Origin of the sequence: Halorubrum sp. SS7, from assembly GCF_005435055.1 — an archaeon.
GTDB classification, from domain to species: domain Archaea; phylum Halobacteriota; class Halobacteria; order Halobacteriales; family Haloferacaceae; genus Halorubrum; species Halorubrum salinarum.
In genome coordinates this window covers 54,399-136,300 of record NZ_SGXV01000007.1, presented here as the reverse complement: position 1 = coordinate 136,300, position 81,902 = coordinate 54,399, and the positions used below count along the sequence as shown (strand labels likewise).

At 70.9% G+C, this 81,902-nt stretch carries 99 protein-coding genes and 1 tRNA gene; 32 read left to right on the top strand and 68 right to left on the bottom strand.

Annotated elements, in window-relative coordinates; genetic code table 11:
* A partial coding sequence (locus EXE44_RS21360) for a DUF5809 family protein (protein ID WP_241991810.1) occupies window positions 1-177 on the bottom strand: 177 nt, incomplete at its 3' end.
* A 36-nt stretch (window positions 178-213) separates the two neighbouring features.
* Window positions 214-657, bottom strand: a complete 444-nt coding sequence (locus EXE44_RS09655) for a DUF5810 domain-containing protein (protein ID WP_137716968.1) — start codon at window positions 655-657, stop codon at window positions 214-216.
* Window positions 658-907: 250 nt separating this feature from the next.
* On the opposite strand from EXE44_RS09655, the gene EXE44_RS09650 reads away from it, so the two are divergent.
* Genes EXE44_RS09650 through EXE44_RS09630 form a run of 5 tightly spaced genes read left to right on the top strand, consistent with a single transcriptional unit; the run spans window position 908 to window position 4,051 of the window.
* Entirely contained in the window at window positions 908-2,152 is a 1,245-nt protein-coding gene (locus tag EXE44_RS09650) for a translation initiation factor IF-2 subunit gamma (protein WP_137716967.1), read from the top strand.
* Window position 2,153: 1 nt separating this feature from the next.
* Window positions 2,154-2,609 carry a PIN domain-containing protein gene (locus EXE44_RS09645; protein WP_137716966.1) on the top strand — a complete coding sequence of 152 codons (456 nt, stop codon included), beginning with the start codon at window positions 2,154-2,156 and terminating at the stop codon, window positions 2,607-2,609.
* Window positions 2,610-2,630: 21 nt separating this feature from the next.
* Window positions 2,631-3,206: a DNA-directed RNA polymerase gene (locus tag EXE44_RS09640; RefSeq protein ID WP_004597309.1), complete on the top strand. Its 576-nt coding sequence runs from the start codon at window positions 2,631-2,633 to the stop codon at window positions 3,204-3,206.
* Window positions 3,206-3,403: a transcription elongation factor subunit Spt4 gene (gene spt4 / locus EXE44_RS09635; RefSeq protein WP_053770568.1), complete on the top strand. Its 198-nt coding sequence runs from the start codon at window positions 3,206-3,208 to the stop codon at window positions 3,401-3,403. The genes EXE44_RS09640 and spt4 overlap by 1 nt, the downstream gene beginning before the upstream one ends.
* Window positions 3,404-3,427: 24 nt before the next feature.
* On the top strand, window positions 3,428-4,051 hold the full coding sequence (locus EXE44_RS09630; RefSeq protein WP_137716965.1) for a GTP-dependent dephospho-CoA kinase family protein: 624 nt from the start codon (window positions 3,428-3,430) through the stop codon (window positions 4,049-4,051).
* A gap of 21 nt (window positions 4,052-4,072) precedes the next feature.
* On the opposite strand, the gene EXE44_RS09625 is transcribed toward EXE44_RS09630, so the two are convergent.
* On the bottom strand, window positions 4,073-4,654 hold the full coding sequence (locus EXE44_RS09625) for a hypothetical protein (protein ID WP_137716964.1): 582 nt from the start codon (window positions 4,652-4,654) through the stop codon (window positions 4,073-4,075).
* Window positions 4,655-4,803: 149 nt separating this feature from the next.
* Between EXE44_RS09625 and EXE44_RS09620 the strand changes: the two genes are divergently transcribed.
* The 4 genes from EXE44_RS09620 (at window position 4,804) to EXE44_RS21915 (ending at window position 7,437) form a co-directional block, all read left to right on the top strand.
* On the top strand, window positions 4,804-5,109 hold the full coding sequence (locus tag EXE44_RS09620) for a 30S ribosomal protein S24e (RefSeq protein WP_004597313.1): 306 nt from the start codon (window positions 4,804-4,806) through the stop codon (window positions 5,107-5,109).
* Window positions 5,110-5,118: 9 nt separating this feature from the next.
* Entirely contained in the window at window positions 5,119-6,813 is a 1,695-nt protein-coding gene (locus EXE44_RS09615) for a bifunctional N(6)-L-threonylcarbamoyladenine synthase/serine/threonine protein kinase (protein ID WP_137716963.1), read from the top strand.
* Between the two features lie 83 nt (window positions 6,814-6,896).
* Window positions 6,897-7,196, top strand: a complete 300-nt coding sequence (locus EXE44_RS09610; protein ID WP_121563022.1) for a DUF5808 domain-containing protein — start codon at window positions 6,897-6,899, stop codon at window positions 7,194-7,196.
* Window positions 7,197-7,302: 106 nt separating this feature from the next.
* A complete protein-coding gene (locus EXE44_RS21915; RefSeq protein WP_017343858.1) occupies window positions 7,303-7,437 on the top strand; it encodes a hypothetical protein in 135 nt (44 codons plus the stop codon).
* Here the strand turns inward: EXE44_RS21915 and EXE44_RS09605 are convergent.
* The 4 genes from EXE44_RS09605 to pyrH form a co-directional block, all read right to left on the bottom strand.
* Window positions 7,421-8,332, bottom strand: a complete 912-nt coding sequence (locus tag EXE44_RS09605) for a sensor histidine kinase KdpD (RefSeq protein WP_137716962.1) — start codon at window positions 8,330-8,332, stop codon at window positions 7,421-7,423. The two genes, EXE44_RS21915 and EXE44_RS09605, sit on opposite strands and share 17 nt — an antisense overlap.
* 88 nt (window positions 8,333-8,420) lie before the next feature.
* Window positions 8,421-8,687: a hypothetical protein gene (locus EXE44_RS09600; RefSeq protein ID WP_137716961.1), complete on the bottom strand. Its 267-nt coding sequence runs from the start codon at window positions 8,685-8,687 to the stop codon at window positions 8,421-8,423.
* A complete protein-coding gene (gene lysS, locus EXE44_RS09595) occupies window positions 8,688-10,442 on the bottom strand; it encodes a lysine--tRNA ligase (RefSeq protein ID WP_137716960.1) in 1,755 nt (584 codons plus the stop codon). It lies immediately after the preceding gene.
* Window positions 10,439-11,158, bottom strand: coding sequence for a UMP kinase (pyrH, locus tag EXE44_RS09590; protein ID WP_137716959.1), 720 nt, complete (start codon window positions 11,156-11,158; stop codon window positions 10,439-10,441). The genes lysS and pyrH overlap by 4 nt, the downstream gene beginning before the upstream one ends.
* Before the next feature lie 123 nt (window positions 11,159-11,281).
* On the opposite strand from pyrH, the gene EXE44_RS09585 reads away from it, so the two are divergent.
* The 4 genes from EXE44_RS09585 (at window position 11,282) to EXE44_RS09570 (ending at window position 15,014) form a co-directional block, all read left to right on the top strand.
* Entirely contained in the window at window positions 11,282-12,169 is an 888-nt protein-coding gene (locus EXE44_RS09585) for a molybdopterin synthase (RefSeq protein WP_137716958.1), read from the top strand.
* 388 nt (window positions 12,170-12,557) lie between these two features.
* Entirely contained in the window at window positions 12,558-12,818 is a 261-nt protein-coding gene (locus EXE44_RS09580) for a hypothetical protein (RefSeq protein WP_121563028.1), read from the top strand.
* Between the two features lie 203 nt (window positions 12,819-13,021).
* Window positions 13,022-14,170 carry a site-2 protease family protein gene (locus EXE44_RS09575; protein ID WP_137716957.1) on the top strand — a complete coding sequence of 383 codons (1,149 nt, stop codon included), beginning with the start codon at window positions 13,022-13,024 and terminating at the stop codon, window positions 14,168-14,170.
* Window positions 14,171-14,177: 7 nt separating this feature from the next.
* A complete protein-coding gene (locus EXE44_RS09570) occupies window positions 14,178-15,014 on the top strand; it encodes an FkbM family methyltransferase (protein ID WP_137716956.1) in 837 nt (278 codons plus the stop codon).
* A 28-nt stretch (window positions 15,015-15,042) separates the two neighbouring features.
* Here EXE44_RS09570 and EXE44_RS09565 read toward each other — a convergent pair whose 3' ends face one another.
* From EXE44_RS09565 to EXE44_RS09550, 4 genes are all read right to left on the bottom strand, one after another.
* Entirely contained in the window at window positions 15,043-16,716 is a 1,674-nt protein-coding gene (locus EXE44_RS09565; protein WP_137716955.1) for an AarF/ABC1/UbiB kinase family protein, read from the bottom strand.
* A 3-nt stretch (window positions 16,717-16,719) separates the two neighbouring features.
* Complete coding sequence (locus EXE44_RS09560; protein WP_121563032.1) at window positions 16,720-17,094, bottom strand: Hsp20/alpha crystallin family protein; 375 nt, start codon at window positions 17,092-17,094, stop codon at window positions 16,720-16,722.
* Window positions 17,095-17,214: 120 nt separating this feature from the next.
* Window positions 17,215-17,910, bottom strand: a complete 696-nt coding sequence (locus EXE44_RS09555) for a DUF2391 domain-containing protein (RefSeq protein ID WP_137716954.1) — start codon at window positions 17,908-17,910, stop codon at window positions 17,215-17,217.
* 101 nt (window positions 17,911-18,011) lie between these two features.
* Complete coding sequence (locus EXE44_RS09550) at window positions 18,012-18,782, bottom strand: alpha/beta fold hydrolase (protein ID WP_137716953.1); 771 nt, start codon at window positions 18,780-18,782, stop codon at window positions 18,012-18,014.
* 213 nt (window positions 18,783-18,995) lie between these two features.
* Between EXE44_RS09550 and EXE44_RS09545 the strand changes: the two genes are divergently transcribed.
* Window positions 18,996-19,247, top strand: a complete 252-nt coding sequence (locus EXE44_RS09545) for an Hsp20/alpha crystallin family protein (RefSeq protein ID WP_137716952.1) — start codon at window positions 18,996-18,998, stop codon at window positions 19,245-19,247.
* Window positions 19,244-21,511, top strand: coding sequence for a CDC48 family AAA ATPase (locus tag EXE44_RS09540; RefSeq protein WP_137716951.1), 2,268 nt, complete (start codon window positions 19,244-19,246; stop codon window positions 21,509-21,511). Before EXE44_RS09545 ends, EXE44_RS09540 begins: the two co-directional genes overlap by 4 nt.
* A gap of 55 nt (window positions 21,512-21,566) precedes the next feature.
* Here the strand turns inward: EXE44_RS09540 and EXE44_RS09535 are convergent, their stop codons facing one another.
* Entirely contained in the window at window positions 21,567-21,809 is a 243-nt protein-coding gene (locus EXE44_RS09535) for a hypothetical protein (protein WP_121563037.1), read from the bottom strand.
* Window positions 21,810-22,232: 423 nt separating this feature from the next.
* On the opposite strand from EXE44_RS09535, the gene EXE44_RS09530 reads away from it, so the two are divergent.
* Window positions 22,233-25,388: an adenosylcobalamin-dependent ribonucleoside-diphosphate reductase gene (locus EXE44_RS09530; protein WP_137716950.1), complete on the top strand. Its 3,156-nt coding sequence runs from the start codon at window positions 22,233-22,235 to the stop codon at window positions 25,386-25,388.
* A gap of 153 nt (window positions 25,389-25,541) precedes the next feature.
* Here the strand turns inward: EXE44_RS09530 and EXE44_RS09525 are convergent, their stop codons facing one another.
* From EXE44_RS09525 to EXE44_RS09515, 4 genes are all read right to left on the bottom strand, one after another.
* Window positions 25,542-25,985 (bottom strand): hypothetical protein, encoded by a 444-nt coding sequence (locus EXE44_RS09525; RefSeq protein WP_053770547.1) that lies wholly within the window; start codon window positions 25,983-25,985, stop codon window positions 25,542-25,544.
* Window positions 25,986-26,076: 91 nt separating this feature from the next.
* Window positions 26,077-26,232 (bottom strand): hypothetical protein, encoded by a 156-nt coding sequence (locus tag EXE44_RS20735; RefSeq protein ID WP_173229789.1) that lies wholly within the window; start codon window positions 26,230-26,232, stop codon window positions 26,077-26,079.
* Window positions 26,233-26,327: 95 nt separating this feature from the next.
* Window positions 26,328-27,305 (bottom strand): aldo/keto reductase, encoded by a 978-nt coding sequence (locus EXE44_RS09520; protein WP_137716949.1) that lies wholly within the window; start codon window positions 27,303-27,305, stop codon window positions 26,328-26,330.
* Between the two features lie 89 nt (window positions 27,306-27,394).
* Window positions 27,395-27,589 (bottom strand): hypothetical protein, encoded by a 195-nt coding sequence (locus EXE44_RS09515; protein WP_137716948.1) that lies wholly within the window; start codon window positions 27,587-27,589, stop codon window positions 27,395-27,397.
* A gap of 122 nt (window positions 27,590-27,711) precedes the next feature.
* On the opposite strand from EXE44_RS09515, the gene EXE44_RS09510 reads away from it, so the two are divergent.
* Window positions 27,712-29,436: a cryptochrome/photolyase family protein gene (locus EXE44_RS09510; RefSeq protein WP_137716947.1), complete on the top strand. Its 1,725-nt coding sequence runs from the start codon at window positions 27,712-27,714 to the stop codon at window positions 29,434-29,436.
* 40 nt (window positions 29,437-29,476) lie between these two features.
* On the opposite strand, the gene EXE44_RS09505 is transcribed toward EXE44_RS09510, so the two are convergent.
* Together EXE44_RS09505 and EXE44_RS09500 are read right to left on the bottom strand one after the other, a co-directional pair.
* The gene (locus tag EXE44_RS09505) at window positions 29,477-29,722 is read right to left on the bottom strand and encodes a hypothetical protein (protein WP_137716946.1); all 246 of its coding nucleotides are present in this window, start codon (window positions 29,720-29,722) and stop codon (window positions 29,477-29,479) included.
* A gap of 75 nt (window positions 29,723-29,797) precedes the next feature.
* Window positions 29,798-29,977 carry a hypothetical protein gene (locus tag EXE44_RS09500; protein ID WP_137716945.1) on the bottom strand — a complete coding sequence of 60 codons (180 nt, stop codon included), beginning with the start codon at window positions 29,975-29,977 and terminating at the stop codon, window positions 29,798-29,800.
* Window positions 29,978-30,075: 98 nt separating this feature from the next.
* Here EXE44_RS09500 and eif1A point away from each other — a divergent pair, with 98 nt between their 5' ends.
* Both eif1A and EXE44_RS09490 read left to right on the top strand, forming a co-directional pair.
* On the top strand, window positions 30,076-30,366 hold the full coding sequence (eif1A, locus tag EXE44_RS09495) for a translation initiation factor eIF-1A (RefSeq protein ID WP_004597376.1): 291 nt from the start codon (window positions 30,076-30,078) through the stop codon (window positions 30,364-30,366).
* Between the two features lie 238 nt (window positions 30,367-30,604).
* A complete protein-coding gene (locus EXE44_RS09490) occupies window positions 30,605-31,504 on the top strand; it encodes a RimK family alpha-L-glutamate ligase (protein WP_137716944.1) in 900 nt (299 codons plus the stop codon).
* Between the two features lie 26 nt (window positions 31,505-31,530).
* On the opposite strand, the gene EXE44_RS09485 is transcribed toward EXE44_RS09490, so the two are convergent.
* A complete protein-coding gene (locus EXE44_RS09485) occupies window positions 31,531-31,911 on the bottom strand; it encodes an Hsp20/alpha crystallin family protein (RefSeq protein WP_137716943.1) in 381 nt (126 codons plus the stop codon).
* 218 nt (window positions 31,912-32,129) lie between these two features.
* On the opposite strand from EXE44_RS09485, the gene gap reads away from it, so the two are divergent.
* Both gap and EXE44_RS09475 read left to right on the top strand, forming a co-directional pair.
* Window positions 32,130-33,182: a type I glyceraldehyde-3-phosphate dehydrogenase gene (gene gap / locus EXE44_RS09480; RefSeq protein ID WP_137716942.1), complete on the top strand. Its 1,053-nt coding sequence runs from the start codon at window positions 32,130-32,132 to the stop codon at window positions 33,180-33,182.
* 92 nt (window positions 33,183-33,274) lie between these two features.
* Window positions 33,275-34,504, top strand: a complete 1,230-nt coding sequence (locus EXE44_RS09475) for a phosphoglycerate kinase (RefSeq protein ID WP_137716941.1) — start codon at window positions 33,275-33,277, stop codon at window positions 34,502-34,504.
* Window positions 34,505-34,533: 29 nt separating this feature from the next.
* Here the strand turns inward: EXE44_RS09475 and lrp are convergent, their stop codons facing one another.
* Entirely contained in the window at window positions 34,534-34,992 is a 459-nt protein-coding gene (gene lrp / locus EXE44_RS09470; protein WP_004597351.1) for an HTH-type transcriptional regulator Lrp, read from the bottom strand.
* Between the two features lie 126 nt (window positions 34,993-35,118).
* Here lrp and glnA point away from each other — a divergent pair, with 126 nt between their 5' ends.
* A complete protein-coding gene (gene glnA / locus EXE44_RS09465; RefSeq protein WP_053770537.1) occupies window positions 35,119-36,489 on the top strand; it encodes a type I glutamate--ammonia ligase in 1,371 nt (456 codons plus the stop codon).
* A 138-nt stretch (window positions 36,490-36,627) separates the two neighbouring features.
* On the opposite strand, the gene EXE44_RS09460 is transcribed toward glnA, so the two are convergent.
* From EXE44_RS09460 to EXE44_RS09450, 3 genes are all read right to left on the bottom strand, one after another.
* Window positions 36,628-37,602 (bottom strand): phosphatase PAP2 family protein, encoded by a 975-nt coding sequence (locus tag EXE44_RS09460; RefSeq protein WP_137716940.1) that lies wholly within the window; start codon window positions 37,600-37,602, stop codon window positions 36,628-36,630.
* Window positions 37,603-37,647: 45 nt separating this feature from the next.
* A complete protein-coding gene (locus EXE44_RS09455; RefSeq protein ID WP_137716939.1) occupies window positions 37,648-38,961 on the bottom strand; it encodes a YihY/virulence factor BrkB family protein in 1,314 nt (437 codons plus the stop codon).
* Window positions 38,962-39,039: 78 nt separating this feature from the next.
* Window positions 39,040-40,170 carry a tRNA (guanine(26)-N(2))-dimethyltransferase gene (locus EXE44_RS09450; protein WP_137716938.1) on the bottom strand — a complete coding sequence of 377 codons (1,131 nt, stop codon included), beginning with the start codon at window positions 40,168-40,170 and terminating at the stop codon, window positions 39,040-39,042.
* 190 nt (window positions 40,171-40,360) lie between these two features.
* Between EXE44_RS09450 and EXE44_RS09445 the strand changes: the two genes are divergently transcribed.
* Window positions 40,361-41,137 carry a hypothetical protein gene (locus EXE44_RS09445; protein ID WP_137716937.1) on the top strand — a complete coding sequence of 259 codons (777 nt, stop codon included), beginning with the start codon at window positions 40,361-40,363 and terminating at the stop codon, window positions 41,135-41,137.
* Between the two features lie 105 nt (window positions 41,138-41,242).
* Here the strand turns inward: EXE44_RS09445 and EXE44_RS09440 are convergent, their stop codons facing one another.
* From EXE44_RS09440 to EXE44_RS09310, 27 genes are all read right to left on the bottom strand, one after another.
* Window positions 41,243-41,950, bottom strand: coding sequence for a universal stress protein (locus EXE44_RS09440; protein ID WP_137716936.1), 708 nt, complete (start codon window positions 41,948-41,950; stop codon window positions 41,243-41,245).
* A gap of 111 nt (window positions 41,951-42,061) precedes the next feature.
* Window positions 42,062-43,543, bottom strand: coding sequence for a preprotein translocase subunit SecY (gene secY, locus EXE44_RS09435; protein ID WP_121563053.1), 1,482 nt, complete (start codon window positions 43,541-43,543; stop codon window positions 42,062-42,064).
* 1 nt (window position 43,544) lies between these two features.
* A complete protein-coding gene (locus tag EXE44_RS09430) occupies window positions 43,545-44,042 on the bottom strand; it encodes an uL15m family ribosomal protein (RefSeq protein ID WP_121600043.1) in 498 nt (165 codons plus the stop codon).
* Window positions 44,039-44,503, bottom strand: coding sequence for a 50S ribosomal protein L30 (locus EXE44_RS09425; RefSeq protein ID WP_137716935.1), 465 nt, complete (start codon window positions 44,501-44,503; stop codon window positions 44,039-44,041). Before EXE44_RS09425 ends, EXE44_RS09430 begins: the two co-directional genes overlap by 4 nt.
* On the bottom strand, window positions 44,503-45,150 hold the full coding sequence (locus EXE44_RS09420; protein ID WP_006114456.1) for a 30S ribosomal protein S5: 648 nt from the start codon (window positions 45,148-45,150) through the stop codon (window positions 44,503-44,505). Before EXE44_RS09420 ends, EXE44_RS09425 begins: the two co-directional genes overlap by 1 nt.
* A complete protein-coding gene (locus EXE44_RS09415) occupies window positions 45,143-45,700 on the bottom strand; it encodes a 50S ribosomal protein L18 (protein ID WP_053770528.1) in 558 nt (185 codons plus the stop codon). The genes EXE44_RS09420 and EXE44_RS09415 overlap by 8 nt, the downstream gene beginning before the upstream one ends.
* A complete protein-coding gene (locus EXE44_RS09410; RefSeq protein WP_053770527.1) occupies window positions 45,700-46,161 on the bottom strand; it encodes a 50S ribosomal protein L19e in 462 nt (153 codons plus the stop codon). Before EXE44_RS09410 ends, EXE44_RS09415 begins: the two co-directional genes overlap by 1 nt.
* Complete coding sequence (locus tag EXE44_RS09405) at window positions 46,154-46,864, bottom strand: 50S ribosomal protein L32e (protein WP_053770526.1); 711 nt, start codon at window positions 46,862-46,864, stop codon at window positions 46,154-46,156. The genes EXE44_RS09410 and EXE44_RS09405 overlap by 8 nt, the downstream gene beginning before the upstream one ends.
* A 3-nt stretch (window positions 46,865-46,867) precedes the next feature.
* A complete protein-coding gene (locus tag EXE44_RS09400) occupies window positions 46,868-47,401 on the bottom strand; it encodes a 50S ribosomal protein L6 (RefSeq protein WP_053770525.1) in 534 nt (177 codons plus the stop codon).
* Between the two features lie 2 nt (window positions 47,402-47,403).
* Window positions 47,404-47,796, bottom strand: coding sequence for a 30S ribosomal protein S8 (locus tag EXE44_RS09395; protein ID WP_004047215.1), 393 nt, complete (start codon window positions 47,794-47,796; stop codon window positions 47,404-47,406).
* 2 nt (window positions 47,797-47,798) lie between these two features.
* Window positions 47,799-47,972: a 30S ribosomal protein S14 gene (locus EXE44_RS09390; protein ID WP_004597423.1), complete on the bottom strand. Its 174-nt coding sequence runs from the start codon at window positions 47,970-47,972 to the stop codon at window positions 47,799-47,801.
* A complete protein-coding gene (locus EXE44_RS09385) occupies window positions 47,969-48,493 on the bottom strand; it encodes a 50S ribosomal protein L5 (RefSeq protein ID WP_137716934.1) in 525 nt (174 codons plus the stop codon). Before EXE44_RS09385 ends, EXE44_RS09390 begins: the two co-directional genes overlap by 4 nt.
* Window positions 48,486-49,205: a 30S ribosomal protein S4e gene (locus tag EXE44_RS09380; protein WP_121563058.1), complete on the bottom strand. Its 720-nt coding sequence runs from the start codon at window positions 49,203-49,205 to the stop codon at window positions 48,486-48,488. Before EXE44_RS09380 ends, EXE44_RS09385 begins: the two co-directional genes overlap by 8 nt.
* Window positions 49,202-49,558: a 50S ribosomal protein L24 gene (rplX, locus tag EXE44_RS09375; protein WP_053770522.1), complete on the bottom strand. Its 357-nt coding sequence runs from the start codon at window positions 49,556-49,558 to the stop codon at window positions 49,202-49,204. Before rplX ends, EXE44_RS09380 begins: the two co-directional genes overlap by 4 nt.
* Window positions 49,559-49,560: 2 nt before the next feature.
* The gene (locus tag EXE44_RS09370; RefSeq protein ID WP_004597429.1) at window positions 49,561-49,959 is read right to left on the bottom strand and encodes a 50S ribosomal protein L14; all 399 of its coding nucleotides are present in this window, start codon (window positions 49,957-49,959) and stop codon (window positions 49,561-49,563) included.
* Window positions 49,959-50,303, bottom strand: a complete 345-nt coding sequence (locus EXE44_RS09365; RefSeq protein ID WP_053770521.1) for a 30S ribosomal protein S17 — start codon at window positions 50,301-50,303, stop codon at window positions 49,959-49,961. The genes EXE44_RS09370 and EXE44_RS09365 overlap by 1 nt, the downstream gene beginning before the upstream one ends.
* A complete protein-coding gene (locus EXE44_RS09360) occupies window positions 50,294-50,752 on the bottom strand; it encodes a ribonuclease P protein component 1 (protein WP_137716933.1) in 459 nt (152 codons plus the stop codon). Before EXE44_RS09360 ends, EXE44_RS09365 begins: the two co-directional genes overlap by 10 nt.
* A gap of 1 nt (window position 50,753) precedes the next feature.
* Window positions 50,754-50,972, bottom strand: coding sequence for a 50S ribosomal protein L29 (rpmC, locus tag EXE44_RS09355; RefSeq protein ID WP_121563060.1), 219 nt, complete (start codon window positions 50,970-50,972; stop codon window positions 50,754-50,756).
* Window positions 50,973-51,917 (bottom strand): 30S ribosomal protein S3, encoded by a 945-nt coding sequence (locus EXE44_RS09350; RefSeq protein ID WP_137716932.1) that lies wholly within the window; start codon window positions 51,915-51,917, stop codon window positions 50,973-50,975. It lies immediately after the preceding gene.
* Window positions 51,917-52,381, bottom strand: coding sequence for a 50S ribosomal protein L22 (locus EXE44_RS09345; protein ID WP_121563062.1), 465 nt, complete (start codon window positions 52,379-52,381; stop codon window positions 51,917-51,919). Before EXE44_RS09345 ends, EXE44_RS09350 begins: the two co-directional genes overlap by 1 nt.
* A 3-nt stretch (window positions 52,382-52,384) precedes the next feature.
* On the bottom strand, window positions 52,385-52,810 hold the full coding sequence (locus EXE44_RS09340) for a 30S ribosomal protein S19 (protein ID WP_053770516.1): 426 nt from the start codon (window positions 52,808-52,810) through the stop codon (window positions 52,385-52,387).
* Window positions 52,807-53,529 carry a 50S ribosomal protein L2 gene (locus EXE44_RS09335; protein ID WP_049897897.1) on the bottom strand — a complete coding sequence of 241 codons (723 nt, stop codon included), beginning with the start codon at window positions 53,527-53,529 and terminating at the stop codon, window positions 52,807-52,809. Before EXE44_RS09335 ends, EXE44_RS09340 begins: the two co-directional genes overlap by 4 nt.
* A 1-nt stretch (window position 53,530) precedes the next feature.
* Window positions 53,531-53,785 carry a 50S ribosomal protein L23 gene (locus tag EXE44_RS09330; RefSeq protein WP_053770515.1) on the bottom strand — a complete coding sequence of 85 codons (255 nt, stop codon included), beginning with the start codon at window positions 53,783-53,785 and terminating at the stop codon, window positions 53,531-53,533.
* Complete coding sequence (rpl4p, locus tag EXE44_RS09325) at window positions 53,782-54,528, bottom strand: 50S ribosomal protein L4 (protein WP_053770514.1); 747 nt, start codon at window positions 54,526-54,528, stop codon at window positions 53,782-53,784. The genes EXE44_RS09330 and rpl4p overlap by 4 nt, the downstream gene beginning before the upstream one ends.
* 3 nt (window positions 54,529-54,531) lie before the next feature.
* The gene (locus EXE44_RS09320) at window positions 54,532-55,548 is read right to left on the bottom strand and encodes a 50S ribosomal protein L3 (RefSeq protein WP_137716931.1); all 1,017 of its coding nucleotides are present in this window, start codon (window positions 55,546-55,548) and stop codon (window positions 54,532-54,534) included.
* Between the two features lie 4 nt (window positions 55,549-55,552).
* Window positions 55,553-56,419 (bottom strand): putative RNA uridine N3 methyltransferase, encoded by an 867-nt coding sequence (locus EXE44_RS09315; protein WP_137716930.1) that lies wholly within the window; start codon window positions 56,417-56,419, stop codon window positions 55,553-55,555.
* A 170-nt stretch (window positions 56,420-56,589) separates the two neighbouring features.
* Complete coding sequence (locus EXE44_RS09310; protein WP_137716929.1) at window positions 56,590-57,882, bottom strand: PQQ-dependent sugar dehydrogenase; 1,293 nt, start codon at window positions 57,880-57,882, stop codon at window positions 56,590-56,592.
* 107 nt (window positions 57,883-57,989) lie between these two features.
* On the opposite strand from EXE44_RS09310, the gene EXE44_RS09305 reads away from it, so the two are divergent.
* Both EXE44_RS09305 and EXE44_RS09300 read left to right on the top strand, forming a co-directional pair.
* A tRNA-Gly gene (locus tag EXE44_RS09305) sits at window positions 57,990-58,060 on the top strand.
* A 469-nt stretch (window positions 58,061-58,529) separates the two neighbouring features.
* Entirely contained in the window at window positions 58,530-59,372 is an 843-nt protein-coding gene (locus EXE44_RS09300; RefSeq protein ID WP_137716928.1) for an aldo/keto reductase, read from the top strand.
* An 11-nt stretch (window positions 59,373-59,383) separates the two neighbouring features.
* Here the strand turns inward: EXE44_RS09300 and gfo6 are convergent, their stop codons facing one another.
* Window positions 59,384-60,481, bottom strand: a complete 1,098-nt coding sequence (gene gfo6, locus EXE44_RS09295) for a D-xylose 1-dehydrogenase Gfo6 (protein ID WP_137716927.1) — start codon at window positions 60,479-60,481, stop codon at window positions 59,384-59,386.
* A gap of 75 nt (window positions 60,482-60,556) precedes the next feature.
* Window positions 60,557-61,084: a redoxin domain-containing protein gene (locus EXE44_RS09290; RefSeq protein ID WP_137716926.1), complete on the bottom strand. Its 528-nt coding sequence runs from the start codon at window positions 61,082-61,084 to the stop codon at window positions 60,557-60,559.
* A 190-nt stretch (window positions 61,085-61,274) separates the two neighbouring features.
* On the opposite strand from EXE44_RS09290, the gene EXE44_RS09285 reads away from it, so the two are divergent.
* On the top strand, window positions 61,275-61,823 hold the full coding sequence (locus EXE44_RS09285; protein WP_137716925.1) for a hypothetical protein: 549 nt from the start codon (window positions 61,275-61,277) through the stop codon (window positions 61,821-61,823).
* Between the two features lie 9 nt (window positions 61,824-61,832).
* Here EXE44_RS09285 and EXE44_RS09280 read toward each other — a convergent pair whose 3' ends face one another.
* From EXE44_RS09280 to EXE44_RS09270, 3 genes are all read right to left on the bottom strand, one after another.
* A complete protein-coding gene (locus EXE44_RS09280) occupies window positions 61,833-63,644 on the bottom strand; it encodes an acyl-CoA carboxylase subunit beta (protein ID WP_137716924.1) in 1,812 nt (603 codons plus the stop codon).
* A 100-nt stretch (window positions 63,645-63,744) separates the two neighbouring features.
* Window positions 63,745-64,641, bottom strand: a complete 897-nt coding sequence (locus EXE44_RS09275) for a class 1 fructose-bisphosphatase (protein WP_137716923.1) — start codon at window positions 64,639-64,641, stop codon at window positions 63,745-63,747.
* Window positions 64,641-65,444, bottom strand: coding sequence for a class I fructose-bisphosphate aldolase (locus EXE44_RS09270; protein ID WP_137716922.1), 804 nt, complete (start codon window positions 65,442-65,444; stop codon window positions 64,641-64,643). Before EXE44_RS09270 ends, EXE44_RS09275 begins: the two co-directional genes overlap by 1 nt.
* Window positions 65,445-65,656: 212 nt before the next feature.
* Here EXE44_RS09270 and EXE44_RS09265 point away from each other — a divergent pair, with 212 nt between their 5' ends.
* Window positions 65,657-66,514 carry a 3-hydroxyacyl-CoA dehydrogenase family protein gene (locus EXE44_RS09265; RefSeq protein WP_137716921.1) on the top strand — a complete coding sequence of 286 codons (858 nt, stop codon included), beginning with the start codon at window positions 65,657-65,659 and terminating at the stop codon, window positions 66,512-66,514.
* 24 nt (window positions 66,515-66,538) lie between these two features.
* Here EXE44_RS09265 and EXE44_RS09260 read toward each other — a convergent pair whose 3' ends face one another.
* The 4 genes from EXE44_RS09260 to EXE44_RS09245 all read right to left on the bottom strand — a co-directional run bounded on the left by EXE44_RS09260 (window position 66,539) and on the right by EXE44_RS09245 (window position 70,866).
* Window positions 66,539-67,219: a phosphate ABC transporter permease gene (locus EXE44_RS09260; protein ID WP_137716920.1), complete on the bottom strand. Its 681-nt coding sequence runs from the start codon at window positions 67,217-67,219 to the stop codon at window positions 66,539-66,541.
* 66 nt (window positions 67,220-67,285) lie between these two features.
* Window positions 67,286-67,564: a zinc ribbon domain-containing protein gene (locus tag EXE44_RS09255; protein ID WP_121600027.1), complete on the bottom strand. Its 279-nt coding sequence runs from the start codon at window positions 67,562-67,564 to the stop codon at window positions 67,286-67,288.
* Between the two features lie 96 nt (window positions 67,565-67,660).
* Entirely contained in the window at window positions 67,661-68,977 is a 1,317-nt protein-coding gene (locus EXE44_RS09250; RefSeq protein ID WP_137716919.1) for an MFS transporter, read from the bottom strand.
* Window positions 68,978-69,081: 104 nt separating this feature from the next.
* Window positions 69,082-70,866 carry a PAS domain S-box protein gene (locus EXE44_RS09245; RefSeq protein ID WP_137716918.1) on the bottom strand — a complete coding sequence of 595 codons (1,785 nt, stop codon included), beginning with the start codon at window positions 70,864-70,866 and terminating at the stop codon, window positions 69,082-69,084.
* A 139-nt stretch (window positions 70,867-71,005) separates the two neighbouring features.
* On the opposite strand from EXE44_RS09245, the gene EXE44_RS09240 reads away from it, so the two are divergent.
* From EXE44_RS09240 to EXE44_RS09225, 4 genes are all read left to right on the top strand, one after another.
* Complete coding sequence (locus EXE44_RS09240; protein ID WP_137716917.1) at window positions 71,006-72,472, top strand: DNA polymerase IV; 1,467 nt, start codon at window positions 71,006-71,008, stop codon at window positions 72,470-72,472.
* 64 nt (window positions 72,473-72,536) lie between these two features.
* On the top strand, window positions 72,537-72,971 hold the full coding sequence (locus EXE44_RS20210; RefSeq protein ID WP_158293445.1) for a hypothetical protein: 435 nt from the start codon (window positions 72,537-72,539) through the stop codon (window positions 72,969-72,971).
* 104 nt (window positions 72,972-73,075) lie between these two features.
* Window positions 73,076-73,678 carry an NUDIX hydrolase gene (locus EXE44_RS09230; protein WP_137716916.1) on the top strand — a complete coding sequence of 201 codons (603 nt, stop codon included), beginning with the start codon at window positions 73,076-73,078 and terminating at the stop codon, window positions 73,676-73,678.
* A gap of 85 nt (window positions 73,679-73,763) precedes the next feature.
* Window positions 73,764-74,642 (top strand): CPBP family intramembrane glutamic endopeptidase, encoded by an 879-nt coding sequence (locus EXE44_RS09225; protein WP_137716915.1) that lies wholly within the window; start codon window positions 73,764-73,766, stop codon window positions 74,640-74,642.
* 41 nt (window positions 74,643-74,683) lie between these two features.
* Here EXE44_RS09225 and panB read toward each other — a convergent pair whose 3' ends face one another.
* A complete protein-coding gene (gene panB, locus EXE44_RS09220) occupies window positions 74,684-75,490 on the bottom strand; it encodes a 3-methyl-2-oxobutanoate hydroxymethyltransferase (protein WP_137716914.1) in 807 nt (268 codons plus the stop codon).
* Between the two features lie 134 nt (window positions 75,491-75,624).
* Between panB and EXE44_RS09215 the strand changes: the two genes are divergently transcribed.
* Complete coding sequence (locus EXE44_RS09215) at window positions 75,625-75,975, top strand: DUF5822 domain-containing protein (protein ID WP_137716913.1); 351 nt, start codon at window positions 75,625-75,627, stop codon at window positions 75,973-75,975.
* A gap of 45 nt (window positions 75,976-76,020) precedes the next feature.
* Here EXE44_RS09215 and EXE44_RS09210 read toward each other — a convergent pair whose 3' ends face one another.
* The 8 genes from EXE44_RS09210 to EXE44_RS09175 form a co-directional block, all read right to left on the bottom strand.
* Window positions 76,021-76,608, bottom strand: coding sequence for an HAD family hydrolase (locus EXE44_RS09210; protein WP_241991809.1), 588 nt, complete (start codon window positions 76,606-76,608; stop codon window positions 76,021-76,023).
* Window positions 76,605-77,777 carry an acyl-CoA dehydrogenase family protein gene (locus EXE44_RS09205; RefSeq protein ID WP_137716912.1) on the bottom strand — a complete coding sequence of 391 codons (1,173 nt, stop codon included), beginning with the start codon at window positions 77,775-77,777 and terminating at the stop codon, window positions 76,605-76,607. The genes EXE44_RS09210 and EXE44_RS09205 overlap by 4 nt, the downstream gene beginning before the upstream one ends.
* Window positions 77,778-77,864: 87 nt before the next feature.
* Window positions 77,865-78,869, bottom strand: coding sequence for an AIR synthase-related protein (locus tag EXE44_RS09200; RefSeq protein ID WP_137716911.1), 1,005 nt, complete (start codon window positions 78,867-78,869; stop codon window positions 77,865-77,867).
* A complete protein-coding gene (locus EXE44_RS09195) occupies window positions 78,866-80,083 on the bottom strand; it encodes a DHHA1 domain-containing protein (protein WP_137716910.1) in 1,218 nt (405 codons plus the stop codon). Before EXE44_RS09195 ends, EXE44_RS09200 begins: the two co-directional genes overlap by 4 nt.
* 174 nt (window positions 80,084-80,257) lie before the next feature.
* Window positions 80,258-80,458 (bottom strand): dodecin, encoded by a 201-nt coding sequence (locus EXE44_RS09190; RefSeq protein ID WP_096394462.1) that lies wholly within the window; start codon window positions 80,456-80,458, stop codon window positions 80,258-80,260.
* Between the two features lie 75 nt (window positions 80,459-80,533).
* Window positions 80,534-80,872, bottom strand: a complete 339-nt coding sequence (locus EXE44_RS09185; RefSeq protein WP_053770488.1) for a hypothetical protein — start codon at window positions 80,870-80,872, stop codon at window positions 80,534-80,536.
* 209 nt (window positions 80,873-81,081) lie between these two features.
* Complete coding sequence (locus EXE44_RS09180) at window positions 81,082-81,327, bottom strand: DUF5816 domain-containing protein (RefSeq protein ID WP_121563088.1); 246 nt, start codon at window positions 81,325-81,327, stop codon at window positions 81,082-81,084.
* 76 nt (window positions 81,328-81,403) lie between these two features.
* On the bottom strand, window positions 81,404-81,778 hold the full coding sequence (locus tag EXE44_RS09175) for an iron-sulfur cluster assembly accessory protein (RefSeq protein WP_137716909.1): 375 nt from the start codon (window positions 81,776-81,778) through the stop codon (window positions 81,404-81,406).
* Between the last annotated feature and the right edge of the window lie 124 nt (window positions 81,779-81,902).

Genomic DNA, 81,902 nt, shown 5'->3' with positions numbered 1-81,902 from the left:
CGCGTCGCGGGCGGTCCGGATCACCTCGGGCGTGACGCGCTCGTCGTACTCGTCGGCGTCGAACGACATCGCCTTGGTCGCCTCGCGGACGACGACCTGCGCGACGGGGCCGACCTCCTCGTACCGTTCGAGCGCCTCGGCGCGCGTCTCGGGGGCGAACGTGCCTCTGGTCTCCATACGCGCGGTTGGCCGGGGGCGGGGAAGGGCGTTCCGCTACGCGTCGCCGTCGTCGTCGGTCGCGGGGTCGGCGTCCGCGTCGGCCGCGGCCTTCCGGGTCATCTCGCGCGCCTCGCGCAGCGCCTCGGCGACCTCGGGGTCGTCGACCTGCTCGGGGGCGGGCACGCCGGCGTCCGCGGGGGCGCCGTGTTCGTGGCCGGCGTGATCGTGGCCGGACGCGCTCCCGCCCGACCCCATCCCGACGTCCGGGCGGCCGCGAGGAACAGTGTCCTCGAACACCTCGTCGTACTCGGCGTCCTCGGCGTGCGGGGTCACCTCGGCGGCGAGTTCGGCCGGTTCCCGGTCGCTCCAGTCGTCGACGCGCTCGTCGAGCCACGACTCGTGGTCGCCGCCGTGGAGCATCGCCGTGAACGCGAGGTGGTGCGCGAGGTGTTCGCCGTCGCGCTGCGGCGTGTCGCAGACGGGGCACGCGTATCCCATTACGCGTCCGCGTTACCGCGTGAGGCGTAAATCGGCGTCGAAGGACGCCGACGCCGACGGCGCTCGTTCGCGACCCGGGTGTCGGGTCGCGCGGTGAACGGCGAGACCGCGACCGCCGCGGCCCCGAACCGGACGGAGTCGGGCGGTCGCCGTCGGCTCCCCCGCGGGCGTCTCTCGCACCTATAACAGCAACTTTATCACTCGCACGGGGCGAAATTCGCATAAGACTACTCCGTTAGGAGGTCCAACAGTGACTGAAGCCAACACACAACCGGAGGTGAACATCGGTCTCGTCGGTCACGTCGACCACGGGAAGACGACGCTGGTACAGGCGTTGTCCGGCTCGTGGACCGACCAGCACAGCGAGGAGATGAAACGCGGTATCTCGATCCGGCTGGGGTACGCGGACGCGACGTTCCGACGCTGCCCCGGTGTCGACGAGCCCGAGTGTTACACCGTCGACGAGGAGTGCGACGACGGCTCCGAGAGCGAGCCGATACGGACGGTGTCGTTCGTCGACGCGCCGGGTCACGAGACGCTGATGGCGACGATGCTCTCGGGCGCCTCGATCATGGACGGGGCGGTCTTGGTCGTGAGCGCGACGGAGGACGTCCCGCAGGCCCAGACGGAAGAGCACCTGATGGCGCTCGATCTCATCGGGATCGAGAACATCGTCATCGCGCAGAACAAGGTCGACCTGGTCGGCCGCGACCGCGCCGTCGACAACTACGAGCAGATCCGAGAGTTCGTCGAGGGCACCGTCGCGGAGGACGCGCCGATCGTCCCCGTCTCGGCCCAGCAGGAGGTCAACCTCGACCTCCTCATCGACGCCATCGAGTCCGAGATCCCGACGCCGGAGCGCGACCCGGGCGAGAGCGCCCGGATGTACGCGGCCCGCTCGTTCGACATCAACCGGCCGGGCGCGAGCGCCGAGGACCTCAAGGGCGGGGTCGTCGGCGGCTCGCTCGTCAGCGGCGAGCTGTCCGTCGGCGACGGCTTAGAGATCCGGCCGGGCCGCGAGGTCGACGAGGAGGGGCAGACCGAGTGGCGACCGCTGGAGACGACCGTCCGGTCGCTTCAGGCCGGCAACCGCGACGTCGACACCGCCCACCCCGGCGGCCTCCTCGGCGTCGGCACCGGGCTCGACCCGAGCCTGACGAAGGGCGACGCCCTCGCCGGGCAGGTCGCCGGCGAGCCGGGGACGCTCCCGCCGACCCGCGAGGAGTTCGAGATGAAGGTCGACCTCCTCGACCGCGTCGTCGGCAAGGAGGACGACGAGAGCGGCGAGAGCGACATCGAGGAGATCAGCACCGGCGAGCCGCTGATGCTCACGGTCGGCACGGCGACGACGGTCGGCGCCGTGACGAGCGCGCGCGACGGGGAGTGCGAGGTGAGCCTCAAGCGCCCCGTCTGCGCCGAGGAGGGCGCCCAGATCGCGATCAACCGGCGCGTCGGCGCGCGCTGGCGGCTCATCGGCGTCGGGACGCTGGCGTAGCGTGGCCGACGACGCCCGCGCGGACGGTCCGGAGACCCCGGCCGCGGGCGACGCCCGAACCGAGGCCCTCGGCGGCGCGCCCGTCGTCGCGCTCGACACGAGCGCGCTGATGGCGCCGGTCGAGGCCGACCTCCGGCTGTTCGAGGAGCTGGACCGGGTCCTCGGCGGCTACGAGGCCGTGGTGCCGACGGCGGTGCTCGCGGAGCTCGACGGCCTCCAGGGCGGCAACGGCGCGGAGGCGACCGCCGCGAGCGTCGGGGCGGACCTCGCGGAGCGGGCGGAGGCGGTGGAGACTGACGAATCGTACGCCGACGACGCGCTCGTCGCCCTGGCCGCGGCCGGCCGGGTCGACGCCGTCGTCACGGTCGACGGACCCCTCGCGAACCGGGTGCTGGCCGCGGACGCACCAGTAATCGGTTTAAGGGGTCGGAACACACTGGCGATAACGGAACCCTAGCGGCCGCGGACAACCAACAACATGTACAAACGAGTTCGACTCAAGGACACGGTCGAGGTCCCGCCGAAGCACCTGGCGGACGTCACCGACGAGCGGGTGAAGGCCCTGCTCCAAGACAAGCTGGAAGGACGGATGGACGAGGACGTCGGCAGCGTCGTGAGCGTCATCGAGGTTCACGACATCGGCGAGGGCGCGGTGTTACACAACCGCCCCGGCGTCTACTACGAGGCGGAGTTCGACGCGCTCACCTACGACCCCGACATGCAGGAGGTCGCCGACGGCACCGTCGTGGAGACGGTCGAGTTCGGCGCCTTCGTCGGGATCGGCCCGGTGGACGGGCTGCTCCACGTCTCGCAGATCACCGACGAGTACCTCACGTTCGACGGCGCGAACCAGCAGCTCGCCTCGTCGGACTCCGACAAGACGCTCGGCGTCGACGACGCCGTCCGCGTCCGCGTCGTGACGAAGAGCATCGACGAGCGCAACCCCCGCGACTCGAAGATCGGGCTCACGGCGAAACAGCCCGGCCTCGGCAAACACGAGTGGCTGGAAGGGCAGCGGAAACACCGCGAACAGACCGGTGAGGAGGCCGACTGATGGCCGAGGACCGCCTGGCGTGTCGGGAGTGCCACCACGTCAACGACCCGGACGCCCAGACCTGCGCGCTCTGCGGGTCCTCGTCGCTGACGGAGGACTGGGCGGGCTACGTCATCGTCACCGACCCCGCGGACAGCCAGATCGCGGAGGAGATGAACGTCTCCGACGCGGGCGCGTACGCGCTGAAGGTCCGGTAACCACCCGTTCCGAGGCGACGGCCGATGAGCGACGCATCCGACCCGCTTCTCACGCTGCCCGAATCGCTGCGCGACGCGTTCAAGGAGCCGCTGGGCCCGGTGACGACGGACGCGGACGCCCTCCTTGCGGCCGCCGACGAGACCCGCGAGCGACACGCCTCGCCCGCGGAGGGGTCCCCGCGACTGATCGCGGTCGGCGACATAGTCACCTATCACCTCCGCGAGGCGGGCCGCGTCCCGGACGCCGCGCTAGTCGACGGGAAGACGGAGCGCGAGGCGGTCCGCGAGGAGATAGCGGCCGCGCTCGCGGCCACGGACGAGCGGCGCGTCCCCGTCGAGAACCCGGCGGCGGCGCTGTCGGCGGCGCTGCTCGACGCGCTCGCCGAGGCGCTCGCGGCCGACGAGCCGGTGACGATCGAGGTGACCGGCGAGGAGGACCTGGCGGCGCTGCCGGCGATGCTCGCGGCGCCGCTCGGGTCGACCGTCGTCTACGGCCAGCCCGGCGAGGGGATGGTCCGCGTCGCGGTCACGCCCGAGACGCGGCAGCGGGCCCGGGAGCTGTTCGAGGGCCTGGCCGGCGACGTCCCGGCCGCGTACGAGATCCTCGGCGTCGACCCGGACGGGTTCGACGGCACCGACGCGGCGTGAGTCCGACCCGGCCGGTTGGCGTCACTCGCGGTCGACAACGACGGAGGCCCCGAGGACGGCGAGCCCGGCGGCCAGCGCGACGGCGGTCACCAGTCGCGGCGTGACCGGGACCGTCGAGACCGAGAGGTACGGCTCGACGCCGTTGCGCCGGAGGGCGTCGAGCGCGCCGACGCCCCAGTGACCGCTCGCCAGCAGCGTGAGGCCGACGCCGACCCCGAGCCCGCCGGTGACGAAGCCGATCCCCGTGAGCGCGTCCTCGGCGGCGAGGACCGTCCAAACGGCGTCGCCGCTCGGCTTGGGACCGCGCGCGAGGCGCCGCTGGAGCGCGAGGAGGCCGAGGCCGGCCCCGCCGGCCGCGACGGTGCCGGCCAGCGCGACGGCCGCGACGCCGAGGGGGGTCGCGGCCGGCGGGCCGGAGAAGTTCGCCTCCCGGACGGCCGCGGGCAGAGTCGCGACGAGGGGAGCGGCGAGCGAGCCGAGGAGCGCCAGCGCGCCGCAGATCCGGGCCTTCCGAAGGGGCGACATCGGGACGATGACGTTCGCCGCCCGGACGAGTTCGTACTCCGAGCGGTCGGTCGGATCGAATCGGGCGTCGTCGGGCATTCGCGTGGTAAAGAAACCCACGGCCCGGAGGACTGAAACCCTGACGCCGAACGGGGCGCTCGGTCGACGGTCGGCCGGGAGTTCGGCGGCGACACCCCCGCTTCGAAATCCTTTTACAGCTTTCGAGGGGATATACGCCCAACTGAACCATGGACGTCGATATCATCTCCGAGGAGGAGAACCCGATGCTGCACCGCACGGACATCCGTTTCGAGACGACCCACGAGGAGGCCACCCCCTCGCGGCTGTCGGTCCGCGACTCGCTGGCCGCCAAGCTCGACAAGGACTCCGAGGAGGTCGTCGTCCACGAGCTCGACACGAAGTTCGGCATGCGCAAGACGATCGGCTACGCGAAAGTGTACGACTCCGCGGCCGACGCCCTGGAGGTCGAGCAGGACCACATGCTCGAACGCAACAAGATCGGCGGCGACGAGGCGGACGCCGAGGAAGCGTAACCCCGCCGGATGCGCGTTCTCGGCATCGAGGGTACCGCGTGGTGCGCGAGCGCCGCGCTGTACGACGCCGAGACCGACTCAGTTCTCATCGAGTCCGATCCCTACGAGCCCGACAGCGGCGGCATTCACCCGCGCGAGGCCGCCGAGCACATGTCGGAGGCGATCCCCGAGGTCGTCGACCGCGTCCTGACCGCGGTCGAGGCAGAACACGGACCGGACGCGGTCGACGCCGTCGCCTTCTCTCGCGGCCCCGGGCTCGGCCCCTGCCTCCGGATCGTCGGGACGGCGGCGCGGTCGCTCGCCGGGACGCTCGGCGTGCCCCTCGTCGGCGTCAACCACATGGTGGCGCACCTGGAGATCGGTCGGCACCGCTCCGGGTTCGACAACCCCGTCTGCCTGAACGCCTCGGGCGCGAACGCGCACCTGCTCGGCTACCACGACGGGCGGTACCGGGTGCTCGGCGAGACGATGGACGCCGGCGTCGGCAACGCTATCGACAAGTTCACGCGCCACGTCGGCTGGAGCCACCCCGGCGGCCCGAAGGTGGAGGCGGCGGCCGGGGAGTTCGCCGAGGACGGCGACGACTCAGCTCCCGACCTCCTCGACCTGCCGTACGTCGTCAAGGGGATGGACTTCTCGTTTTCGGGGATCAGCTCGGCCGCCAACGACGCCGCCGACGACGGGGTCCCGGTCGAGGAGGTCTGCTTTTCGCTCCAGGAGCACGTGTTCGCGATGCTCACCGAGGTCTCCGAGCGCGCGCTGTCGCTGACCGGCGCCGACGAGCTGGTGCTGGGCGGCGGCGTCGCACAGAACGACCGCCTCCGCGAGATGCTGGCCGCGATGTGCGAGGCGCGCGGTGCCGACTTCCACGCGCCCGAGCCCCGCTTCCTCCGCGACAACGCGGGGATGATCGCCGTGTTGGGCGCGAAGATGGCCGCGGCGGGTGACGCGATTCCGGTCCTGGAGTCCGCAGTCGACCCGAACTTCCGACCGGACCAGGTGCCGGTGACGTGGCGGGACGGCGAGTCGGTCGCGCGGGGAGCGACGGGCGGCGCGGCGACGGCGCGCGACCCGGACGCGGACCGCCGCGGCGCGGAGGCGACGGTGACGGTCGCGGGCGCGGGCGACGACCGTCGGGTGGTCAAGCGGCGGGTCGAGAAGTCGTACCGGCACCCCGAACTCGACCGGACGCTCAGGCGCGACCGGACCGTCGCGGAGGCGCGGCTGACGAGCGAGGCCCGCCGCGCGGGCGTCCCGACGCCGCTCGTGTACGACGTCGACCTCGCGGACGCGACGCTGACGCTCCAGTACGTCGGCGAGCGCGACCTCGCGACCGCGCTCGACGAGCGCTCGACCGAGGCGGTCGGTCGCCACCTCGCCCGCCTCCACGGCGCGGGGATCGTCCACGGCGACCCGACGACGCGGAACGTACGCGTGTCGCCCGACGGGGCGGGGAGCGCGGCCGCGGACGGCGAGCCCGCCCCGGCGCCGGCGACGTACCTCATCGACTTCGGGCTCGGCTTCCACACCGGCCACGTCGAGGACCACGCGATGGACCTCCACGTGTTCGAGGGGTCGATCCGGGCGACCGCGACCGACTCCGACCCCCTGATAGCGGCGTTCGAGGCGGGGTACGAGGCGGTCGGCGACGACGAGGTCCTCGACCGGCTCCGGGACGTGGCGGACCGCGGCCGCTACCGCTGAGCGTCGGGGCGCCGCCGCGGCGCCGGCGCGCTCGCCGAGCGATGGCGCCACGATTTATAGTGCCAGCGGACAGACGGACTGGTATGGGAGACAAACCGTCGTCGGGAGAGATTCTCGGTATTCCGTACAACTTCGAGCGTCCGAGCCTCGGGCGCCTGCTGTCGTCGTACTGGCAGCCCGGCAAGGGGATGCTCGTCGAGAAGCCGTTCGGCATCGGATACACCCTGAACCTCGCCAACTGGCGGTCGTGGATCGTCCTCGCGGTCGCCGGCGGGCTCTACTACCAGCAGCAGTCGGCCGGCGTCGACGCGTCCGGCGGGTCCGACGAGGACGCCGCGGACGACGGCGACGGGCCGGTCGAAGTGATCGTCGACGACGACTGAGGTCGACCGCGGTCCCCGACCGTGCGGCGTGGTACCGCGACCGGCGGTTTTCACCGTTGATTCCGCATCGGTTTCATTTAAATATCAGAAGGACGGTGTTACGGTAATGAAAGTCCAGTTCGAGTGCTCGTGTTCGGAGGAGATCTCCGAGTTCACCCGCGGCGAGGCCAGCCGCGGCGTCCACGTCGAGTGCGGGAACTGCGGCGCCGTCTACGCCGTCACGATCACCGAACTGGAGTAGCGGGCGGCGCCGCGGACTCGAACCGGAGCCGGACCGTGGTCCCGTCGTCCGTCGCGTCGAACCGGACGGTGCCGCCCTGCGTCTCGCACATCCACTTGACGAGCCACAGCCCGATGCTGCTCGCGTGCGAGAGCGGCGTCTCCTCTTCGGCCTGTAACACCGCGCGCTCGTCCGGGGGGATCCCCGGGCCGTTGTCGGTGACCTCCAGACAGGTGGTCGTTCCGTTCTCGCGGATCGTGGCCGCGACGCGGCGCGTCGCCCCGTCGTTGTGGGTGACCGCGTTCTCGAACACCTCGCGGATCGGGAACGCGACCGAGTCGTCCGCGCGGATCCACGCCTCGGAGGGCGTCTCGACGGTGACGGCGGCGCCGTCGGCGTCGACGACCTCGACCGCCTCGTGGACCGCGTCGACGAGGTCGACGCGGCCGTCCGGCGGCTCGGACGAGGCGTCCTCGACGACGCGGAGCTTCTCGCTGATCTCGACGACGTCGTCGGTCGTCTGTCGGATCGTCTCCAGGCACTCCCGGCTCCGCTCGTCGTCGATCCGGTCGGCGAGCAGGTCAGTGTATCCCTGGATCACGTTGAGGTCGTTTCGCACGTTGTGTCGGAACACGCGGCTCAGCACCTGTAGCTGCTGGTTGGAGGTTTCGAGGTCCCGGCGGGCGGTCTCCGCCCGGCGGCGGTGGTGCGTGACCGCGCCGTACAGGAGCCCGCCGGACCCGACGACGAGCAGCAGGTCGCCGACGAGGCGCGCCGGCGTCCAGTCGGCGACGGATCCGACCGCGGACGCGGTCGCGAGGTCGACCGCGACCGCGAACGCCGCCGCGACGCAGAGGTACGCCGCCGTGAGCGCCGTCGCCGACCGCCCGTAGAGCAGTTCCGGATTATATTTCATTTATATTTAATTTTATCTCCAGTGAATTTTCCTCGCACGGGACAACTCGACGGCCGACGGCTTAAGCTTTGACCGCCCAGTAAGCGCGTCACCAGGAGGCACAGTCGGCGCAGACGAAGGCGTCCGCCTCCCGCCACCGGCGGTGGATCCGCTCGCCGCACCGGTCGCACGCCGCGCCGTCGGCGTGCCACGTCGACGTGGCGACGGCGGGGTCGGCGTCGGTCGAGTCGGATGCTTCGTCCGCGTCGGTCGAGGCGGGCGCGTCGTCGGCGTCGGACGTGTCAGCGGAATCCGACGCGTCGGCGGCGTCGGCGGCCGCATCGGCGAAGTCGTCGAGCGAGCGGTCCTCGGCCATCTACGCCTCCCGTCGGAGTCGGTCGACGACGTAGTCGCGCTCCAGTTCGCCGAGGAACTCGCCGAGCCGCGGCCCCTGCGTGTCGTCGAAGAAGAGGCGGTAGCCCGCCGCGAAGAAGTCGCTGACCTCGACATCGTGGTCGCGCGCGGTCTCGTACATCGCCCCCTGGATCTCCTCGCCGTCGTGTCCGGCGGCGACGAAGTCGGCGAGGTCGTCGAGCGCGGCCGCCACGTCCTCGTCGAACTCGACCGCGGGGAGGTCGGTCTGGAGCCGGTAGTCGTACTCGTTGCCGGTCCGTTCGGCCCAGTTTCGCGCCTGCTCCACGCGGGCGAGCGCGGCGTCGACCGCGTCGTCGTCGGCGTCGTCCGGGATGTGCCCCTCGTCGCGGGCGAGGCGCTCGCGGAAGTCCGGGTCGTCGACCATCCCAAGGACGGCCGCGAAGGTGTACGGGAGCCGGATCGGCCGCTCCGTCGGCGGGTCGTCGGGTCGCCCGACGACGAACGGGTAGGCGCGCTCGGCGAAGGCGGTGAGGTCCTCGTCGTCCACCTCGCCGAAGTAGGCGCGCTCGAACCGGTCGAAGCGGTCGACCAGCTGGTCGAGCCGCTCGACGTCGAGGTCGCGGGCCTTCTTCGGGTGGAGCGCGAAGAAGAACCGGAGCACCTCGGGCTCGATCAGGTCGAGCAGCTCCTGGACCGTGACGACGTTCCCCTCCGAGGAGGAGAACGCCTCGCCGTTGAGCGTGAACCACTCGTACACCATGGGAACGGGCGGCTCCTCGCCGAATACGTTCCGCGCGACATCGACGCCCGAGGGCCACGACCCCTCCGCGTGGTCCTTCCCGAACGGCTCGAAGTCGACGCCGAGGACGCCCCACTGGGCGGGCCACTCCAGCCGCCACGGGAGCTTCCCCTCGCGGAACGTCGCGGTGCCCTCGTGGCCGCACCCCTCTATGGTGTTGCCGCCGGCGTCCATGTCGGTACAGACGTACTCGACGGTCTCACGATCGAGGTCGATCCCCGTCACCGTCTCCGTGACCTTCCCGCACGCCTCGCAGACGGGGTTGAACGGGACGTACTCGTCGTCGACCTTGTCCTGGTACGGCGAGAGCACCTCGCGGACGCGCTCCACGTCGCCGAGGACCGTCCGGACCGCGTCGTCGAACGTCCCGTCGGCGTACAGGTCGGTGTTCGACAGCATCTCGACGGGGACGTTCAGGCGGTCGGCGTCGGCCTTCAGCAGGCCGGCGAAGTGGGCCGCGTACGACTCGGCCTCGCCGAACGGGTCCGGAATCTCAGTGTACGGCTTTCCGAGGTTGCGGCCGAGCGCGCCCGCGTCGACCTCGCCGAGCCCGACGATCTCGCCGTCGGCGTTCGCCAGCTTGCGCGGCACCTTCCGCAGCGGGTCCTTGTCGTCGGAGGTGAACACCTGCCGGACCTCGCGGCCGCGGTCGCGCAGCACCTCGGCGACGAAGTAGCCGCGCATGATCTCGTTGAAGTTGCCGAGGTGCGCGACGCCCGACGGCGAGACGCCGCCCTTGATCACGATCGGCTCGTCGGGGTCGCGCGCCTCGACCTCGTCGGCGACCACGTCGGCCCAGAAGGCGTGGAAGGCCTCGCCGGATCCCTCCGCCGCGCCCTCGCCCTCGTCGGCTGCCTCGTCGTCGAGCGCGACCTGCTCCGAGAGGATGTGCGGGGAGTCGTCGGGCGCGGCGCTCCCGGCGTCCGCCGCCCCGTCCGCTGCGTCGTCCGCGCTCATCGCTCCTCCGTCCAGAAGCTCGGTTCCTCGCCGTCGACGGGGACCACGTCGGTCCCGGTGTGGTCGCCGTACAGCGCGGCGTCGACGACGGCGCTCGGGTCGGTCCCGTCGAGCACTATCGACCGGATTCCCGCCCGGTCGATCAGCTTCGCGGCGAGCAGGTCGACCGGGGCGGACGCGCCCGCGTCCCGGCTCATCGGGAGGACGACCTCCACGAGCTCCGCGGGCGACAGCTCCGCGTACTGGGTCGCGTCGGGGTCGGCGTTGGGGTCGGCGTCGTACACGCCGTCGGCGCTCGTGGCGTACACGAGCAGGTCGGCGTCGACCGACTCGGCGAAGGCGGCGGCGACCGCGTCGGTGGTCTGTCCCGGGGTGACGCCGCCCATCACCGCGACCTCGTCGCGGCGGAGGGCCGCGCCCGCCTCCTCGTAGTCTGTCGCGGGCGCGAGGCTCGCGCGGTCGCCGAGCGCGGCGATCAGCAGCCGGGCGTTGAGCCGGGTCGTCCCGATCCCGAGCCGGTCGAGTTCGACCTCGTTGGCCCCGATCTCGCGGGCCGTCTCGATGTACTCGCGGGCGACGCCGCCCCCGCCGACGACGACCCCGACCTCGCAGCCGTCGGCCACCAGCCGTTCGATCGCCTCGGCGTACGCGGCGACGCGCTCGGGGTCGAGGTCCGGCGCGAGCACGCTTCCGCCGACAGAAACGACGACTCTCATTGGCGACGAGTATCCCTGTCGCGGTCTTAAGGATTGCCAAGCCCGGACGCGGCGGAAGCGTCCGCGGTCGCGGGTCCGGGCCGACCGGGAAACGCCTAAGCCGGTCGCGGCCCGCTCTCGGGTATGCGACCGATATCGATCGTCGGCGACGGGGCCCCGACGCTGGCGCGCCGGCTCGCGGCGCGACTCGACGGACGGGTCGCCGTCGTGGAACGCGAAGACGACCGGGACGAGGGGCGCCCGACCGAGTCGGGTCCGACCGAACCGGACCCGAGCGACCGGGCGGCCGACGGCGGAGCGGTCGAGGGCGGGGTCGCCGACCCCGCCGGGCGCCCCGACGCCGACACCGAGATCGCGTTCGACGCGGACGGGAACTGGAGCGGTCGGGGGCGCGTCGAGGGGTTCGACGACCTGCTCGACGGGCTCGCACCCGACCACGACTACCTCGTGGCGGTCGGCGAGTCGCGGCTGCGCGTGCCGGCGGTCCTCCTCGGCGCCGACCCGGACCCCGAGAGCGTGCCGGGGACGGTCCTCGCGACCGCGGCGACGGCCGAGGCGGTCGACCTCGACGGGCTCGTCGCCGACCTCGACGCGGCCGAGCCGTGGATCACCCGCGAGACGCTGGTGGACCGCGTCGAAGCGTCGGCGGACGCCGAGCGGTCGGGCGCGATCGCCACGTTCACCGGGCGCGTGCGGGCCCGCGACGACCCGGACGACGACCGGACGACCCACCTCGCGTTCGAGAAGTACGAGGGGGTCGCCGCGGAGCGGATGGACGCCATCGCGGACGAGCTCGCGGAGCGCGACGGAGTCTTCGACGTGCGGATGCACCACCGCACCGGGGTGATCGAGGCGGGCGAGGACATCGTGTTCGTCGTCGTCCTCGCCGGGCACCGGCGGGAGGCGTTCCGGACGGTCGAGGACGGGATCGACCGCCTGAAAGACGAGGTGCCGATATTCAAGAAGGAGGCGACGGAGTCGGAGACGTTCTGGGTCCACCGGCGGGACTGAGCGGCGGTCGGAGGGAATCCGAGCCGGCGCGACGGCGGGATCAGGTCCCGGATCGCAGCTACGAACGGCCCGAGCGAGGGCCCGCAGAGGACGCACGGAGGGTGCGCGAGGGTCGCGTCCGTGCTCCGAGGCGGCGTTAATCGGCCCATTTTGCCGCTAATTGTCCGACGAACGCGGCGGGGACGGGTGACTCACTTACCGAGTGGTCAGCAGCCGAAACGCCCTCAAAACCGATTATAAAATTTCTCCGGCGTTCTGGAACCGTTATAAAGAGTCCGTCAGACACGTTTTACCTCGGAGCGAGCGGTGAAACGCCCTGAAACCCCCTGAACGTCGCCCAACGGTGTTACCTTTATAACACCCTCCGGCGGCAAGCGTGGGGTGTACCATGAGCGCGACAGCGAACCCCTCCACGAACGCGAGCGCGAACGACGACCGCAGCAAGGAAGAGCGGCTGAAGGAGTACCTGCTCGACCGCGCCCAGGACGGCGAGATGTACTTCAAGGGGAAGTTCATCTCCGAGGACGTCGACCTCTCCCCGAAGGAGATCGGCGCCCTGATGGTGAAGCTCCGCGACTCCGCGACGGAGCTCACCGTCGAGAAGTGGTCGTACACGGGCGCGACGACCTGGCGCGTCGAGCCCGCCTGACGCCCGCGGTCCCCCGGCCGACGCTCGCAGCACCGCCCCCGACGCGCACCGCCGCACCGGTTCCCGCGGTTCGGTCCCCGACTCGCGCTTTCTGACCCCGCACGCGTCCGCCGATCCCGGCGGGCGGACGACCGGTCCCCCGTTTCCGGCTCGCTCGCCCGCCGACGCGGGGTTTATACTCGCCGACCAGTTACGACGTGACGATGCCAGAACACGAGGACGCGGCGGCGGCCGGCGACGGCGCCCCGCGTCCGGAGCCCCTCCGGACGTTCTTCCGGATCGACGAGATCCGCCGCGAGGACGGCCGCGTGCGGTACCGCGGCGAGTCGTACGTCCCGGAGCGGACGCTGTTGCGGAAGCTGACCCCCCACTTCCGGGAGGCGGGCTACGAGGTCGACGTGGAGGCCGTCGACGACGGGCACGTCGTCGTGGCGACCCCGTTCGACCGCGGCCGCGACGGGATCCCCTGGGTGAACGTCGCCATGTTCGCGGCCACCGTGCTGTCGACGCTGTTCGTCGGCGCCTACGGCTGGTACTACGTCCCGCTCGCGGAGATACAGTCCAACCCCCTCACCCTGCTCCAGGCGTGGCCGTTCACCGCCGCCGTCCTCGGCGTGCTGATGACCCACGAGCTCGGCCACTACGCCGCCGGTCGGTACCACGGCGTCCCCGTCTCGCTACCGTACGTGATCCCCTTCATCTTCCCGTTCGGGACGCTCGGCGCGGTGATCCGGATCCGCGGGCGGATGCCCTCGCGGAAGGTCCTCTTCGACATCGGCGCCGCCGGACCGATCGCGGGGCTGGTCGCGACGGTCGTCGTGACCGCCGTCGGGCTCTCGCTCGACCCGATCGGGGTGCCGGCGGAGCTCGCGAACTCCTCGGGGCCGGTGATCCGCTTCAACAACCCGCCGCTTTTAGACCTCATCGCCGGCGTCCTCGGCCAGCCGACGAGCTACGGCGACCCGCGGCTGAGCGCCCACCCGGTCGTGATCGGCGGCTGGGTCGGGATGTTCTTCACGCTCCTGAACCTCCTCCCGGTGGGCCAGCTCGACGGCGGCCACATGGTCCGGGCGATGCTCGGGCCGCGACAGGAGACGGTGGCGGCGCTCGTCCCCGGCGCGCTGTTCGGGATCGCCGCGTACCTCCACTTCTGGCGGGGGCTCGGCCTGAACGAGTCGGTCGGACTGTGGGCGTTCTGGGGGGTGTTCGCGACGGTGATCGCGTTCAACGGCCCGGCGAACCCGACCGACGAGGACGGCGTTGGACTGCCGCGGCTCGCGGTCGGCCTCGCCACGTTCGCCGTCGGCGCGCTCTGTTTCCTCCTCGTCCCGATACAGGTCGTCGGGGCGTGACGCCGCGATGAGCCGGGCCCTCTCGTCGCTGCGCGCCCGGGTCGAGCGGCTCGGCTTCCGGACGCTGTACCGGCTCGCCGACCTGACGTACGCGCTCGGCGTCGCGACCCCGAAGCGGACGGTCGCGGGCACCTACTGGAGCCACGAGCCGACGAACCCGCACGGCGACGACGCCGGGCTCGCGGCCCTCGATCGGCTGCCGACCGACGCCGTGGTCCTCGACGTGGGCGCGCACGTCGGCGAGCACGCCATCCCGCTGGCGCTCGGCACTGACCGCCGGGTGGTCGCGTTCGAACCGAACGGCGAGAGCGCGGACCGGCTGGCGCGGAACGCCGACCGGAACGGGCTCGGCGGCCGGGACGGCGCTGGGATCGACCTCAGACGCGCCGGCCTCGGGGACGCGAACGCGACGCTCACCTTCTACCGCTCGACGTTCTCGAAGTGCTCCGCGTTCGACCGCGAGTCGGCGACCAGGTGGGGCGCGAGCGTCGCGGGCACGGAGTCCGTTCCCGTCCGCCGGCTCGACGACCTCGTCGAGGGCGTCGTCGACGAGGGGGCGGACGGGGTCGGTACCGTCCCCCCGCCGGACGCGATCAAGGTCGACGTCGAGGGGAACGAGGCCGCGGTCCTCCGGGGCGCGACGGCGACGCTCGCGACCCACCGCCCGCTGCTCGTCGTGGAGGTCCACGAGGCCGCCGAGGCGGCGGCCGGGGACGCGAAGGCGGGCGGGGAGGCCGCCGCGACCGGGTCCGGCCCCGCCGCCCTCCGCGAGTGGCTGGCGGCGCGGGACTACGCGGTCGAGGAGGCGGAAGACGTGTGGATCTGTCGGCCGGAAGAGGCCTGAATCGGCCCGTTTCCGGGAGAGAAAGGGGTCAGTCGTCGCGTCGCTGCTTCATGCCCTGCCTGGTGAACTGCGGGGTGGCGCGGAGGCCCCGCTTCTTCCGGAACGACCGGTAGAGGGCGATCGCGAGCGGCGACGCGAGCGCGAGGACGACGACGGCGAGCCGCCAGTTCTCGGCGAACGAGTAGAGGATCGTCGCCGAGAGGACGCCGACGGCGAGCAGCACGGAGTAGGCGATCCGCATCGCCAGCTTCTCTAACACCTTCGTGTCGTCCTCCAACACGACGTTGACCGTCAGGTCGTCGCGGTTGGCGCGGTCGAGGAACTCGTCGGCCTTCGGCGGCACCGTGAACAGCGCCTCGGTGGTGCGCTGGACCTGCCGACCGGCGTCCTCGGCGAGGTCGCGGGCGGTCTGCTCGTAGTACCCCTCCTCGCGGAGGTAGTCGGTCGCCGTCGAAATGAAGTCGAACTCGGGGTCGAGCGTGACGCAGACCCCCTCGACGACGGTGGCGACCCGGAGGACCAAAGCGAGGTTCGGCGGGAGCCGCAGCGGGAACTCGTAGATGGTCGACTCCACCTGCTCGATGATCTGGTTCACCTGGTACTGCTCGATGTCCTCGCCGCTGGCGTCCGCGATGGCCAGTTCCATCACGTTGCCCATCACCTCGCGGTCGGCCTCCGGCGAGAGCGTCCCCATCGAGATCAGGGTGTCGAGGATGGCGTCGATGTCCTGGCGCGCGACCGCGACGTAGAACTCGACGATCTTCTCCTGGATGAACGGGTCGACCCGGCCGGCCATCCCGAAGTCGTAGAAGATCACGGCGCCGTCGTCCGCGACCGCGAGGTTCCCCGGGTGCGGGTCGGCGTGGAACACGCCGTCCTCGATGATCATCTGGAGGTACACCTCCTGGAGCGTCTCCGCGACCTCCGTCCGGTCGTGGCCCGCCCCGTCGAGCGCGTCGATGTCGCTGATCTTCGTGCCCGGGACGTACTCCATCGTGAGCACGCGCGGGCCGGAGACCGGCTCGTACGTCTCCGGGATGCGGATCCGGTCCTCGTCGGCGAAGTTGTCGCGGATCTCTTCGAGCATCGTCCGCTCGCGGGCGTAGTCCATCTCCTCGCGGATCGTCTTGGCGAACTCGTCGGCGAGGTTCTCCAAGGAGAACGCCCGACCGGCGCCGGTGAACCGCTTGATGAGGGGGATCGACCAGCGGATCGTCCGGAGGTCGGCCTCGACGAGCGACTCGATGCCCGGGCGGCGGACCTTCACGGCGACGTCGTCGCCGTCGTAGGTGGCGGTGTACACCTGCCCGAGGCTGGCGCCGCTTATCGGGTCGCGGTCGAACTCGTCGAAGACGTCGTCGACCGGGCCGAACTCGTCTTCGAGGACCACCTTCGACTCCTCCCACGGCGCGGGCGGCACGTCGTCCTGGAGCCCCTCCAGCACCTCGATGTACGCCGGCGGGAGGATGTCCGGCCGCGTCGAGAGGATCTGGCCGAGCTTGATGAACGTCGGGCCGAGGGTGAGCAGGATGTCGAGCAGCACCGCGGCGCGCTCGCGCTGGGTTTCGGCGTCGACCTCGCGGCTCCCGCCGAACAGGAAGTACCGCCGGCGGTCACGCCAGTAGGCGATGATGAGCGGCGAGAACCGCCGCAGAACGACGACGAACCGCCAGTAGGCGCGAAGGTTGACCAGCGTGACCACCCGTCAGGCGTCGCCCTCGTCGTCGGCGTCGTCGACGGGGATGGTCCGGGAGACGTCCCGCTCCCGCTTGGGGACCGATATCTCGAGGACGCCGCGGTCGATCTCGGCGTCGGCGCCGGCGCCGTCGGCGTCGGTCGGGAGGGGGAGTTCCGCGTCGAGGAACAGCGGGCGGTCCTCGCGGACGTACTCGAACCCGTCGGGGACGGCCTTCTCGCGGCGGCCCTCGATCTCGATGCGCCCGTCCTCGACGAGCACCTCGGTCGTCTCGGCGGCCGCGCCCGGGAGGTCGACGACGAGGACGTACCCGTCGTCCGATTCGAGTAAGTCCGCAAACACCGCGTCCGGGAGGTCCCGGAGCGCGTCGCGTAGCGCTGACATGAACACGGGTAGGGTCGCCGCGGCGAAAAAGCTGTGGAAAGTCGGGATCCGCCCCCGGACCGGATTCGGTCAGACCGCGCGGCGACCGCCGACCGCTCCGCTGCGCGCGACCGCGACGGGTCACTCGGTGTCGCCGATGTCGAGGTCGAACTTCCCGAGGTCCTCGCCCTGGGACTCGCCGGGGAGGATGTCGCCGAGCCCCGCGCCGAACGCGGCGGCGGCCCAGACGACGGCGATCCGCCCGGCCCGTTCGAGCGCGGTCGGGTCGCCCTCGTGGAGCCGGCCCCAGAACAGCAGCATGCTCGCCGACGTGGCCAGGGAAACGAGGAGGACGCCCGCGTACCGGCGGGGGATGAGCCCGAAGATCGGGTGTCTGATCGCGATCTGCCGGAAGTCGGCGAAGTAGAGGAGCCCGGCGGTCGCGGCGAAGATGAACCCCACGTGGCCGATCAGGAGGACCGGGACGCCCGCGACGGTCGTCGCCGCGAACCAGGTCGCGATCTCGAAGACGCCGCCCTCGACGAGCAGGGGGAGCGCGAAGAGCACCGCGCCGACGAACGACTCGGCGAGGTCCCGGGAGGTGTACTTGGTGATCCGCTCGGCGAGCGCGCCGGTCCCGGGCATCCGCTCGACGAGCGAGATGGTCTGCCTGACCTTCTCGCGCTCGTGGCCCTCGTCGACGGTGTCGCTCAGGGCGTCGAGCTTCGCGAGCAGGTCCTCGATGTCGGGCTCGGCGGGGGCGCCCGCGGCGTCCGCCCGCGCCCCGGGTCCGTCCGCGCGACCCGTGTCCGGCTCCCGTTCGTCGCTGTCGACCATGTGGCTCCGCGACGCGCGGGCGACCTAAAAGGGTGCCTCCGAGTTGCGGGCGTGCGCGCGGTGACCGGAGACTGCGACTGCGGTCCGCGCGGCCGCGGCGACTACAGGCGGCCGAGGAACCCCGCGAGCGCGTCGTTGAACGCCGCCGGCCGTTCGAGCATCGCGAGGTGGGCGGCGTCGGGGACCTCGCTCCACTCCCCCTCGGGGATCTCCGCCGCGAGGTACTCGTGGTACGCCGGCGGCGTGAGCCCGTCGTGCGCCCCGACGACCGCGAGCGCCGGGACCGCGACCTCGTCGAGCCGGTCCCGAACGTCGAACCGGTGGCACGTCAGGAAGTCGCGTTCGGTGACTGCGCGTCCGCAGGCGCGCATGGCCGCCTCGGAGAGCTCGACGTACTCCGCGGGCGCGTCGTGGAAGAGCCGGTCCGGCTCGTGGAGCAGCGAGACCGCCCGCTCGAAGTCGTCGGCGAGCGCGTCGCGGAGCGGTTCGGCCACCGCGAGCTTCGCGCCCGTGCCGGCGAGGACGAGGCCGTCGAGCGCGAGGTCCCGCTCTAAAGCGACCCACAGCGCGACCGCACCCCCGAGCGAGTTCCCGCAGAGGACGGTCGCGTCCGTCGCCTCGGCGACCGCGACGACATCGTCCGCGTACGCGTCGAGCGCCTCGCGGCCGGCGGACGCCGTCGCGTCGCCGCTGTCGCCGTGCCCGGAGAGGTCGACCGCGACCGCGGGGAAGCGGTCCGCGAGCCGCGCCTGCGACTTCCAGACGTCCTTCGTGCCGCCGCTGCCGTGGACGAGACAGACCGTCGGTCCGTCGCCGCCGCGGTCGAAGCGGCGGTACGCCGTCTCGCGGCCGTCGTGGGTGACCCGTTCCATGTCCGGGCGGTTCGGCGGCGAACGGTATAAACGCCGGAGGGGCCGCCGCGCGGATCGGCGACCCGAACCGGCCGCGGATCCGATCGCTCGACGGCGGCCGATCGCCGGGCGATCCAGTCCGAACCGCTACACTACCGATACGATCGGAAACACTCACGTCATGCGATTTTGAGCGACAAGTTTATATAGCTGTGCGACTAACTCGTAGTTAGGATGAATCACATACAGACCCGATCGACCGGCGACGGCGCGCTGTTGCGCCGGTACGAGTACGACGACGAGTGGATCGTCGCCGCCGACCTCGGGGCCGACGACGACGCGGTCACCGTCGACACCGTCGGCGAGACGGCGATCGTCGTCGTGGAGGGACCGGACGGGCCGGTCGAATCGGAGTTCGAGCTGCCGGGGACGGCCGTCGACGCGGCCGTGAACAACGGCGTGCTCACCGTGGAGGGCGAGCGATGAAGCTGACCGTCAAGCCGCTGAAACAGAAGGACGCCGGTCGCCGCCTCGCGGCGATCGACCGCGTCGCGGCCGAGGAGCTCGGGCTCTCCGGCGGGGACATCGTCCGCGTCGAGGGCGGCGACGGGGCCGCGATCGCCCGCGTCTGGCCCGGCTACCCCGAGGACGACGGCACCGGCGTGATCCGCATCGACGGCCGCCTCCGGCAGGAGGCCGACGTGGGGATCGACGACCGCGTCACCGTCGAGGACGTCGACGTCTCGCGGGCGGACGCGGTGACGATCGCCTTCCCGAGCCAGCTGCGGGTGCGGGGACAGATCGCCCCGTTCATCCGCGACAAGCTCTCCGGACAGCCCGTCACCGAGGGGCAGACGATCCGGACCTCCCTCGGCTTCGGGCTGATGGGCGGTCAGTCGCAGGCGGTCCCGATGAAGATCGCCGAGACGAGCCCCGGCGGCACGGTCGTCATCACCGACGAGACCGACATCTCGATCTCGGAGATATCCGCCGAGGAGATCGCCGACCGCGGCGACACCGCCGGCGGCACCGGCGAGGGCCCCGACGTCACCTACGAGGACATCGGCGGGCTCGACGACGAGCTCGAACAGGTCCGCGAGATGATCGAGCTGCCCATGCGGCACCCGGAGCTGTTCAAGCGCCTCGGCATCGACCCGCCGAAGGGCGTCCTGCTCCACGGCCCGCCGGGCACGGGGAAGACGCTGATCGCGAAGGCGGTCGCCAACGAGATCGACGCGAACTTCCACACGATCTCCGGCCCGGAGATCATGTCGAAGTACTACGGCGAGAGCGAAGAGCAGCTCCGCGAGGTGTTCGAGGAGGCGGCCGAGGAGTCGCCGGCGATCATCTTCATGGACGAGCTGGACTCCATCGCGCCCAAGCGCGAGGAGGCCGGCGGCGACGTGGAGCGCCGCGTCGTGGCCCAGCTCCTCTCGCTGATGGACGGGCTCGAGGAGCGCGGCGAGGTCGTCGTCATCGGGGCGACGAACCGCGTCGACGCCATCGACCAGGCGCTCCGCCGGGGCGGCCGCTTCGACCGCGAGATCGAGGTCGGCGTCCCCGACCGCGACGGCCGCAAGGAGATCCTCCAGGTCCACACGCGGAACATGCCGCTGACCGAGGGGGTCGACTTAGACGAGTACGCCGAGAACACCCACGGCTTCGTCGGGGCCGACTTAGAGTCGCTCGCGAAGGAGTCCGCGATGCACGCGCTGCGGCGCATCCGCCCGGAGATCGACCTCGAGAGCGACGAGATCGACGCCGACGTGCTGAACAGCATCCAGGTGACCGAGGCGGACTTCAAGGAGGCGATGAAGGGCATCGAGCCCTCCGCGCTCCGCGAGGTGTTCGTCGAGGTCCCGGACGTCAGCTGGGACCAGGTCGGCGGGCTCGAAGACACCAAAGAGCGGCTCCGGGAGACGATCCAGTGGCCGCTGGAGTACCCCGAGGTGTTCGAGGAGCTTGACATGGAGGCCGCCAAGGGCGTCCTAATGTACGGCCCGCCGGGCACGGGGAAGACCCTGCTCGCGAAGGCGGTCGCCAACGAGAGCGAGTCGAACTTCATCTCGATCAAGGGGCCGGAGCTGCTGAACAAGTACGTGGGCGAGTCCGAGAAGGGCGTCCGCGAGGTGTTCAGCAAGGCCCGGGAGAACGCGCCGACGATCGTGTTCTTCGACGAGATCGACTCGATCGCCACCGAGCGCGGGAAGAACTCCGGCGACTCCGGCGTCGGCGAGCGCGTCGTCTCCCAGCTGCTGACGGAGCTCGACGGGCTCGAATCGCTGGAGGACGTGGTCGTCATCGCGACGACGAACCGCCCGGACCTCATCGACTCGGCGCTGCTGCGCCCGGGGCGGCTGGACCGGCACGTCCACGTGCCCGTCCCCGACGAGACGGCGCGCCGCCGGATCTTCGAGGTCCACACGCGGGACAAGCCGCTGGCGGACGACGTCGACCTCGACGCGCTGGCGCGCAGGACCGAGGGCTACGTGGGCGCCGACATCGAGGCGGTCGCCCGCGAGGCGTCGATGAACGCCTCCCGGGAGTTCATCGGCAGCGTCACGCCGGAGGAGGTCGGCGAGTCCGTCGGCAACGTCCGCGTGACGATGGCCCACTTCGAGGACGCGCTGCGCGAGGTGAACCCGAGCGTCACCCCCGAGACGCGCGAGCGCTACGAGGAGATAGAACAGCGGTTCAAGCGGTCGGAGGTCGACCGCGACGAGGCCGAGCCGGGCGCCGCGTTCCAGTAAGCCGAGCGCCCGTCGCCGTTCCGCGCCGTTCGCGGGGCGGCTCCCCGTCGATTTCTTAGACGACGCCCAACGTCGACAGGAGGTAGAACGCGGCGACGACGACGATACCGATCGTGACGAGCCGCCACGCGAGCTTTAACACGAACTTGCCGACGACGATGATCAGCGCGACGGCGACCAAGGCGACCAGCAGCTGGCCGACCTGACTGCCGAGCAGCGCGGCCTGTGCCGGCGCGACGAGTCCCGCGAGCGCGAGCGACGGTGCGGTCATGTCCGGGGTCACGGCGAGGCCGGGCATAAGCTTGTGGGACGAGGGCGGACCCAGTTGTCGATCGTTGATATATCGGCGGCAAGAACTGCGTCGAGCACGGCGCGCGCTCCGCTCGACGACGGACACAGAGGGACGAGCGGCCGTCGTTACCGCGAGAATCACCGCCGAGCAACCCCCCTTTTGTTCCGGTGGGAGGCCGCTTCTGTCGCTCGGTTTGGTCGTGCGGAGACCAGTTTCACTCCGGTCTACCCATGCTTATGTGTACGGAGTCCGTTCCTTGGCGACGTACCGTAGTCAGCGTCAGACGCGCCGGACCGACGTTACATACCGAATCGGACATGTAGATGCCGGGCGGGTCCGAACATCCGAACCTACAAGGGCCCGCCTCGCCAGTACACCAACACTACAGATGACCCATATCCCACGCCAAGCCAGCGGGGTGGCCGCCGAATGAGCAGCGACGGCGTCACCGCGGACGGAGTCGAGCTACCGATCAAACGCACCACGGGCGACACCATGGAGGAGCGGCTCACGGGCAACGCCTACCACAACATCCTGCCCGCGCGCTACCTCCGGAAGAACGCGGACGGCGAGCCGGCGGAAGACCAGGAGGAGCTGTTCGACCGCGTCGCGCGCAACGTCGCGCTCGCGGAGGCCGTTTTCGAGGCGGAGAAGCAGGGCGTCGAGGTCACCGTCACGCCCGACCAGCTGAAGCCCGACCACCCGCGACGCGACGAGCTCGCCGAGGAGGTCTTCGGCGCGGGCACGACCGCAGCGGACGACGCGGAGACGACGCTCACCGCTCACAACGTCAACAAGTTCGCGTACGAGACGGTCGTCCCCGAGCTGCCCGAGGACGTGCGCGACCACGTCGAGGCGACGGCGGAGACGTTCCGGCAGGGGATGGAGTCGCTCTCGTTCATGCCGAACTCCCCCACCCTGATGAACGCGGGCGACGAGCTCCAGCAGCTCTCCGCCTGCTTCGTCGACTCGCCGGGCGACGACATCACCGACATCCACCAGACCGCCAAGGAGGCGGCCGAGGTGTTCCAGTCCGGCGGCGGCATGGGGTACGCGTTCTGGCAGCTCCGCCCGTACGGCGACTCCGTCGGCTCCACCGGCGGCATCGCGTCCGGGCCGATCACGTTCATGCGGACGTTCGACCAGATGTGCGAGACCATCGCGCAGGGCGGCGCGCGCCGCGGCGCCCAGATGGGCGTCATGCGCATCTCGCACCCCGACGTCATCCAGTTCATCCACGCGAAGAACAAGGACGTCTCCCTGGCCCACTCGCTGCGCCTGAACGACCCCGACGACTTCACCCACAACTCCTTCGCGGACGCCTTAGAGGAAGCCCGCGACCTCATCGACGAGGACGGGAAGGTTCCCGAGCACCTCCGGAACGCCGTCGAGGGCCACCTCTCGAACTTCAACATCAGCGTCGGCGTCACGGACGACTTCATGGAGGCGCTGGAGAACGACGAGGAGTTCACCTTCACCAACCCGCGCACCGAGGAGCCCCACGTCGCGACGCCGGAGACGAAGGAGCTGTACGACATGTTCGGCCTCGGCGAGCACGTCGAGGTCGGCGAGGAGCTCTCCGTCCCGGCGGCCGAGATCTGGGACCACATGATCGAGGGCGCCCACGAGAACGGGGAGCCGGGCGTCGTCTACCTCGAGCGGATCAACAAGGAGCACTCCTTCGACGTCGAGGAGCACCCGGACCACCGGATCCTCGCGACGAACCCCTGCGGCGAGCAGCCCCTCGAAGAGTACGAGGCGTGTAACCTCGGCCACATCAACCTCTCGACGCTCGCCGACCTCGACGCGCCGGACTGGCGCGTCTGGTCCGACGAGCACGCCGACGAGTACGACTCCGAGGCGGACGCCGTCGAGGCGTTCTTACACGAGGCGATCGACTTCGAGGAGTTCGACGAGCGGATCGCGTACGGCACGCGCTTCCTCGAGAACGTCGTCACGATGTCCGACTTCCCAGTCCCGGAGATCGAACAGAAGGTCCGGGACATGCGGAAGATCGGGCTGGGGATCATGGGGCTCGCGCAGCTGTACGTCCAGCTCGGCGTCCGCTACGGCTCCGAGTCGGGCAACGAGATCGCCCGGCAGCTGATGACCCACATCAACCACGAGTCGAAGCTCGCCTCCCACGAGCTCGCCGAGGAGCGCGGGACGTTCAACGACTGGGCGGACTCGAAGTACGCGAACCCGACCGAACACCGCGACTGGTTCGAGCACTACACCGGGCTCGACGCCGACGAGTGGGAAGACGGCTTCCCGATCCGCAACCACAACACGACGACGATCGCCCCGACGGGCACGACGTCGATGATCGGCAACACGACCGGCGGCTGCGAGCCCATCTACAACGTCGCCTACTACAAGAACGTCTCCGACGACGTCCAGGGCGACGAGATGCTCGTCGAGTTCGACGACTACTTCCTGCGCACCCTGGAGGCCAACGACGTCGACGTCGACGCGGTCAAGCAGGAGGCCCAAGAGCAGATGGCCGAGAACGCGTTCGACGGCGTCGAGGGGTTAGAGACGGTGCCGGACGCGATCGGCGAGCTGTTCGTCGTCACCGGCGACCTCTCCGCGAAGGACCACGCCGGCGTCCAGGTCGCCTGTCAGAAGGGTGTCGACTCCGCCATCTCGAAGACGGTGAACGCGCCGAACGACTCCACGCTCGGCGACGCCAAGGAGGTCTTCGAGTACATCTACGAGAACGGCGGGAAGGGCGTCACCTACTACCGCGACGGCACCCGCTCGAAGCAGGTGCTCACGACGCGCGCGCAGAACACCGAGTTCGCCGACGAGACCGAGGCCGCGGAGACCATCGTCGAGCAGATCAACGACGTGTTCGGCGGCGTCGAGGCGTTCCTCGACAACGAGGACGTCCGCGCGGCGATCGACGCCGAGGTCGCGGACCTCCTCGAGGCGACGGAGCAGCCCCGGATCGACTACAGCGAGCGCAGCCCGCGTCCCGACTCCCTGAACGGCGTCACGCAGCGCGTCGAGACGGGCTACGGCAAGCTGTACGTCACCATCAACGAGGACGAGAACGGGCTGCCGTTCGAGCTGTTCGCGAACATCGGCCACTCCGGCGGCTACACCAACTCCTTCACGGAGGCGCTCGCGAAGGTCATCTCGACGGCGCTGCGCTCCGGCGTCGACCCCGAGGAGATCGTCGACGAGCTTCAGGGCACCCGGAGCCCGAAGGTCGCCTGGGACAAAGGCGAGCAGATCCAGTCGATCCCGGACGCCATCGGCACCGCGCTGCGGCGCTACCTCGACGACGACGTCGACAAGGGGATCCCCCAGCAACAGAGCCTCGACGACGTCGAGGAGGCCGCGTCGGGCGCCGGTCGCCCGAGCCAGACCGACGGCGGCGCGGTCGACGCCGGCACGGCGACCGACGCTCCGAGCGGCCCCGGGCCGGCGGCGCAGGACGACGCCGCGGGCGCGGACGACTCGACGCAGGAGCTCATCGCGGCGGGCGAGTCGCCCGAGTGCCCCGAGTGCGGCGGCATGAACCTCTACTACTCCGAGGGCTGTAAGACGTGCGAGTCGTGCGGCTGGTCGGAGTGTTAGACGGGCAACGGCGGTAACGAGCGGTCGGCGACGCGGATTTTTTGCGGCACGCGGATCTCCTCGGGCGCACCGCTACTGTCCAGAAGACCGACGGACGGGCCGCTGTTCGGGAGCCGAAAGCGGAGGAAGACGGCGCGGGGAACTGTCGGCGGCTCAGTCGTCTTCGAGCGCCTGCGCGATACGCTGGAGCTGGCGCGTCGCGTCGCGGACCTCGTCGCGGAGCTGGCGCACCTCGCGGACGAGCTCCTCGTTGCCGCCGTCGTCGCCGCGGGGGCCCTGCTCGCCCTGCGCGCCGGGGCCGCCGCCCATGCCGGGGGGGCCGCCCGCGCCGCCGGGACCGCCGCCGCCCATCATGCCGGACATCATCTGCGCGAAGGGGTTACCGCCGCCGCCACCGCCCATCCCCGGCGGGCCGCCGCCGCCCATCATCTCCTCGGGGTCGGGGCGGTCGCCCTCCTCGCGCTCCTGCTCGCGTCGCTCGCGGATCTCTTCGACGCGCTCGCGGAAGGACTTTTCCTCGCCGTCGTCGCCGTCGGCGGCGTCGCCCTGTTCGCCGGCCTCGCCGTTCTCGGGGTCGGTGGCGTCGTCGTCTGCCATGCGCCACGGTTCGGCGGCGCCGCCGAAAAGGGTTGCCGTGGCGTCCGCGACGGTGTATTTATACGTCGTCGTCGAGCGGCCTCGCCGGTCGTCAGGTCCGGACCATGCGGTGACAGTTCGGACACTCCGTGGCCTCCGTGTTCCGGCCGGCCGCGGGCACGCGGTCGCCGCAGTTCGGACACCGCCTCCGGGCGCGGGCGTACTCCGTGCTCGACCGGACCGCGGAGCGGTCGCCGTCATCGCTCATAGGTGCGTGCTATTGTTTACCACACAAATAGCTTGCCGGCATATCCCTAAAACACCATTTAGGCCGCGGACGGCGGCCGTCCGCGCCCGTCGTTCCTACTCGTGGCCGGAGACGCGGACCGGCTCGTACGGCGCTTCGAGCCACTCGACGTCCGAGTCGGAGAGGTCGACGTCGAGCGCCTCGACCGCGTCTTCGAGGTGTTCGACGCTGGTCGTCCCGACGATGGGCGTGTCGACCCACTCCTTGTGGAACAGCCACGCCAGGGCGATCTGCGCCATCTTCACGCCCTTCTCGGCGGCGAGCTCCTCGACGCGCTCGTTGACCTCGCGCCCGCCGCCCTCGCGGTACGGGTGCGCGTAGAGGTGCTCTTCGGTCTCGCCGCGGAGGGTGGCGTCCACCTCCTCGTGGGGGCGCGTCAGGTAGCCGCGCGCGAGCGGGCTCCACGGCATCACGCCGACGTTCTCCTTCTCGCAGAGCGGGAGCATCTCGCGTTCCTCCTCCCGGTACGCGAGGTTGTAGTGGTTCTGCATCGTGGCGAACCGCTCGTAGCCCTCGCGCTCGCTGACGCGGAGCGACTCCGCGAACTGGTGGGCCCACATCGAGGAGGCGCCGACGTATCGCACGTCGCCGCGCCGCACCGCGTCGTCGAGCGCGGCCAGCGTCTCCTCGATCGGGGTGTCGTCGTCCCAGCGGTGGATCTGGTAGAGGTCGATCGTGTCGGTGCCGAGCCGGTCGAGAGAGTTCGACAGCTCCTGTTCGATCGCCTTCCGCGAGAGCCCGCCCGAGTTCGGGTTCGACTCGTCCATCTGGAAGTACCCCTTCGTCGCCACGACGAACTCGTCGCGGTCGTAGCCGTCGAGCGCCTCGCCGAGGACGCGCTCGCTCTCGCCGTTCGAGTACATGTTGGCGGTGTCGAAGAAGTTCACGCCGAGCTCGATCGCGCGCTCGACCAGCTCTTTCCCTTCTTCCTCGTCGAGGACCCACTCGCGCCAGTCGGGGTCCCCGAAGCTCATGCAGCCGAGGCAGATCTTCGAGACGGTCGTCCCTGTGTTCCCGAGCGTCGTGTACTCCATGCCTCGATCAGTGCGAGGCGCGGCAAAAAGCTACGCGCGGCGGCGGAGGACGCGGGGAATCGGTCAGACCGCCGGCGGGCGTCGGCGCGTCAGTTGCGGAACGACGCGGTGTACACGAGGAACGCGCCGGTGAGGATCACGAACGCGAGGAACGTCACGAGCGCGAGCACGTTCGCGACCGGCGCCAGCGGCGCGAGGAAAGACTGGCCGGTCGAGTCGAGCACCAAGACGGCGAGGAGGGCGGCGATCAGGCCGAGCAGCCAGTTCGTGAGGATCTCGTCCATGACCCGCCCGACACGCGGGGGCGACAAAAAGCCGCGGATGCCGCGGCGGTGCTAGACGCTCGGCGATCGGGAAATCCGCGGCGCCGCCGGAGCTATGTCGGTGGCGCCCGTGAATTGGGACCGTGAGCGACCGGACGACCTGCTGGCTGCTCGGCGACCAGCTCAACCCCGACCTCGACGTCCTCGACGCGGCCGACGACGTGCTGCTGATCGAGGCCCACGGGTTCGCCGACCGGAGGCCGTACCACGCCCACAAGCTGACGCTCGTGTTCGCGGCGATGCGGCATTTCCGCGACGAGCTCCGCGAGCGCGGCCACGACGTGACCTACGTGCGGGCCGAGTCGTTCGGCGAGGGGCTCGACGAGTTCTTCGCGGAGCGGGACCCGAGCGGAGGAGACGGCGGCGACGGCCCGCGACTGCGGCTCATGCGCCCAGCGAGCCACGGCGCCGGCGAGCGACTCCGCGAGCTTGTCGCCGAGCGCGGCGGGACCCTCGACCTCGTCGACAACGAACTGTTCTGGACGACGCCGGCCGACTGGCGCGAGTGGGCGGGGGAGTCGAGAGGGAGCGACGACGGACCGCTCGTCGGCGACGACGGCGCCGCCGAGCGGAGCTACCGACAGGAGAACTGGTACCGACACGTCCGCCGCGAGACCGGCGTGTTGATGGACGACGGCGACCCGGTCGGCGGGGAGTGGAACTACGACGACCTGAACCAGGAGACCCCGCCGGACGACTGGGAGCCGCCGGCGCGGCCGACGTTCGAGCCGGACGAGCTGACCCGCGAGACCCACGCGTGGGTGTGCGACCGGTTCGACACGTGGGGCAACGACTCGCTCGACGAGTTCGCGTGGCCGGTCACCCGCGGGGAGGCCCTGGAGGCGCTGAACGCGTTCGTCCGCGACGGGCTGCCCGCGTTCGGCCGCTACGAGGACGCGATGGTCGCCGGCGAGCCGTTCCTCTCGCACTCGGTGCTCTCGCCGACGATCAACCTCGGGCTGCTCGACCCGCGCGAGCCGGTCCGGGCGGTCGAGCGCGCCTACGCGGAGCGCGGGGTCGAGCCGGGCGGGTACGACCCGGCGGAGCACGGCGCGTCGGGCGGGGCGACGGCGTCGCTCGACGACTTCGGCGACGGCGGGGACGGCGCGAACGACGCCGACGGCGCGGAATCGGCAGAGTCGACAGACCCGGCGCCCGTCCCGCTCAACGCCGCGGAGGGGTACGTCCGGCAGGTGATCGGCTGGCGGGAGTTCGTGCGGCACGTCTACCGCGAGGCGATGCCGGAGCTGGCCGACGCGAATCAGTTGGGACAGGACCGGGACCTGCCGCCCGCGTACTGGGACGGCGACACCGACATGCGGTGTCTCTCCGAGGCGGTCGACCACGTCCGCGAGTACGGCTACGCCCACCACATCGAGCGGCTGATGGTGCTGTCGAACTTCGCGCTGGTGTACGGCGCCGACCCGACCGAACTGAACGAGTGGTTCCACCTCGGGTTCGTCGACGCGTACCACTGGGTGACGACGCCGAACGTCGTCGCGATGGGGTCGTTCGGCACGGACGTGCTCTCCTCGAAGCCGTACGCCTCCTCGGGGAGCTACGTCAACCGCATGAGCGACCACTGCGCGGACTGCCCGTACGCCGTCTCGCGGACCACGGGCGAGGGCGCCTGCCCGTTCAACGCGCTCTACTGGGACTTCCTGAAGGAGAACGAGGAGACCCTGCGCGGCACCGGGCGGATGGGGCTGATGTACTCGCACGTCGACGACAAGGACGACGCGGAGTGGGAGTCGATCCGCGAGCGCGCGGCCCGGGTGCGCGAGCTGGCGGCCGACGGAGAGCTGTGAGCGCTCGGAGGGCGTGCGGGACCGAGGGGAGAAGTGGGTCCTACTCGCCGCTCGCGAGCCGACGCAGCCGCGGGAGCGCCTGCTCGTAGCCGAGCCCGACGAGTCCGACGTACAGCGCGAGCAGTCCCATGCCGACGGCCCAGGCGCCGAGCACGAGGTCGCCGCCCGAGACCGCGGAGAGCCCGAACCGTTCGAGCACGACGCCGACCGCGGCGGCCGCGCCGGCGCCGACGGTGACGGCGAAGAGTTCGACGAGTTCGACCGCGACGGCGGGTACTTCGACCATACCGGAGGGGAACGGTCGGTGATTATGACTCTTTCGGGACGCCGGGATTCCGCGCTCGGGACGACCGCGGCGGCGTCACTTCAGTCCGAACGACCGCATGGCGGTGTCGACGAGTCCTTTCGCGATCAGCGCGAGGCCGGCGATCAGCACCATCATCGCCCCGGCGATGACCGGGTCGCGGACGGCGATGATACCGACGGCGACGACGACGGCGAGGAGGCCGGCGATGCCTTCGAGTCCGAGCGTGTCACGCATGTCGTCGGGTGGTCGACGGTCGTGCTTAAAAGGGGCGGATGCGCGCTCCGGCGGAGAGCGGCCCTTTTATTTCGACGAGCGCGTATCACCGCGTACGCATGAGCAACGGAGACGGCGGCGGTCGGAACGACCTCCGGATGCCCGACGACGACGAGGTGTTCGCGGAGGTCGTCGAGATGCTCGGCGCGAACCGGGTCAAGGTGCGCTGCGCGGACGGGAAACAGCGAACCGCCCGCATCCCCGGTCGCATGCAGAAGCGCGTGTGGATCCGCGAAGACGACATCGTCCTCGTCGAGCCGTGGGACTGGCAGGACGAGAAGGCCGACATCTCGTGGCGCTACGAGAAGAGCGAGGCGGAACAGCTCCGCGAGGAAGGCCACTTACAGTAAGTCGTTTCTCGGGGTCGGCGGCAAAGACCTCCAAAGCCCGCACAGCACCCCTCACGCCTTCCCAGCCTCATCGCTGGCACCCTCCGCTTCGCTTCGGGGGTCAGCGACTCCAGCGAGGATCGGAGATTCTCTGACAGCCGGCGCTACGCGCCGGCGACCTCGCGCCTACCGTAACGTGTCGGTGTCGCCGTCGTCGCGCTCGCACCGCGCTTAAGTCCGAACGGGCCCCAGCGAGCGTATGCTCCGGCTCGCGATGACCACCGACGCGGAGACGTTCGAGCGCGTGCGCGAGCCGCTCGCGGACCGCAGCATCGACGTGGGCCACGTTCAGGCGAAAGAGCGGACGCTGCGGGTCTCGGAGGGCGAGACCGGCGAGGGAGTCCCGGCCGACCCCGACGAGTTCGCCGGCTTCGACGTGGGGCTCGTCTACCCCACCCGCCTGATGGAGGGCGCGGTCGTCGACGAGCGCCTCGGCGTCCCGTGGGTGAACGGCCGGGACGCGGTCGTGACCTCGCGGAACAAGGCGGGCGTGCTGGCCACGCTGTCTGCCGCGGGCCTGCCCACGCCGAAGACGACGCTCGTGTCGAACCCCGTCGACGAGTCGGCCGTCGTCGACGCCGCCGCGGAGTTCTCCTATCCCGTCGTCGTGAAGCCGAACTCCGCGACCCGCGGCGTCGGCGTCGCGACCGCGACCGACCTCGACTCCCTGCTCGGCGTCGTCGACTACCTGAACCTGATCCACGACTACCGCGCCACCGGCGACAAGTCGTTCCTGATCCAGGAGTACCTCCCCGACGCGCGCGACTACCGGGCGATGGTCGTCGACGGCGCGTACGCCGGGGCGGTCGAGCGCGTCCTCGACGACGACGCGCTCGCGGCCGGCCGGTGGAAGCACAACGTCCACCGCGGCGCGACCGCCCGCGGCGTCGACCTCGACCCCGAGGCGCGCGACCTCGCCGAGCGCGCGGCCGCGACGCTCGGGATCGACTACCTCGGCGTCGACCTGCTCGCGACGGGCGACCGGCTCGTCGTCAACGAGACGAACGCGCGGCCGACCGTCGACGCCGCGACGAAGTACGAGGACGGCTTCTACGACCGGTTCGCGGCGCTGATCCGGCGGACGGCGAACGGGGAGTAACGGAGCGGCGGCGAGCGGCCGCGGACTCAGACCAGGTCGATCGACGCGCTGTCGTCGTCGCGGTCGAACGAGACCTCGAGGACGCCGTTGTTGAACGTCGCGTCCGCGGAGTGCTCGTCGACGGGGGCGGGGAGCTCGACCGTCTCGTCGTACTCGCGCCGGTCGGAGACCGCGGAGATGGTGAGCGCGTCGCCGTCGCAGCGCAGCGAGAGGTCGTCCTTCGAGACGGCGGGGAGGTCGGCAACGAGACGCACCGACTCCTCGGTGGTGTACGCGTCGACGTGGGTGTCGGAGCCGAACCCGGCGTCGTCGGCCGACGGGGCGTCCGCGTTGGCCATCTCGTTCATCATCCGCTCGATCTCCTCGAAGAAGTCTCCGAACGGATCGTCGCGGTCGTCTCTGTCCATACCTTCTGTGAAGTCGGTGACCCCGATAAGCCTTCTGTCGGTCGCCGTATCGGCCGCTATCCGCCCCGTGCCGGGGGACCGGCGGTCGGCGTCGGGCGCCGGCGCTCGGCCGACCGCGCCGGCGATCGGCGACACCGAGCGTAACAAATTCCAACGATTATGACGGTCTCGGCGCGACTGGGCCGGATTTAAGTAGTTGCGTCTCGGCTTTTTCGAACATGAGTAAATCGTATCTGTCTGCCGGTGACGACGTGAGCGACGACGAGGTCGTGCGGGTGGGGCTCAACGGCTTCGGTCGCATCGGGCGCAACGTGTTCCGCGCGGTGGTAGAGCACCCGCGGATCGAGCTCGTCGGGATCAACGACGTGATGGACTTCGACGACATGGGATACCTCGCGAAGTACGACACCGTCATGGGTCGGCTCGACGGCGTCGAGCGCGACGGCGACGAGCTGACGGTCGGCGGCACGTCGGTCCCGCTGTTCAACGTTCAGGACCCCGCGGACCTCCCCTGGGACGAGCTCGACGTCGACGTCGCCTTAGAGTGTACCGGGGTCTTCCGCACCCGCGACGACGCGAGCGCGCACCTCGACGGCGGCGCGGACACCGTGATCATCTCGGCGCCCCCGAAGGGCGAGAAGCCGGTAAAACAGCTCGTCTACGGCGTCAACCACGACGAGTACGACGGCGACGACGTGGTCTCGAACGCCTCCTGTACCACGAACTCCATCACGCCGGTCGCGAAGGTGCTCGACGCGGAGTTCGGCATCGACGCCGGCACCCTCACCACCGTCCACGCCTACACCGGCTCCCAGAGCCTCATCGACGGCCCGATGAGCAAGCGGCGCCGCGGGCGCGCCGCCGCGGAGAACATCGTCCCCACGTCGACGGGCGCCGCGGGCGCCGCACAGAAGGTCCTCCCGCAGCTCGAGGGCAAGATCGACGGGATGGCGATGCGCGTCCCGGTCCCCACCGGCTCGATCACCGAGTTCGTCGTCAGCCTCGACGAGACGGTCACCGAGGAGGAGGTCAACGCGGCCTTCCGCGACGCCGCGGACTCCGGCCCGCTCGCGGGCGTCCTCGGCTACACCGACGAGGAGGTCGTCTCCTCCGACATCGTCGGCCTCCCCTTCTCCAGCTACGTCGACCTCCAGTCGACGAACGTCGTCGCCGGCGGGAAGCTGCTGAAGATCCTCACCTGGTACGACAACGAGTACGGCTTCTCGAACCGGATGCTCGACATGGCCGCGTACGTCCACGACGAGGCGTAAGCGCGGCCTCCCGCCCGGCCCCGAACCGCTTCCCGACGGCACCGCGCCCCGGAGCGCCACCGCTTAAGTGACCCATCGACGACCGTTCACCCATGCCCACCTTCGACACCATCGACGACCTCCCGGCAGACAGTCGCGTCCTCGTCCGACTGGACCTCAACTCCCCCATCGAGGACGGTGAGCCGCAGGACAACCGCCGCTTCGAGCGCCACGCCGAGACCGTCCGCGAGCTGGCCGACGCCGGTCACCGCGTCGTCCTCATGGCCCATCAGGGACGCCCGGGCCGCGACGACTTCACGTCGCTCGCCGGTCACGCAGATATCCTCGCCGACCACGTCGGCCGCGACGTGGCGTTCGTGGCGGACACGTACGGCGAGGCGGCGCTGGACGCCATCGACGCGCTCGGCCCGGGCGAGGTCCTCTTACTGGAGAACACCCGGATGTGCGAGGACGAGCTCCCGGAGGCGTCGCCGGAGGAGAAGGCGGAGACCGAGTTCGTCCGGACCCTGGCCCCGCGCTTCGACGCGTACGTCAACGACGCGTACTCGGCGGCCCACCGGAAGCACGCCTCGCTGGTCGGCTTCCCGCTGGCCCTCCCCGCGTACGCGGGCCGCGTGATGGAGACCGAGTACGAGGCCAACACCGCCATCGCGACCCGGGAGTTCGACGGGCCGGTCACGATGGTCGTCGGCGGGACGAAGGCGACGGACGTGATCGGCGTGATGGACGCCTTAGACGAGACGGTCGACCGCTTCCTCCTCGGCGGCGTCGCCGGCGAGCTCTTCTTGCGCGCCGCGGGGCACCCCGTCGGGCGCGACGTGGGGGAGATGGACCTGTTCGACGAGCAGTGGGAGGGGAACCGCGAGCTGATCGAGTCGGTCCTCGACGAGCGCGGCGACGCGGTCCGGCTCGCGAGCGACCTCGCGTACGAGGGGGCCGACGGCGACCGCGCCGAGGTCGCCGTCGACGACATCGAGGAGAAGCGGGAGGCGTTCCTCGACGTGGGCGCCGCGACGGTCGCCGACTACGAGCCGGCGATCCGCGAGTCCGACGCCGTCTTCGTGAAGGGCGCGCTCGGCGTCTTCGAGGACGAGCGGTTCGCCGACGGCACCGTCGGCGTCCTCGAGGCCATCGCCGAGACGGACTGTTTCTCGGTCGTCGGCGGCGGCGACACCTCGCGCGCCATCGAGATGTACGGCCTGAGCGAGGACGACTTCTCGCACGTCTCCATCGCGGGCGGCGCGTACATCCGCGCGCTGACCGGCGAGCCGCTCCCGGCGGTTGAGGTCCTGGAGGCGGCGGCGGAGCGGCGAGAGCGGTAGGCGGGGAATCGGTCCGAATCCGGGGCGAATTACTCCTCGACGTCGAGGTCGAACTGCTCGTTTTCCGTGACCGCGTTGAGGACGACGCTCGTGTTCGACTCGCGGATGTCCGCGTCCGTGAGGATCGACTTGATCTGGTCGTTCATGCCGTCCGTGTCGGTGAACTTCCCGATGGCGATCACGTCGTAGTCGCCGGTGACCTCGTAGACGCTCACCATCTGCTTCTCCTGGCGCAGCTTCTCGGTGACGTCCGGCAGCGCGCTCCCCTCGACTTTGAGCTGGAGCACCGCGGTCACGTCGTAACCGAGCTTGTCGTAGTCGACGACGGGCGTGTACCCGCGGATCACGCCCTCCTCTTCGAGGTCGCGGAGGTGGTTCGAGACGGTCGTCACGGACACGTCGAGCTCGTCGCCCAGGCTCCGGAGGCTCGCGCGGCCGTTGCTGAGCAGCGAGTTAATGAGCTTCGCGTCGAGGTTTTCGTACGTCATCACACCCAACCACGCTTTCGGGGGTTTAGAATTTTACGAACGTCCAGCAGTTTTGCCTGTCCGGCGGTTCATGCGCCAAGCGATAAGGCCTTTATACTGGCAGATAACGAATCAAACGTCCAGAACATGACGGACGAACAAGCGAAACCGGACGGCGGCCTCACGGCCGAGGAACAGGCTGTCCTCGACGAGATCGAAGAGAAGAACGTCGACTTCCTGCGGCTACAGTTCACCGACATCCTCGGCGTCGTGAAGAACGTCTCCGTGCCCGCCCACCAGGCGGAGAAGGCGTTCACCGAAGGGATCTACTTCGACGGCTCCTCCATCGAGGGGTTCGTGCGTATCCAGGAGTCGGACATGCGGCTCGTCCCCGACCCCGACACGTTCGCGGTGCTCCCGTGGCGCAGCGACGGCGACGGCGACAGCGGCGCCGCGCGGCTCATCTGTGACATCGTCGACACCGACGGCGAGCCGTTCGCCGGCGGTCCGCGGCAGGTGCTCAAGAGCGTCCTCGCGGAGGCCGAGGAGATGGGCTACTCCGTCTCGATCGGTCCGGAGCCGGAGTTCTTCCTGTTCGAGAAGGACGAGGACGGCAACGCGACCACGATCCCGCACGACAACGGCGGCTACTTCGACCTCGCGCCGAAGGACCTCGCCTCGGACGTGCGCAAGGAGATCATCTTCACCCTCGAAGAGATGGGCTTCGAGATCGAGGCCTCGCACCACGAGGTCGCCGAGGGCCAACACGAGATCAACTTCAAGTACGACGACGCGCTCTCGACCGCGGACAACATCGCGACGTTCCGCGCCGTCGTCCGTGCCGTCGCCGAGCAGCACGACCTCCACGCGACGTTCATGCCCAAGCCCATCGCCGACATCAACGGCTCGGGCATGCACAGCCACATCTCGCTGTTCGACGAGGACGGCAACGCGTTCGCCGACGACGACGACGAGTTCAACCTGAGCGAGACCGCCTACCAGTTCATGGGCGGCATCCTGAACCACGCGCCCGCGTTCACGGCCGTAACGAACCCGACGGTGAACTCCTACAAGCGGCTGGTGCCCGGCTACGAGGCGCCGATCTACGTCGCCTGGTCCGACACGAACCGCTCGGCGCTCGTCCGCGTCCCCGACGCCGCGGGCGTCTCCGCGCGCTTCGAGGTCCGCAGCCCCGACCCGTCCTGTAACCCCTACCTCGGGATGGCGTCGCTCATCGCCGCCGGCCTCGACGGGATCAAGACCGGCGCCGACCCCGGCGACCCGGTCCGCGAGGACATCTACGAGTTCGACGACGAGAAGCGCCAGGAGTACGGCATCGAGACGCTGCCGCCGAACCTCGGCGCCGCCGTCGAGGAGCTGGAGGCCGACGAGGTGCTCCAGGAGGCGCTCGGGCCCCACACCTCCGAGAAGTTCGCCGAGGCGAAGTCCCAGGAGTTCAGCGAGTACCTCACCCAGGTGTCGCAGTGGGAGGAGGACCGCTACCTGGAGACCTTCTGAGGCGACGACGCGGCCGCTCGGCGCACAGCACTCGTTCGACTCGCCTTCGATTTTTTCGCGGTTCGCCGTCACGCTCCCAGACAGACCTCGGTACGTCCGGCTGGGCCGCTACGGCGCGTGGACGAACGTCGAGACCGCTCAGGCCGTCCGGCCCGCGTATTGGGGCAGCGCCGGCAGCGCGACGACGGCGACCACGGCGGCGGTGGTCGCGACCAGCGTCACGGGGAGCGTCCCCGCGAGCGCGTAGGCGCCGACCCAGAGCCCGCCCGTGACCGCCAGCGCCGGGACCGCGACCCGGACCGGGACCGCGGGCTCGTCGCCCTCGACGAGCCGCCAGCCGACCGCGCCGCCGGCGCCGGTGGCGATCCCGATCCCCGCCTCGACGACCTCCCCGGTGTACCCGCCGGCGACGGCGACGGCCAGCGCGCCGGTCGAGACGACCGCCGCGAGGAGGAACGCCGGCGCGGGATTCAGGTCGGCGGTGGGGCCGGCGGCCGTCTCCGCGCTCGCCGAGCGGCGGACCCGCGGGTCGCCGGCCAGCCACAGCGCGACGGCGACCGTCCCCGCGCCGACGGCGAGTCCTGCGAGCACGTCGACGAGGTAGTGTACCTCGATGACCACCCGCGAGGCCGCGACGGCGACCGCGACCGCCCCGGCGGCGAGGTAGCGGGCGCGGTCCGTCCAGAGCCGGTCGTACAGCAGCGCCAGCGCGAGGTACGCGGCCGCGCCGCCGGTGGCGTGGCCGCTCGGGAAGCCGAACCCGTCCGAGAGCACCTGCGCCTCGTACCACCCGGTCAGCAGCGTGGGGAGCCACGTCGGCACGTCGGCGGGCGGCATCGCGCCGGGCGGTCGGGGGACCGCGAACCACGCCTTCCCGAGCGCCGTCGCGGCGTACGCGCAGGTGACGGCCGCGATGGCCGTCGCGCCGGCGCGGCGCGGCGACCCCGCGACCCCCTCGCTCGCGAACCAGTAGCCGACCGCGAGCAGCGCGAAGAGGAACCACGGGTCCGCGAGGTGAGTGACGGCCGCGAAGAGGACGACGACGAACTCGGGGAGGGCGTCGACGACCGCGGTCTCGCCGAGCCCGCGCTCGGCGGCGACGATCCCGATCACGGGTCGGTCACCCCGGAGTTCGTCGCGAGCGCGGCGGTCGCCGCGTCAGTCATCGCCGCGGCGGCGGGCGTAGTCGAGCGCCTTGCCGGGCGTCTCGATCAGGTTGAGGCCGATGCCGACGACGACGAATATCGTGTACAGCCCGAGCGTCGACAGCCCGAGGACGACGATGGCGCCGACCGCGTAGATCCCCTGAAGCGAGGTCAGCGCCGCGAGCGTCAGCACGGTGCCGTACAGCAGCACGAGGTACGGCCCCCAGCCGCGGGCGTGACCCCGCCGCATCCGCGAGCGGACGTACCGCTTCAGCTCCGACTCGACCTCCGGCTTGTCGACCGTGCGGCGTTCCACGTCGTCCTCGAACTCGTCGAGCTGCGACCGCAGCTCGCGGACCTCCGCTTCGAGGGCGGCGACGTCCGGCGCGCCGCGCGGCCGTTCGCCGTCGTCCCCGTCGGGGTCCGACTCGCCGTTCATACCCGTGGGTCGGTCGCGGTCCTGTTGTAACTGCCGGTCCGCGGCGTCGTTCGGGAGGCCGGCGGGGCCGGCGTCCCAGTCGGTCGGTCGGTCCTCACCGCCGTCGCCGCGGTCGGCGAGCACGACGTTGACCACGCCGCCGAGGACGACGACGACCGCCGCGAGGTACAGCCAGGTGACGAGGAGGAGGATCCCGCCGATGACGCCGTACACCTGGTACTGCGCGGCGCCCGCGGCGTACACCTGGAACCCGGCCTGGAGCAGCGTCCAGCCGACGGCCGCGAACGCCGCGCCCGGTAGCGCCTCGCGGACGCCGACCGCCGGCTGCGGGAGGAGGTAGTACATCGGGAGGAACACGACCGCGAGGAGGACGGGGAGCGCGAGGACGCTCGCGGTCTCGACCAAGGGGAGCGCGTCCGCGGCCGCGACGAACGCGCCGACCGCGACCATCGCGCCGAGGCCGACGCCGACGCCGACGACGACCGAGGCGGCGTCGGCGACCTGCTTGAGGAACCCGGGCGTCTGGTCGCCGCCGTACAGCGAGACGAACGCCGTGTCGAGCCCGCGGAACACCTTCAGCGTCGACCAGAGCAGCACGCCGACGCCGAGCAGGCTCGCGCCGGTCCGGCCGCCGGCCGAGGAGACCGCGAGGACGACCGCCTCCTCCCCGGCCGGCGTGAGGAAGTCACCGGTCGCCGCGACCAGCTGCGCGGCGATGGTCTCGCCGAAGACCGCGGTGGCGACGACGACGAGTAGCAGGAGCGCGGGGACGAGCGAGACGAACGCGTAGTAGGCGATGGCGGCCGCGAGGAACGTCACCTGCCGGTCGATCGCGAGGTCGGCGACGCGCCGGACCGTGCCGAACGCGGTGCGCGAGTGTCGGGACACGCCCCGCCCTTCGGCCGACCGCGACAAAAGCGAGAGGGTGGCGGCCGCGCGACGAGGCCCACGCCGGGAGCGGCGCCGTCAGTCCGCGTCGTCGCCGAGGACCGCCTCGCGCATCTCGGGGATGGAGGCCGTGCTCTTGACCGCCGTGCCGCGGTAGTGCGCGCGGCTCGCCTCGTGGCCGGCCGCGCGCAGGCGCTCGACGAACTCGTCCATCCCGATGGCGGGCTCGCCCCACTGCTTGTACAGCCGGTGTTGGTCGTAGTGCGTGGGGGTGTCGAGCTCGCGCGCGACGGTGCTCAAGAGCTTGCGCGCGCGCTTCGCCTCGCCCATGTCGTCGGTCACCTCGCGGCGGACCGCGCGCGCGAAGTCGGGGTCGGCGACCGGCCCGAGCCAGATGGGGCCGGCCGTGAGGACGCGGTCGCCCCCGCACTCCGGGCAGGCGTCGACCGGGTCGGCGACGTGCCCCGGCGTCGCCGCGCGCCAGAGGCAGTCCTCGCAGTGGTCGACGTACCCGACGCCATCGAGGCAGTCGTCCGCCGCGCGGGCGCCCGACTCCAGTTCGAGGTAGGTCCGCGCGTAGTGCCGGGAGACGTGCGAGAGGATCGGCGTCGCCGCCTTGTCGTAGCGCGCGGCGGTCCGGACCAAGGCAGAGATCAGCGTCCGGAGCCCCATCTCCGGGTGGTAGTCGGTGTTCCGCGGGACGGCGCCGTACTTCCGGATGCCGCTGTTGAGGTGGGCGCCGCACAGCGGCGCGGTGTCGGTGGCGGTGACGCAGACCAGGTTGCGCCCGTTCGCGAACGCCGCGTCCGCGAAGGGGATCGGCGTGCCGTAGGGGTCGAGGTCGACGACGTCGAACGGCCCCTCGTCGTACAGCAGGGCGTTGACGTCGCGGTGGACCGCCTCGCCGTCGAGGTCGTTGGCGTCGAGGTTCGCGGCGGCGAGCTCGACCGCCTCGTCGTCGACGTCGGCACAGGTGACACGGTACCCCTCGGCGGCCGCGCGGACGCCCCGGATCCCCGAGGCGGCCATCGCGTCGAGGTACGAGGCCGCGCGCGGCTCGCGGTCGCGGTAGGCGCGCAGCGTCGCGACCGTCACGTCGCGGTTCAGCTCCTGGGTCGGGTTGAAGAAGACGCCGCCGCCGGTGCCCTCGCTGGCGCCGTCGCGGGCCTCCGGGACGGAGACGGTGAGTCCGCCCTCTTCGATGTCCATACCGTCGGTTCGGCCATCCGGGCTAAAAGCGCCCCGCTCCGGGACCGGCGGGTCGCCGAAGCGCCGAACGGCGCCCGAGGACGGAGACAATGAGTGGCTTTTACGCCGTCGGCGCGGAAGGTGACCGTATGAACGGAGACGCCACGCGGGGACGGCCCGCCGCAGTCGACGACGGAACGGAGGGGCGAGGATGGTAAGTCCGGCGCGGGTGGACGCGATAACCGACATCGCGTACGGCGCCCTGATCGTCTTATCGATCGTGTTGATCGCGACGACGCAGATGAACAACGTGGCGATCGCGTTCGGGATCGGGGTGTTCGCCTCCTACGTGGTCCACGTCGTCTGGAAGATGGCGCGGTTCGACCCGGACTGGATGACCCGCGAGGTCGCGGACCAGGTCGGCAAGAAGGTCGAGGAGAGCGTCGGCGAGACCGTCGACAAGGAAGTCGAGAAGACCGTCGGCGAGACCGTCGAGAAGACCGTGGGCGAAACGGTCAACAAGGAGGTCGAGAAGACCGTGGGCGAAACGGTGAGCAAGGAAGTCGAGAAGACCGTCGAGGAGACCGTCGGCGAGAAGGTCGAGGAGACGGTGAGCAAGGAGGTCGAAAAGAGCGTCGGCGAGACCGTCAACAAGGAGGTCAGCGAGGTCGCCGACGACGTGGGCGACACCGTCAGCGAGGAGGTCACGGGGAAGGTCGAGGAGACCGTGGGGGAGACGGTAGAGAAGACCGTCGAGGAGAAGGTCGAGGAGACGGTCGGCGAGAAGGTCGAGGAAACCGTCGAAAAGACCGTCGAGGAAACGGTCGGCGAGAAAGTCGAAGAGACGGTCGGCGAGAAGGTCGAGGAAACCGTCGAAAAGACCGTCGAGGAGACTGTCGAGGAGACCGTCAGCGAGAAGATCGAAGCGGCGGACGAGGGGAGCGACGGCGAGGACGACGACGCGTCCGACCGGCGCGACGACGCGTAACGCCGCCCGGACGGCGACGCCCGGTCACGGTACCGGGCGCCGTACTCACTCGGCGCTCCGCTGGCCTCAAAGGATAGCGGCCGACCGCCCCCGCGCCGGACCGGGTCAGTAGTCCCGGTCGACGACGATGACCGGGTCGTCGGTCTCGTTGGCGATGCGGTCGGCGAGCGTGCCGAAGACGTGATCGCCGAGGGTCGACTCTGGTTCGTACATCACGACGGCGTCGTAGTCGGCCGCCGCGCGGAGGATCTCCTCGTCGTGTTCGTCGCCCTCGACGACCAGCGTGTCGAGCGCGGCGGCGTCGAACCCGTCTTCGATCAGGCGGTCGCGCGTCTCGGAGACGATCTCCTCGCCGCGCTCGCGGGCCTCCTCGCCCTCGACGACGTGGAACAGCGTGATCCGCTGGGTCGAGTCCTCGCTCAACACGCGGATGAACCGTGGAAGGCGTTCGAACTCCGCCACGTCGGGGAGCGGCACGAGGATGCGCCGCACGCCGTCGGTCGGCGCGGGGTCGAGTTCGGCGGCGCACCCCTCGTCGGTCGCGACCTGCTGGATCGCGGCGGCCCGGTCCTTCCCGAACACCAGCCGCGTCCGGACGGACGCCCCCGCGTCGGCGAACGCGTCGGCGACCTCGTCGAGCGTCGCCCGCGCCGCCTCGCCGAACTGCTCGCGGGCGGAGCTGGCCGGCGTCTGCTCCGGGAGGGCGTAGTGCCCGAGCACCACGACGTCCAGCGACGAGAGGTCCTCGATGAGCACCGGCGACAGCGGCTCGGGGTCCGGGAGTTCGAGCGGCACGAGGATCGTGTCTGCCATGCCGCACGGTTGGTCGGCCGGGACAATAAACGCGGAGATCCCCGGTCGAACGAACGAACCGGCGGCTGGGAGGGGCGGTACTCGACGCGAAAAGGTGGATGTCGCGGGGCGCTACTCGTTGCCGAACATCTGGCGCATCATCGGGTGCATCTCCATCAGCTGCTCTTCCGCGATCTCCTCGTACAGCTTGTACGTGATAGAGACCGCGAGCAGCAGCCCGGTTCCGGAGACCTGACCGATGGTGCCGAGCAGGTTCGCCATCACGGCGAGCAGCCCGACGAGGGCGCCGCCGATGACCGTTACCTGCGGGATGTACCGCTCCATGACCTTCTCGACGACCTGCGGGTTCCGGCGGAACCCGGGGATCTGCATCCCGGAGTTCTGGATCTGCTTCGCGGTCGCCTCCGGACCCATGCCGGTGGTCTCGACCCAGAAGATCGCGAAGATGGCGCCGCCGACGATCATGAACGTCAGGTCGACGGCGAGCCGGACCGCGATCATCCACGGCTCCACGGAGGCCGGGATCTCGCCGAGGAACCACATCCACTGTCCGCGGCTCTGGATGGGGTTCAGGTAGTAGAACAGCCCGGAGATGGGCTGTCCGGCGTCGCTGTACTCACCGAGGAACGCCGGCATCCCCGCCCACTGCGAGGAGAGGATCTGGCCGAGGAACTGGATGTTCGCCTGCAGCGCGCGAACGAGGATCATCGGCAGGACGGACGCGTAGATGAGCTTCACCGGGAAGCGTCCGCGGGCGCCCTTCACGCGGGCGTGCGACAGCGGGATCTCGACGCGGACCGACTCCGCGTACACGACGATCCCGAAGATGAACACCGTGGTGAAAAGCGCCAAGATGTTCCCGGGGTCGAAGAGGAGGTTCTGGAGCCCCTCGGCGGTGAACGGCGACATCGACACCGGCACGTCGCCGAAGATGACGCCGTACCAGCTCGCGAAGAAGCCGGACGCGCCGAGCGCCGAGAAGCTGAAGAAGCCGCCGACGATCTGCTGGCTCACCGACGCGATGATGAACAGGCCGACGCCGGAGCCGACGCCCCACTTGCTCACGATCTCGTCCATGAACAGGATGAGGATGCCGCCGACGAAGATCTGCGCGAAGATCAGCAGCTGCACGCCGAACGTGCCGATGCCGAGCGCGCTCGCGACCGCGTCGTCGGCCGGGAGGAAGCTTCCGGTGAACACCATCGGCGCCGCCGTCAGCGCCGAGACGATGATCACGAGCAGCTTCTGGAGGCCCTGATAGAGGACCTGGTCACGCGGGTCGTTCTCCGTGTCGAGCCCGAGGAGGTTCGCACCGCCCAGCAGCTGGAGGACGATGGACGCCGTGACGATCGGTCCGATACCGACCTGCAACAGCGACCCGGACGATCCGGCCAGCACCGACCGGAACTGCCCGAAGAAGTCCGACCCCTGCCCGACCGCCAACCCGAACGGGTTGATGTTGGTCAGGAAGAAGTAGACGATCAGGATTCCGGCCGTCCACGTGAGCTTCCGCTTGAACGGGACGTGCCCCGCGGGCCGCTCCACGACGGGCATCCGCGAGAGCACCGGTTCGGCGGCCTCCTTCCAGCTCATGTTACGCCTCGTCGTTCTCGTCGTCGGAAGTGTTTTCCGGTTCGTCAGCGGGCTCTTCGGCGCGCTCGGAGAGCGTCGCCTCGCCGCCGGCCTCCTCGATGAGCTCGACCGCACCGGCCGTGAACGCGTCGGCCGTGACGCGGAGCTCGCGCCGGACCTGCCCGCCGCCGAGCACTTTCACGACGTCCGCCTCGTGGCCGTCCTCGACGACGTCGCGCGCGTCGAAGACGTACGCGTCGCCGTCCTCCTCGGCGAGGCCGTCCGCGGCGTACAGCGCCGCGTCCTCGTCGAGCTTCTGGACCTTCACTTCGAGGACCTCCGTCTGGGCGTCCTCGGGCCGCTTGAACCCGTGCTTGCCGAGCGGGCCGTAGTTGTGGTACTCGTGTTTCGCGCGACCGGCCGCGCCGCGGCCGCCGCGGTGGCCGGCGCCGCGCCGGTTCTTGTGCGTGCCGCCGCCGTGCGTGCGAGAGCCGCGCTGTCGTCGTTTCTTGCTCGTCATCGCATCGCCTCCAGGAGACTGTCGATCTCCTCGGTGGTGTGTTTCCCGAGCTCGCCGCCCTCGATCACGGGGTGTTTGATACCCTCGTGACCGCCGCGGGGCGCGTGGAGCCGGAGCGTCGGCGAGAGGCCCTGCTCGCGCAGGGTCGTCTCCTCGTCGACGAGCGCCTCGGCCAGCGCCTCGAGGTCGGCGTAGTCGGTATTCGAATCGATCCACTCGTCGTCGACGTCGGCCGAGCCCTCGAGGGGCTCGCCGCGCCGCGCGATCGTTCGCGCGACGGCCTCGACGCTCGGTTCCCCGAACGCGACGACGTCGTTGACTTTCGTGATCATGCCGCGGTACGAGTCCGTCTCGGGGACGAACGTCGCGTGGTTGACGCGCCCGACGTTCAGCATGTCGAGCGTGTCCTCAACGCCGTAGTCCAGGTTGACGTCGCCGCGGAGCTGAACGATCGCCTGCATCACTCGCTCACCTCGTCGTAGTGGACTTCGCGCGCGTGCTGCGGGGTGCGGGACTGCGCCGCGTTCTCCAGAGCGTTGAACGTCGCCTTCGCGAGGTTCACCGTCGTGCGCGTGTTGCCGTCGGAGTTCGTCCAGGCGTCCTCGACGCCGGCGAGCTCCAAGATGTTGCGGACCGTCTCCGCGGCCGCGAGGCCCAGCCCCTGCGGGGCGGGCTTGATCTCGACGGTGACGGAGCCGGCCTTCCCCTTCGCCGTGCGGGTCAGGGAGTTGGTGCCGCCGGGCTGGTCCTCCCAGGACCCGGAGCCGCGGTCGACCGAGATGATGTTCAGCTTCGCGACGTCGATCGCCTTCTGGATCGCGCCGCCGACCTGGTCGTCGCGGGCCTGCGCGTAGCCGAGGTAGCCGTCGCGGTTGCCCACGGCGACGACGCAACGGAACTTCACGCGGCGGCCGGAGTCGGTCATGCGCTGGACCATGTTGATGTCCAGCACCTCGTCTTCGAGCCCCGGGAGGAGCTGGTCGACGATCTCGGCCTCCTTCAGCGGGAGGCCGGACTCGAGCGCCTGTTCCATCGACGTGATGTCGCCGTCCTGTACCTTGCGGCCGAGTCGCGTCCGCGGTTCCCAGCCGTCGTTGTGTCTACTCATGGTCCTCCTGGATTGTCGCGAGCACGTCGTCGAAGTGCTCGGGTAGCTCGCTGGCGTCGAACTCGCCGCTGTACAGCGGCTCGTCGAGCTGCTCGGCGTAGTCGGCGATGTGTTCGCCGCGCGTACGCGACCAGTCGGCCAGCACGTCGTCGTTGTGCGGGATATCGAGGCCCGCGTCGATCGCTCCTTCCTGTACCGCGAACGTCTTGTTGCCGGGCGTCGCCGTGTTGAGCCCGATGTCGAGGACGGCCTCGTCGAGGCCGGCGTCGACGGCGCGGGCGCCCGCGAGGAAGCCGGTGAGGTACGCGCTGGGGAGGTTGCCCGTGGGGGCGTCCCAGCCGTACTCGCCGAGCTCCTCGCTGGAGGCGGCCGCGTGGGTCTCGTCGCCGTCGGGTCCGGGGGTCACCAGCTGCGCCCTGACGTGAGCGTTGCTCACCCGGGCGACCAGGCGAGGCTTGCCCGATTTCAGCAGGCGCAACCTCTGATGGTAATCCGTCCGGACCTCGCGGCGGCGCCGCATCGGCACCTTGTATCGTGGTCCTGTCGCCATTAGTCCGTCACCTCGTAACCGTACTGCGTCTCGATGAACGCCTCGAGACGGGCGACGTCCTCGAAGTCTCCCCCGCTCGCCTTGTTGTAGAGCGTGCGGTACTCGGAGGCGTCGAGCACGTCTTCCTCGTCGCGAAGCTCCTTCAGGCGGGCCCGCTGTGCGCGGATGCGCGCCTTCCAGTCGTCTTTCGTGTTCTGCCGCGCGCCGGAGCGCCCCTTGCGGGAGCCGGCGCCGGACTGGTGTCCGTACGAGCGCTTGTCGGCGCGCTCGCGGGCGCGACCGCGCGAGTTCGTCTTCGCGTCCTTCGCGCGGATCGTTCCCTGGTCGATGAGTTCGCGGACGTCCTCGCGGGTGATCGCGTCCGCGATCTCCTCCTGTGCGTCGGGGTCGAGCCAGACGCGGCCCTTGCCGACGTCGAGCTCGTCCGCTGCGAGCCGTTTCTGCGCCTTCAGATCACTCATCGTTGACCTCCACTTCGACGTAGGTCGGGTTCAGCACGCGGATGCCGCGCTCCTCCGCCTCGTCTTCGATCAGTTCGCGCTTGCGACCGCCGACCTTCGAGGCGATCCGCACCGCCTGCGTGTCGCCGTCGACGCCCTCGAGGTCGTCCGTGTTGTGAACGCGGACCTCCTCGAAGCCGCTCGGGTGCAGGTCGCGCGACGCCTTCGGCGAGCGGAAGCCGGCCTCGACGACCGGCCCCTTCGACTTCATGCGGCGGCGCTGCTTGGAGAGCCCGCCGCGCGGCTTGCGCCACGACGTCGGGATCCGCTTTTTCTTGTGGTAGTCCTGCCGGTTGAACTGCGGTTTCCCCTCGCGGTGCTTCTGCGCGAGCGCGCGAGCGGTCTCGTCGTCCAGTTCCGGCGTCTTGTCGGCGTGGCCGCGGGGGCGAAGCTCCGTCTCGACCGCCTCGGACTCCTCGGCCTCGTCGGCCGCCTCCTCCTCGTCGGTCTCGTCTTCGATCTCCGCGTCCGCCTCCTCGTCGACCTCCAGTCCGCCGACGTCGGCCTTGATACGCGCGGCGAGCGCGTTGCCGACGCCGTCGACCTCGGAGAGCTCCGACTGGGAGGCGGCCTTCACGTCCTCGACCGTCTCGTAGCCGGCCTCGCGAAGCGCGTCCGCCTTCGAGGGACCGACGCCGCTGATGTCTTCCAGTTCGTCTGCCATTGGTTAGGCACCTCCGGTGGGCTTCTCGACGATGTACACGCCGTCCTGGAAGACGCGCGTGTCCTTGTCGGTCACCTTCGTCAGCTGTTCGATGTCGGCGGCGGTCTGCCCGACGGCCTCCTTGTCGGAGCCCGTCAGCGTGACCGTCTCGCCGTCGACCTGTACGTCCGTGTCTCCGCGGATCGGGGTGCGCCGCGCGGCGCTCTCCCCGAGGAAGTTCTCGATGACGACCTCGTCGCCCTCCACGTTCACCTGCATCGGGAAGTGGGCGTAGTACACTTCCATCGCGTACTCCCAGCCCTCGGTGACGCCGTGGATCATGTTGGCGACGTGGCTCTCGAAGGTGCCGACCGTGGCGTTGGTCTTCGCGTCCTCGTTCTCGGTCGCGATGACCACCGCGCCGTCCTCGACGGACACGTCGACGTCGGGGTACCAGAGGCGTCGCGTGACGCTTCCGTTGGGCCCTTCGACGGTGAGTTCGAGGTGGTCGGTCTCGGCGGAGACGTCGTCCGGAATCTCGATTTCGACTCTGTTCATTGTTAGTAGACGTATGCGATCACTTGGCCGCCGATGCCCTCTTCGCGGGCCTCGTAGTGGCTCATGACGCCGTGGCTCGTCGTGACGATGAGCGTCCCGTAGTCACGGGCGGGGAGGTATCGCTTCTCCCACTTCTCGAACTCGTCAGCGCCCGCCGAGTAGCGGGGCTTGACGGCGCCACACTCGTTGATCGCGCCTTTCAGTTCGACCTCGAACTTCCCGGCCTTCCCGTCGTCGACGTACTCGAAGCCGTCGACGTACCCGCGGTCGTAGAGGACCTCGAGGACGGAGCCGATGATGTTCGAAGCGGGCTCTACCGTGTACGACAGGTGGCCAACGCTCTCGGCGTTGTCCATGCCGGCGAGCGCGTTGGTGAATGGATCGTTTCCCGTCATGATCAGCTGTACTTCTCGAATCCCATGTCTCGGGCGACCTCGCGGAAGCACTGGCGGCAGAGGTTGATGTCGTACTTGCCGACGAGTCCCTGCTCGCGGTCGCACCGCCGGCACGTGTGCCGGGAGTCGGTGCGCTTCGCGGCGTGCTCGCCCGTGTCGTTGTTCGCTTCGCTCATTCGCTTACCTCGACGTCGAAGTTCGTTTCGAGGAACGCGGCCGCGTCCTCGGCTGTCATCCGGTGGCGAGCGGGGATGGTCCCCGTCGCCTTGTCGCGTTTCGAGACGCGGTAGCCGGGACGGACGATCGTCGTCGTCACGTCGAGGCCGTAGATCCCGGTGTTGGGATCGTACTCCTGGCTCGGGAAGTCGGTGTGGTCCTCGATCCCGAAGCTGAGGTTACCCGTGTCGTCGAACTGGCTCCGGCCGATCTCGACCAGGTCCAGCGCGGTCTCGAGGAACGCGTGCGCGTCCTCGCCCCGCAGCGTCACCTTCACGCCGATCGGGTCGCCCTTGCGGATCCCGAACTCGGCGATGGTGCGCTTCGAGGTGGTCCGGACCGACTGCTGGCCCGTGATCTCCTCGATGATCTGCTCGGCGTCGGCGAGGGGCTCACCGCCCTGCCCGACGCCCATGTGGACGACGACCTTCTCGAGGTACGGCTCGCGCATCTCGTGGTCGGCGCTCTCGGCTTCACTCATCCGAATCACCCGCCTCGTCGTCGTCCGTGAAGTTCTCGTCGATCACGACGACGTACTCCTCGATCGTCTCGTAGCCGCCGTCGTCGCTGGCGACCGTGACGGTGTTGTCGCCGGAGCCGAGCGTCACGTCGATGTCGTCGATCTCGCCGATCTGACCGGCGTGCTGGCCGGCGACGGCGGTGACGAGGGCGCCCTCCTCGTACTCGAAGTGGGCGACGATCTCCTTCGTCTCGTTGTCGACGACGATCGAGTCATTCGTCTCGTAGTCCGCGTCGTCGTCGACGCGGACGTTCGTCCCGTCGTGGAGCGTCAGCTGGACGACCCCGCCGGGGACGACGGTCTTGTTCGTGATCTTCCCGAGCCGGCTGCCCGCGGCCTCCTCGTCGACGGGGGTCAGCGCGAGCCGACCGCCCTCGTCGGGGAAGACGCGGAAGAACTCCCCGCGCTCGGGGAACGCCAGGATGTCGAACATCCCGATCGGACGCTGCTCGTCCGAGATGGCGTCCCCGTTGACGAGGATCGAGTCGTTGTTCAGCGCGTAGCGCGCCTCCTTCGTCGAGTCGACGTAGCCGAGCACGTCCCGCAGCAGGACGACGAGGGGAACGCCCGCCTCGCCGTGCGGGCCCGCGCCCGCCTTCACCGTGAACGTGTCCGTCTTGCGCTCGACCGGCCAGGAGTTCGGTACTGACAGTCGCTTCTGGTGTCGCGTCATTCGTTGTCCTCCTGGAGCCGCGCCTCGCGGCGCTCGTCTTCGAGGTCCAGTTCGGTCACCCGGACGTTGCTCGCCGGGATGGGGCGGGGAACCTCCTCCCCGTCCGCCTTCTCGACGGTGACGTCCTCGACCGTGATCCGCTCGGCGGACAGGTCGACGGAGACGACCTCCGCCTCCGTGCCGGCCGCGTCGCCGCGAAGCACCTCGACGGTGTCGCCGGCGTTGACGCGGACGTTCCGCTGTCCGTACTCGTCGCGGAGATCCTCGGTGAGGGTGGCCCGGACCTGGTTCTGCCGCTCGTGGAGCGGCGCGGTCTCCGACCGTTTTCGTTGTTTGCGTGGCTGGTTCGTCATAGTTAGACGATCATCGTCGCGGTCGAGGCGATGCTCCCGAATCGTTCGGCGACCTCGCGGGCGACGGGGCCCTTGATCTCCGTGCCCCGCGGCTCCTCGAGGTCGTCGATGATGACGGCCGCGTTGTCCTCGAACTTCACGCGCGTGCCGTCCGGACGGCGGATCGGCTTGCGCTGGCGGACGACGACCGCCTCCAGCACCTGCCGCCGCATCTCCGGCGTCCCTTTCGTGACCGAGACGGTCACCTTGTCGCCGATCCCCGCCTTCGGGTGGCGGTTCTTCGTGCCGGAGTAGCCCGACACGGAGATGACCTTGAGCTCACGGGCGCCGGTGTTGTCGGCGCACGTGATCAGCGAGCCCTTCGAGAGCCCCTGCGTGACGTCGGCCTTGAGCGCCTCCATCACTGATCACCCGACAGGATCTCGACGACGACGTGGGACTTCGTCTTCGAGAGCGGTCGCGTCTCCGCGATTTTCACTTCGTCACCGACTTCGAGCGAGTCGAGCACGCCCGGCACGTGGGCCGGGATGCGCGAGCGACGCTTCATGTACCGGTCGTATTTCGGTACGAACACGTCGTACTCTCGCTCGACGATGACGGTCTTTTCCATATCCGTCGACACGACCGTCCCCTCGCGGGTCTGGCCGCGGACGGAGAGCTGCCCGTAGAACGGGCACTTCTCGTAGTCGTAATCCTCCGGGTTGTCTGGCTCCGGAGGCGTGGGTACGTCGATTCCTATCGCCATTGTGTGGCACCTCGTTCGGTGCGTTCGGCGGGCCGATGTCGCAACCGATCGCCATCCACCGTCGCGTAGACCGCGTCTTTGCACTCGCCTCGTGGGCTCGCCGGGCCCGCGCCGTCACCGTCGACGGCGCTTTCGGACCCGGACGGGCCAGACTGACGGGGGCGGACCCCCGTAGTATCCGACCCGAGTTGGGACGCGGACCCCGGCGACTCTCCGTCGCCGGCGGCTTCATCTGTGCGAGCGGTCGGCGTCTCGACGACGCCGAACTCGAACGTCGCGCCCGACTTGGGCACGCGCTTGTCCCCCGACCCCGTCCGGACCACGAGGGTGCCGAACGTCTCGTCGAGCACGCGACCCGCGACGCCCGCGTGGGCGTCGCTGTCGGCGTCGACCACCCGAACCGGGAGGCCGACGAGTTCGTGTCGAACGAGCGTGTCGGGGGAGATCATCTTACTGTTCCTCGTCGTCGAAGTCGCCTTCTTCCGCCTGGATCGTCTTGATCCGCGCGATGGTCTTCTTCAGCTCGTTGACGCGGCCCGGGCTCTCCGGCATGCCGCCGGCCGCCCGCTGCGCCTTCGAGTTGAGCAGCTCGGTCTCGAGCTCCTCGAGTTCGACCTGCCGCTCCGCCGCGGTCATGTCGCGGATCTCGTCGGTGTAGAGGATCGCCATCTATTCGTCCTCCTCGTCTTCCTCGTCGGCCGCCTCCATCTCCGCGACGAGGTCGGCCGCCTCGGACTCGATCTCTTCGTCGAGGTCGTCGAGCTCGTCGGCGTCGACGTGCTCGTCGACCGGTTCCTCCGCGGCGACGTCGGTCGCCTCGGCGGCCGTCTCCTGCGTCTCCTCGACGACCTCCTCGACGACCTCCTCGTCGATGACCTCCGCGGGGTCCTCGTCGGGGACGTCGACGTCGTCGTCGCCGCCCACGTCCGGAACCTCGTCGGGGTCCTCTTCGAGGAGCGACTCGACGCCCTCGTCGGCGTCGGCGTCGACCGCCGCCTGCTCGACCTCCGGGACCTCCGCGTCCTCGCGGACCTGGAAGTCGTCCGGGAGCGTCGCGCCCGGCGGGATGATCTTGACGTTGACGCCGATCGTCCCGAGCTTCATGACGGCGACGCCCTGGCCGTGGTCGACGACCTCCTCTGCGGGCTCGCCGTTGTGCTTGATGTAGCCGCGGTTGAACTTCTCGACGCGCGACCGCGCGCCGGTGACCTTCCCGGACAGGACGATCTCGGCGCCCAGCGCGCCCGCGTCCATGATGCGGTCGATCGTCGTGTGACCGGCCTTCCGGAAGTACCAGCCGCGTTCGAGGGCGTTCGCGAGACGGTCCGCGACGATCTGGGCGTTCAGGTCGGGCTCGTCGACCTCCTGAACGTCGATCTGCGGGTCGTCCATGTCGAAGCGCTCCTCGAGCTCGGTGGTGATCTTGCGGATGTTCTTCCCGCCCTTCCCGATCACCATGCCGGGCTTTTCGGCCTTCAGGACGATCTGCGTGCCCATCGGCGTCTGGGCGACGTCCATGCCGCCGTAGCCGGCGCGGCCGAGCTCGTCCGCGAAGAACTCGTTGATCTGGGAACGGCGAAGGCCGTCCTCGATGAATTGGTGTTCGTCAGCCATTAGTTGTCAGCCTCCGGCTCCTCGATGATCAGTTCGACGTCCGCGAGGGTGGTGTTCCACTCCGTCGCGCCCGCGGCGCGGGGGTTCCGGCCGGGTCGCTCGCCGACCTTGTGGGGGGCGACGTGTTTGATGACCATCGCCTCGCCGTCGAACCCCTGCTCGTCGGCGTTGTTCTTGACGTTCTCCAAGAGCTTGAGGAAGTCCTTGGCGGCCTTCTCGGGGTACCGTCCCGCGTCCCAGCCGTCGATGTCGGAGCGGTGTCCCGCGCCGGCGTTGTGCTGGCGCATCGGGACGGACGACTCCTCGTCGATGACCTCCTGGAGGAACTCCTCCGCGTCGGCGACCGTCTCGCCTTTGATCTCTCGGGAGATCTCCTTGCTGTCCTTCACGCTGATGGGCCGGTCGCGGAGCATCCCCTTGGCGGTGGTCTCCGGGTCGGCCTCGACGCTGTAGTTGATTCCCATGGGTTACTTGAGGGGCACGAACTTCGAGGACCGGGTCGCGCCGATGCCGGCCTGACCGTGTTCGACGGTGCTTCGAGTGAGGTGGAACTCACCGAGGTAGTGCCCGATCATCTCGGGTTCGACCTGAACGCGCTCGAAGCTGTGTCCGTTGTACACGGCGAAGGTGACGCCGACGAACTCCGGCAGCACCGGCATGTCGCGCAGGTGCGTCCGGATCGGGTCGTCCGCCGTCGTCTCCTTGTCGCGGCTCCGGACCGTCTCCAGCAGCTTCTGCTGTTCGGTGCTGAGACCGCGAACGATGCTTCGCCGCTGGCGTGCGGGGAGCAGTTCCGCGACCTCCTCTACGTCCATCTCCTGCAGCTCGTCGAGCGAGTGACCGCGGTAGGCGAACTCCTTGCCCTCGCGGCCGGTTCGGTAGTCTGAACTCATTTGTTGCCACCTCGTCCGGTGCGCTTGGATGCGATGTCACCGACCTTGCGTCCCGGCGGGGCGTCCCGCGAGACGGACTTCGGCTGGCCGGGGTGTTGGCGACCACCGCCACCGAAGGGGTGGTCGACGGCGTTCATCGCGACGCCGCGCACGCGCGGGTATTTGGTGCCGCGCGCTTTCATCTTGTGGTGCTTGTTGCCGGCCTTGACGAAGGGCTTCTCCGTCCGGCCGCCGCCCGCGACCACGCCGATCGTGGCGCGGCACTGGGGGTCGAGCCGCTTCACTTCGCCGCTGGGGAGCTGGACGACCGCGACGTCGCGGTCGTGGGTGAGAAGCGTCGCCGACACGCCGGAGGCGCGCGCGAACTTCCCGCCGTCCCCGCGGTTGCTCTCGACGTTACACACGGGCACGCCCTCGGGGATCTCCGCCAGCGGGAGCGTGTTGCCCGGCTTGATCTCCGCCGAGACGCCGACCTGGATCGTCTCGCCGACGCGCACGCCTTCCGGCGCGAGCACGAGGCGACGGTCGTCGTCCTCGAACTCGACCTCCGCGAGGGGGGCCGAGCGGGCCGGGTCGTGTTCGATCCCGACGATCTCGCCGGTGATCGTGTCCACGTCTTCGAGCTTCTTGTGCGACAGTTCCGCCTTGTAACGGTGCGAGGGGGCCCGGAACGTCGGGCCGCCGCGTCCGCGCCGTTGTCCTTGGATTCGTCGTCCCATCTCAGAACACCCCGATGCGCGAGGCGATTTCGGTCGCGTCGTCGTCCTCCGACAGGGTGACGATCGCCTTCTTCTCGCCCTGCGGCGTCACCTGCGTGTTGACGTTCGCGACGCCCACGTCGTAGCGCTCGGCGACCTCGGAGGTGATCTCCGGCTTGGTCGCGTCGACATCGACGAGGAACAGCAGCTTGTTGTTGAAGTCCATCTCGTTCATCGCCTGCTCGGTGACGATCGGATGCTCGATGATCGAGTTCATCGGTCGGCCACCTCCGCGACGGCGCTTTCGGTCCACAGCGTGAGTCGGCCCGGGTGCGCGCCCGGCGCGAGGTCCTCGGCGTTGACCTCGCGAGCGGTCGCGACGTCGACGCCCGCGAGGTTGCGGGCGGCGCGGGACGGCTCCTCGCTGGTGACGACGAGGACGGACTTCGGCTGGCGGTACTTGCGGCCGCGGGCCTTCCCCTGTCCGGCGCGGACGGAGCGGCCCTCCTCGGCGCGCTCGATGTCGGCGTCGACGCCGACGGCCTCGAGGACGCCCAGGGCCTCCTGGGTCTTCTTCAGGTCCTCGAACTCGTCGCTCACGACGAGCGGGAGGTCGAGGTCCTCGTCGAACGCGTGACCGCGCTCGGCGACGAGCTCGGCGTCGGTCGTGGCCGCGATGGCCGACCGGATCGCGAGCTGTCGCTCCTTGTCGTTCAGTTGCTTCGACTGGTCCTTCTCGGCCTTCGGCGGGTGCGCGGCGCGGCCCGACACGGCGTGCGGGACGCGGCGGGCGACGTTCTCCTGTCGCGGCACGTGCGCGAGCCCGCGGCCGGAGCCGAACGACTCGGCGGGCGTCCGCAGCCCGGCGAACTCGTCTGCCCCGTAGGCCTGCTTCCGGTTTGCCTGGGCGGCACCGACCGCGCGACCGATGAGGTCCGGTCGGAACGCGGTCTCGAAGACGGCCGGCAGCTCGATGCTGCCCGCCTCGTCGCCGTCCAGGTCGTGTACTGTTGCGTTCATTGGTTATCCCTGGTTGGATTCGGTGGAAACGTACCGGACCTCGGGGTCGAGGCGCGGCTGGTCGTTCGGCCGGATGGCCGGGCGGAACCGCAGCAGACGCTGGTCCGGTCCGGGCAGCGAGCCCTTGATGAGCGCGTACTCGCCGTCGACCTCGCCGTAGTTGACGAAGCCGCCGTCGACGGAGGCGTCCGACCCCTCGCCGAAGTCGATGAGGCGCTTGTTGAGCTCGGTGCGCTGGTGGTAGCCGGTCTGGCCCTGCTGGGGCACGGTGGAGCGGACGCGGGAGGGGTTCCACGGACCGAGGTTGCCGATCCGGCGCCGCCATCCCTGGCGGGCGTGTTTGCCCTTCCGCTTTTGAACGCCCCAGCGCTTGACGGGACCCTGCGTCCCCTTCCCCTTCGTGATGCCGGAGACGTCGGTGTACTGGCCGGCACGGAAGACGTCGCCGAACTCGTGGGCGCCGCCCTCGGCGACCAGGTCCAGCGCGAAGTCGGCGCGCTCCTCGAGGGAGCCGCCGCCGACGCGCGTCTCCATGACGTCGGGCTTCTTCTTGGGAACGTTCGAGAGCTCCGAGGGCGCCGTGTGCGTGATGACGCGCACGTCGTCGACGACGTCGTCGTCGAGCAGCGCGCGCAGCTCGTCGGCGTCCTCCTCGAAGGTGTCTTCCGCCGGCAGGTCGAGCGCGCGGTCGAGCTCCTCGTGGAACTCGGTCGCCCAGACCTCTTCGACCGGCTTCTGTCCGTACGGCGTGTCCTCGTAGGCTCGGACTGCGACGGCGTACATCGGCGGCGTCTCGACGACGGTGACGGGGACGGCCTCCTCCATCCCCTCACGCGGCGAGTTCGCCTCGTCGTTGACCATCATGACGTGGGTCATTCCGGCCTTGTAGCCGGCGAATCCCTGCAGCGCAGGGGCCCCGTCGTCGTCTGGCCACGAACGGATGCGCGGCACCTCGCTGTCTGCGCGGGTGCGCGGGCCGTAGCCCAGCGAGCCTTTTCGTGGTCGGCTTGGTTGTGGCATGTGTTTACTCCGTGAGTGTGAGCGAGCCGAGGGTCGCGAACAGAGCCTCCTCCGTCCGGACGACCTCGCTCGCTTGTGCCGGGATCGTGTTCAGCCAGAGGTCGAACCCCGGATCGGGTTCGACCGAGCGGCCGTCGGCGACGGCCGCCCGAATGCGGTCGGGCGAAAGCCCGAGCATCTCCGGAAGCCCCCGCTCGGGCGCGCCGAAGGCGACGGTGTAGCCGCCGGCCTCCCGCGCGTCCGAGACGAGGTCGCCGAGCCGCGAGACGGAGAGTTCCTCCCCGTGTCGCGACGTCGCGACGGCCAGTCCGTCGCCGGCGAGCGCTTCCGACAGGTCCGCGGCCACGACCTGGAAACCGACCTCCGGCTTCCCGGTGATGCGGGCGCGGACCGGTTCTCTCGAAGAGACCCTGATGGTGACGCGCTCCCCCCGCTCGACCTCCATTCCGGAGGGCACGAGCAGGGAGATCGGGTGTTCCCGCAGCGGGGAATTGACCCGGACGCGGCCTTCAGGTCCGACCTCGGTCACGAGTCCCTGTGTTTTCGACTCTCCCCCGCTAGGGGTCGAGCCGGTCCGCCACGGCACGCGGAGCGGGGGGAGCACGCCGACGTACCGGAGCTCGTCGCGCTGCCCCCAGAGGTCCTTTCGGAGCTCCGGCGGCGTCGCGGCGTACCCCAGCACGGTGCGGACGTACTCCCCGCCCCGTCGACCCTCGCCTTCCCTGTCGGGGAAGACGGCGAGCCGATCCGCCCGGAACACCGCCGCCGCACGGGCGACGTAGCCGAGTTTGCGAGTCGCCTCGCGGTCGTCCTCGGCCTCCCGGACGAGCGAAGACGGAACACAGATCGTGAGCCCGTCTTCGGTACGCATCGTGGCGAGACTGTACCCCTCGATTTCAGACGGCACCGTAAAAGGATAGCGGTCCCGATTTCGGGCTGTGCCGCGTTCACACGGGGTTTGGCGCGGGATCTGTCCCTCGGATCGTGACAACCGTCACCGCGGTGACCGGGGCCGCTCCCGAACGGTCCGAGCGGTAGAGGTCACGCCGGAACGATCCGGGCGACCGGCGCGTCGCCGGCGTCGACCGCGACGTAGAGGTGTCCGGTCGCGGGCTCGACCGCGACCGCCCGCATGCGCCACTCCCGGTCGTCGAGCAGGGGCTCGCGCTCGGTCACGACCGCGTCCTGTCCGTCGCCGTCGACGGTGAACCGACCGAGGTACTGCGCCGCGAGCGTGCCCGCGAACAGGTCCCCGCGCCACTCGGGGAACGCGTCGCCGTCGTAGAAGACGGCCCCGCTCGGCGGGAAGCCCCCGGAGCCGCACGGCCAGTAGTGGACCGGCGCGGTCACGCCGTCGCGCTCGTCATGGCCCGGGGCGACGGGGTCGTCGGTCCCGTAGCGGCACGCCTCGCTCGCGACCGGCCAGCCGTAATCGCCGCCGGCCTCGATCACGTTGATCTCGTCGCCGTCGCGCTCGCCGTGCTCGCACTGCCAGACCGCGCCCGTCTCGGGCCGCACCGCCATCGCCTGCGGGTTCCGGTGCCCGTAGCTGTACAGCGCGTCCGCGGCGTCTGCGTCGCCGGCGAAGGGATTCTCGGGGTGGGGGTCGCCATCGGGCGTCAGCCGAAGCGTCGCGCCCAGCTCGTTCGACCGGTCCTGCGAGACGTGGTCCGGCCCGAAGTCGGTGTCGCGCCTGTCGCCGACCGTGACGAACAGCGCGCCGTCGGGGCCGAACGTCGCCCGCGACCCGAAGTGGAGATCCGTGCCGCGGAACGGCTCGGCGACGAACAGCGCCTCGAACCCGTCGAGCGCGGGCGCGTCGCCGTCGAGCGAGAGCCGCCCGGCGCCGAGGTGGGTGGTCGCGCCCTCCGTGCCGTCGCCGGCCGGGCTGTCCGCGGCGCGCGCCGAGTACGTCAGGTACACGCGCGGGTCGTCGGGATAGTCGGGGTGGACCGCGACGTCGAGCAGGCCGCCCTGTCCCGCCGCGAACACCTCGGGCGCGCCCGCGACCGGCTCGGTCGTCCCGTCAGCGGGGTCGACGAGCGAGAGCCGCCCGGGGCGCTCGGTGACGAGCAGGCTGCCCTCGCCGGGCAGGAACGCGAGCCCCCACGGGTTCTCGAACCCCTCCGCGACGGGTTCGACATCGTAGTCCACGTCGCCGCCGTCGTCCGGCGGGGGGTCCTCGTCGGGGGCGTCGCTCCCGTCGCCGTCGGGGTCGCTTCCGGTTCCGTCGCCGAGGCAGCCCGAGAGGGTCGGGAGGGCGGCGGCGCCGGCCAGGCCGCCGGCCGCGCGGAGGGCGGTGCGTCTGTCGATGCGGTCGGAGGAGTCGGGCATCGTTCGGGTTCGGATCGACGTGTGGGCGCGACGCCGATGACCCTTCCGCCGGCGCTCGTTCGGAACCCTTATATCTCCGACCCGGGCTACGATCGGATGCGAAGCACGCACCGGTAGTGTAGTGGTATCACGCAACCTTGCCATGGTTGCAACCCGAGTTCAAATCTCGGCCGGTGCATCTTCTCGCTGCGCTCGAAGATCCACCGGCCTGACTCCCGCTCGCTGCGCTCGCGGGAGTCTCGGCCGGTACATTTTGCGAACGAAGTGAGCAAAATCACCGAGAGAGATTTGAACGCTATCAGTAGCCAGTAACCGGACGACTGAGCGGTGGCGAACACTTCCAAAGCCCCAGCCGCGAGGCGGGCTGACGCTTGCTGCGCTCCTCGCTCGTTCACACTGTTCACTCGCTGTGGTGCTTACGTCGCCTCAGCCCGCCTCGCGGCTGCCCCTTTGAGTCCGCCCCGCCCCGCACGGCAACCGCACCTCAAGCCTCCCCAGCCTCGTCGGCCTCCCTCCGGTCGGCCGACTCCCTCGCACGCGCCGCTCGCGCCCGAGGGGCGCTCACGGGCGCGCGCCACGGCATGGTTTGATCGGGGAGCGTTCCCCGACCGGTAGTTTCAATCGGCGATCCGGCGAACCCCTGTCGCGTGACCGTTCCAACGAAGACGCTCCCGAGCGGCGCGGAGCTGCCGGCGCTCGGACTCGGCACGTACGACCTCACCGACGGCGAGACCGTAGACAGCGTCCGCGCGGCGCTCGACGCGGGCTACGGCCACATCGACACGGCCGAGGGGTACATGAACGAGGAGGCGATCGGCGACGCCCTCGCGGCGAGCGGGGTCGACCGCGACGACGTGTTCCTCACATCGAAGGTGCTCGCGAAGAACCTCAACTACGAGTCGGTGATCGCCTCGTGCGAGGCGTCGCTCGACCGCCTCGGGGTCGAGTACCTCGACCTGTACCTGATCCACTGGCCGAACCCCGCCATATCGCTGCGCGAGACCCTCCGGGCGATGGCCGAGCTTCGCGACCGCGGGCTCGTCCGCGACGTCGGCGTCTCGAACTTCAGCGCGTACCAGCTCAGCTGCGCGCACCACGTCTCGGACGTTCCCATCGCGGTGAACCAGATCGAGTTCCACCCGTGGTTCCAGCGTCCGGACCTGATCGAGTACTGCCGCGAGACCGACACCGTGGTCGAGGCGGCGGCGCCGCTCGCGCGGACGGACGTGTTCGGCGACGAGGTCGTCGCGGAGCTGGCCGAGAAGTACGACAAGCACCCCGCGCAGGTCGTCGTGCGGTGGGCGATCGACCGCGGCGTCGTCCCGCTCCCGCGCTCGTCGACCCCGGAACACGTCCGGGCCAACGCCGAGATGGACTGGGAGCTGGACGACGCCGACCGGCGGCGCCTTGACGAGCGCGACCGCGACGAACCGGTGTACGACACCCCGGCGCGCGACTGGACGAGCGACGTGTACGGGATCGAGCAGTAGCGGGCCCGAGGTTACTCCGCGCCGCCGAGCGCGACCGGCTCGCCCGTCTCGGCCGACTCGTAGACGGCGGCGAGCGCGCGGCTGTCGGTGAGCGCGTGCTCGCCGTCGGCGTGGAACGGCTCGCCCGCGAGCAGCTGGTGGCCGAAGTACGCGAACTCCTCTTCGATCTGGTGGACCTGATCGAAGTCGAGGTCGACCCGGGTGCCGTCGCGGACGACGGCGAAGCCGCGGTCCTCGCGCTCGTAGAACGCCGGATCCATGATCAGCCTGGCGTCCGTGCCGGTGACCTCCAGCCGGCTCGCGTGCTGGGCGTTCTGACTCACCGAGCACTGCGCGTCGACGCCGCCGGGGAACTCCAGCCTGAAGGTCGCGTGCTCGTCGACGTCGGCGAACGCCGCGTGCTCCGAGCGCGTGCGGCCCGACACGCGCACCGGGTCCTCGCGGAGCACGAACCGGGTCGTGTTGAGCGGGTACACCCCCAGGTCCATAACCGCGCAGCCGCCGGAGAGATCGGGGTCGAGCCGCCACTGGTCGTGGTCGCCGCCGAGCTCGCCGAGCATCGTCTGCGTCATCGTCGCGTGGACGCCGACCACCTCGCCCGCGACGCCCGCGTCGATGAGGTCGCGGAGCCGCCGGACGGCGGGGTCGGTCTGCATCCGGTAGCCGACCATCAGCGGCACGTCGGCGTCGCGACACGCGGCGATGAGCCGGCGCGCTCGCTCCGGCGTCGCCTCCAGCGGCTTCTCGCAGAGGACCGCCTTCCCCTGCTCGGCGGCGGCCTCGACGTACTCCAGGTGGGTCGCGTTCGGCGTCGCGACGTACACCGCGTCGTACGCGTCCGCGGCCGCGCCGGCGCGGAACTCGTCGGGCGTCACGCCGGTCACGTCGCGCTCGGCGGCGACCGCCTCGACGGCGGCGGCGTCGACGTCGGTGACGACGGTCGCCTCGGTGTACGCGGACCGCGCGATGCCGGGCAGCGCCCACTCCCGGGCGAACCAGCCGAGCCCGACGACCGCGACGCGGACCGGGTCGGTGACGGCGGCCGGGTCGAGCGTCTCCCAGTCCCGGCGCGTGAACTCGTCGAGGTACTCCGCGAAGGCGGCTTCCATGCCGACCCCTCGTCGCGGGGGCGTCAAATAACCACGGCGACGCCGTCCGCCGGCGGGCGTCCGGGGCCGCGCCGCTCACCACGCCCCGTCGTAGTCCACCCGCGGCCGCGCGGCGTCGACCCCGAGGTCGCGGAGCGCCTCGGTCGCGCGCTCGACGGGCGCGGGGTCGACGCGGTCGAGCGCGTCCGCCGTCGCCTCGGCGAACCGGACCGTCCAGTCGCCGTCGACGACGACCGTCGCGCGGCGCGGGACGTCCGAGTGGCCCTCCCACGAGTCGGCGAGCAGGTCGTACGACTCGGCCGCGCCGCCGTGGAAGTCGGCGACGACCGGGAACGGGAGGTCGAACCGGTCGGCGTACGCGAACGCCGCGTACAGCGAGTCACCCGTGAGCGCGGCGACGGCGAGGTCGTCGCGGTCGTCCCAGCCGGCGTCCCGGACCGCGGCGAACGCGGCCGTACACGTCGGTACGAACGTCGCGGGCGCGAACAGGAGCGCGACCGCGTCGTGCGCCTCGACGAGCCGGAACAGCGCCAGCTCGTCGGCGGCCTCCCCCGAGACCGCCGGGGCGATGAAGTCCGGCGCCGTGTCGCCGACGCGAATCATGCGGAACGGTGGGCGCGTGCGAGGTAAATAGCCACGCCCGAAGCGGAGAGTGGTCACGCCCGAAGCGGAGGGAATTCTCCCCCGAACCGGACGGCCGGAAGAGAGGCGCCGTGGTGGGCGGATCCGACGTGTTGACGAGTGCTACCGCCCCTCTCGGGGACGTTTTACGCGTCGCCCGCGGAGATGAGCCGTGATCGCCCCTCACGCCGCGACGCTGCTCGCCCTCGTCGGTACCTACGGCGCCGCGGCGGTCTTCGTCGTCTTCGCCCTGGAGGGGGCCCTCGTAGGGAAGGTGCTGCCGGCGCGGACGCTGTTCGTCGCGGCGGCGGTCGCCGCCGGCGTCGAGTCGCTCGCGGTGCTCCCGGTGTTCGCCGCGGCGGTGGTCGGCGCGACCGCCGGACAGTCGGTCCTCTTCGTCGCGGTCCGCCGGTACGACGCCGACCCCACCGCGCTGGCCGTAGTGCCCGTGAGCGATGGCGGCCTCGACGGCGCGACGCGGTGGTTCGACCGGTGGGGACTCCCCGCGGTCGCCGCCTCGAACGCCCTCCCGGGGACCCGCGGGTGGCTCGCGCTCCCCAGCGCGAGCGCCTCGTCGGTGTCTGCCCCCCGGTTCGCCGCCGCGTCGCTCGTCGGGTCGGCGGCGTACGCGGGCGCGCTCCTCGCCGTCGGGCTGGCGGTCGGGCTCGGGTTCGAGGGGGTCCTCGGGGCGTACGGCGGCGACCTGATCGCGGCGCTGTAACCCGGTTCGTCAGAGGACGGTCCCGTGTTTCTTGTCGGGCAGGTCCTTCTGAACGTCCTCGTAGAACGCGAACCGCGCGGCCAGCTCGGCGCGGAGGTCGGACGGGGGAACGATCTCGTCGATGACGACCTCGCTGGCCATCCGGTGGACGTCGATCCCCTCGCGGTACTCCTCGCGCAGGCGCTGTTCGGTCTCGGCGCGCTCCTCCGGGTCGTCGATCTCGGCGAGCTTCCGGGCGTAGACGGCGTTGATCGCGGCCTCTGGGCCCATGATCCCGATCTCGCCGGACGGGAGTCCGATGACGCTCTCCGGGTCGTAGGCGGGCCCGCCCATCGCGTAGATCCCCGCGCCGTACGCCTTCCGGACCACGACGGTCTGCTTCGGCACCGTCGCCGAGGAGGTGGCGTAGATCATCTTCTTGCCCTTCTCTAAGATCGCGTCCTTCTCGACCTGCGAGCCGGCCATGAAGCCGGGCGTGTCACAGAGGTACAGCAGGGGGATCTCGTAGGCGTCGCAGGTCCAGATGAACTCGGCGGCCTTCTCCGCGGCGTCCGGGAAGATGGCGCCCGACCGCTCCGTCGGCTGGTTGGCGACGACGCCGACCGGCCGCCCGTCGATCCGGCAGAACGCCGTGACGATCTCCGGGCCGTACCCCTCCTTCAGCTCGAACACCGACTCGGCGTCGGCGATCCGGTCGAGCAGGTCGTGGGCGTCGTACGGCCGGTTCGGCGCCTCGGGGATCAGCTCGTCGATCCCGTCGGGCGAGTACTTCGGCGGCTTCGTCTCGCGCGTCGGGGGCTTCTCGCCGGCCCGGTCCGGGAGGTAGCCGATCAGCTCGGCGACCAGCTCGCGGGCGTGCTCCTCGTCGCGCGCGATCAGGTCCGCGGAGCCGGACTCCTCGGCGTGGACGCGCGGGCCGCCGAGGTCGTCCAAGTCGATCTCCTCGCCGGTGACCATCTCGACCATCCGCGGCGAGGCGATCGCCATCGCGGACATCCCCTCGACCATCACGGTGAAGTCGGCGAAGACGGGGGTGTAGGCGGCGCCGGCGATACAGGGCCCGTAGAGGACGCAGATCTGCGGCACCGCGCCGGACAGCATCGAGTGGTTGTAGTAGTACTTCCCGATCCCCTCGCGGTTGGCGAAGAAGCCGGTCTGCTGGTCGATCCGCCCGCCGGAGGAGTCCATCAGGTAGAGGACCGGGTTCCCCGTCTTCAGCGCGCGCTGTTGCATCCGGAGGAACTTCTCGACGCCCTTCGACGCCATCGACCCCGCCTTCACGGTGAAGTCGTTGGCCATGAAGTGTACGTCGCGGCCCTCGAACTCGGCGGCGCCCGTCAGCAGGCCGTCGCCCGGGAGGCGGTCGCCTCCCTCCTCGTTCGCCTCCCCGTCCTCGCCGGCGGGCGCGTCGGGGTGCCAGTCGTCGAACGCGGCGAACTTCCCGTCCTCGAACTTGACGCCCGCCGGGTCGCCGTCGGCGGCGCTCGCGTCGCCGGCGCCGCGGGTCCCGCCCTCGCCGCCGAACCAGAGGTCGAGGCGGTCGCGGACGAACAGCTTCCCCTGCTCCGAGAGCCGGTCGCGGTACTTCTCCGGGCCGCCCTCGCGGATGTCGGCTATCTCGGCGCGGAGGTCGCGCTCGCGGTCGGTCGGCCCGAGGTCGTCGTCGAGCGGGTAGCTCGGTTCGGACGGCTCGGCGCTCGCGACCGGCGTCTCCCCCTCGCCGACGTGGACGTCGACGTCGACGCCGAGGTGCTCGGCGAGCGACTTCGCTATCGCTTCGGCCTCCTCGGGGGTCGCCGCCGCGCCGACGTGGACTTTCATGGACGCAAGATTTGCGGTAGATCCTAAACAGTTTTCCATGCGAGACTCGGCCCCGGACCGCCGGGACCGCCCGCGCGGAGCCGCCGCCTCGGTCGCCGTCCTAGTCGCCGACCGCCGCCTCCAGCCGGTCGATCAGTTCCTCGTTGCCGACGTACAGCGGCGTGCGCTGGTGGACCGCCTCGGGCTCGACGTCGAGGATCGAACCGGTCCCGTCCGAGGAGGCGCCGCCGGCGCGCTCGATGATGTATGCGATCGGGTTCGCCTCGAACTGGAGGCGCAGCTTCCCCTCGGGCGCGCTCCGGAGCGCGGGGTACGCGAACACCCCGCCGTAGGTGAGCACCTGGTTCACGTCGCCGACCATCGCGCCGCCGTAGCGGAGCTTCAGGTCGTCCTCGACCGCCCGGGCGTACGCGCGGAAGTCGGCGGGCCAGTCGGGGACGCGCCCGCCGAACCCGTAGACGGTCGGCGTCGCCGGGAGCGTCAGGTCGCCCTCGACGACCGAGCGCTCGACCCCGTCACCGTCGGGCGCGCGCTCGACGACCTCCTCGCGAACGCCCGCCTCGTCGGCGACGACCATCGTCGTGATCGGCCCGTAGAGGACGTAGCCGGCGGCGACGAGGTCGCGGCCGCTCGCGGGCAGCGGGGCGTCGTACACCCCGACGACGGTGCCCATCGCGTTGTTCGACCGCAGGTTCGACGAGCCGTCGAGGGGGTCGATCGCCACGGCGTAGGCGTCGTCCGGCCCGCTCCCGACCGCGCCGCCCGCGTCGACCGCGGTCTCGCGCTCCTCGCTGACGAACGAGCCGACGCCGTCGACCGCGGTGATCGCGTCGCCGAGCAGCTCGTCGGCGTACAGGTCGCCCGCCAGCACCGACTCGCCGGAGGCGTTCTCCGTCCCGCTCTCGGCGCGCCGGCCGGGGAGCGCCGCGCGGATCTCGGGGGCGGTCGCCGCGACCGCGTCGAAGACGGCCGCGACGGTCGGGTCGGGTGACGCCATCAGTCGTCGCTCTCGGCGATCGCCAGCGCCTCGGCCGGGTCGACCTCGTCGAAGATCACGGCCTCCAGCGCGTCGAGGATGCGCTCGGGCTCGTCCCGCTGGAAGACGTTGCGGCCGACGGCGATGCCGGTGGCGCCCGCGTCGATGGCGTTCGAGACGTTCCGGAGGAACGCCTTGTCGTCGCGCATCGTCCCGCCGGACATCACCACGTCGGCCGGGCCGGCCATCTCGACGGCGTCGCCCATCGCCTCGGCGGAACCGGGGTACTTCACCTTCACCACGTCGGCGCCGAGCTCTAAGCCGAGCCGCGCGCCGTACGAGATAACCTCCGGGCTCCCGTCGTTGCGGAGCCCCTGGCCGCGCGGGTACGACCACATGACGACGGCCATGTCGTGTGCGCGGGCGCCCTCCTGGGCCTCGCGGAACTCCTCGGCCATCTCGACCTCGTGGTTCGACCCCCCGTAGACGGTGAACCCGACCGCGTCGGCGCCCAGCTCGGCCGCGTACTCGGGGGTACAGTTGACCGCGCTGTCCGGCTCGCCCATCCAGAGGTTCGAGGTCCCGTTGAGCTTCAACAGGAGGTTCACCTCGTCCTCGTAGTCGGGGTAGTACGCCTCCGCGAGCCCCTTCTGGACGGCCAGCGAGGTGACCGCCTCGTGGGTGGCGAGCTCGAAGATCCGCTCCGGGTCCGCCGTGTCCGGGTTCGGCTCGAAGTCGACCGGCCCGTGTTCGAGCCCGTGGTCGTACGCGAGGATGAGCGACTTACCGTCGCGCGAGATGTCGTCGGCGGCGTGAGGAAGCATCGGTTCGTAGTTCAGTTACATCGATAAAAAGGGCTGTGGTAAAACTGGCGGGCGTAAAGAAACTGAACCGCGTTTCGCGGGCGTTTCGAGTCATGTTGCGGTCGATTCGCTGCCACATCCGTTACTACTCAAATTGTTAATTTCTCCTCGCGGCGGGGGACGCGGGACCGGCTTTCGCAATACTTACCACCCGCGGCGCGGCAGCGGTCCGCATGCGAGAACTCTCCGAGGTGGACGCGGTCGGCGTCGTCGGCGCCGGCACGATGGGCAACGGCATCGCGCAGGTCGCGGCGACCGCGGGCTACGACGTGGTGATGCGCGACGTGGAGGCGGAGTACGTCGAGCGGGGCCTCGACAGCGTCGAGGACAGCCTCGACCGGCTGGCCGCGAAGGACGTGCTCGACGAGGAGCCGGACGCGATCCGCGACCGGATCGCGGGCACGACCGACCTCGACGAGCTCGCGGACGCCGACCTCGTTATCGAGGCCGTGATCGAGGACCTCGACGTGAAACGCGACGTGTTCGCCGACCTCGACCGCGTCACCGACGACGGCGCAGTCCTCGCGACGAACACCTCCACGCTGTCTATCACCACCATCGCGAGCGCGACCGACCGCGCGAGCGACGTGGTCGGCCTCCACTTCATGAACCCCGTGCCGATCATGGACGGCGTCGAGGTCGTGGTCGGCGAGCGCACCGACCCCGCGGTGGTCGACTTCGCGCACGACTTCGCCGAGGACCTGGGCAAGGAGACGTGGGAGGCCGACGACAAGCCCGGCTTCGTCACCAACCGCATCCTGATGCCGTGGATAAACGAGGGGATCCGCGCGTACGACGAGGGCGTCGCCGACAAGGCGGACATCGACCGCGGGATGAAGCTCGGCACGAACGTCCCGATGGGCCCGCTCGAACTCGCCGACCACATCGGCCTCGACGTGGCGCTCGACGCGAGCGAGACGCTCCACGACGAGCTGGGCGACCGCTACAAGCCGGCGTACCTCCTCAAGCGCAAGGTGGAGGCGGGCGACCTCGGCAAGAAGACCGGCCGGGGCTTCTACGAGTACGAGTAGTCGGAGATCGGTTCCCGAAGGACGTTACGCGCCCTTCGCGCCGCCGTCGCGGTCGTCGTCGGCCGTCCACCGGCGCGCGCCGGGCAACAGCCCGACCAGCTTCGTCACGTAGCCGAACCGGAAGAGTCCGAGCTGCGAGAGCGTCCCGAGGGCGAACACCGCGAGGAACGCGGGCGCGGAGAGGTCGAAGAGGAGGGGCTCGACGGTCGTCTCCGCGGCGGCCGTCTCGAAGCTCGCGGGCGTGAGCGAGCGGGAGGCGAACGCCGCGCCGATGAGCGCGGTCGAGACGACGAGCGTCGTGCGCGTGAGGACGAACCCGAACAGCGCGCCGACCGCGACGCCCGCCAGCGTCGCGCCGACGAGCAGCGCCGTCCCCTCGAGCCCGGCCGCGTCGGCCGCGTAGAACGGGCCGACTGCGAACCGCCCGGCGAACCCGCCGACCACGGCGCCGATCCCCAGCACCGCGAACGAGAGCCCGGCGTACGCGAGGAAGCCGCCGAGGAGGCCGCCGACCGCGACCGCGCCGGCGGTCAGGACCGCGCCGTCGACCGCGATCAGGCCGACGACGTTCGGCGCGAACAGGTAGCCGGCGCCGGCGCCGACGAGCAGTCCCGTCAGCGTCACCGCGTAGACGGAGACCGCCGCGCCGACGAACGCGAGCGCCAGCCCCGCGAGGACCAGGCCGCCGTTGAGTGGGGTGAGCATGTCCGTACGGTGGCGCGCGCTCGTACTTAAATTGTCGCGAGAGAGGCGACGGGAAACGCGGTCGCCTCACCGCGCCCGACTCGCGGCCTGCCGGTCGAGGTAGCGCGTGTAGCCGCCGACCGCCAGCCCGAATCCGACGACGAGCAGGACGAACCCGAGGAGGCGGCTCGTTCCGACGGTCATCACCGTCAGGACGACGCCGAAAAGCAGCGCGAACACGCCGGCGACGACGACGCCAACGTCCAGCAGCGGGGAGGGCTGAATGGTCCGGCAGTGGGGGCAGATCCGCGCGTCGGCGGGGATCGGCTCGCGGCACTCGACGCAGCGGAGGCGGTCGCTCGACACGCCGAGCGGTTCGGACCCGACCGACTAAAACCGCAGGGGGTCGCCCCGGCGCTCGCTCAGTCCGGCCCGCGACCGCTCAGTCCGATCCACCCCCGCTCAGTCCGCTCCCGGCGCCGCGCTCGGCTCGTCGCCGACGTCGAGCGTCTCCTCCACCTGCGTGAACACCGCGACCAGGCCGAGCGCGGCGGCCGCGGCCCCGACCGCGAAGGGGACGACGAAGCCGAAGCCGTAGAGCCACCCAGATGCCAGCGGTCCCAGGGCGACCCCGAAGCCGAAGCCCATGGTGAGCACGGAGAGGGTGGTCCCCGACTCGCCCTCGCGGGCGAGGTCGCCGGCGAGCGCGAGCGACGGAGCGAACACGCACGCGACCGCGACCCCCTGCCCGAGGCGGACGAGCATCATCAGCGCCGGCTCCGTCACGATCCCCTGGAGGAGCGTGGTCGGGACGAGGAGGACGAACCCGGCGAGCAGGAACGGCCGGCGGCCGATCCGGTCGCTGGCGCGCCCCACCGGGACCTGAAAGATCACGTTGGCGATCGTCACGGCCGCGAACTGGGCGCCGAACCAGACCGGCGCCTGGTCCAAGCGGACGTTCACCTGGTTCTGGAGCGTCGCGAACAGCGCGATACAGGCGCCCATGGCGACGGTCGCGAGCCCCAGCGTGAACACGGGGTCGAGCAGGCGGTCCTCGCCGCGGACGCGGATCGACACGTCGTCGCCCGCCTCGGCCTCGACGTCGGCGTCGCGGACGAGCAGGAACACGAGCGTGAAGCTGAGGTACGCCCCGGCGCAGGCCGCGACGAACGCCGCGTCGAACCCGTCGAGGACCGGGAGCCCGACCGGCGAGAGGTCGTAGGGGCCGGCCTCGACGACCGCGCCCGCGAGGACGGGCCCGAAGCCGAAGCCGATGAGCCGGAACGTGTTGTACACGCCGAAGTTCCCGCCGCGGTCGGTGTCGCTCGCGGCGTACTCGTTGACCAGCGCGACCGTCGCGGGGATGATGAGCGCCGCGCCGAGCCCCTGGACCGCGCGCAGCGCGACCAGCACCGGGTAGCTCGTCGCGACCGTGTACAGCCCGCTCGCGGTCCCGAGGAGGAGGATGCCGGCGAGGACGAAGGGCCGTCGCCTGCCGACCCGGTCGGACAGCCGCCCGGTGAACGGCTGCGAGAGGCTGTTGAGGAAGCCGAAAAGCGAGAGGACGATCCCGATGAGCAGCGGCTCGGTCAGCGTGACCGCGGCCGCGCCGACCCCGATTTCCGCGCCGAGGAGCCCCTCGATGTCGACCACGTCGCTCGTGATGTACAGCGGGAGGACGACGATGAGGAAGGAGTTCCCGGCCGCGCCGACCATCCGCGCGAGCGCCAGCACGATCACGCGCCGGTCGGTCTCGGCGATGTCGGTGAGCGACCCCATTCACTCGGAGTTCGGAACGGAGGATAAAGGCGCTTGTGAACGGCGGGAGTCGATCCGCTTTCGGGCGGGTCGGCGACCGACCCGGGCGCAGGGCCGAGGAGCGCTCAGGCCGCCGCGGGCGTCCGCTTGCCGACGCCGCGGACCTCGAACCGCGCGCCGCCGTCCTCGCCGGTCGTCGCGTCGACGGTCCAGCCGTGCGCGGTGGCGATCTCCTGGACGATCGCGAGCCCGAACCCGGTGTTGCCACCGGTCCCGCTCTCGCCGGGCTCGAAGAGGGAGTCGGCGATCGCGGCGTCGATCCCCGGCCCGTCGTCCTCGACGTAGAAGCCGTTCGGGAGGTCGCCGACGCGGATCGACACGTCCTCGCCGGCGTGGTCGACCGCGTTCCGGATCAGGTTCTCGAAGAGGTTGCGGAGCCGGTCGGGGTCGGCGAGCACCTCGCGCTCGGTCTCGACGGAGAGCGTCGCGGCGGCGGTGTCGACGGTCGACCAGCTGTCGGCGACGACGTCCGCGAGGTCGACGTGTTCCGGGTCGCCGACCGTCTCGCCCTCCCGCGCGAGGGTGAGCGTGCGCTCGACGATCGACTCCATCCGTTCGAGCGCGTCGAGCGCGGCGTCGAGGTTCTCAGCGTCGTCCGACATCTCGCGGGCCAGTTGGACGCGCCCCTGCGCGACGTTGAGGGGGTTCCGCAGGTCGTGCGAGACGATGCTCGCGAAGGAGTCGAGCCGGTCGTTCTGCCGTTCGAGCGCCGCCTCGCGCTCCTTGAACTCCGTGATGTCCTCCTGGAAGCCCACCCAGTGCGTCACGGTGCCGTCCGCGTCGCTGATCGGGGCGATGCTCACGCGGTTCCAGAACTCCGTCCCGTCCTTCCGGTAGTTCAACAGCTCGACGCTCGTCGGCTCCTCGGCGTCGATCGCGTCTCTGAGCTCCTGAACGGACGCCTCCTCGGTGTCCGGCCCCTGGAGGAACCGGCAGTTGACCCCGATCGACTCCTCGCGGTCGTACCCCGTCATCTCGACGAAGCGGTCGTTGACGTACACCATCGGGTTGTCCGCCTGTTCGGGGTCCGTGATGGTGATCCCGACGGGCGCCTCGTCGAGCGCGCGGGTCTTCGTCTCCAGCTCCTCGCGGCGCTCGCGCTCGTCGGACACGTCGCGGAGGATGCCGACGCTGCCGTCGAACGACTCCCCGTCGTACGGCAGCGCCGCCATGTGGTCCCGGCAGGGGATCGGCTCGCCCTCCTTGGGGACGATGTCGACGCCGAAGTGCTGGACGTCGGGCCCGTCGGACGAGAGGATCGTTCCGAGCCGGTCTTCCGCCTCCTGGACCGCGTCGTCGTCCTTGATGAACCCGGGCGTCTCGCCGATGATCTCCTCGCGGTCGTAGCCGGTCAGCTCGGCGAACGGCTCGTTGACGAACCGGAAGACGCCGGTGTCGTCGACGACGTAGACCGGGTAGCCGAGCGCCTCGATGACCGTCGAGTAGCGGTCGGCGATCTCCTTCGTCCGGTGCTCCTCGACCGCCTGGTCGACGCGGTTCGCGAGCCGGCGGAGCTGCTCGGGACCGCCCTTCTGGAAGTAGCCGGTGACGCCGGCGTTGAGCGCCTGGCTCGCGATCTCCTCGCTCCCCTTCCCGGTGTACAGCACGAAGGGGACCTTCTGGTGGCGCTCGCGGAGCGCGTCGAAGAACTCCAGCCCGTCCATCGCGGGCATGTCGTAGTCGCTGACGACGCAGTCGAAGGCGCCCTCGTCGAGCCGGTCTAACGCCTCCTCCGGGTCGGTCACGCTCGTCACCGAGACCGCGTCGAGCTCGCGCTCGAAGTACGCCTCCGTGAGGTCGAGGACCGAGGGGTCGTCGTCGACGTGTAGCACGTCGATCGCTCCGGGCATACGCCGCGCTAAGGGCGCGCGGAATAAACGACTACCGCCCCGGCTATCGGATCTGGATCCGCGCCGGCGGCGGCCGGGGCGCTCCACTTCCGGCGCGCGTGGCTGATTCTTAAGTCCGCGGAGCGCGGAGCCGAACGCGATGACCGGCGGGACGCCCGTCGCCGGGGAGACGCTCCCGGGCGCCGGCGACGACGGGGACGACGGCGCCGACCGCGTCGTCTGCCACGTCGACATGGACTGCTTTTACGCCTCCTGCGAGCGGCTGCGGCACCCAGACCTCGCGGGCGAGCCCGTCGTGGTCGGGATGGGGTACGAGCCGGGCGAGTCGATCGGCGCGGTCGCGACCGCGAGCTACGAGGCCCGCGAGTTCGGCGTCGACAGCGCCATGCCGATCTCGGAGGCGCTGGAGCTGCTCCCCCGTCGCGAGGACGCGGACCCCGACGACCCGGACGCGCCGGACCCGGCCGAGACCGGCCGGTACGTCCCCGTCGACCTCGACTTCTACGAGGAGGTCGCGAGCGAGGTGAAGGCGGTGCTCCGCGACTGCGCCGACACCCGCCGCGAGGTGAGCATCGACGAGGCGTACCTCGACGTCACCGACCGGACCTCGTGGGCGGTCGCGGGCGACGACCCTGACGACCCGCCGCCGAGCGGCGCCGCGGGGCCGGGCGAGGCGCGGACGCTCGCCGAGGGGTACGCCCGCCACGTGAAAGACCGGATCGAGCGCGAGGCGGGCGTGCCGGCGAGCGTCGGCGTCGCGCCGAACATGTCGGCCGCGAAGGTCGCCAGCGACGCCGACAAGCCCGACGGCCTCGTCGTCGTGCCCCCGGGCTCGGTCGCCGAGTTCCTCGCGCCGCTGCCGACCGCCGACGTCCACGGCGTCGGCCCCGTGACCGAGGAGACCCTGGCGGACCTCGGGATCGAGACCGCGGGCGACCTCGCGGCGGCCGACCGCGACCGCCTCGCGGACGCGCTAGGGGAGCGCGGCCCGGAGCTCTCCTGGCGCGCCGCGGGCGACGACGACCGCGAGGTGACGCCGACCGGCCTCCCGAAGAGCCTCTCGCGCGAGTCGGCGCTGCCGACGACCGCCGACGAGGCGACGAAGCGCGAGACCGTGACCGCGCTCGCCGCGGACGTTGCCCGCCGCGCCCGCGAGCGCGGCTGCCTCTACCGCACCATCGGGATCAAGGCGGTCGAGCCCCCCTTCGACGTGAACACCCGCGCCCGGAGCCTCCCCGGGCCCGTGGACGACCCGGACCTCGTCGAGGAGGTGGCGCTCGATCTCCTCGGCGAGTTCGACGAGACGCGGGTCCGCAAGCTGGGCGTCCGCGTCTCCAAGCTCGACTTCGCGGAGACCGACCAGGCGACGCTCGGCGGGTTCGAGGCGGCGGGGGACGACGGCGACCGCGAGCGACCGAGCGGGCGCGAGCGCCGGGACGACTCCGAGCGACGACGTGCCCGCGAGCGCGACGGGGCGGGCGACGGCGGCAAGCTCACCGACTGGGTCGACGGCCCGCCGGACCGGGGCGACAGGGAAGAACCGACCGCGGAGCGGAACCGGCGAGACGCCGACGAGGGGCAGGCGTCGCTCGGCGACTGGGGCTGAGCGCCCCGAACGACCGCCGCCGGCGCCCCCGAGGTTTTTCGGCCGCGAGGCGGATCGGTCGCGCATGCCCTCCCCGCGCGCGCTCCTCCTCGGTCCCGACCGCGACCGCCCGCGACCCGACCCGCGGCTCGCCGCGCCGCCGCTGTGTTTCGCGTTCGTCTTCACCGCCTACGCGGTCGGGGTCTTCGAGGTCGCCGGCGGGGTGATCCTCCTCGCCGGAGAGGCGACCGCCGTCGGCCTGCTCGCGGCCGCGGCGCTCGCGGTCCGGCGGAGCGGACTGGCCGCCTCGTGGGCGGTCGCCGTCGCCGCGCTCCTCGGCCACCGCGTCGATCACTACCTGCTGGGGCTCTCCGGGCGCTCGCTCGGCGAGCGGGTAGCCGCCTTCCTCGCGGTCGACGGCCTCGCCGTCATCGGGGCCGCCGCGCTCGCGGCGGGCACCCTCGGCTGGGCCGCCGGGACGGCGGGCCGCCTCGCCGTCGGGCGCGTCCGGGGCGCGTGACGGGCGGCGGCAGCGCGCGTCCGGGGCGCGCGACGGACGCCGGATCGACGCGAGCGGGACCGCGCGACGGCCGGGTATTTACGCGCCGAGCGACGACCGCGACCATGGACGACTCCGACGACCTCGCGTGGGAGACGCTCGGCTCGGCCGTCGACTACACCTGCCCCGGCTTCGACGTGCGGCGCGACGAGGTGCGGTTCCCGGACGGCGAGGCCGACGGGTTCCACTACGTCGACGAGCCGCCGGCGGTCGTGGTGCTGCCGCTGACGCCCGACGGCGACGCCGTCGTCATCGACGAGTGGCGGCAGGCCGTCGGGCGCGTGAACCGCGGGATCCCCGCGGGGACGATGGAGCCGGAGGACGGAGACGGGGGCGCGGACGGCGGGGCGAGCGACGCGACGGACCCGAGCGACGACGCGATCGAGCGCGCCGCGGCCCGCGAGCTGGCCGAGGAGACCGGGTACGAGGCCGACTCGTTCGAGCGGCTGACGACCGTCGAGCCGACGAACGGGATGGCGAACGCGGTTCACCACCACGTGCTGGCGACCGGCTGCGAGCCGACCGCCGACCGCGACCTGGACCACAACGAGTCGATATCGGTCGAGACGGTGCCGTACGACGACCTGCTCGCCGCGGTCGTCGACGACGAGCTGCGCGACGGGCGGGCCGTCACGGCGGTGCTGTGGTACGAGCTCCTCCACAGGTGACCGGCGCGCGGACGCCCGCGAGGCGACCGTCCGCGCCGCTTCCGACACGGACAACCATTTTGCCGAGCGCCGCCTACCCCGGGCGATGACAGATCCCTCCAGCCGCGACGCGTCCCCGGACGGCGGGGTTCACGAGGAGTTCGACGACGTCGACCCCGACCCCGTCGCCGACGACGCGGGCGGCCCGGGGGACGCCGGCGGGTCGCCGGCCGTCGCGGTCGCGACCGCCCTGCTTCTCGGCGTCCTCGGCCCCGTCATTGCGCTCGCGAGCGGCGTCGCGGTCTTCGCGATCGACGCCGCGGCCGGCGGGCTCTCGCTGGTCGCGAGCGTCGTGCTCACCCTGATACTCGGCCAGTACGTCGCCTTCGGCGGGCTCGCGGTGGGGTACCTCGCGTGGCGCGGCCTCGACCGGCGCGGGATCGTCTCGTACCTCGGCGTCCGGGTGCCGAGCCTCAAGGAGGTCGGGATCGTCCTCGGCAGCTGGGTCGTGATCCTGATCTTGGTCCTCGTGGTCTCGACTATCGTCCAGCTGCTCGGGACGGAGACCGCGGCGAACCAGAGCGCGGAGCTGGCGATGGGGAACCCGGCGATCATCCCGCTGTTCGTCGCCGCGTCGTTCCTCGTCATCGGCCCCTGCGAGGAGATCCTCTACCGCGGCGTCGTCCAGGGGCGGCTCCGCGAGTCGCTGCCGGCGGCGCCGTCGATCCTGCTCTCGGCCGCCATCTTCGCGACCATCCACGTGATGGCGCTGACCGGCGGCCTCTCCGCCCGGCTCACGACCGTCGCCATCCTGTTCGTGCCGAGCCTCGTCTTCGGCGCCGTCTACGAGTACACCGAGAACCTCGTGGTCCCGGCGCTGCTCCACGGCCTCCACAACGCCGTGATCTTCACCGTCCTCTACGTCACCGTCACCCAGATGGACCCGAGCGACCTGCCGGCTGTCCTCGGCGTCGTGCCCCTCTGAAGCGGGCGGGGCCGACGCGGGCGTCCGACGCGGGCGGCCGGTCAGTACAGGTCCTCTAACTCGGACTCGACGTGCGAGTGTTCCGCGGCCGGGAACTCGCCGCTCGTCACTGCCTCCCGGTACGCCTCGACGGCGTCGACCATCTCGCCGCGCACGTCGCCGAACCGCTTCGCGAACGGCGGCGACCACTCCCCGAGGCCGACCGCGTCGTTGATCACCAGCACCTGCCCGTCGCAGTCGGCGCCCGCGCCGATGCCGATCGTCGGGATGTCGAGCGCCTCGGTCACCGCGCCGGCGAGGTTCGCGGGGACGTGTTCCAACACGAGCGCGAACGCCCCCGCGTCGGCGTGCTCGCCCGCCAGCTCGATTATCTCCTCGGCGGCGTCCTGCTCGGTGCCCTGCCGGGTGTACCCGCCGAGCCTGTTCACGTGCTGGGGGGTCAAGCCGAGGTGCGCCATCACCGGGATCCCGACCTCGGTCATCCGGCGCGTCGTTTCGACGGTGTGGGGACCGCTCTCGATCTTCACCGCGTCGGCGTTCGCCTCCTTCAGCAGGCGGCCGGCGTTCCGGACCGACTCGGCCTCGTCGACGCCGAAGGAGAGGAACGGCATGTCGGCGACGACGAGGGCGTCGTCGGTCGCGCGCGCCACCGCCGCGGTGCGGCTCGCGACCTCGTCGAACGTCACGGGGAGCGTGGAGTCGTAGCCCAGGGCGGCGTTGCCCATGCTGTCGCCGACGAGGACGACGTCGATCCCGGCCTCGTCGACGATCGCCGCCGTCGGGGCGTCGTAGGCGGTGAGCATCGTGATCGGATCCTCGGCGTCCCGGAGTCCCCGCGTCGTGGTCATGCCTCGGAGTCGACCGCGCGCCACCCTAAAATCGTCGGGAACCGGACGGCGAGTCGACCGCGCGGTCGCCGCCGGACGCGCCGGCGCCGCGGCCGACCGCCACCGATTTGCCGCTCCGCCGCCGAGCCCGTGGCGTGCAACCAGTCGAGCGGGCCGAGTACGAGGGGGTCGACTACGCGTGGGTGATGCAGACGACGTTCGTCGTCACCATCCTCGTCGGCGCCCCCGTCGTGGCCCTGCTGTCGACGACCGTCGCGCTGGAGTCGTGGGGCGCGCGGGCCGCGTTCGCGGTCCGGGTCGGCGCCCCCATCTGGTTCGTCACCGCGGTCGCCGTCGCGGTGTACGCGAGGCGGAACGACGCCGGCGACGGCGGATCGGCCGACGACGACGCCGAGCCCGGAGCAGGCGGCGACGACGCCGGGCCCGAAGCAGGCAGTGAGGACGGCGAAACGGAAGAGAGAGATGACGACGGCGAGACTGGGTGAGTCGGGGCGACGCGCGCCGGCCCCGCGGTGCGACGATCCGTGCCGCTACTCGGCGAGTAAGTCCGCGGCCCACGCGAAGTCGACGCCGCCCCGCTCGGCGGCGACCGCGTCCCGCCGCGAGTCGCCGACGAACAGCGAGTCCTCGGGGGCGGCGCCGAGCCGGTCGATCGCCGCGATCAGGGACTCCGGGTCCGGCTTGTGGCTCCCGACGGTGTCCCGGCCGACGACGGCGTCCCCGTCGATCGCGTCGGCGAGCCCGTGCGTCTCGACCGCGATCCGACACGCCTCCTCGCAGTTGAGCGAGCAGACGCCGGCGCTGGGCGGCGAGCCGACCTCGCCCTCCGGGCCGCCGGCCGCGAGCCGGTCGCCGAGCGGGAGCCGGGTCGACTCGCGGGCGCCGGCGCGCTCGTGGAGCGCGATCGCCTCCTCGACGGCCGCCCGGATCCCGTAGTCGTCGGCCGCGCCGAGCAACCCCCACAGCTCCTCGGTCGGGGGGATCAGCGCGCGCTCGGCGTACACGTCGAGGACCGACTCCGCGACCGCGTCCCAGTCGACCGCGAGCTCGACGAGCGTGCCGTCGAGGTCGTAGACGACCGCGTCGTAGCCGGCGAGCCGCGAGTCGACCGCGCTCACTCCCCGAACACCCCGCGGGCGATGATCGTCTTCTGGATCTCGGTCGTCCCCTCGTATATCTCCGTGATCTTCGCGTCGCGGTAGAGGCGCTCGACGTCGAACTCGGTCGTGTAGCCGTAGCCGCCGTGGATCTGGACCGCCTCGTTCGTCACCGACATCGCGGCCTCGCTGGCGCGGTACTTCGCCTTCGAGGCGGCGACGCGGTAGTCCTCGCCCGCCTCCGCCTGCCGGCACGCCTCGCGGACGAGCAGCCGCGCGGCCGACACGTCGGTCGACATCTCCGCGAGCTTGTGCCGGATCGTCTGAATGTCGCCGATCGGGCGGTCGAACTGCTCGCGCTCCTCGGCGTACGATTTCGCCTCGTCGAGCGCGGCCTGCGCGACGCCGACCGCCTGCGCCGCGATGCCGATCCGCCCCTCGGTGAGCGTCCGGAAGGCCGCGGAGAGCCCCTTCCCCGGCTCGGTGAGCCGGTTCTCCGCGGGGATCCGGCAGTCGTCGAAAGTGATCCCGGTCGTGTCCGAGGCGCGGAGCCCCAGCTTCTCCTCCTTCTTGCCGACCTCGAACCCGTCGGCGTCCGCGGGGACGAGGAACTGCGTGACGGCGTCGTCGTCGGGGTCGCGCTCCGCGTCGTCGACCTTCGCGAAGACGACCGCAACGCCGCCGCGCTTCCCGTTGGTGATCCACTGCTTCTCGCCGTTCAGGACGTACTCGTCGGCCTCGGGGTCGTGCGTCGCGGTCGTCGACATCTGCGCCGGGTTCGACCCCGCGTGCGGCTCCGAGAGGCAGAACATCCCGACCGGGCGGCCCGTCTCCGCCATCTCCGGGAGCCACGCCTCGCGCTGCGCCTCCGTGCCGAACTCGGCGATACAGGAGGTCGCGAGGCAGTGGACGGACAGCGCGGTGGCGACCGCGAGCGACCCGTGCGCCAGCGCCTCGTTGGCGACCGCGTAGGTCGTCTCGTCGGCGCCGAAGCCGCCGTACTCCTCCGGGACGGTGAGGCCGGTCAGGCCCAGCTCCGCGAGCCCGTCCCACACCTCCTCCGGGAACGTCTCCGTCTCGTCCGCCTCGGCCGCGGTCGGGCGGACCTCCTCGGCCGCGAACTCCGCGACGAGGTCGCGGACGGCCGCCTGCTCGTCGGTGAGCGCCGATCCGACGCGTGCTCCGGTCATGTCACCGACTTCGGTCCCTCACCGAAAAAGGTGCGCGATCGGCGGGGTGGGCCCGACCGGGGGAGGGGGGATGGCCGCAGTCGACCGCTACGAGCCCGCGTCGCGCGCCTCCCAGAGCGGGTACAGCTCGTCTCGCGGCGGTTCGGCGAGCGTCTCGTCGCCGATCCGGACGGTCCCCGCGGCCGACTCGTCGGCGGGCGACTCGACGCGACCGATCGCGGCCCCCTCGATCCCGGCCGCGTCGAGCGCGTCGAGCGCCTCGTCGACCCGCACCGGCGGGACGGCCGCCAGCAGCGCGCCCGATCCGAACGACTTGAGCGGATCGACGCCGAGGGCGTCACAGCAGGCCCGGGTCTCCGGTCGGACCGGGACCGCGTCGCGGTCGACGGCGAAGACGGCCTCGCTCGCGGCCGCCGCCTCGACGAGCGCGGTCGCCACGCCGCCCTCGGTCGGGTCGTGGAGCGCGGTCGCGGCGCCGCGGACCGCCGCCGCGTCGGGCACGACGCTCACCTCCTCGAGGAACTCCGCGGCCGCGTCGAGCGTCGCGGTCGGGACGCCCGCCTCGCGGCACGCCTCGCGGAAGTCGGTCGCGAGGATCGCGGTCGCCTCGATCCCCGCGCCCTTCGTGAGCAGGAGGCGGTCGCCGGGCTCGGCGCCGCCGCTCGACACGAAGCGGTCAGTCGTGCCCATCGCCGTCATCGCACAGAGCGGGCGGTCGAGCGCGTCGAGCACCTCGGTGTGGCCGCCGACGACCGCGCAGCCGAGGTCGCGCGCGGTCGCGTCGACCTGGTCGACGACGGTCCGGAGCCGGTCGGGGTCGTCGTCGGGTAAGAAGAGCGTGTGCGTGAGCCACCGCGGGTCCGCGCCGCTCGCGGCCACGTCGTTACAGGCGACGTGGACGGCGAGGGTGCCGACCGACTCCGCGGCCAGCGAGAGGGGGTCGGCCGCGACGACGAGCGTCTCGCCGGCGCCGCCCAGGTCGATCGCGGCCGCGTCCTCGCCGTACGCCGGCCCCTGCCGAACCGCCGGGTCGGCCGCGCCGGTCGCCGCGAACGCCGCCGCCAGCGCCTCGGGGCCCAGCTTGCCGGTCATCGCTCGCGGAGCCACGCCGCGACGGCCTCGGGGTCGGCGTCGAGCCCGCCGCCCTGCGCGAACGTCGGGCCGCCCCCGCCGCCCCCGCCGAACTCGTCGGTGACGGCGCCGACGGCGTCGCCCGCGTCGACCGCGTCGCCGTCGGCCGCGACCACGACGAAGGGGGCGTTGCCGGTCCCGACCGCGGCGAGGGCGTCGAGGTCGTCGGCCGCGACCGCCGCCGTCGCCGGCTCGCGGAGCTCGTTCGGGTCGGCGTCGTCGACGGTCCCGACCGCCCAGCGCGCGCCGCCGACGTCGGCGGTCGGGAACTCGCGCAGGCGCGCCGCGAGCAGTTCCTCGCGGGCGTCTCGGAGCTCCGCCTCCAGCCGGTCCGCCTCGTCGCGGAGGCGGGAAACGGCGTCGGGGAGCTCGCCGACACGCGCGTCGAGCGCCGTCGCGGCGTCGAGCGCGGCGGCGTGGACCGCACCGAGTTCGTCTATCGCCGTGGGCCCGACCGCGAACTCGACGCGCGTCACGCCCTCGCCGGGGTTCGACCGCTCCAGCACCGCGATCGGCCCGATCTCCGACGTGTTCGCGACGTGCGTCCCGCCGCAGGCGGCGACGTCCCACGGGTCGTCGGCCTCGCCGACCGTCACGACCCGGACCGCGTCGCCGCCGCTCATCGCGCCCTCCTCGGTCTTGGTGTTGAACGCGATGCCGTCGACCTCGCGGGCCTCGTCGGCCGAGTGGGTCTCCCACGAGACGGGCAGGGAGTCCCAGACGGCGCGGTTGGCGAGCCGCTCTAACTCGATCAGGTCGTCGTCGCCCAGCGGCTCGGCGGTCGTCAGGTCGACGCGGACCTTCGTCTCCGAGATGTCGAACCCGGCGTAGCCGAGGTCGTCGGCGATCCGGCGCGCCGCCCCGTACAACACGTGGGAGGCGGTGTGCGCCCGGGCGCAGTAGGTGCGGAAGGCGTCGTCGATCAGGCCCGTGACCTCGTCGCCGGGCGCGAGGGCGGCGTCCGCGTCGGGGTCGAGCGCGTGGACGACCGCTCCGTCCCGCTCGACCACGTCGTCGACGAGGTGGCCGTCGAGCGTTCCCCTGTCTGCCGGCTGGCCGCCCGACGCCGGGTAGAAGTACGTCTCGTCGAGGACGACCTCGCGGCCCTCGACGGACTCGACCGTCGCCTCGAACTCCCGGACCGTCGGCTCGGCCGGCGCGCGTGAAGCGGTCATTGCCGGGTCGTGGGGTCGGTCGGGTAAATAGGTGGGCGCTGAGGAGTCGCTTATAAATAAACGAGGCGGCGGCGTCGCCGACGACTCTGCCGCCGGCCTATCCATGCCCGTCGTTCATACGGAGGCCCGGCTCCCGCTCACGACCAGTTATAAATCGGAAGACCGCGTCTCCCCTCAGCCCTCCAGCTCGAACGCGACCTCGACCTCAGCCTGGTACTCGCGGTCGGCCGCGCCGTCCAACTCGACGCCGAACTCCTCGACCTCGGCCCAGTAGACGTTGTCGAGGGTGTCCTCGGCGCGGTCGATGGCGTCGTCGGCCGCGGCGTCGAAGCTCTCCTCGCTCGTCCCGATCAACGTGATCTTCTTGAACACCATGTCGCGTGCTGGTAGGGCACACGGGGAGATAAAAATACGCGTCGCCGCGCGTGGCGGCCGCGGTCCGGGGCCGGCTTACGGGCTCCCGGGCGCGCCCTCCATCACCGCGAAGTCCTCGCCGTCGCGGTCGATGCCGATCACCGCCCAGTCGTAGGGGGGCTTGGCGGCGACGAGCCGTTCCTGGAGGTCGGCCGCGCGGTCACGCCACGTGACGAAACACCGGAGCCGCGCCGCGTCGTCCCCGTCTGCGAGATACGGGTCGAGGTCGTCGTCGTCGAGACAAAGCACCGTCACGAACACGCGCCGCCACTTGCGTTCCGCGACGAACTCGCGTCCGCCGTCGGAGACGGTGTATCCCAGTTCGCGGAAGACGTCTCTGGCCTCGGTCGTCGGGGGGATGCTCGCAGTGGCCATCTACGTCGGAGTTCGGCACCATCCGTGATAAACCTTCTCACGATTTCGATCCCAGAGAATCGGGCGCACCCCCCGCAGCGGTCCGGAGAGCCCCGAACGCGGTCCCGTGCCGGAGCCGACCGCCCCGCCGGAGGCGGCCGTCGACCGGAGAACCCGTGGCCGCTGACGGCGACCCGCCCGTGGCCGCTGACGGCGACTCGCCTGCCGCCTCACTCGTGGGCCGCGTCCCACTCGTCCGGCTTCCGGAGGTTGCCGCACTCGGTACACTGGATCCGGCCCATCGTGTCCATCGCGGTGTCGAACGACTCGCAGTTGCCGCAGCGGAACCCCCAGCGGGACTCGCCCGCCTCGTCCGCGAACACGAGGTAGAAGGGCCCGTCCGCGCCGCGCTCGGTCCGCGACCGGTCGGTGTACACCCGCTCGCCGCTCGGCGTCGTCGTCGCTTCCAGGGTCATGGCTCCCGCTACCCGGCGGAGCGACTTAAGCGGGGGACTCGCGAGACGGGGAGAAAGGAGGGAATCGAACCGCGCGCTACGTCCGGAACGACTCGCCGCAGCCGCACTCGGAGACGACGTTCGGGTTCTCGACCTCGAAGCCGGCGGCCTGGAGCCCGTGCTCGTAGTCGAGCGTGCTCCCGCCGATGTAGTTCTTGCTCGCTGGGTCGACGAACACCCGGAGCCCGTGGTGCTCCACGACGAGGTCGTCTTCCTCCGGCTCCGTGTCGAAGCGCATCCCGTACGACAGCCCCGCGCAGCCGCCCTGCTGGACGAACAGCCGCAGCCCGGCGACGTCTGTGTCGAGCCCCTCGCCGTCGAGCAGCGAGAGCGCCTCCTCCGCGGCGTCCGGCGTCACCTCGATCGCCGGGTCGTTCCCCTCGGTCCCGGTGTCGGCCGGTTCGGTACTCATACGACTCGGTTCCGTTCGCACGGTGAAAACCCTGCCGGCGGAATCCCGCGGCCCGTTGTCGCTGACGGTTACGTTCGGCGTCCCGGCCCGGTCGACCGCGCGCGGTACGTTTGTGTAGCTCGGA

Coding starts and splice junctions, on each gene's coding strand:
- EXE44_RS09655 (WP_137716968.1), bottom strand. CDS start 657: ATGGGATACGCGTGCCCCGTCTGCGACACGCCGCAGCGCGACGGCGAA.
- EXE44_RS09640 (WP_004597309.1), top strand. CDS start 2,631: ATGTACAAACGAGTTCGACTCAAGGACACGGTCGAGGTCCCGCCGAAG.
- spt4 (WP_053770568.1), top strand. CDS start 3,206: ATGGCCGAGGACCGCCTGGCGTGTCGGGAGTGCCACCACGTCAACGAC.
- EXE44_RS09630 (WP_137716965.1), top strand. CDS start 3,428: ATGAGCGACGCATCCGACCCGCTTCTCACGCTGCCCGAATCGCTGCGC.
- EXE44_RS09625 (WP_137716964.1), bottom strand. CDS start 4,654: ATGCCCGACGACGCCCGATTCGATCCGACCGACCGCTCGGAGTACGAA.
- EXE44_RS09620 (WP_004597313.1), top strand. CDS start 4,804: ATGGACGTCGATATCATCTCCGAGGAGGAGAACCCGATGCTGCACCGC.
- EXE44_RS09615 (WP_137716963.1), top strand. CDS start 5,119: ATGCGCGTTCTCGGCATCGAGGGTACCGCGTGGTGCGCGAGCGCCGCG.
- EXE44_RS09610 (WP_121563022.1), top strand. CDS start 6,897: ATGGGAGACAAACCGTCGTCGGGAGAGATTCTCGGTATTCCGTACAAC.
- EXE44_RS21915 (WP_017343858.1), top strand. CDS start 7,303: ATGAAAGTCCAGTTCGAGTGCTCGTGTTCGGAGGAGATCTCCGAGTTC.
- EXE44_RS09605 (WP_137716962.1), bottom strand. CDS start 8,332: ATGAAATATAATCCGGAACTGCTCTACGGGCGGTCGGCGACGGCGCTC.
- EXE44_RS09600 (WP_137716961.1), bottom strand. CDS start 8,687: ATGGCCGAGGACCGCTCGCTCGACGACTTCGCCGATGCGGCCGCCGAC.
- lysS (WP_137716960.1), bottom strand. CDS start 10,442: ATGAGCGCGGACGACGCAGCGGACGGGGCGGCGGACGCCGGGAGCGCC.
- pyrH (WP_137716959.1), bottom strand. CDS start 11,158: ATGAGAGTCGTCGTTTCTGTCGGCGGAAGCGTGCTCGCGCCGGACCTC.
- EXE44_RS09585 (WP_137716958.1), top strand. CDS start 11,282: ATGCGACCGATATCGATCGTCGGCGACGGGGCCCCGACGCTGGCGCGC.
- EXE44_RS09580 (WP_121563028.1), top strand. CDS start 12,558: ATGAGCGCGACAGCGAACCCCTCCACGAACGCGAGCGCGAACGACGAC.
- EXE44_RS09575 (WP_137716957.1), top strand. CDS start 13,022: ATGCCAGAACACGAGGACGCGGCGGCGGCCGGCGACGGCGCCCCGCGT.
- EXE44_RS09570 (WP_137716956.1), top strand. CDS start 14,178: ATGAGCCGGGCCCTCTCGTCGCTGCGCGCCCGGGTCGAGCGGCTCGGC.
- EXE44_RS09560 (WP_121563032.1), bottom strand. CDS start 17,094: ATGTCAGCGCTACGCGACGCGCTCCGGGACCTCCCGGACGCGGTGTTT.
- EXE44_RS09555 (WP_137716954.1), bottom strand. CDS start 17,910: ATGGTCGACAGCGACGAACGGGAGCCGGACACGGGTCGCGCGGACGGA.
- EXE44_RS09550 (WP_137716953.1), bottom strand. CDS start 18,782: ATGGAACGGGTCACCCACGACGGCCGCGAGACGGCGTACCGCCGCTTC.
- EXE44_RS09545 (WP_137716952.1), top strand. CDS start 18,996: ATGAATCACATACAGACCCGATCGACCGGCGACGGCGCGCTGTTGCGC.
- EXE44_RS09540 (WP_137716951.1), top strand. CDS start 19,244: ATGAAGCTGACCGTCAAGCCGCTGAAACAGAAGGACGCCGGTCGCCGC.
- EXE44_RS09535 (WP_121563037.1), bottom strand. CDS start 21,809: ATGCCCGGCCTCGCCGTGACCCCGGACATGACCGCACCGTCGCTCGCG.
- EXE44_RS09530 (WP_137716950.1), top strand. CDS start 22,233: ATGAGCAGCGACGGCGTCACCGCGGACGGAGTCGAGCTACCGATCAAA.
- EXE44_RS09525 (WP_053770547.1), bottom strand. CDS start 25,985: ATGGCAGACGACGACGCCACCGACCCCGAGAACGGCGAGGCCGGCGAA.
- EXE44_RS20735 (WP_173229789.1), bottom strand. CDS start 26,232: ATGAGCGATGACGGCGACCGCTCCGCGGTCCGGTCGAGCACGGAGTAC.
- EXE44_RS09520 (WP_137716949.1), bottom strand. CDS start 27,305: ATGGAGTACACGACGCTCGGGAACACAGGGACGACCGTCTCGAAGATC.
- EXE44_RS09515 (WP_137716948.1), bottom strand. CDS start 27,589: ATGGACGAGATCCTCACGAACTGGCTGCTCGGCCTGATCGCCGCCCTC.
- EXE44_RS09505 (WP_137716946.1), bottom strand. CDS start 29,722: ATGGTCGAAGTACCCGCCGTCGCGGTCGAACTCGTCGAACTCTTCGCC.
- EXE44_RS09500 (WP_137716945.1), bottom strand. CDS start 29,977: ATGCGTGACACGCTCGGACTCGAAGGCATCGCCGGCCTCCTCGCCGTC.
- eif1A (WP_004597376.1), top strand. CDS start 30,076: ATGAGCAACGGAGACGGCGGCGGTCGGAACGACCTCCGGATGCCCGAC.
- EXE44_RS09490 (WP_137716944.1), top strand. CDS start 30,605: ATGCTCCGGCTCGCGATGACCACCGACGCGGAGACGTTCGAGCGCGTG.
- EXE44_RS09485 (WP_137716943.1), bottom strand. CDS start 31,911: ATGGACAGAGACGACCGCGACGATCCGTTCGGAGACTTCTTCGAGGAG.
- gap (WP_137716942.1), top strand. CDS start 32,130: ATGAGTAAATCGTATCTGTCTGCCGGTGACGACGTGAGCGACGACGAG.
- EXE44_RS09475 (WP_137716941.1), top strand. CDS start 33,275: ATGCCCACCTTCGACACCATCGACGACCTCCCGGCAGACAGTCGCGTC.
- lrp (WP_004597351.1), bottom strand. CDS start 34,992: ATGACGTACGAAAACCTCGACGCGAAGCTCATTAACTCGCTGCTCAGC.
- glnA (WP_053770537.1), top strand. CDS start 35,119: ATGACGGACGAACAAGCGAAACCGGACGGCGGCCTCACGGCCGAGGAA.
- EXE44_RS09450 (WP_137716938.1), bottom strand. CDS start 40,170: ATGGACATCGAAGAGGGCGGACTCACCGTCTCCGTCCCGGAGGCCCGC.
- EXE44_RS09445 (WP_137716937.1), top strand. CDS start 40,361: ATGGTAAGTCCGGCGCGGGTGGACGCGATAACCGACATCGCGTACGGC.
- EXE44_RS09440 (WP_137716936.1), bottom strand. CDS start 41,950: ATGGCAGACACGATCCTCGTGCCGCTCGAACTCCCGGACCCCGAGCCG.
- secY (WP_121563053.1), bottom strand. CDS start 43,543: ATGAGCTGGAAGGAGGCCGCCGAACCGGTGCTCTCGCGGATGCCCGTC.
- EXE44_RS09430 (WP_121600043.1), bottom strand. CDS start 44,042: ATGACGAGCAAGAAACGACGACAGCGCGGCTCTCGCACGCACGGCGGC.
- EXE44_RS09425 (WP_137716935.1), bottom strand. CDS start 44,503: ATGCAGGCGATCGTTCAGCTCCGCGGCGACGTCAACCTGGACTACGGC.
- EXE44_RS09420 (WP_006114456.1), bottom strand. CDS start 45,150: ATGAGTAGACACAACGACGGCTGGGAACCGCGGACGCGACTCGGCCGC.
- EXE44_RS09415 (WP_053770528.1), bottom strand. CDS start 45,700: ATGGCGACAGGACCACGATACAAGGTGCCGATGCGGCGCCGCCGCGAG.
- EXE44_RS09410 (WP_053770527.1), bottom strand. CDS start 46,161: ATGAGTGATCTGAAGGCGCAGAAACGGCTCGCAGCGGACGAGCTCGAC.
- EXE44_RS09405 (WP_053770526.1), bottom strand. CDS start 46,864: ATGGCAGACGAACTGGAAGACATCAGCGGCGTCGGTCCCTCGAAGGCG.
- EXE44_RS09400 (WP_053770525.1), bottom strand. CDS start 47,401: ATGAACAGAGTCGAAATCGAGATTCCGGACGACGTCTCCGCCGAGACC.
- EXE44_RS09395 (WP_004047215.1), bottom strand. CDS start 47,796: ATGACGGGAAACGATCCATTCACCAACGCGCTCGCCGGCATGGACAAC.
- EXE44_RS09390 (WP_004597423.1), bottom strand. CDS start 47,972: ATGAGCGAAGCGAACAACGACACGGGCGAGCACGCCGCGAAGCGCACC.
- EXE44_RS09385 (WP_137716934.1), bottom strand. CDS start 48,493: ATGAGTGAAGCCGAGAGCGCCGACCACGAGATGCGCGAGCCGTACCTC.
- EXE44_RS09380 (WP_121563058.1), bottom strand. CDS start 49,205: ATGACGCGACACCAGAAGCGACTGTCAGTACCGAACTCCTGGCCGGTC.
- rplX (WP_053770522.1), bottom strand. CDS start 49,558: ATGACGAACCAGCCACGCAAACAACGAAAACGGTCGGAGACCGCGCCG.
- EXE44_RS09370 (WP_004597429.1), bottom strand. CDS start 49,959: ATGGAGGCGCTCAAGGCCGACGTCACGCAGGGGCTCTCGAAGGGCTCG.
- EXE44_RS09365 (WP_053770521.1), bottom strand. CDS start 50,303: ATGGCGATAGGAATCGACGTACCCACGCCTCCGGAGCCAGACAACCCG.
- EXE44_RS09360 (WP_137716933.1), bottom strand. CDS start 50,752: ATGATCTCCCCCGACACGCTCGTTCGACACGAACTCGTCGGCCTCCCG.
- rpmC (WP_121563060.1), bottom strand. CDS start 50,972: ATGGCGATCCTCTACACCGACGAGATCCGCGACATGACCGCGGCGGAG.
- EXE44_RS09350 (WP_137716932.1), bottom strand. CDS start 51,917: ATGGCTGACGAACACCAATTCATCGAGGACGGCCTTCGCCGTTCCCAG.
- EXE44_RS09345 (WP_121563062.1), bottom strand. CDS start 52,381: ATGGGAATCAACTACAGCGTCGAGGCCGACCCGGAGACCACCGCCAAG.
- EXE44_RS09340 (WP_053770516.1), bottom strand. CDS start 52,810: ATGAGTTCAGACTACCGAACCGGCCGCGAGGGCAAGGAGTTCGCCTAC.
- EXE44_RS09335 (WP_049897897.1), bottom strand. CDS start 53,529: ATGGGACGACGAATCCAAGGACAACGGCGCGGACGCGGCGGCCCGACG.
- EXE44_RS09330 (WP_053770515.1), bottom strand. CDS start 53,785: ATGAACTCGATCATCGAGCATCCGATCGTCACCGAGCAGGCGATGAAC.
- rpl4p (WP_053770514.1), bottom strand. CDS start 54,528: ATGAACGCAACAGTACACGACCTGGACGGCGACGAGGCGGGCAGCATC.
- EXE44_RS09320 (WP_137716931.1), bottom strand. CDS start 55,548: ATGCCACAACCAAGCCGACCACGAAAAGGCTCGCTGGGCTACGGCCCG.
- EXE44_RS09315 (WP_137716930.1), bottom strand. CDS start 56,419: ATGCGTACCGAAGACGGGCTCACGATCTGTGTTCCGTCTTCGCTCGTC.
- EXE44_RS09310 (WP_137716929.1), bottom strand. CDS start 57,882: ATGCCCGACTCCTCCGACCGCATCGACAGACGCACCGCCCTCCGCGCG.
- gfo6 (WP_137716927.1), bottom strand. CDS start 60,481: ATGGAAGCCGCCTTCGCGGAGTACCTCGACGAGTTCACGCGCCGGGAC.
- EXE44_RS09290 (WP_137716926.1), bottom strand. CDS start 61,084: ATGATTCGCGTCGGCGACACGGCGCCGGACTTCATCGCCCCGGCGGTC.
- EXE44_RS09280 (WP_137716924.1), bottom strand. CDS start 63,644: ATGAAAGTCCACGTCGGCGCGGCGGCGACCCCCGAGGAGGCCGAAGCG.
- EXE44_RS09275 (WP_137716923.1), bottom strand. CDS start 64,641: ATGGCGTCACCCGACCCGACCGTCGCGGCCGTCTTCGACGCGGTCGCG.
- EXE44_RS09270 (WP_137716922.1), bottom strand. CDS start 65,444: ATGCTTCCTCACGCCGCCGACGACATCTCGCGCGACGGTAAGTCGCTC.
- EXE44_RS09265 (WP_137716921.1), top strand. CDS start 65,657: ATGCGAGAACTCTCCGAGGTGGACGCGGTCGGCGTCGTCGGCGCCGGC.
- EXE44_RS09260 (WP_137716920.1), bottom strand. CDS start 67,219: ATGCTCACCCCACTCAACGGCGGCCTGGTCCTCGCGGGGCTGGCGCTC.
- EXE44_RS09250 (WP_137716919.1), bottom strand. CDS start 68,977: ATGGGGTCGCTCACCGACATCGCCGAGACCGACCGGCGCGTGATCGTG.
- EXE44_RS09245 (WP_137716918.1), bottom strand. CDS start 70,866: ATGCCCGGAGCGATCGACGTGCTACACGTCGACGACGACCCCTCGGTC.
- EXE44_RS09240 (WP_137716917.1), top strand. CDS start 71,006: ATGACCGGCGGGACGCCCGTCGCCGGGGAGACGCTCCCGGGCGCCGGC.
- EXE44_RS20210 (WP_158293445.1), top strand. CDS start 72,537: ATGCCCTCCCCGCGCGCGCTCCTCCTCGGTCCCGACCGCGACCGCCCG.
- EXE44_RS09230 (WP_137716916.1), top strand. CDS start 73,076: ATGGACGACTCCGACGACCTCGCGTGGGAGACGCTCGGCTCGGCCGTC.
- EXE44_RS09225 (WP_137716915.1), top strand. CDS start 73,764: ATGACAGATCCCTCCAGCCGCGACGCGTCCCCGGACGGCGGGGTTCAC.
- panB (WP_137716914.1), bottom strand. CDS start 75,490: ATGACCACGACGCGGGGACTCCGGGACGCCGAGGATCCGATCACGATG.
- EXE44_RS09205 (WP_137716912.1), bottom strand. CDS start 77,777: ATGACCGGAGCACGCGTCGGATCGGCGCTCACCGACGAGCAGGCGGCC.
- EXE44_RS09200 (WP_137716911.1), bottom strand. CDS start 78,869: ATGACCGGCAAGCTGGGCCCCGAGGCGCTGGCGGCGGCGTTCGCGGCG.
- EXE44_RS09195 (WP_137716910.1), bottom strand. CDS start 80,083: ATGACCGCTTCACGCGCGCCGGCCGAGCCGACGGTCCGGGAGTTCGAG.
- EXE44_RS09190 (WP_096394462.1), bottom strand. CDS start 80,458: ATGGTGTTCAAGAAGATCACGTTGATCGGGACGAGCGAGGAGAGCTTC.
- EXE44_RS09185 (WP_053770488.1), bottom strand. CDS start 80,872: ATGGCCACTGCGAGCATCCCCCCGACGACCGAGGCCAGAGACGTCTTC.
- EXE44_RS09180 (WP_121563088.1), bottom strand. CDS start 81,327: ATGACCCTGGAAGCGACGACGACGCCGAGCGGCGAGCGGGTGTACACC.
- EXE44_RS09175 (WP_137716909.1), bottom strand. CDS start 81,778: ATGAGTACCGAACCGGCCGACACCGGGACCGAGGGGAACGACCCGGCG.